This window comes from Streptacidiphilus fuscans (assembly GCF_015690355.1).
Classification (GTDB): domain Bacteria; phylum Actinomycetota; class Actinomycetes; order Streptomycetales; family Streptomycetaceae; genus Streptacidiphilus; species Streptacidiphilus fuscans.
Genome location: NZ_JADPRT010000006.1, coordinates 282,825 through 398,167 on the forward strand (window position 1 = coordinate 282,825; position 115,343 = coordinate 398,167).

The window sequence follows — 115,343 nt, forward strand, 5'->3', positions numbered from 1 at the left end:
TCCGAGCAGGGCGAATCGCAGTCGCTGATCGGCGTCCGCGGACAACTCGCACGTCATCGGCATTTATTGAGCTTAGGTGGGGCTTCCGGCCCATCTCGGCGACCGTCACAGAACCTGCGCCTGTCATATACCGAGGCAGCACACATGGTCCGCGTCCGAACAACCGGTCCGCGCGCAGGTAGGCCGGTCAGCGCGTACCGGTCCACACGTCCGAGCGGCGTGCCAGCGCGACCGCCTCCAGCCGCGAGTGCACGCCGAGCTTGTCCAGCACGTTCTGCACATGGGTCCGGGCTGTGCTGGGCGACATCCGCAGCCCCTCGGCGATCGCGGCGGTGTCCTCGCCCTCGACCAGCAGCCGCAGCACCTCGCGCTCCCGGTCCGTCAGCCGATGCAGCGGGTCCTCACCGCCGCCGTCGCCCGTGCTGCTGCTGCCGGCAACCGGGCTCTGCGCCTGCGGGCCCAGGGTCTGCGGGCTCTGCGTCTGCGGGCTCAGGGTCGGCTCGATGAACCGGCCACCCGCCGCCACCGTGCGCAGCGCCCGGTCCAGCACGTCGAGCTCACGGTCCTTGCCGAGGTAACCGACCGCTCCGGCCTCGATCGCCGCCGACGCCGAGTCGGGATCCATCGTGCGCGAGAGCACGATCACCCGGATTCCCGGCTCCCGGGCGTGGATCTCCCGGACCGTGTCCAGCGCCTCTCCGTCCAGCAGCTGCAGGTCCAGGAGACAGGCGTCGGGACGACAGGCGGTCACCGCGCGCAGCAGTCCGTCACGGGTCGCGGCGGTGGCCAGGACCCGGTAGCCGCGCCCGGACAGCACCAGCGCCAACGCCTCGGCGAGCAGCCGGGAGGCGTCGGCGACGACGAGCGTCCGCAGCCCCGGGCCGTCGCCCCGCCCAGGCGCGTCGGCCGGGGCGGCCCGGTGTGCCGGGTCTCCGGTGGCTCCCATGACCCCAGCTAAACACTGTCGGTTCGCCGCAGCCACTGGCTCGGCCACCAAGCAAGCCACCGGCTCAGCCGGCAAGTCAGCCGCCGACGCGGCCGCCCACGGCGGTGGCCGCGTACGGGCGACGGTGGCAGGCTCAGGAGCATGGCGGGCGACATCCGGGTCGTGGTGGCCGACCGGCGGCGTTCGGTCGCCGAGATGCTCGCGCTAGGACTGCGGCAGCTCGGCATGACGCCCGTCGCTGTCACCGGCATGCGCGCCGCCTGCCAGGCAGCCGCCGACCAGCACGCGGACGTCGTCGTCGCCGACATCGGCCTGCTCCTGGTCACCGGTCGTGCGGGCGCTCACAGCGCCCCGGCCGGTAGCACCCCCGCCCGCAGTGCCTTCACGGCCACCCCCTGGCCCGAGCGGTTGGGCGGCGTGCCACTGGTCGTACTCAGCGACGGCACCCGCACCGACGCCCTGGCCGGCGCGGCGATCCGTGCCGGGGTGCGCGGCTGGGTGCCGAAGGACAGCTCGCTCCAGCACCTGCTGGCCGTGATCCGGGGGGTCCGGTCCGGCGAGACCTGGATTCCGCCCCGGCTGCTCACCCGGGTCCTGGCCGAGCTGATGACGCTCCACGACGACCAGGAGCGGGACGCCGAGCGGCTGGCCACCCTCTCCGCCCGCGAACGGGAGGTGCTGGACGGCCTCGCGGCCGGCCTGAGCCGGGCGGAGATCGGCCGACGGCTCTTCCTGTCCACCAACACGGTGCGCAGCCACGTCCAGAACCTGATGACCAAACTCGACGTGCACTCCTCCGTGGCCGCCGTGGCGCTGGCCCACCGGGTGAGCCAGCGCCCCAGCTGATCAGGCAGGCGCCCCACCTGACCAGGCACGCAGCTCACCCGACCGGGCAGGCGGCCGGCTCACGCCACTGCGCGACCGGCGGTGGCGCGGCCGGGCGGGAGGCCGTGGGCGAGGTCCTCGGCCAGCAGGCGCTTGGCGATCGTGTCCACCGCGGCCCGGAGCTCGGCGCTGCGCGGGTGGCCCACGTCGGCCTCAAGCTGTGCGTTGAGCCAGCGCGCCCAGGCACTGCTGATGGTCCGGGCCTCGGCCTCGCCCAGCGGGGTGTGCGAGAGGAAGTCGTGATCGCGGGTCAGATACCCCTCCGCCACCACCCGGTCGAAGACCGGGTCCAGCACCTCGGGCGGGATTCGCCTGCGGGCTGCGATCAGCCCGACCTGCGCGTAGCCGATGGTCCGGGTCAGCCCCTCGACCTCCATCACCGCCCAGGCCCCGGCCATGTCGAGACCGCTGTCCGAGCTGCGCACGATCTGGCGCGCGGTGTCCAGGTCGATCTGGCTGATGATTTTCGCGACCGCGAACTCCAGGTGCTGGTTCGAGTCGCTCCCCGTCGGCTGCGCGAAGCCCTCGCCCATGTCGGTGGAGGTCGCCCGCGCCGTGTCGCGCAACCGCACCTGCTTGAGGAAGAGCGCCACCACGAAGCCCAGCAGCGCCACCGGAACCGTCCACAGGAACACCGTGTGCAACGAGTCCGCGTACGCGCGGATGATCGGCGCGGCCTGCGGCTTCGGCAGTGCGTGCAGTCCCTGCGGGCTCGACGCCGCCTTGGCCAGGACGGCCGGGTTCGCCCCGGTCAGCCGGGCGGAGGTGGCGACGCCCGCGGCCAGGTTGGTCTTGAGCGTGTTGGTGTAGATGGTCCCGAAGACGGCCGTGCCGAAGGAGCTGCCCAGGGTCCGGAAGAAGGTGACGCCGGAGGTCGCCGTGCCCAGATCGGCATAGTCCACCGTGTTCTGCACCGCGATGGTCAGCACCTGCATGGACAGCCCGATCCCGAGACCGAGCACGAGCATGTAGAGCGACGCCAGCGCGGTCCCCGTTCCCGGCTTCATCAGGGAGAGGAGGTAGAGCCCGGCCGCCATGACGAGCGAGCCCACCACCGGGAACCACCGGTACTGGCCGGTCTTGCTGACCACGTTGCCGCTGAAGATCGACGCCACCAGCAGGCCGACGACCATGGGCAGCGTGCGCACACCCGAGACGGTCGCGGAGTCGCCGTCGACGTACTGGAGGAAGGTCGGCAGGAACGTCATCGCGCCGAGCATCGCGAAGCCGACGATGAAGCTGAGCACCGAGCAGACCGTGAAGACGGGGTTGCGGAACAACCGCATCGGCAGCATCGGCTCGGCCGCCCGCGTCTCCGCCCAGCAGAACAGGCCCAGGCTGACGACCCCGCCCACGAAGAGCCCGATGATCACCGGCGAGCCCCACGCGTACTCGTTCCCGCCCCAGCTGGTCGCCAGGATCAGCGCGCTCGCGCCGACGGCGACCAGGGCGATCCCGAGGTAGTCGATGACCGGCCGCACCGCCGACCGGACGGAGGGGATGGTCCGCGCGGCCGTGATCACGACGACGATCGCGATGGGGACGTTGACGTAGAACGCCCAACGCCACGTGAGGTGGTCCGTGAAGAGCCCGCCGAGCAGCGGCCCGATCACCGTCGCCACGCCGAAGACCGCGCCGATCGCGCCCTGGTACTTGCCGCGCTCACGCAGCGGGATCACGTCCGCGATCAGCGCCATCGCCGTCACCATCAGCCCGCCGGCGCCGACGCCCTGCAGCGCACGCCAGCAGATGAGCAGCGTCATGTTGGTCGCCAGTCCGCAGAAGAACGACCCGGTGATGAAGACGATCGCGGAGATCTGGAAGATCAGCTTGCGCCCGAAGAGGTCACCGAACTTGCCGACCAGCGCGGTGGAGACGGTCTCGGCGAGCAGATACGACGTCACCACCCATGACATGTGGGCGGCGCCGCCGAGGTCGGCGACGATCGTCGGCAGCGCGGTCCCGACGATGGTCTGGTCGAGCGCGGCGAGCAGCATCCCGAGCATGATCGTGCCGAAGACGATGTTCCGCTGTCGGACGTCGAGGACGGGCGGCGCGCTCTGAGGGCGGTCGGCAACGGTGGTCATAGACGCAGCGTCACATCCGGTGACGGCTGGCGCGAGTTGGGTCGGCTGTGTCGGTGACGGATGCTCAGCGGACAGGAGGCTGAGGCGCGGCATGGAGCGTGGCGAAGGCGGCGATCCGGTCGAGAGACGGCCTCCAGCCCTGGTTCGTGTCCACGACCATGCACGGCACGTCGAGCCCGATCGGCTTCCAGGACTCGATCGGCTTCTGCCCCTGGGCGATGCGGTGCAGCAGATCAGCGTCCGCATGCACGGAGCGACCCGGCTCCTCGGCGGCTCGGGAGGCGATACGGTCGCGAGCGAGTTCCGGGTCGACGACGCAGCGCACCACGCGGATGCGTCCCAGCTCCGCGAGAGGTTCCAGGCCCGGACGCCACAGCCGGTCCTGATACGCGGCCTCCGCCACCACGCTCGATCCCGACTCCAGCAGCTCACCGAGCCTCCGGAAGAACAACGTCAGTGTCGTCAGGTCCAACTGGTCCGCCGGACCGGCACTCGAGCTCAGCGCCTCCTTGATCTCGTCACGACAGACCGCAGGCCAGCCGAGCGTGTCAGCGAGGGCATGGGCGAGCGTCGTCTTGCCCGCCCCAGGCGGACCACTGACGACGACCAGGGTCGGAAGGATTCTCATTCCGCCGCCGCCTCTCGTTCGGCTGCTTCGATCAATCACGGGGGTAGCGGGTGTTGGGTGGGGGTGGGGTGCCCGGTGGTGGGACGGCGTGGGGTCGGCCGTTCCGCATCTCCAGTTCCCAGCCGGTCTGGTGGAGATCGGTGTGGTGCTCGTTGCAGAGCAGAGCGAGGTTGCCCAGGCTGGTTTCGCCACCGTCGGCCCAGTGGGTCACGTGGTGGGCTTCGCACCAGGTCGGTGGTCGGTCGCAGCCGGGCCACACGCAGTGCCGGTCGCGGGCGATGACCGCGTCCCGCAGATGGGCGGGGACGGTGCGGGTCGCACGGCCGATGGAGACCGGCTTGTCCTGCCCGCGCGTCAGGATGACGCGGAGCTGGCAGTCGCACGCTTCCTTGCGGGCCTGCCACCCGGGAAGCTGGTAACCGCGCGTCGTGGTCGCCGCAGCCTTCGGCCGGAGCAGCCCCGAAAGCTCGTCGCCCTCCTCGGTCAGTGCGGGGTGGGTGGGGCAGGACTGCCGGAGGGCGTCGAGGTCGGCGATCAGGGTCAGGTGCGGACGCTGCCCACCCGTCGTCGGGAGCTTGTCCGAGCCCAGCGCGAGGTCGGTGACGGCTTCGAGGGCGTCGCCCATGCGCTCACTGTGGGTGCGGGTCTCGCCCTCGACCGGGGTACCCATCGCAGCCTCCAGGGCCACGCGGAGCTTCTCCCCCGCGACCGGGGACAGTTCACCGGACAGGACCCAGAACGGCCGGTCACTGGTCCCGGTCGCCGAGAGCTTGACCCAGGACTGGAACACCGCCGGAACCACCGTCGCGTCCGCGTCCTGCTCGGGGACGAGGTGGGCGTGGATCTGCTTCGCCGCCTGACGCACATGCGCCAGATGCAGCTTCGGGGTCTGCTCGACCATCAACACCTCCGCCTGACGACGCGCGGCGGTGTCCTCGATCGGGGCGAGCTCCTTCGCCAGGATCTCCACCTGGTCCGTCGACAGCGAGCCCTCGGCTTGGGCCTGACGGATCGTCGGAAGCTTGTCCAGATCCCGCGCCAGGTTCACCATCCGGTTCGCGTGCCCCTGGCCCATCTGCGCATGCGTCCGCAGGAACCCCTTGGTCGAACGACACCGCACCGCCGTAGCACCGCCGACGCGATCGAACACCGCCAGACGACGCAACTTCTGCGCATCCAACATCTCCGACAACCGCTCAAGAGCCAGGAACTGCTCCGCGAGGAAACCCACACCCGCGTCCAACAACGCCTCATCACCCTCGTCCGCGAGCGCCGTCAACAGGCCACGCGCGCACCCAGGAAGAGTCCGCAAAGGATCCACGAACCGCGCCTGACGCGAAGACAACGGCGTCCCCGCGACGAACCGGGAACCGGCGGCATCCTGCGGCAAACCCAGCCAGTCATCACCAGCAGGAGACGGAGAAGGGACAAACGGAGGGTTCTGGGGAGAAGAGGGGCGGTGATCCGAACCAGAAACGGAACCCTCGGACGGGGAATCACCCCACCCATGGACGCCATCTCCGTCGTCTTCACAACCGCCCCCGAACATCGAGGCGTCCATAGAACAATTATGACACCCCGACCACCCCGAACCAAGCCTCGGTCGTCACTCACACGAGTGAAAAACCCCAGCTCAAAGCACGTTTGACGCCCAATCAAGCGCCTCGCCCGCCCCTCCCCCACCCTTCGAACACCCGGCTCCGAACAGCCGGATCAGACGATCGGCGGGCGGCCCAGCCGCGTCATCCGCCACACCGTCGACCAGCGCATCGGGCGGCGCGGGCCGGCGGGTTCGCGCCAGCCGGCGGCGAAGCCGCGGAGCCAGGCGCGGAGGGCGTCGCCGGAGGGGCGACGCGCGAGGGTGAGCAGGAACCAGACCCCGAGGTAGACCGGGACCAGCGGCGCGGGCAGGTTGCGGCGGGCGAGCCAGACGCGGTTGCGGGCGACGTTGTGGTTGTAGGTCGCGTGCCGCGAGGGCAGCGTGCGCGGGTGGCGCAGCACGACGTCGGGGCGGTAGTCGATCTCCCAGCCCGCGTCGAGGGCGCGCCAGGCGAGGTCGGTCTCCTCGTGGCCGTAGAAGAACTCGCCCGGGAGCTGACCCGCCGTCGCGAAGACGGCGGACCGGACCGCGCTCGCGCCGCCGAGGAAGGTGGTGACCCGCGAGGCGCGCATCGGGTCGGAGGCGCGCAGGCGCGGCACGTGGCGGCGCTGGGTCAGGCCCTCCTCGTCGGCGATGCGGAAGGAGACGATGCCGAGCTTCGGGTCGGCCGCGAAGGCCTCGCGCAGCTTCTCGGCGGAGTCGTCCAGCGTCAGCAGGCCGTCGTCGTCGAGGAAGAGGACGACGTCGACGTCGCGTCCGTCCGGGCCGAAGGCCTCGATGCCGACGTTGCGTCCGCCCGGGATACCGAGGTTCTCGGGGACCTCCACGCCGCGTACGCCCTCGGGGAGTTCGGGCAACGGTGCGCCGTTGGCCACGACCACGACCTCGACGGCCGGGCCGCGCTGGGCGGCCACCGAGTCGAGGAGGGCGCGCAGTTCGACCGGACGGTTGCCCATGGTGATGACGACCGCGCCGAGCTTGAGCTCGTCGGCCTTCACGCGGTGTGCCTTCACGTGTCCAGTCTCCGTCACGGCGCTCACCGGAGCCGGCTCGACAGGACGATGCTGAGCAGGTGCAGCAGGGTCTGCAGCAGCGCGATGCCCGCCAGGATCGCGACCGCGAGGCGGCTGAAGAAGAGCCCGCCGTGGACCGCGTCCGCGATGCCCGCGGCCAGGATGAAGAGCGACGCCTCGACGCCGCCGATCAGGCGGTGGAACTTGAGCGCGGAGGCCAGCTTGCGCGCCCTGGCCACGCCGGCGGCGCGCGGAACGGAGGCGGAGTCCTCGACCGCCGTCAGGCCGCGACGGATCCGGGCGACGTCGACGAGGTCGGTCTCCGCCTTGATCAGGATCGCGCCCAGCGCGGACAGCGTGCCGAGGAAGGCCCAGAGCCAGGCCCGCGAGCCGTCCTGCTGGAACAGGTCGGCGGCGCGCAGGCCGAAGCCGGTGAGCAGCGCGGCCTCGGAGAGGTAGTGGCCGATCCGGTCCAGGTAGACGCCGGTCGTCGAGGTCTGCTTGCGCCAGCGGGCGAGCTCGCCGTCGACGCAGTCGAGGCCGAGGTAGACCTGGATCAGCAGTGCGCCCAGCACCGCACCCCAGATGCCGGGGAGCAGCAGCACCGCGCCGCCGAGCACGCCCGCGACCATCATCAGCCAGGTCAGCTGGTTCGGCGTGACGGGGGCGTAGACCAGGTGGCGGGTGATCCGCGAGGAGATCCGGCGCATGTAGATACGGCCGGCCCAGTGCTCGCCGGAGCGGCGGTCGAGCAGGCCCTCGGGGTGCGCGACGGCGCGGAACTCGGCGAGCGAGGGCAGCGGGGGCTTGGAACCCTTCGGGGACTTCACAGCGGCTTCCGGAGAGGTGGCTTCAGGAGCGGCGGAGTCAGGAGCAGACGTCTTTGACATAAGAGGTGTACGCGTCCCGGATGGCGGAGGGGGAGAGATCGAGGTGTTCCAGGATGGTGTAGCGGCCTGGACGGGTTTCCGGAGCATAGTGCACGGCTGCCACGAACTCCTGGTCGGTGAAGCCGATCTGGTCGGCCGTCACCGGGAGTCCGTGACGGCGCAGCGACTGCACCATCTGGCCGGCCACCGGCAGGTCTCCCCGCAGGTAGGTGGCGAAGGCGGCGCCGAGGCCGCACTGCTCGCCGTGCTGGGCCTTGCGGTCCGGGTAGAGGATGTCGAGCGCGTGGTTGATCTCGTGGCAGGCGCCGCTGGCGGGTCGGCTGCTGCCGGCGACGTTCATCGAGATGCCGGTGAGCACCAGCGCCTCCGCCAGCGCGACCAGGAAGTCGTTGTCGGCGATGGTGCCGGGGTGGCGCAGGATGGTCTCGCCCGCGGTGCGGGCCATGGCCGCGGCCAGGCCGTCGACCGACTCCCCGGTCTCGCGCTGGGAGAGCTCCCAGTCGGCGATGCAGGAGACGTTGGAGATCGCGTCGCCGACGCCCGCCGCGACGAACCGCGCGGGGGCGCGGCGGATCACGTCGAGGTCGACGATCATCCCGATCGGGCTGGGCACGCCGTAGGAGCCGCGTCCGGCGTCGTTGTCCAGCGTCGAGACCGGGGAGCAGAGGCCGTCGTGGGCGAGGTTAGTGGCGACCGCGACGATCGGCAGGCCTACGCGGGCCGCCGCGTACTTGGCCACGTCGATGATCTTGCCGCCGCCGAGTCCGACCAGCGCGTCGTAGTGGCCGCCCTTGACCTGGTCGGCCAGCTTCACCGCCGCGTCGAGCGTGCCGTCGGCGACCGTGAACCAGGCCGCGCCCGGGAGCTGCGGCGCCAGCCGTTCCCGCATCGCCGCGCCGGAACCGGCGCTGACCGCGACCGCGATCCGGCCGGACGCGGCGATGCGCTGGTCGGCCAGGACCGCGCCGAGGTCGTCGAGCGCTCCGGCGCGGATGTCGACGACCAGCGGCGAGGGAACCAGGCGGGTCAGTACCGGCACGCGATCTCCCGGCCCTTGGCGAGGTCCTCGTGGTTGTCGACCTCGACCCAGGAGACCTCGCCGATCGGCTGGGTGTCGATCCGCAGGCCGCGGTCGATCATCTCCTGGTAGCCGTCCTCGTAGTACAGCTGGGGGTCGCGCTCCCACGTGGCCTGCAGGGCCGAGGCCAGGTCGTCGGCGGCGGAGGGGTTGATCAGCGTGACGCCGATGTACTCGCCGGTCGCGTCGGCCGGGTCCATCAGCTTGGTGATCCGGCGGGCGCCCTTCTCGGGGTCGACCGTGACCTTCATCTCCTCGTCGGCCAGCTTCTTGACCGTGTCGAGGGCGAGCAGCACGCCGGGGGCGTGGCCCTCGGCCTTCATCCGGGCGTTGGCCTCCAGCAGGGTTTGCTCGACCGAGTGGGGGTGGATGGTGTCGCTGTTGGCGAGGATGACGCCCTCACGGAACAGCTCGCGGGCGCACCAGACGGTGTACGCGTTGTTCCAGGCCTCCGCCTTGGGGTTCTCCACCAGGTGGAGGCGGACGCCGTGGCGCTGCTCCAGGGCGGTCTTGCGCTCGCGGATCGCGTCGGCGCAGTAGCCCACGACGATCGCCACGTCGCGCATGTCGACCTCGGCGAAGTTGCGCAGGGTGATGTCGAGGATGGTCCGCTCTCCGTCGACCGGCACGAGCGCCTTGGGGAGCGTGTCGGTGTACGGACGGAGGCGGCTGCCTGCGCCCGCGGCCGGAACAAGGCCGATCATGTGGAGTCTCCAGTGCTTCGGTTTCGCTGCTCGCGGACGGTCGCCCCCCACCCCGCCGCGCAGATCATCATTGCGGACCGTAGCGCCGTGGGACAAGCCAAGGCCCGTCTGCCGGCCTTTTGCATGGTCTTTTGCGGCAGACTGTACCTCTGCCGGGCAGTTACCGGGCCAGGCGTGGACGCGACCTCTGTGAAAGGTGATCCATGACCGCCACCACCGTGACGACGACGGACGAGATCCTGCTCGAACTGGTCGACGAGCAGGGCCGGACGATCGGCACGGCCGAGAAGCTCTCCGCACACCAGGCTCCGGGCCGGTTGCACCGGGCCTTCTCCGTGTTCCTCTTCGACGAGGAGGGCCGGATGCTGCTGCAGCAGCGTGCGCTGGGCAAGTACCACTCCCCCGGTGTGTGGTCGAACACGTGCTGCGGCCACCCGTACCCGGACGAGCCGCCGTTCGTGGCCGCCGCCCGTCGTACCGCCGAGGAGCTCGGCGCGGCGCCGGTGCGGATGCAGCAGGCCGGGACGGTGACCTACGACCTGCCGGACGAGGCCTCCGGGCTGGTGGAGCGCGAGTACAACCACCTGTTCGTGGGTGTGGCGGACGACACCTTCACCCCCGACCCGGACGAGGTCGCCGCGACGTCCTTCGTCACGCCGGAGGAGCTGGCGGAGCTCCAGGAGCAGAAGGCGTTCTCGGTGTGGTTCACCACGGTCCTGGACGCGGCCCGGCCGACGATCCGCGCCGTCTTCCCGAACGCGGGCTGGTAGTACCCCGCAACGCACGTCCCCCGAGCCCCGAGCCCCGAGCCCCGGTCGCCTGCGCGGCCGGGGCTCCGGCGTGTCCGCCGCACCTCACGGGATGACGGCCAGCACCAGGTAGGCGCCCAGGATCGACAGGTGCACGCCGCCCTGGAGCGGCGTGGAGCGGCCGGGGACGACGGTGAGGGTGCCGACGACCATGGTCAGCGCCAGCAGCACCATGTCCGTCGGGTCCAGGCCGAGGACGAGCGGGCCGCTCAGCCAGATCGAGGCGATCGCGACGGCGGGCACGGTCAGGCCGATGCTGGCCATGGCCGAGCCGAGGGCCAGGTTGAGGCTGGTCTGCACCCGGTCCCTGCGTGCGGCGCGGACGGCGGCGATGGTCTCCGGCAGCAGCACCAGCAGCGCGATCACCACGCCCACCACGGAGGCCGGCAGTCCGGCCGCGGCGACGCCGTGCTCGATCGTCGGCGACTCGACCTTGGCCAGGCCCACCACCGAGACCAGGGCGACCCCGAGCAGCCCGAGGCTGGTCAGCGCCTCTCGCCGGGTCGGGACGTGGGCGTGCTCGTCGCCGTCGATGATCTCGCCGGCCCGGGTGAGCGGGAGGAAGTAGTCGCGGTGGCGGACGGTCTGGGTGAGCACGAAGACGCCGTAGAGCACGACGGAGGCCACGGCCGCGAAGGCCAGCTGTCCGGGCGCGAAACGCGGGCCGGGGGTGCTGGTGGTGAAGCGCGGCAGCACCAGGCTGAGCGTGGCCAGGGTGGCGACGGTGGCCAGCATGGCGCCGGTCCCCTCGCTGTTGTAGACGGCCACGCGGTGCCGCAGTGAGGCGGTGAGCAGGCAGACGCCCATGATCCCGTTGCAGGTGATCATGACGGCGGCGAAGACGGTGTCCCGGGCCAGCGTCGCGTTCTTCTCGCTGCCGTCGGCCATCAGCGTCACGATCAGCGCGACCTCGATGGCGGTGACGGCCACCGCGAGGACGAGTGAGCCGAAGGGCTCGCCGACCTTGTGGGCGATCACCTCGGCGTGGTGGACGGCGGCGAGCACGCCGCCCGCGAGGAAGACGGCGACCAGCGCGACCAGCACCCACGGCAGTGTGCGACCCCAGGTGGCCGCGAGGACGAGCAAGGCGAGCACCGGTACGTAGGCGGTCCATTGCCGGGCATATCGGAGCAAACGATCACTCATGCCCATGAGACTGCCAGATCGTCACACTTCTTCCGGGTCGGCGCGACGACACGTCGGCGCACGGAAGGGCACGGGACGGCGCGGAGCGGCAGGAAGCGGCCGGAGCGGCACGCGACAACTGCACAGGGAAACTCAACAGGCAACCTTGCAAATTCACCTGCCGATCTCCTAGGGTGGCCGTATGCCCACGACCGATCCCGCCGGCCCCACCGACCCCTCCGTGCTCGCGACAGAGCTGCACAGTGTGCTCGGGCTGGTCGCGCGCCGGGCCCGGGCGGCGTCCGCCGAGAGCGAGCTCACCGCGTCACAGCGCTCCGCAGCGGCGCGGCTGCTGCGCGAAGGGTCGGCGACCACGGCCGACCTGGCGCGGGCCGAGTACGTGCGGCCCCAGTCGATGCGGATGACGCTCGGCGCGCTGGAGGAGCGCGGCATGGTCCGCCGCACTCCCCACCCGACCGACGGGCGTCAGGTACTGGTCGAGCTGACCGACTCCGGACGGGAGCAGATGCGCGCCGTGCTCCAGGCCAAGCAGGACTGGCTCAGCCACGCCCTGGCCACCGACCTGGACGAGGCGCAGCGCGCCACGATCGCCGCCGCGCTGCCGTTGCTGCGCACCCTCGCGGGCACGCCCGCCGAAGCTGCCCAGACTGCCCAGGCGGCACAGGCGGCACAGGCGGGAACCGCGGCCCAGGCGGCGCAGGCGGCGCAGGCGGCGCAGGCATGACGGCCGCCTCCGACCTCTCCGCGGCACAGGGCGCACAGGCCGACACGCGCAAGGCGTTCAGCGGCACGATGATGACGCCGCTGCTGATCGGGGTCGCACTCAACCCGATCAACTCGACGATGATCGCCACCGCGCTGGTCTCCATAGGCACGGCCTTCGGCGTCGGCGTGTCCAGTACCGCGTGGCTGGTCGCGATCCTCTACCTGGCCAGCGCCGTGGGCCAGCCCACCATGGGCAAGCTGGCGGACCTGATCGGTCCGCGCCGGATCTTCCTGACCGGACTGCTGATGGTGGTCGCCGCCGGGCTCGTCGGGGCGCTGGCACCGGCGTTCGGCTGGCTGATCGCCTCCCGGGTGCTGCTGGGCATCGGCACCTCCGCCGCCTACCCGTCGGCGATGGCGATGCTGCGCGCGGAGACCCGCCGGACCGGCGTCGAGGCGCCGCGGACGGTCCTCGGACGGCTCTCGCTCGCCTCGCTGTCCAGCGCGGCGGTCGGCCCGGTGCTCGGCGGCGCGCTGGCGGCGACGCTGGGGTGGCGGGCGGTCTTCGCGGTCAACATCCCGCTGGCTGTGGTGGCGTTCCTGCTCGCGCTGCGCTGGGTCCCCGGTGAGGTGCGCGGCGAAGTGCGCGGCGAGGCACCCCGGGCGTCGGGTGACGGTGCCGGAGACCGCACGCGGATGCCGCTGCTGACGCTGATCGACCTGCCCGGCATCACGCTCTTCGCGGCCACCATCGCCGCGCTCATGCTCTTCCTGATGAACCTCTCGCGGCCGCAGTGGCTGCTGCTGGGGCTGACGCTGGTGCTCGCCGTCGCACTGGTCCGGTGGCAGTTGCGCGCGGCGCACCCGTTCCTCGACCTGCGGCTGCTCGGCCGGAACCCGGGCCTGACCCGGACCTTCCTGCGCACCGGGCTGACCTATCTGGTGCTCTACTGCATGCTGTACGGCTACTCGCAGTGGCTCCAGGACGGGCACGGCTTCAACGCCTTCCACGCCGGTCTGATCGCCCTGCCGATGTCGGCGACCGCCGCGCTCTTCTCCCTGCTCGGGGCGCGGACCAGGACGCTGCGCGCACCGCTGATCGCGCTGACGCTGCTGCTGACCGCCGGGTCCGCGCTGCTGCTGACGGTCGATCACCGCTCGTCGGTGCTGCTGCTGGTGCTGGTCAGCGCGCTGTTCGGCGTCGGCCAGGGACTGGCGTCCAGCTGCAACCAGGCCGCCCTCTACGCGCAGGCGCCGAAGGACGGCGTCGGCGCCGCGGCCGGGCTGCAGCGGACCTCGATCTATCTCGGGGCGATCCTGTCGTCCTCCGTCATCGCGCTGCTCTACGGCACCCGCGCCACCGACGGCGGCGTGCACGGGGTCGCGGTGGTGATGGGCGTGCTCTGCGTCGCGCTGATCGCCCTGACCACTGCAGACCGCGCCCTGCGCCAACGGCGCTGAGGCACGCCGTTCAGCACACCTGACTTTCCGTCACAAACAACACCTCACGAGAAGAAAGCAGGCTGCACACCATGGCTGCCACCACGATCGACCCGACCAGCGCGCTGGTCCTGATCGACCTGCAGAAGGGCATCGCCGCCTTCGCCAAGGACCGCGGCATCGACGAAGTCCTGGCCCACTCCGAGCGCCTGGTCGCCGCGTTCCGCGAGCGCGGGCTGACCGTCGTGCACGTCAACGTGACCGGCGGCGCGCCGGGTCGCACCGAGCTGCAGCGCCCGCCGCGCGACCTGCCCGCCGACTGGGCCGAGCTGATCATCCCGGCCGCGGCGGACGAGGTCACCGTCACCAAGCAGACCTGGGGCGCCTTCCACGGCACCGAGCTGCACGCGGAGCTGGAGAAGCGCGGCGTGACCCAGATCGTCCTCGTCGGCGTCGCGACCAGCGTGGGCGTCGAGTCGACGGCCCGCGCCGCGTACGAGCACGGCTACCACGTCACGCTGGCCACGGACGCGATGACCGACATGGACCCGGTCTCGCACGAGCACAGCATCGCCCGGGTCTTCCCCAAGCTCGGCGAGACCGGGACCACGGACGAGATCCTCGCCCTGCTCGGCTGACGACCGGTCCGGTCAGCCTCGGCCCAGATAGGGCATGCCGGTGGCCATGATGGTCATGAACGGCACGTTGACGTCCAGCGGCAGTGACGCCAGGTGGACCACGGTCGAGGCGACATGGGCCGCGTCCATCACCGGCTCGACGGCGATCCGGCCGTCGGCCTGGAGGATGCCGTGGGTCATCCGCTCGGTCATCTCGGTGGCGGCGTTGCCGATGTCGAGCTGGCCCACGGCGATCCGGTGGGCGCGGCCCTCCAGGCCGAGGGACTTGGTCAGACCGGTCATGGCGTGCTTGGTCGCCGTGTAGGCGACGCTGTTGGGGCGCGGGACGTGGGCGGAGATCGAACCGTTGTTGATGATCCGTCCGCCTTCGGGCCGCTGCTGGCGCATCAGCGCGAAGGCGGCCTGGGCGACGAGGAACGCTCCGGTGAGGTTGACTTCCACGACCGCGCGCCACTGGGCCGCCGGGATCTCGTCGGCGGGCGCCGCCGTCCCGAACGCGCCCGCGTTGTTGAAGAGCAGGTCGAGGCGGCCGTGGCGGGAGCGGATCTCGTCGAAGACCCGGGCGACCTCGGCCTCGTCGGTGACGTCCGCGGAAGCGACGTGGGCCTCGGCGATCTCGGCGGCGGTCTCCTTGAGCGCGTCCTCGCGGCGACCGGTCAGCACGACGGTCCAGCCCGCCCGGCCGAGCGCCCGCGCCGTGACTCTGCCGATGCCCGATCCGGCGCCGGTGACCAACGCGATCCGGCTCGGTTTGAGCTCTTCTTCCTCCGCGGACATACGGCTCCTCCCGTCGTTCTCACCGTACCGCTCGGTTCCCGGTACGCCGGCCGTGGCACTGTCCGCGCGTCAGCGTGGCAGCGAGGCGGGGGTCACCCTACGCTGTTCGGACATCGAACGGTGATGCCATGTCAGTCGGCGGACACCGCCGCCTGCATGGACCGCTTCGGACGCCTTCTTCGGGTTCTTCGGACCTCACTTCGGACTCTGGGAGCTGTGCCGCCATGCCCCGTCCTTCCGCGTTCGTCCGTCTCTGCACCGCCGCAGCCGTCGTCTGCGGATCACTGCTCGCCGCCGCACCGGCTCACGCGACGACCGCCGCGCCGCGCTTCCCGGTCCCGGTGCGGCTCGGGAGCGCCCATCAGGTGATCACCGTCCAGGCGCACGGCAGCTATGCGACCGTCACCGCCTGGCAGTGGACGCGCGACGGCTGGCGGGTGGTCGTCCGTACCGCCGCGGCGCGGATCGGCGCGCGCGGTGTGGTCAGCGGGACCACCCGGGTGCAGGGCAGCTACCAGACGCCGACCGGCACGTACTCGATCACCGAGGGCTTCGGGAACGGCCCGAACCCGGGCACGCGGATGCCCTACCACCGCGTCACCGCGCACGACTGGTGGGTCGAGGACCGGGCCTCGCACTACTACAACCAGATGCGCACCGACACGCTCGGCGGCTTCCGGCTGACCGAGGCGGGGGTGGACGGAAGCGAGCACCTGGTCCAGTACCCGGTGCAGTACCACAACGTGCTGGTCGTCAACTTCAACACGGACCCGGCCGTACGGGGGCGCGGCGCGGGCATCTTCCTGCACGACCTGAGCACGAGCGGCGGCCCGACGGCGGGCTGTGTGGCCGTTCCGTCGGGCGTGCTGACCACGATCATGCGCTGGATCGCACCGAGCGATCACCCGGTCATCGCGATCGCTTGATCGCTTGATCGCTTGCTCACGTGATCGGTCGATCAAGCGATCGACCGATCACGCCCCTTCACGTCCTTTCGCGCCCCTGCCTACCGACCGGGCGCGCGGCCGGGTCGGCCGTCGAGGACGCGGAAGGTGATGCCTGCGGCGACCAACCGGTCGATCAGGGCGGTGCCGCAGGCGGCGGCCGTGGTGAGCTGGCCGGACGTCTTCGGGAGGTCGTCGAAGGCGAGGCAAAGCGCCGTCTCGGCGAGCATCTTCGCCGTCTCGCCGTAACCGGGGTCACCACCCGCGACCTCGGTCCACACCTCCCGTCCGCCGCTGCGGCCGACGAACCTGACGGTGAACCAGCTCCGCGCCCGTCGGGCCGCGTCCGGCCCGGAGCCGGACGGGCGCAGCGAGGTCAGGGCGCGCAGCAGCGGCGGGACCTGCGCGGCGAGCGCCAGGCCGACCACGCCGACCAGCCCGCCCGCCGCGATCGGCAGCCGCTTGACGGCCGCGTAGTGGCCGTAGCGGAAGTCGGTGCCGTACTCGGGCCGCGCGGCGGCGGAGCGGAGCACGATCCGCGGGTCGATCGACGGCATCGGGATCACCCAGGCGTGGGCATCCTTCGACCAGCGCGGGCCGACGGCCGAACCGCGCACGGTGCGGCCGGTCGGCCGTCCCTCCGCGACGCGGCGGGCGCGGGCCGCCTGGAGCGTCTGCCGGCCACGGCCGAAGGCGGTCAGCGCGGAGGCCAACGTCCCGCCGGAGAAGGTGCCGGAGACGCGGACGAACCCCTCGACCGCGACCTGTTCGCCCGCGGTCTCCGCCACTCCCCCGGGTTGCCCCTTGAGCGCACCGACGGTGAAGAGCGCGCCGAGGTCGTGCGGGACCGAGTCGAAGCCGCAGGCGTGCAGCAGCCGCGCGCCGGTGGCCACCGCGCGGTCGTGGTAGCGGGTGTACATCAGGTCGACGAACTCGGGCTCGCCGGTGAGGTCCACATAGTCCGTGCCCGCCTCGGCGCAGGCGGCGACCAGCGGTTCGCCGTACTGCTGGTACGGGCCGACGGTGGTGATCAGCACGCGGGTCGAGCGGGCGACGGCGGCCAGGGAGTCCGGGTCCGCGCTGTCGGCGACCAGGACCGGAAGGTCGGGCAGGTCCAGCCGCTCACGCAGGGCCTCCAGCTTCTCCCGGTTGCGCCCCGCCACCGCCCAGCGGCACCCCTGGGGTGCATGCCGGGCCAGGTACTCGGCGGTCAGGCCGCCGGTGAACCCGGTGGCACCGAACAGAATGACGTCGTACGCGCGTTCCGACTCCATGCCGCGCACTCTAGCGGCAATCACTACTCGGCAGTAGGAAGCACGGGCTCGGACGCGAGAACCGGCTTGTACGCGAGAAGACAGACGGGTGCGCGCGTCGGGTCCTGCCCCTGGACCAGCCGGGCGTCGACGGTGAAGCCCGCCTCGGCGAGCTGCGCCGCGACGTCCTCGGCCCGGTGGCGGTGGAGGACCAGGTCCACGTCGTGTCCGTAGGGACGGTCGAGCTGCTTGCGCGCCGCGGCCCCACCGTGGAAGCCGAGCAGCAACTGCCCGCCCGGGGCGAGGACCCGGTGGAACTCCGCGAAGACGACGGGGAGTTGGTCGGTGGGCGTGTGCACGAGCGACCACCAGGAGAGCAGCCCGCCGAGGGCCGCGTCCCCCTGGTCCAGCCGGGCCATCTCGCCGACCTGGAACGTGAGGTGCGGATACCGTCCCCGGGCGATCCGGACCATCTCGGGTGACTGGTCGACGCCGAGCATCGGCAGCCCGAGGGCGTGCAGATGTGCCGTCACATGGCCCGGCCCGCACCCGACATCGGCCACCGGGAGGGCCACGCCGCCCTCGCGAGGCACCCGTTCGGCGAACGCGGCGAGCATCGCCCGGCCGACCACGTCCTGCTCGAAACGCTCGGGCACCAGGGCGGCGTAGGTCTCGGCGACGGTGTCGTAGGCACCGCGTGTGGAGTCTGCACCGCGTGTGGAGTCCGCCTCGCTCGCGACATCGCTCATGCCGGAGGACCCTAACAGCGCGGGGCGCAAGCCATGCGGTCGACGCTCAACTCACCTGGGAATTCGCTCCCTTCGGGCGGGCGCGGACGTGGGCGCGTTCGCCCTGCTTGCCGAAGAGGCTGAGGAACTCGACGGGTTCCGCGTCGGCCCGGCCGAACCAGTGCGGCACGCGGGTGTCGAACTCGGCCGCCTCGCCGGGGGTCAGCACGAGATCGTGCTCACCGAGGACCAGGCGCAGCCGACCGTTGAGGACGAAGAGCCACTCGTAGCCCTCGTGCGTCTGCGGTTCGGGCTCGTCGCGGCGGCCCGCGGCGGGGATCACCATCTTGTACGCCTGGATCCCGCCCGCCCGGCGGGTCAGCGGCAGCATGGTCATGCCGTGGTGGGTGATGGGACGCAGATGCACGCGCGGATCGCCGGTCGGCGGCGCGTCGACGAGCTCGTCCAGGGTGACGCCGTGCGCGCGGGCCAGCGGCAGCAGCAGCTCCAGGGTGGGCTTCCTACTGCCGGACTCCAGCCGCGAGAGCGTGCTGACCGAGATGCCGGTGCCCTCGGAGAGCTCGGCGAGCGTGGTCTGCCGCTGCTGCCGCAGGGCGCGCAGCCGGGGCCCGACTCCTTCGAGTGCGCGGTCCAAGTCTTCGTCCATGGGATCCAGCCTTGCGCAGGCTTGCCGGATTGGCAACAGGAATTGCCGTTAGACGCGTCCGCGGCGCACCGTGGGCCGCAGGAGGTGGTCACCGTGACCAGCAAGACGATCCGCAGCACGACGAATCCCGCGACCTACGACACCCCGGACAGCGTCCGCGACGCCTACGACGTGGTGGTGATCGGCGGCGGCGCGGCCGGCCTCAGCGGTGCGCTGATGCTTGGGCGCTCGCGCCGCACGGTCCTGGTCGTCGACGCGGGCGAACCGCGCAACGCTCCGGCCGAGGGCGCGCACGCGCTGCTCGGCCTCGACGGGATCCGTCCCACGGACCTGCTGGCCCGGGGCCGGGCGGAGGTGCGCGGCTACGGCGGCCACGTCGTCGCGGGCGCGGTCACGGGAGTGTCGGGGCACGAAGGGAGCTTCCGCGTCGCGCTGGCCGACGGTCGGACGGTCGGCGCGCGGCGGGTGCTGGCGGCGACAGGGCTCGTCGACGAGCTGCCCGAGGTGCCGGGCCTGCGCGAGCGGTGGGGCAAGGACGTGGTCCACTGCCCGTACTGCCACGGCTGGGAGGTGCGCGACCAGGCGATCGGGGTGCTGTGGACGGGGCCGTTCTCGGTCCACCAGGCTTTGCTGTTCCGGCAGTTGAGCGACGACGTGATCCTCTTCACCCACACCGGCCCGGTGCCGACCGGCGAGGAGGCGGAGCAGCTCGCGGCGCGCGGCGTCCGCGTGGTCACGGGCACGGTGGCGGCGGTGGAGACAGCGGTGGAGACGGCGGCAGAGACCGCCACCACGGGGTCCGGCGCCGACGGCGCCGGGCGGGACCGGCTCAGCGGGGTCCGGCTAGCCGACGGGACGGTCGTCCCGCGTCAGGCCGTGGCGGTGGCCACCCGCATGGTCGCCCGCGCCGAGTTCCTCGCGCCGCTCGGGCTGCTTCCGGTGGCGCATCCTTCGGGCGTCGCCGAGCACATCCCGGCCGACCCGACCGGTCTGACCTCCGTCCCGGGCGTCTGGGTCGCGGGCAACATCACCGACCCGACTGCCCAGGTCAGCCACTCCGTCGCGGCGGGAGCGACGGCCGGTGCCCGCATCAACGCCGACCTGGTCGCCGCCGAGGCCCGCGCGGCCGTCGCCGCACGGGCCTCCTCGGTGGCTCTCTGACGTGCCGTCAGAGTAAGCGCGCTGAGGCTCACTCGGCGAAGAGGGTCTGCGCGACGTGGAGGGTGTCGGCGTACTCGCGGACCGAGACGATCTTCCCGTCGCGGATCGTGAAGACGCCGATGCAGCGGTTGTCGTAGCGGTGGCCGTGGAGGGTGGTGCCGGTCGAGGTCCACTCGACGACGACCTGGTCGCCGTCGGCGACGAGGTTGGTGAGGACGACCTCGGGAGCGGTGCCGGGGGCGAAGAGGGCGCCGGCGCCGACGAGGAAGTCGTTGACGATGGCGTCCCGACCTTGCCAGACACGGCTGAACGGGAGGCTCGTGCCCGGGTAGGTCCAGGTGGCGTCCTCGGCGAAGCTGGCGACGATGGTGTCCAAGTCGCCCTTGGCGACGGCCTCGACGTAGGCGGCGACAACGGCGCGGGGGGCAACGGCAGCGGTGGTCATGGCGGGTCTCCTTGGGCGGGGTGCAGGCGTGGATGTGGAACAGGCGTGGGCGCAGATCAGGCGTGGATGCGGTTCAGGCGACGGTCAGGACGGCGTTGCCGCGGATGCGGCGGTCGCGGAGGTCGGTGAGGACGTCGGCGGTACGGGTCCAGTTGGCGACCAGGCCGATCTCGGGGTGCAGCCGGTCCTCGGCCACCAGGCGGACCAGGGTGGCTAGGTCGTCGCCGTAGGTCTCGGCGGGCGCGGCGGCGGCGTAGCTGAAGTGACGGATCGTCACACCTGGTGCGCCGTGCAGCAGGTCGAAGAAGTTCAGGGTCACGGGCTCCCGGCTGGCCTGGCCGAACCAGATCAGCGTCCCGCCCGGGACCAGGCGGTCCAGCGCGGCCGGGAGGTTGCTGCCGCCGGTCGACTCCAGCACCAGGTCGAACGGTCCGGTCGCGGCCTCCACCTTCGGTACCACGGTCGCGCCGAACTCCCCCAACCGACGGCCGCGTTCGGGTGAGGAACTGACGGCGGTCACCACCGCGCCCGCCGCGACGGCGAGTTCGACGACGTAGTGGCCGACGCCGCCGGACGCACCGGTCAGCAGCACCCGCTTGCCGAGCACCCCGTCCGTGGCGCGCAGCAGGCGCAGGGCGGTGAGCCCGGCCAGCGGGAGCGCGGCCGCCTGAGAGGTCGTCACCCGCTCCGGCAGGGCGGCCACCGAGGCGGTCGACACCGCAACGTACTCCGCCCAGCCGGAGGCCGGCGGGTGGGCGACGACACGTTCGCCGACGGCCGGGCCGCTGCCGTCCGCCGCCGCCTGGACGACGAGTCCGGCGACGTCCTTGCCGGGCCGCCAGCCGGGCGGCGGGCTCTCCAGCAGGAAGGTCTCGCCTCGGTTGACCGAGTAGGCGTCGACCTTGAGCAGCAGCTCGTCGGCCTTGGGCTCGGGCTGCGGCAGTTCGACGAGTTCGACGGTGCGGTCCGTGCGTCCCGTCGCGATGAAGCCCTTCATGGTGCGTCCCTTCTCCTGGTGCCTCATGGGTCGTTCCCGGGTTGCTCCCGGGTCCTCCCGGCGGGAACCAGCAAACCCCGGCGGGCGGCTGCGGCTCCAACAACCGGAACGCAGCGGCGACAACCGATGCTTGTGGGCGAGAATGACGGACCATGACCGCAGTCGATCTTGACCTGGCCCAGGTACGCGCCTTCGTCGCCGTCGCCGAGCAGCTGAGCTTCAGCCGCGCCGCGGAGTCGCTCGCGCTGACGCAGCAGGGGCTGTCCAAGCGGATCGCCCGACTTGAGGACGCCCTGGAGACCCGGCTCTTCACCCGCGAGCACACGGGCGTCCGGCTGACCGGCGAGGGGGAACGCTTCCTGGAGCCCGCGCGCACCGCACTGGCGGCCGGGGACGCGGCGGTCGACGCCGTGCGGGGCGGCACGCGGCCGATCCGGCTCGACGTGTGGGGGCACCTCTTCGAGCCGCTGCGCACGGTCCGTGAGGCGCTCGCCGCGGCAGCGGCCGAGGCCCCGCAGGTGGAGGTGGGCCCGGGGCGCGATCTGCCGGGCGTGGCCGCCGCGTTGACGCGCGGGGAGACGGGCGTGGGGTTCGGGCGCTTCCATCCGCTGGAGGACGGCGCGGAGCGGGTGCTGGCGCACCGGCTGGTGCGACTGGAGCCGGTGGACGTGGTGCTCGCCGCCGACCATCCGCTGGCGCGCAGGACGGAGCTACGGCCGTCGCAGCTCGCGGAGTTGACGCTGGTGCCACCCGCGGCGGCGGGACGGCTGGACTTCCTGGGGCGGTTCGCGGAACGGTTCGGCGCCCCGATGCTGGCCGGTGAGGCCAATCTGGGCCTGGACCACCTGCTGGCACGCGTTCGCGCGACGCCGGACGGCTGCACGCTGCTGCCGTCGGAACTGCCGCTGGACGCTGCAACGAGTGCGGGTCTCGTCGCGGTGCCGCTGGTCGAGCCGACGCCGCTCTACGCCTGGTCGCTGGTGTGGCACCGGGACCGTCCGGTCCCGGGCCTCCCCCGTCTGCTCCGTGCGTTCGCGGACGCCGGTCGCAGTCGTCGTTGGCTGGAGTACCAGCCCGGCCGGGACTGGCTTCCCGAGTCCGACCGCGACGAGGCGTTGACCGGACGTCAGGAGCCGTGACCCGGCGCGTGGGTCAGGCGTTCCGCAGGATTAGTTCCGCTGGCCCTACTGGTTCTGCTGGCCCTGCTGGTCCTGGCCGCCGCCGTAGGTCTGCTCGACCTGGTCGAAGCCCTGGCTGATCTCGCTGTCGAAGTGGTTGCCGGTCTCCTGGTCGGCGAAGTTCTCGACCTGCTGGAGACCCTCGTCGACCAGCGACGGGTCCTGCTTGGCGATGTCCTCGGCGTCGCGGGCGAAGTCACCGAAAGCGCTCATGGGTGGACCGCCTTTCTGTCTGTCGGCCCGGTCGCGGATCGCGGCGGGCCGGTTGGGGAAGGACTAACTCCGGTTCAGCGTAGTGGCCACCCGGTCGACGCGTCGGCCTTCCACACGTTCACACCTGAGTGTTTACCGAGCCTTTCCCGAGGCACAGGGACGGCCTCCCGGTCCGGGACCGGGAGGCCGTCAGCAGCGTGCTGTCACATCGAGATCGGCGTGACGTCAGACCGTCGCCAGACCGACGTCAGACCTCAAGGGTGACGTCGTAGTTGCGCAGCCAGGTGTCCACGGCGAGGACGACCTCGGCGGAGTTGCGCAGGTCCGGGCCCGGGGCGGTGTCGACGGCGTCGCCGACCGCGCCGAGGTCGAGCAGGTCGCGGACCGGCGCGTTGCGGTCGGCGAGCACGTCCCGCAGGTTGTCGCGGAGCGCCTCGGCGTAGGAGGGGTCCTGGGTGGAGGGGTAGGGGCTCTTGACGCGTTCGGCCACCACGTCCGGCAGGACGTCCCGGGTCGCGGCGCGGAGCAGGGACTTCTCCCGGCCGTCGAAGGTCTTCATCGACCAGGGGGCGTTGAAGACGTACTCGACCAACCGGTGGTCGCAGAACGGGACGCGGACCTCGAGGCCGGTGGCCATGGAGGCGCGGTCCTTGCGGTCGAGCAGGAACTGGACGAAGCGGGTGAGGTGCAGGTAGCTGATCTCCCGCATCCGGCGCTGGAGGCCGGTCTCGCCCGCCAGGCGCGGGACCTCGGCGATGGCCTCGTGGTAGCGGGAGGTCTGGTAGCCGGGGACGTCGATCTTGGCCATCAGCCCGGGGGCGAACAGCGCGTCGCGGCTGAGCCGGGTCTGCTGGGCGGCGAAGCCCCGCTGGATGGCCCAGAGCCAGGGGAACGACTCGGCCGCGACGGCCTCGGGGTCGTGGAACCACGAGTAGCCGCCGAAGATCTCGTCCGCCGACTCGCCGGACAGGGCGACCGTCGTCTGCTCGCGGATCGCCTTGAAGAGCAGGTAGAGCGAGGTGTCGCCCTCGCCCATGCCGATGGGCAGGTCGCGGGCGAGCAGGACCGCGTCGCGGTGGTCACGGTGCCTCAGGTCGGCGGTGTCCAGGACGATGTCGCGGTGGTCGGCGGCCACGTGCTCGGCGAGCGCGTGCGCGTAAGGCCCGTCGGGGGTGGCGCGCAGCGCGTCGGGCTGGAAGTTCTCCGTCTGGCCGACGAAGTCGACCGCGAAGGACCGCACCGGGCCGTGCCCGCCCTCGCGCAGCGCCTTGGCCGCGAGTGCGGTGATGGCGGAGGAGTCCAGGCCGCCGGAGAGCAGCGTGCACAGCGGCACGTCGGCGATCAACTGCCGTTCCACGATGTCGTCGAGGAGCTCGCGCACGTGGTGGATGGTGGTGTCGAGGTCGTCGGTGTGCTCCTGCGCCGTGATCGACCAGTAGCGACGCTCGGTCAGGCCGCCGCGCCGCACCCGCAGGGTGTGGCCGGGGCGCAGCTCCCGCATGCCGCGGTAGACGGCGTGGCCGGGGGTCTTCACGACGGTGAGCAGCTCGGCCAGGCCCTCGGCGTCGACGACGGCGCGGGCGAGCGGGTTGGCGAGGATCGCCTTGGGCTCGGAGCCGAAGAGGACGCCGTCCGGGGTCGGGTAGTAGTACAGCGGCTTGATGCCCATCCGGTCGCGGACCAGCAGCAGCTCCTCGCTGCGCGGGTCCCACAGCGCGAAGGCGTACATGCCGTTGAGGCGCTCGGTGAAGTCCTCGCCCCACTCCAGGTAGGCGTGGAGCGCCACCTCGGTGTCGCTGACGGTGGTGAACTGGTGGCCGCGGGCGGCGAGCTCGGCGCGCAGCTCGCGGTAGTTGTAGATCTCCCCGCTGTAGGTGGTGGCGAGGATGGTGCGACCGTCGTGGGTGACGGTCATCGGCTGGGCGCCGCCTTCGAGGTCGATGACGGCCAGGCGGCGGTGTCCGAAGGCCGCGTGGGTGTCCAACCAGATGCCGCCGGCGTCGGGGCCGCGGTCGGTCATGGTGGCGTTCATGGCGGCGATGGTCGCGTGTTCGGTCGTCAGGTCCCGGTCGAAGGAGACCCATCCCGTGATCCCGCACATATGGCTCGGTTGCCCTTCTTCAAGGGTCGACGTTCCACCCCGGATGGGCGGGGCGTCGGCAGTCCGCCGGTGGGAGCGGACATGATCACGCTAAGTCGATTGGGTGTAGTCCGCAATTATTAGCCTCCGTCAGGGTCATGTTCCAGACAATCGGCGGCATGCGGCGTGAACTCGGCAGACGCGGTGGAGCCCACGACGCAGCTCGGCAGCCGCCGACCCCGAACAGGCGTCCGTCCGTGCACGGAGATGACGCAAATCCGACGGTCGGCGAGCACAGCGCCCGCCGACCGGTCGTCAGAAAACAGCAAAGGACCCTCCCGGTCGAAACCGGGAGGGTCCTTCTGCGTTCTACGTGCGCGAGGGGGGACTTGAACCCCCACGCCCCGAAGGGCACTAGCACCTCAAGCTAGCGCGTCTGCCATTCCGCCACCCGCGCAGGTGATCATCGCGGTGACCCGCGCTGACGTGGTCAACAATACCAAGAAAACAGAGTGCTCCTGACCGCCCTCCCGGCCGGTCGGAAGCGGTCGGATCCGCAACCACGCTGTCACTCCTCGTGGAAATACGGTCACTTTGTGCGCTCATGCCGCCCGCACCCGGGTGCGCGGCTGTGATGGGACGACCTTGTCCGGTCACCGGCACTCACGCGCGCGAGCAGCGCGCCACCGACCCGAGGATGGCGGAACGAACGATGCATGTCCGCGGAGACCAGCCCTGCGAACCACCGGGCGCCGAGCGTGGATATGGAGCACCCCCCGGGGTGGAGGGCGTGTGGCGCTTCGCCGCGCCCGCGGTGGACATGTCGGTGTCGCAGGCGCGGCACGCCGTCCGGGACCTGCTGGTCGCCCAGGGGTTCGCCGGGCCCGGGTACGCGGAGCTGCTGGACGGGATCCTGCTGATCGTGTCGGAGCTGGTGACCAACTCGGTCCGGCACGCCGCGCTGCTCTCGCCGCAGCTGGTCGTGGAGATCGTGCTCTCGGCCGGGTGGGTGCGGCTGTCCGTCGAGGACAGCCACCCCTACCGGCCGAAGGCGCTCTCGGAGGACTTCAACCGCCTCGGCGGGCGCGGACTGCTGCTGGTCAAGGCGATCACCGCGGAGGCGGGCGGCGCCTGCGACGTGGAGCGGACGCTCACCGGAGGCAAGATCGTCTGGGTGCAGCTGCCGATCCCCCGCCCGCGCCTGGGCCCCTGACCCCGGCCGCCGTCGGGACGGCGGTCACCAGCGGGACGGCGGTCGCGTCGGGAGAGCGGTCACACCACCGCGCGCCACCAGTGGTCCAGCTTCGGCGGCGCGTCCGCGAGGACCCGCTCCCCCGGGCGCGGGACGGCCACCGGTACGCCCGCCGCGTCCGCCGCTTCGCAGAGCCGCTCGACAGGCTCCGACCAGTCGTGCAGTCCGAGCACGAAGGTGCACCAGTGCACCGGGACCAGCAGGCCGCCCTGGACGTCGAGGTGGGTGCGCAGTCCCTCCTCGGGGGTCATGTGGATGTCGGGCCAGTGCTCGCTGTAGGCGCCGATCTGAATCAGCGTCAGGTCGAAGGGCCCGTACTGCTCGCCGGTGCGGGCGAAGCCGTCGAAGAAGCCGGAGTCGCCGCTGTAGAAGACCTTCTTCTCCCGGCCCAGCACCGCCCAGGAGCTCCACAGCGTGCCGTTGTTCGAGAAGCCACGGCCGGAGAAGTGGTACGCCGAGGTGCAGACCAGGCGCAGGCCGCCCACCTCCGCCGTCTCGTCCCAGTCGAGCTCGATCACGCGGGAACGCGGCACGCCCCAACGCTCCAGGTGCGCGCCCACGCCGAGCGGGACGACGAACGGCATGTTCTGGATCCGGGCCAGTTGCTGGACGGTGTGCAGGTCGAGGTGGTCGTAGTGGTCGTGCGAGATCAGCACCGCGTCGATCTCGGGCAGCAGGTCCAGCTCGACCGGCGGATTGTGCAGGCGGCGCGGGCCGACCTGCTGCGAGGGCGAGCAGCGCTCGCTCCAGACCGGGTCGATCAGCAGCCGGTGGCCCTCGATCTCCACCAGCGCGCTGGAGTGCCCGAACCAGGTCACCGCCAGCGACTCCGACGCCTTGGGCGCGATGTCGCGGACCAGCGGGATCGGGCGGGACGGCTTGCGCTGCTGCTTGCCGAAGAGCAGCTCGCCTGCGACCCCGCGCGCCTCGGGACGGGACAGGTCACCGGAGCGGTCCGGACCGGGCGGGTTGTGGAAGACGCCGTCCCGGTACTGCGGCGACGCGGCCAGGCGGGCGGCCCGGTCACCGGCCTTCGGGTCGCCGCCGAACGCCAGCGGGATCTCCCGTGCCGCCCACGCCACGGCCGCCGCACCGGCTGCGCCGACCCCGGCCGCGATCTTCCCTGCCCGGTTGAGTCCCATGCCTGGCCCTTTCCTGCGTGCACCGTTCGGTGTGCACGGTTGTCTGTGCACAGTTCTCTTGTGCACAGTCGTGTGTCTCGCGACCCCCCGCTGTCAAAGGCCCGCACCTTCGGCCAACGGTCGACCGGAGCGCACTGTTCCCTGACAGGTTCCGCAGAGCCTGGATCCGACGGGCCAGGTTCCGGCGGGCCAGTAGGATCACTACCCTCATGACTGCCACACTCGTCGCCAAGGAACTCGCCGCCGGTCACGGTGAGCGCTCGCTCTTCGCCGGTCTCGACCTGGTCGTCGCCCCGGGCGACGTGGTCGGGCTCGTCGGTGTCAACGGAGCGGGGAAGTCCACGCTGCTGCGCACCCTCGCGTCCGCCTCTGTTCCCGAGCTCGGAGTCGCGCCCGAGCACGGGACGGTGAGCCTCAGCCCGCCGACCGCCACCGTCGGCTACCTGCCGCAGGAGCCGGAGCGGCGTCCCGGTGAGACGGTGCACGAGTTCCTCGCCCGCCGGACCGGCGTCGCCGCCGCGCAGGCCGCGCTGGACGCGGCGACGCAGGGCCTGGTCGACGGCGCTCCGGGCGCGGACGACGCGTACGCGCTCACCCTGGACCGCTGGCTCGACCTGGGCGGCGCGGACCTGGACGAGCGGGCCGAGGAGGTCGCGGAGAGCCTCGGTCTGACGGTGGGTCTGCAGCAGGAGATGACCTCGCTCTCCGGCGGTCAGGCCGCCCGCGCCGGGCTGGCCTCGCTGCTGCTCAGCCGTTACGACGTCTTCCTGCTCGACGAGCCGACCAACGACCTGGACCTGGACGGTCTGGAGCGGCTGGAGGCCTTCGTCACCGGCCTGCGCGCCGGGACCGTCCTGGTCAGCCACGACCGCGAGTTCCTCACCCGCACCGTGACCAGCGTGCTGGAGCTCGACCTGCACCAGCAGCAGGTGCGCCGCTACGGCGGCGGCTACGCCTCCTATCTGGAGGAGCGCGAGCGTGCGCGGCGGCACGCGCGGGCCGAGTTCGAGGAGTACGCGGGCACGGTGGCCGACCTGGAGTCGCGCGCCCGGATGCAGCGCGCCTGGATGGAGAAGGGCGTCAAGAACGCCCGCCGCAAGAGCCCCGACAACGACAAGGCCGGAAAGGCGTTCCGCACCGAGTCCACCGAGAAGCAGGCCGCCAAGGCGCGGCAGACGCAGCGGCTGATCGAGCGGCTGGACGTGGTCGAGGAGCCGCGCAAGGAGTGGGAGCTGCGGATGGAGATCGCCGCCGCGCCGCGCTCCGGCTCGGTGGTGGCGACGCTGCGCGGGGCCGAGGTCAAGCGCGGGGACTTCCAGTTCGGGCCGGTGGACCTGCAGATCGACTGGGCGGACCGGGTCACGATCACCGGCGCCAACGGCTCCGGCAAGTCGACGCTGCTGGCCGCGCTGCTCGGCCGGCTGCCGCTGGACGCGGGCCAGGCCACGCTCGGTCCGGGCGTGGTGGTCGGCGAGGTGGACCAGGCGCGCAAGCTGTTCCACGGCGACGTGCCGCTGCTGGAGGCCTTCGGCGCGGCCGTGCCGGAGATGCCGCCGGCCGACGTGCGCACGCTGCTGGCCAAGTTCGGGCTCAAGGCCGCGCACGTGCTGCGCCCGGCCGCGACCCTCTCCCCCGGCGAGCGCACCCGGGCGGCCCTGGCGCTGCTCCAGGGCCGCGGGGTCAACCTGCTGGTGCTGGACGAGCCGACGAACCATCTGGACCTGGTTGCCATCGAGCAGTTGGAGTCGGCGCTGGCCTCCTACAACGGCACGCTGCTGCTGGTCACCCACGACCGCCGGATGCTGGACGCGGTCGCGACCACCCGCCGGATCACGGTCGAGGCCGGGCGGATCAGCGAGAGCTGAGCCGCCCCTGGCTTCCTGCCCCCATGTCCCGCGTTCAGCGGGAGGCGGTCAGCGGGAGGCGGTCAGCGGGTGGCCGTCAGCGGGACGAGGGGACGTACTTGTAGCCGACCCGACGGACCGTCACGATCTGTGCGCGGTAGTCGGGTCCGAGCTTGCGTCGCAGGCGCGCCACATGGACGTCGACGGTCCGGCCGTCGCCGACGTGGCCGTAGTAGCCCCAGACCGCCTCGACCAGCCGGTCGCGGGTGTGGACGCGGTGCGGGTGGGCGGTGAGGTGCGCCAGCAGCTCGAACTCCAGGTAGGTGAGCTCCAGTTGCTCGCCGTCCAGGTGGGCGGTGCGCAACTCCCGGTCGACCAGCAGGCCGGGCGTCGGCCGGGCGGCGGGCTGGCGCACGGGCGCGGGGGCGACGGCGGGGACGGAGGCGGGCTCCGATACGGCGGTAACGGCGGTCGGGGCAACAGCGCTCGGGGCGACGGCGGTCGGCACCAGCGGAGTCGGCGTCACCACGGGGGCCGTGCCCGCCGGGACCAGGAGCAGGTAGCCGACCAGCGGTGTCTCCTGCTCGCCGAGGCGCAGCCCGGACAGGACGTTCTCGGGCAGCCGGTAGACGCCCGGCTTGGCCGCAGGAGCCACCGAGACCGCGGGGGCCGCGTGAGCCGCCGCGGAGTGCGCCGCCTGCACCGACTCGTCGGGGCGGACGGAGCGCAGCCGTGGCCCGGCGGTAGCCCCGGCGGATGCGGCGGTAGCGGCGGAGGAGACAGGGGTCAGGACAGAGGCAGTCATCGCAGACTCGATTCGCGCGTGGGTGGGCCACCCGTGACAGAGGACGGGTGACGACGGACGCGGGCGTGGTGCCGCTTCTGCGCGCCGGGAGAAGGCCTGGTCAGCCCGGAAGGATCAGGCCTGCGCGCCGGTCGAGCGGCAACAGGTCTGGTCGAAGTGGAACTGCTGGCGCGACGGCCAGAACGGCTCGAGGACAGGCAGAGCCGCCCCCGTGCGCTGCGCGCCGCCGTCGATGTACAGGTCCATGGCCCCCATTCAACCAGAAGACCGCCGCACACGAACACCCGGAACGCGCGAAAACCCGCACCACGCTGCGACGACGCATGCCTTCCCTTCTTTCTGACGACCTGTTAGATACATCACCCCACCCTCCTGTGCCCACCCCTGGGGAGCCGCCGTGACCTCCGCACCGGACCACGTCGAACCAGCATCCGCACCCGAACCGGACCCGGCCGCCGAAGGCGTCGTCGACGCCACCAACCGCCTTGAGGGCGCCTCGCGTTGGCGCATCTTCGCGGTCATCGCTGTGGTCGTGCTCTTCGCCGAGATCGCCGCGCTCCAGTACACGATGGTCGCCTCGGCGGCCCGGCAGATCGCGCCGTCCTTCCCGGGCGTCGGGGCCAACATCAGCTGGATGGTCATCATCTTCGGCCTGGTCGGCGGGGCCGCCACACCGCTCTTCGGCAAGATGTCCGACCTGTGGGGAAAGCGGCGGATGATGCTGGCCTCCGGCGTCTCCTTCGCCGTCGGCACGCTCGTCTGCGCCCTGACCGCCACCTGGTGGCTCTTCCTGGTCGGCCGGGCGCTGGAGGCGGTCGCCATCTCCGCGCCGACCGTCGCGTACGGGCTCTTCCGCGACATCCTGCCCAGACGCTACATACCGGCGTCCATCGGCGTGGTGGCCACCGGACTGGGCATGTCGGCGCTGGTCGCGCCGCTGCTGGGCGGCTGGCTGCTCGACGCCTTCGGGTGGCGGGCGCTCTTCTGGTTCCTGCTGATCTTCGTGGCCGTGATGATCCCGCTGATGGTCTGGGTGGTGCCGGAGACCACGCTGCGCAGCGACCAGCGCCTGGACGTGGCGGGCGCGCTGCTGCTGGGCGTCGGCGTCGGACTGGTGCTGGTCTACCTGTCCAACGGCGCGGTCTGGGGCTGGGGCCGGTGGAGCGCGCTGGCCTACCTGGTGGGCGGGCTGATCCTGCTGGCCGTGTTCCTGGGGGTCGAGCGGGTGGTCAAGGACCCCATCATGGACATGAGGCTGCTCTTCTCCCCCAAGCTGCTGATGGTGCTGGGCGCGGCGACGCTGGGCAGCATGGTCATCGGGATCCAGGGCTACAGCATCCCCTATATGACCCAGACCCCGACCGAGCAGCAGCTGCACGGGCAGATCCTGCAGCAGGCGCTGGCCGGGTCCGGCGGCCTGAAGCTGCCGCCGACCATGGCGCCGCTCTTCCACACCGTCTTCAACTCCACGCTGGCGTACGGGCTCGGCGCGACGCTGTTGATGTACGGCGTGTACTCGGCGATCTACTCCGGCGGGGTCGGGATGCTCTCCGGCGCGGGAAGCGGCGAGATCGCGCGCAAGACCGGACCGCGACTGCCGCTGGTGCTGGCGATGGCCGCGTTCACCGTCTCCACCGCGCTGTACGCGTACCTGCCGCACTCGAAGTGGCAGTACGGGCTGTTCGCGGCGGTCTTCGGCATCGGCTTCGGAGCGTTCTACGCCGCCTGCCCGAACCTGCTGATCGAGGCCGTTCCGGCACGTCAGCAGGGCATCAGCGCGGGCATGCTGGGCGTCGTCAACAGCATCGCCACGGCCGTGGGCACCGGCGTGCTGACCGCGTTCCTCAACGCCAACCCGCTCAAGGTGGAGGTGCAGATCCCCGGAATCCCGGAGAAGTTGACCGGGAACGGCTTCAACGTGATCCCGGAGCTCAACGGCTGGGGCGGCTACCACGACGGCCTGCTGCTGGCGGCGGTGTGCGGCGCGGTCGGCCTGGTCGTCGCCCTGCTGATGCGGCACGGCCGCACGCCGGCCACCGGCGGCGAGATCAGCGGCTGAGCGGCGAGCCGGCGAGTGCCGGCGGGGTAGGCGGGCCGGCTCCGGCCCGCCTTGCCGTAGCCGCGTCAGTCCGGCCGACGGCTCACTCCAGCCGAATGAGGCTGCCCTGCGGGTCGATCCGGTCGGCGTGGTCGTCGTCGAACCAGACGCCGCCGGTCGCCAGGTAGCGGAACCGGTGCTCGCCGGGCGGGAAGGAGACGCTGACGGTGCGCGTCCCGTCCCGGCGCGGCACCAGCTCGGCCACGCCGGGCTGCCAGCCGTTGAAGTCGCCGACCACACTGACTATTCCGTCGGGCGCCGCCGCGTCCAGACGGAACGTCACCCTGGTCCTGCCGCCGAACAGTCGGGTCCGCGTGAGCATCGCGTCGCCCTCCCCTTTGCCTGTGCTGTTGCGCAACTGCCGTGTGTCCACGGACAGCATGGCGGACCACGGGCCCGGGCAAAAGGGAACCTCCGGGCCGAGGTGGTGGTTACCCGGCGGTCACCGGTTCGGTGGTCGTGATCGCCGTCGTGCCGTTCACCCGGCTTGTGCACATCTTCAGCGCGCCGTGGTTCTCCCTGTTCCGGCCCTACGACGCCTGACCGGCCTCCCTCCCCATCCCGGGGTGATTCTGGTTACCCTTCGGTAATGACCGCTGAAGCCTTCTACCTTCCGCTCGGCGAGAGCCGCTACGCCGCCACCGCCGCGACCTGCGGGCCCTGGTCGCCCGACGCCCAGCATGCCGGTCCGCCCGCCGCGCTGCTGGGCCGCGCGGTCGAGCAGCGGCCCGGCGCACGGGAGGGGTTCCGCGTGGTGCGGATGACGTTCGAGGTCCTCCGTCCCGTGCCCGTCGGCGAGGTGACGGTGGCCCTGCGGGAGGCGGAGTCGGGCCGCAGCGTCGAACGGGTCGAGGCCGAACTGCGCACCGCCGAGGGCAAGTTGGCGATGCGCGCGCTCGCCGTGCGGATGCGCGTCGACGCGGAGAGCGCGCTGCCCGAGGTCGAGCAGCCGCTGCCGGTCGCGGGCCCGGAGGACTCCGCGCCCTCGGCCTTCCCGGTGCCGTGGGACGAGGGGTACCACACCTCGATGGAGCTGCGCTTCGCGCACGGCGCGCTGACCCGGCCCGGTCCGGCCGCGGCGTGGTTCCGGATGCGGGTGCCGCTGGTGCCGGACGAGGAGCCGTCGGGCCTGTGTCGGGTGCTGATCGCGGCGGACTCCGGCAACGGCATCTCCGGCGAGCTCGACATCCGCCGCCACAGCTATGTCAACGCGGACCTCAGCGTGCACCTGCGGCGTCCGCCGGTCGGCGAGTGGGTCGGCCTGGACGCACGCACGTCGCTCGACCAGGGCGGCATCGGCCTGGCCGACTCGCTGCTGCTGGACGAGAAGGCGGTGATCGGCCGCTCCGCGCAGAGCCTCTTCGTCAGCGCGCGCTGAGCCGTCGCCGCGAGGCGGGGGTGCAGAATGGTCGGCGGCCCGACCGACGCCGGACTACCCCGACGCCTCCGACGACCCGCCCACGACCAGCAGGGACCCATGCGCTCCACGACCAGGACCACGACCACCGTCACCACCGTCAACGTGAACGGCCTGCGGGCCGCGTCCGGCAAGGGCTACGTCGAGTGGCTCGACGCCACCGAGGCCGACGTCGTCTGCCTGCAGGAGGTGCGCGCCGAGCAGAAGCAGCTGGCCGCGCACGTCGTCGAACCGGCGGGCTGGCACGTGCTGTGGGCGCCGTCGACCACGGCCAAGGGCCGCGCGGGTGTGGCGCTGCTCTCCCGGCACGAGCCGCAGGCGCGCCGGATCGGCTTCGGCTCGGACGAGTTCGACGGCTCCGGCCGCTACGCCGAGATCGACCTGCCCGGCCTGACCGTGGCCAGCCTCTACCTGCCCTCCGGCGAGGTCGGCACCGAGCGGCAGGACGAGAAGGAACGGTTCATGGGCGAGTTCCTTGACCACCTCAAAGCGCTGCGCGAGCGGGCCGCGTCGCAGGGACGTGAGGTCGTCGTCTGCGGCGACTGGAACATCGCGCACCAGGAGGCCGACCTGAAGAACTGGAAGGCCAACCAGAAGAACGCGGGCTTCCTGCCGGAGGAGCGCGCGTGGTTGTCGCGTGTCTTCGACGAGGTCGGCTACGTCGACACGGTCCGCAAGCTCCACCCGGACGTGGCCGGGCCGTACTCGTGGTGGTCCTACCGCGGGCGCGCCTTCGACAGCGACGCCGGGTGGCGGATCGACTACCAGGTCGCCACGCCGGGCCTGGCCGACCGCGCACTCACCGCACGCGTCGAGCGCGCCGCCTCGCACCCGGAGCGCTGGTCCGACCACGCCCCGGTGACCGTCACCTACGACGGAGCGATCCTGCCGGAGTAGGGCCTCAGGACCGGACCTCAGGCCCGGACGCCAGGGCGCGGACCTCAGGCGCGGCGGTCGCGGGCGTACTCCAACGCGACGACGCCGTTGCCGAAGGTGCGGGCATCAAGGAGGCGGAGGTCCTGGGTCGCGGTCAGTTCCTGGAACAGCGGCCTACCGCGGCCGAGGATCACCGGGTGGACGCAGATGTGGTACGCGTCGATCAGGTCCAGCTCCCGGAACGTCCGGGCCAGGACCGCGCCGCCCACGACGAGTTCGCCGTCGCCCAAATCCCCGTCCGCCGGGGCGGCCTGGAGGGCGCGGATCTCGGCGGGGTCGACCTCGTGGCGGACGGTGGTGTTCCAGTCGAGCCGGTCGGCGGTGAGGGTGCGGGAGTAGGCGGTCTTGGGCTTGGTCCGCCAGATCTCCGCGAACTCCGCCACCGCAGGGCTCGCGTCCGGGGCGGCGTCGGCGGTGGGCCAGAAGGCGGCCATCAGCTCGTGGGTGACCCGACCGCTCAGGAACGCGGCGGCGGGGCGGAGCCGCTGGTTCAGGTAGTGGTGCAGGTCCTCGTCCACCCGGTGCCAGCTGATGTCGCGGTCCAGCCCCTCGCTGTAGCCGTCGAGGGACATCGACATGAAGAGCACGACGTTGCGCACGACTGGAGGCTACGCCCAGGAGGCCGCCAGGGCCGGGCGACCCGCCAGGTGGGCCAGGTCGGCGATGGCGTCGCTCTTGACGAACCAGGCCAGGCCGAAGGCGAAGACGCTGACCGACTCGCCCGCGAAGACCGGAGTCAGGCCGGCCACGCCGCCCCAGTGCAGCAGCGCCGTGGCAAGTATCGTGACGATGCAGGCCAGGATGACCACGCCGCAGACCAGGTAGAGCCGCTTGCGCCGCTCCCCGTCCGGCTCGCCGTCGTCGCGGAAGAGGCGGAGGCAGAAGAAGGCGAGCGCGGAGAAGACGATCGCCGCGGAGACGGTGTGGATCGTGCCGACGACGTCCGTCGCCGTGGTCGGATGCGGGACGAGCGACGAGGGCGGCCAGGTGGGGCAGAGCGAGACGACGATCGCGAAGAACCCAGCGATCGAGCTCCAACGGTCCTCACGCGGGCTGTGCCGGTAGCAGATCAGCACGACGCCGATGGCCCACAGGCCGCCCACGAAGACGTTGCGCATGTGCGTGTAGTACGAGCCGCTGAGCGAGTCGAGCAGGCCCAGATGGGCCGAGAGCAGGCTGTTGCCGAGCGGCAGCACGATCGGCAGCGAGATGCCGATCACGCCCACGCCGACGCGCAGCCGCTTGACCGTGGTGGCGTCCTGCTCGGTCGTCCCGTCCGCCGGAACGGGTCCTTCCGTCGTCATCTCCTGCCCCCTTGCGCATGCGGGCGCGCCACGTGCGAAGTGACGCTGTGTAAGAGGTGATACGCGCAGCGTGAGCACATGTCAATCGGCCTGTGGATATCCACCGCGCGAATACCCCCTGGGGGCATAGTGGGATCATGACCGCTTCGCGCGCCGACACCTCGTCAGCACTGCATGCCCTCACCCACGCGCTCGCCCTCATCGGGTCGATGACCTGGGAGATCACCTGGGCGCTGATCCTCGGCTTCCTGCTCTCCGCGATCGTCCAGGCCGTGGTGCGCAAGGAGACGGTCGTCCGAAGGCTGGGCGACGACCGTCCGCGCACGCTCGCGGTAGCAGCCGGGCTGGGCATGGCGTCCTCGTCCTGCTCGTACGCGGCGGTGGCGTTGGCCCGGTCGCTGTTCCGCAAGGGCGCGAACTTCACCGCGGCGATGGCGTTCGCTATCGCGTCGACCAATCTGGTCGTGGAACTCGGGGTGATCCTGGCGCTGTTGATGGGCTGGCAGTTCACGCTGGCGGAGTTCGCCGGCGGGCCGGTCATGATCGTGGTGCTGGCCGTGCTGTTCCGGTTCACCCTGCGCGAGCGGCTGCTGCGCGGGGCACGCGAGCAGGCGGACCGTGGGCTGGCCGGGTCGATGGAGGGCCACGCGGCGATGGACATGTCGGTGCGGCGCGGCGGGTCGTTCCGGCAACGGCTGTTCTCGGGCGACGGATTGACCTCGGTGTCGCACGTCTTCGTGATGGAGTGGGCGGCGATCCTGCGCGACCTGGTGATCGGACTGCTGATCGCGGGCGCGATCGCGGCGTGGGTGCCGGACTCCTTCTGGAGCCACTTCTTCTTCTCGGGCCACCCGTTGGCGTCGAAGATCTGGGGACCGCTGGTCGGCCCGCTGGTCGCGGTGGTGTCGTTCGTCTGCTCGATCGGCAACGTGCCGCTGGCGGTGGTGCTCTGGAAGGGCGGGATCAGCTTCGGCGGTGTGGTCGCGTTCATCTTCGCGGACCTGCTGATCCTGCCGATCCTCGCCATCTACCGCCGCTACTACGGCACGCGGATGGCGCTCTACCTGCTCGGGACCTTCTACGTGGCGATGGTGGTCGCCGGGTACGCGGTCGAACTCGTCTTCGGCGGGCTCGGGTTGGTCCCGGACCAGCAGCGGGCGCGGGTCCCCATGGAGGGGGTCAGCTGGAACTACACGACCGCGCTGAACATCGTCTTCCTGGCCCTGGCGGCGGTGCTGGTGGTGCGCTTCCTGCGCACGGGCGGGCGGCAGATGCTCGCGATGATGGGCGGCGAGCCGGACGGAGGGCGCGACGAGCACGCCGGGCACAACGGGCATGGCGGGAACGCCGGCCATGACGGGCACGCCATGCACCAGTAGGTCCGGCATCACCAGGCCACCGACCGCTGGGGCCCCGGCTCACCAGCGAGGCGGTCCGGCGTCGACGACCGCCATCGACAGCTCCAGCGGGTCGAAGTGGATCAGCGACTCCAGCCACCAGGTCATGCCGGCCTCGGCGAGCCCCTTGAGATCCACCTGCTTGTCCTCCTCCCAGGCCGCACTGGCGTTGCCGCGCACGGCGATGTCGAACGGCCGGTCCGTCGGCAGGCCGGCTCGGTGCAGTGCCCGGAGGATGTCGGCGACCTCCTCCGGAGTCAGCTCGTGGTCGTCCGGGTTCGGGAAGATGCCGTCACAGCCGACGGCGCGACTGATGACCCTCGGATGGTTCGTGGAGCTGGCCATCCAGACCGGGATGCGGTGCGGCTCCGGCTTCGTGGCCGCCAGGTTCACCCGGTAGTGCGGACCGCTGTGCTCGATGGCCTCACCAGCCCACATCGCCCGCATCAGGGCGAGCCCCTCGGTCAGCATCGCCGAGCGGGTCGCCAGGTCGGCAGCCTCCCCGAAGCTGCTGAAGTCGCCGGACTCGTCCACGCCCACGCCCGTCCCGACCACGAGTCGTCCCTGTGAGAGCCTGCTGACGGTGGACGCCTGCCGGGCCACGATCCACGGACGGCGCCGGGCAGGCGGCGTGACGGTCGGGCCGAGCAGCAGCCTCTCGGTGGCCTGCGCGACGGCCGCCAACGTGGTCCAGGTGTCGGCGATCGGCATCGCCTCGGTGACCACGTGATCCCACAGGAACACGCCGTCCCATCCCGCGGCCTCCGCCCGTACCGCCAGTTCGACAAGGACGTTGGGGTCACCGAACGGGCCGAAGGGCGGCAGGTAGACACCGAAGCGCACGTGCTCGTTCACGGAACCTCTCCCGGGACGACAGCTGGGGCGACTGCTGGGACGAGCGCGGGCCGCCGGGTCGGCGGGTCGGTCCGCGAGCCGTCGGTGCGCCCGTTCCAGTCTGGCGCTACAGCCACTGCGGGCGCAGGCCCGCCAGCGCTTTGCCCTCGGTCGAGAGCATCCCGACCCGGTAGTCGAAGCGCGGGGTCCCCGAGAACATCAGCCACAGGTACTTGAGGTTCTCCGCGAACCAGTAACCCGGCGTCAGGTCGTCATAGGAGCGCGCCGATCCGGCCGGAGCGGTCACGTCGCGGAGGTTGGTGTAGCCGCCGGGGACGCGCTGCCGGTCGCGCATGGCGAGGAACCAGCGGAAGGCGCACTCCTTGTAGTGCTCGTCGCCGGTGATCCGCCACAGGTCGAACGCGGAGTTGGCGTACTCGGGCCGGAGTTGGCCGGAGCGGTCGAGCGGGGCCAGCGTGGTGTAGTCGATGGACTCCGGCAGTACCGGGTGGCGTTCCAGCACGGCGGTCCAGGAGTCGAAGTACGCCGAGCCCTCGCGCACGGCGCCGCCCTTGCCCAGCAGGCCCGCGTAGAAGGCGCCGAGTTCCAGCTGGGTGGTCGGGCCGTTGGGGCGTCCGGTGCGGAAGTCGACGGACCGGAACCAGAGCCGTCCGCCGGCGCGGACCGCCTGGTGGCGCAGGATCGCCGCAGTCAACGTCTGGTACCAGGAGCTCAGTTGGGCGTCGCGGAGCAGCGCGCCGCCGTTGCAGAGGTACTCGTAGAAGGAGTCCACCGGAGCGTTCGGTGCGACGCTGGTGCAGTCGGCCCAGCGGCCGGTCTCGACGTCGATCGAGGTGCCGAGCAGGTCCAGCGCGCTGCGGCGGGAGATGACGGCCCGATAGGCGCGCAGCGAGGCGTCGTAGTAGCGCGCGTCGCCGGTGAGCCGGCTGAGCAGGCCGAACTCCATGGCGTTGCTGCCGATCTCCGCGAGTGCGGCCACCTTGCCGCGCACCGCGCCGGTGCGCAGGTTGACGTGGGTGTAGGGCATGCCGGTCGGTGAGGCGGTGAAGGCGGGCAGCAGCCGGTCGGCGAGCTCGCGGGCGCGGGCCAGCAGGGCGGGCCGTTGGGTCGCCTGATAGCCCGCCAGCAGGCCGCCCACGAGGCGGATGACCACCTCGAAGATCTGCACGTCGGCGTTCTGCACCGGGTCGAAGTGCTGCTCGATCCAGTCGCAGCAGCGGATCACCTCGGCGTCCTCGCCCATCAGGAAGAGCGTGTCCAGCGCCTCGACGATGGAGAGGCCGAAGGTGTGGCCGGGCGCGAAGAAGTCGTGGGTGGTGCGGCTGATCGGCCGGGCCTCGTCGTGCCCCCAGGCGACGTCCTGGTATCCGCGCCAGCCGTGCAGGTACTCCTCGCGGACGGCGGCGGCGGAGATCGCGTCCGCCGACACGCTGGGCTCCGCGGGCGCTGCCGCGCCCAGCACGAGCGCGGTCGCCGTGCCGCCGACCCCGGCGGCGAGCACGGTGCGGCGGCTGGGCCGGAGGCCGCGCCCGCGGGACTTCGGGGACGCCGGGTCCGCCGGGGACGCCGAAGAGGCTGAGGAGTCCGGGGACGTCAGCGGCAGTGGGAGGGGCACAGGGGTGACCGTCATCCCGTCAGCAAGCCAGGCCCGACGCTTGTCGGATGATATCCACGCCGTCGGCTCACTCGATCGGGTCGCCCTGCCCGCCGATCGCCGCAGTGCGCGGAGGTGCGATCGTCACTGCGGGTGACGGACCGTCAGAGCTGTCAGAGATTTCGCCCGGACGGGTGGCCTGGCCGGGAATGCCCACCCGTCCAGGCGCGTTGACCTGCGCGAACGGCTCGTCGGCGAGCCCTGGTCCAGTCGAGAGGTCACCGTGTCCGAACAGCCGCACGCCCCTGTCCGCGAACTCCGCCTGGTGGTGACCGCCGACGACTACGAGGCGGCGCTGCGCTTCTACCGCGACGTCCTCGGCCTGCCCGAGCGCGCCGCGTTCTCCTCCCCCGACGGTCGGGTGACCATCCTGGAGGCCGGGCGCGCCACCCTGGAGATCGCCGACCCGGGCCACGCCGACTACATCGACGACGTCGAGGTCGGCCGCCGCGTCGCGGGCCAGATCCGCGTCGCGTTCCAGGTCGACGACGCCCCCGCCATGACCGCGCGCCTGGCTGAGGCGGGCGCCGAGGTCCTCGCCGAGCCCACGCGCACCCCGTGGAACTCCCTCAACTCCCGTCTGAAAGCCCCGGCCGCGCTCCAGCTGACCCTCTTCGAGGAGCTGGGCTCCCCCTCGGAGCCCGTCGAGTGACGGCCGCACTCACCGACGTGCGCGCGATCGCACTGGACCCGTGCGCGCGGCCACCACTGCGGCCGTTGCCCGAGTCGGTGGCCATGCTCCTCGCCGAGCTCGATGCGCCGCCCCGCCTGGCGGCGCACCTGCGGGCCGTGCACGACGTCGCGGCGCGGGTCGTCGCATGGTTGGAGGGACGCGACGGCACGAGGCCGCCGTTCGACCCGGACGCCGTGCGGTTCGGCGCCGCCACGCACGACATCGGCAAGGTGCTGCACCGTGCCGAGCTCTCCGGCCCGGGTGACCGGCACGAGGAGGACGGTCCGGCCCTGCTGGTCGCGCACGGCGTCGAGCCGGAGCTGGCCCGCTTCGCCGGCACCCACGCGCGGTGGGACGCGCCGGGTGTCGGCTTCGAGGACCTGCTGGTCGCCCTCGCCGACAAGGTCTGGAAGAACAAGCGGGTGGCCGACCTTGAGGACCGCGTCGTCGTCGCCCTCGCCGAGTGCGGCGGCCGGGAGCGCTGGGAGGAGTTCCTGGCGCTGGACGAGGTCCTCTCGCGTCTCGGCGACGGCGCGGACGGGCGGCTCGCCTACCAGGCCGCCCATCCGCTGTGATCCGCTGTGATCCGCTCACCGAACAGCAGTTGAGCAGCTCGTCCGACCGGTCGTCGGCTCAGGCGAACGAGGCCGCGCACTCCGGGTGGCCCCAGCTGGAGCCGACCTTGGTGATCTTGTCGCCCTTGGCGTAGGGACGGGAGCAGGGGCAGGTGCCCGGGTAGCGGGCGGCCAGCGTGCGGGCGGAGCCGGAACCCGAGCCAGAGACGGTCGAGGGCTTCGCCGAGGCGCCGGAGGCGGACTTGGCGCCGCCGCGGGAGGGGCGACTCAGGCGGGCGCGGCCCTCGGCGGTGACCGGGACCGGGACCGGCAGGTCGTCGCCCGTCCCGGAGGCGTCGCGCTGGTCGCGGGCGGCGTCGCTGGCCGCCTTGTCGGCGATGGCGTTGAGCGGGTCGCCGTCGACCTGGTGCGCGGGGACGTAGACGAAGGAGACGTCGCGGCCGGTGAGCAGCTCGTCGATGTGCTGGATCAGCTCGCGGTTGGCGACGGGCTTGCCGCCCGCCGTCTTCCAGCCGTTGCGCTTCCAGTTGTTCAGCCACTTGGTGACCGCGTCGCGGGTGTAGGTCGAGTCGAGCCGGACCTCCAGCGGGACCGCCGGGTCGGTGGCCTCAAGGAGTTGTTCCAGCGCGGTGAGCTCGCCGATGTTGTTGGTGCTGTGCCCGAGTGCTCCGGCGCGCCAGCGCTGGGGGACGCCGGTCGCGTCCGCGACCACGTAGGCCCAGGCGGCAGGCCCGGGGTTGCCCTTGGCGGCTCCGTCACACGCAGCGATGATTCGATCGACCATGCACCGATCATCTCAGACCGGTGTGGGGGGTCGATTCGCGCTCCGCTGGGCAGTCTTCTCCCGCTGCGTCCACCGCACCGTGCGCAGCAGTCCGGCACCACGGCACCACGTATCCACCGTGACCCACTGGCCTCAGGGAGCGCACGTGACCCGTACCGGTCTGCTCCGCCGCGTGTTCACCGCCGCGGCGGGCATATCGATCCTGCTGTTAGGCACCACCGCAGCCGCTCCGCCGCCCACCTCGAAGGCCGCGCCCGTCGCGCCCGTCGCGCAGACCGGCGCGCAGCTCGCGGCGTCCTGGACGGGGCCGCTGAGCACCCGCGGCCGGTACATCGTCGACGCGAACGGGAACCGCTTCAAGCTCAAGGCCGGGAACTGGGACGGCGCCGAGGGCCACTACCTCGGCAGCGGCGATCCGACTCAGCCCGCGAACAACCACGCCGGCGAGGTGTCCTACGACATCCCGCTCGGGCTGGACCGGGCTTCGCTCCCGCAGATCCTGGCGGACTTCCACACGCTGGGGCTGAACGCGATACGCCTGCCGTTCGCGGACGCGCTGATCCACGACACCTCGATCGTCCCGAACGCGGCGGTGGCAGCGAACCCGCAACTGGACGGCGACACCCCGCTGCAGGTCTACGACGCCGTCGTGGCCGCGCTCACGAACGACGGCTTCGCGGTGATCCTCAACAACCACACCACCACCTACCGCTGGTGCTGCGGCGTCGACGGCAACGAGCGCTGGAACAGCGGCCAGACCACCGCGCAGTGGGAGGCCGACTGGCTGTTCATGGTGGCCCGGTACAAGGACAACAAGCGCGTGGTCGGCGCGGACCTGCGCAACGAGGTGCGGCGCGACGTCACCGACGACCCCAACTGGGGCTGGTACGACGACCACGACGAGTACGCCGCGTTCGAGCAGGCCGGCAACACGATCCTGCAGGCCGACCCGGACATGCTGATCATCATGGAGGGCATCAACTGGACCGGCGTCCCGCTCAACGGGCTGCCGCACGGCCGACCGATGCTGACCCCGGTCGCCAACCTCTCCAACACGCTGATCGACTCGGGCAAGCTGGTCTACTCCGCGCACTTCTACGCCTACACCGGCCCGGCCAACTCCGGTGCCACCAGCGGACTCGGCGTCACCAGCGACCCGCGCTACGAGGACTTCGCGCCGCAGCAGCTGGCGCAGGTGGTCAACCAGGAGGCGCTCTTCGTCACCCAGTCCGGGCAGCACTTCACCGCGCCCGTGTGGGTCAGCGAGTTCGGGGCGGCCGGACGGGGCTCGACGGACACCAAGGAACAGGCCTGGTTCGACAACTTCACCAACATCCTGGCGCAGAACGACACCGACTTCGCCATCTGGCCGCTCATCGGCTGGACGGACTCCAGCGGCAATCTCCAGGACAACTGGGCCCTGCTCTCCTACGACGCGAACGGCAGGCGGACCGGCATCGAGGACCCCGGCGACTGGCGTGCCACGGACTGGAACGCGCTGGTCGACGCGCCGAGTTACACCGGCCAGGTGCCGCAGGTCGACCACTGGAACATGCTCGACCTGGACCACGCCGACTACGACGTCTCCAGCACCATGCTGGCCCAGCCGGACTGGTCCTACGGCAACCGCAAGGGCGACTGCCCCGACTCCGAACGCCTCGTCGGCCTCGGCCGCAGCGACAGCCGCGGCCTGTGCACGGACGCGGGCGAACCGCAGAAGGCGTCCGGCGCCTGGACGGTGGTCACCGACGAGCGGTACGTGACCGAGGGCGACTGGGCTCCCGGCTACAGCAAGCTCCAGTGCCCGGACGACAGTTTCGCGGTCGGCTACAGCGTCAACGGCAACGCGATGGCCGCGCTGCTCTGCGCCCCCTCGGCAGCCGCCCTGCCGACGACGGGACATGACGTCTGGTTCGACCAGGGCGACAACCGGCCGAGCAGCGGCGGGTCCGTCGCCAGCGACTGGGCGCCCGGGTACTACAAGGGCCAGTGCGCAGACGGCGAGTACCTCGCCGGGGTGGCCTACACGTGGAACGGCAACCAGGGCGGCGTGCCCGACGCGCTGCTCTGCCGTCCGCTGAGCTGAGGCTCGCCGGTGCGTTGAGGCTCGCCGGTTCGCTGAGGCCCGTCCGGTGGTGCGCGGCCCGTCGTCTCAGGCGGCGGGCCGCCAGCCGAGTGCGGGGCCGAGCCGGGTGGCGATGTCGGTGAGGATCTGCACGTAGTCCTCGTGGTCGAAGGTGAACGGCAGGGCGAAGGCAACCTCGTCGACCTGCTGGAACGCGGCGTGGGCGTGGAGCCGTTCCGCGATCTCGGCCGAGGTGCCGACCAGGTCCGGGGCGAAGAGCAGGCGGCCGGGCCCCTGCGGCGCGGTCGTGCGCGGCAGGCGGGACGCCGCGTAGGCGCGGTACTTCGCCTGCTGCTCGGCGGAGGCGCTGTCGGTCGGGATCACCACCAGCCCCTGCGAGACGCGGGCCCGCTCGCCCTCGGGGTGGTGGGCGCGGAACTCGCGGATCTGGGCGAGTTGGACCGCGGCGAAGTCGTACCCGGCCTCGTCCGGGCCCTCCGCCCTCACCACGCTGCTGGCCAGCAGGTTCATCCCGTTCTCGCCCGCCCAGCGGGCGGAGCGCAGGCTCGCGCCGCCGTACCACATCCGCCGGGCGAGGCCCGGGGACTGCGGCTGGACGCGGTCGGAGAAGACCTCGATGCCCTCGACCCCGCGGAACTCCGTCGCGGCCTCGCCCCGGACGAAGCGGAGCAGGCGAAGGACCCGCTCGTAGCTGAAGTCCTCGGCCTCGGCGGTGTCCGGATAGAGGGCGCCCTTGACGTCGTCCCAGTGCATCGGCGGGCCGACGCTGACGCCGGGATTGAGGCGTCCGCCGGAGAGGATGTCGACGGTGGCCAGGTCCTCGGCCAGGCGCAGCGGGTTCTCCCAGCCGAGCGGGATCACCGCGGTGCCGAGCTCGATCCGGCGGGTCCGCTGCGTGGCGGCGGCGAGGACGGCGATCGGCGAGGAGATCCCGTGCTGGAGGTGGCGGTGCCGGAGCCAGGCGCTGTCGAAGCCCAGCTGCTCGCCGAGTTCGATCAGCTCCAGGGTCGAGGCGTGGCCGGGGCGCGGGTCGGCCGGGTCGAACAGGCCGATGGTCAGGAAGCCCAGCTTCCGCAGCGGTTCGGAGTGCGTCGGCACGGGGTGCTCCTCCCGGGTGGGTGATCTTCCGCCATCCTCCGTCATCCGGGCCGGTGCGCGCAGCGTTCGACCGCCGAACGACACAGCGGCGACACACGGCGCAACAGGGGGCAACACGGCGGCACGGAAGCTCAGTCCGGCGGCGGGTCGTGCAGGGCGCCCTCGTGGCGGGTGGCCTGGGCGACGGCGCGGGAGAGGCGCTGGGGAGGTCGGTGCGGCTCCTCGCTCAGCTGCTTGAGCCGCCCGCCGACGGTGTCGGTGAGGCTCAGCACGATGGGCGCGGTCACCACGACCGAGACCTCCAGCCAGATCGCGATGTGCGGGGACAGGTCGTCGGCCTTGTCGGCAAGGGAGTTGAGGCACTGGATCATCACCATCCCCTGCGCCACGTACCAGCAGCTGCCGAGCAGCCAGACCACGGCGAACCGAACCCGCAGGCCCGCGGGGATGTCCCGCTGGAAGTCCCGCCGCTGCAGGTTGCCGGGGTAGTTGCGGTGGGCCTCGGCCAGCTCGCTGCTGTACTTCTCCAGCGGCGGGACGACGATCTCGACGGTCCGGGTCAGCGCCCGGTAGAGCCACCATCCGGGCAGTCCGCGGACGGCGGTCCAGTAGGCGCGCAGGGCGACGGCCGTTCCCAGCACCTGCCCGGCGGCGACCACGGCGGCTATGCCGCCGAGCGTGCTCCAGAAGACCTCGTGGTACATCCCCGCGATTCCCACTGCTCCGGGCGTCATTTGACCAGCGTGCGTCAAGTTCGGCTTCGGTGACAAGGGGTGACGAACAGTTACCGCGTGGGAATCAGTTTCGGCCAACCCTGAATCGAGGTCAGAACGGGCGTTATGTCCGTTCCGCCCGTTCGACCAGCGGCCGGAAGAGAGGCGTGGGTGGCCGAGACCTGTCGACCCAGCCGAAAACCCGGCTGCCGTTGTCAGTGGGCTGCGCCAATCTCCAAGGACCCGCTTCTCACTCCCCCGGAAAGGAAGTCCGACATGGGCCTGTTCACCGACACCCGGCCGTCCCCGCACGAGCTGACGGAGCTGCGCCTGATGAAGGCGGGCGCGCCGTCCGACTGGAAGCGCACCCGCCACAAATGGCTGCTCGGCGCGGGTCTGGTCGTCGGCTTCTGGGCCGGATCACATCTGAGCCCGGCCACGCCCACCGCGTGCACGACACCGTCACCGTCCGCATCTGCGCATCACGCCAGCGGGACCGCGCCTCCCGCGGCGGTCCGGCCGTAACGGCCGCGGGGCGGAGCAGCAAGGGGGCGGAGCTGCGACGGGGGTGCTCGGCGCGCCGGGGCGAAACTCGATGGAGGTTCGCCCCGGCCGCTGGTCACGACGTCAGCGCGAACTCGCGGACCGCGTCCGCGAGGTACTCCACCTCGGCGTCGGAGAGCTGCGGGTGGACCGGGAGCGAGAGCATCCGGTCCCCGGCGCGCTCGGCGGCGGGCCACTCCGCCGCCGGGTCCACGCCGACGCCCGCGTACCGGGCGAAGGCGGGCTGCCGGGGCAGCGTGCGCGGGTAGTAGACGTGCGAGTCGATGCCGCGGTCCGCGAGGTGCGCCGCCAACGCGTCGCGGCGCTCGGCCTGGACGGTGTAGACGTAGTAGCAGCGCCCGTCCCGGCCCGGGGGCGGGGCCAGGACGCCGTGGTCGGCCAGGTCGGCGAAGCGCTCGGTGTAGTGCTCGGCGATCCGGGCGCGCCGCTCCAGGCGGGCCGGGAAGCCGGGCAGCCGGTGCAGCAGGAACGCGGCCTGGATCTCGTCGAACCGGCTGTTCCAGCCGATCCGGTGGTGCAGGAACCGGGTCCGGCCGTCCTGGCCGTGGTTGCGCAGCATCCGCACCGTGCGGCCCAGTTCCGCGTCGCGCGTCACCACCGCGCCGCCCTCGCCCGCCGTGCCGAAGGTCTTGACCTGGACGAACGAGTAGACGCCCGCCTCACCGGCGAGCCCGGCCGGCACGCCCCGCCGGACACCGCCCTGAGCCACGGCGGAATCCTCCACCAGTCGCAGCCCGTAGGCCTCCGCGAGGGCCGTGAAGCGCGGCATGTCCGCCATCACCGAGAACATGTGCGCGGGCATCAGCGCCTTGGTGCGCGGGGTGATCCGGCGCTCCATCACCTCCGGGTCGACGACCATCGTCCACGGGTCGACGTCGGCGAAGACCGGTACCGCGCCGAGCGCGACGACCGAGCTGGCCAGCGGCGCGCAGCCCAGTGCCGGGACCACCACCTCGTCGCCGGGGCCGATCTCCATCGCGGCCAGCACCAGCGTCAGCGCGCTGGTGCCACTGCCGCAGGCGACCACGTCGGCCGCGCCGAGCTGCTCGCGCAGCGCCTCCTCGAACCGGGCGGTGTGCTCGCCCAGGATGAACCGCTGGCTCGCGCCCTCCGGGCAGCTGGTCCCGATCTCGTGGACCAGGCGGACCAGGTGCTCCCGGTCGGCCTCGAAGAGGTCCGGCGGGAAGAAGTGCAGCCTCATGCGCGGGCTCCCTCGATGCGGGGGTGGGACGTGCTCGGGCGGAAGGAGCGGATCAGGTCGCAGGCCCGGTCGACGGCGTCGAAGGTCAGGTCCGGATAGAGCGGCAGCGCGAGGGCCCGCGCACAGGCCGCCTCCGCGCGCGGGAAGTCGCCGGGCCGGTGGCCCAACTCGGCGAAGCAGGGCTGGAGATGGAGCGGAGTCGGGTAGTAGGTCTCGGTCTCCACCCCGTGCGCGGCCAGGTGGGCGGCCAGCTCGTCGCGGTGCTCGACCTCGATCAGGTAGACGTAGAAGACCGGGTCGGCCTTGACCCCGTCGCGTGCGGCGACCGGCGTCGGCAGCCGCAGCACGCCGGGCGCGCCGTCGAGACGTTCGGTGTAGGCGGCGGCGAGTTCGGCACGCCGGGCGATGTCGGCCTCCAGCCGGGTCAGCTTGGCCAGCAGCACGCACGCCTGGATGTCGTCCATCTTGCTGTTGTAACCGGGCACGCCGCTGCTGGTGTTGATGGTGCGGAAGTCGCCGAGCGTGCGGCCGAACCGGCCGTGGTGGCGCAGCGCGTCGACGGTGCGGGCGATGGCGTCGTCGTCGGTCAGCACCGCTCCGGCGTCGCCGATCGCGCCCAGGGTCTTGGTCGGGAAGAACGACAGCACGCCGCCCACGCCGAAGAGGCCGGCGTGCACGCCGTCGCGGCGCATGCCGATCGCCTCGGCGCTGTCCTCGACGACGACCAGGTCGTGCAGCCGCGCCAGCTCGCCGAGCCGGGCCGTGTCGGCGAGTTGGCAGAACAGGTGGACCGGCATCAGGAACCGGCAGTCGGGGGTGAGCACCCGCTCGACCGAGACCGGGTCGATCGCGTAGCTGATCGGGTCGATGTCGGCGAAGACCGGCCGTCCGCCCGCCAGCACCACGGAAGAGGCCGTGGCGACGAAGCTGAAGGCGGGGACGACCACCCCCTCGCCCTCCCCCGGTCGCAGCCCCGCCGCGCGCAGCAGCAGGACCAGCGCGTCGGTACCGCTGTTGACGCCGATCACATGGCGGGCACCGGTGTACGCGGCCAGTGCGTGCTCGAACTCACCGACCTTGGCACCGTGTGAGAACTTTCCTTGGGCCAGCAACTCGGCGAGGTGCCCGTCGATGACCTCGCGCAGCCCGGCAAAGGTCTCCGCCTGGGTGAAGAACGGTACGCCGGGCGCTGGTTCGCGCCGACCGGAGCAGCTGAGGGGGTCCATGTCCGCCTTTCTCCGTCAGAAAACATCCCGAAGCTAATCCACATCCGTTCACGAACTGAGGGAAACCTCGGTCGCACTGGGACGATTCACCCGATCAGGTAAACCACGCCAAGGAATCTTTGACTTGGGCCGATTTGCCCACCAGGCTCAGGCACATGCTCCGAACACTGGTCGTGGGACTGGGCCGAGCCGGCGCGGGTCTGCATCTCCCCGTCCTGGCCAAGGCCCGGGCACAGCAGCCGCACCTCTTCGCCCCCGGCCCGGTCGTCGGCGTCGACCCGCATGCCGCCCCCACGACGGGCGGCGACGCGGAGAGCGACGCCGACGGCGCGCTGCGGATCGCGGAGTCGCTGCACGCCGCGCGGCGGTTGCTGTCGCCGGACAAGACGGTGGTCCACGTCTGCACGCCGCCGCTCGGGCGGCCGGAGGTGATCCGCGACCTGCTCGGGGTCGGCTTCCGCAAGCTGCTGCTGGAGAAGCCCGTCGCCGCAGGCACCGACGAACTCACCGAGGTGGTACGCCAGATGGGCCGCCCTGGGGTGCAGGTCGCGGTGGTCGAGCCGTGGTCGGCCAGCACCCTGACGGAGCGCCTGGCCCGACTGGTCAGCAGCGAGGCCGACCCGAGGGGAACGCGGCTCGGTTCGCTGCGGCAGATCTCGGTGGTGCAGAACAAGCCGCGCTTCCAGCGCTCGCTCACCACGTACGGCCATCCGACCGCCTTCGACGTCGAGACCCCGCACGCTCTGGGCGTGGTGTTGCACCTGGCCGGGGACGCCGAGGTCACCTATGCCTCGTGCACCGACATGGTGCTGCAGGGACGCGTCCTGCCGCGCATGGGCAGCTGCTCGGTCCAACTGCACCACCGCGGCGGTGTCCGCAGCGAGATCCGCTCCGACCTGACCTCGCCCGTCCGCGAGCGGCGGATCACGCTCCAGTTCGACCACGGCACCGTGATCGGCCACTACCCGGCCGACTCCGCCGACGACCACGCCCAACTCCGGCTGGTCACACCGGGTTCGGCGAGCCCACCCAAGCAGGTCTTCCGCGACGACGCCTTCACCGCCTTCCTGCTGCGCGCTTACGCCGACTTCGACGGCGAGGGCCCGCCCGCCGAGGCCTTCACCCGCCAGGTGCGCACCGTGGAACTGCTGGCCGAGGCGAAGCGCCGCTGCGACAGCGGCCTCACCGCCGAACTGCGGCTGATCGACGAGGTGCTGGCCCATGTCAAGTGACTGTGCGTCAACACACCTGTTGCTGGCTGGGATCGGCGACGAGGCCGCCCTCGGCATCGACGGCCAGATCGCCGCGGTCACCGAACTCGGCTGGCACACGGTGGAACTGCGCACCGTCGACGGCATCCCGCTGGCCGACCTGGCGGAGGCGGCCTTCGACCACGCGGTCGGCGCGCTCGCGGACGCGGGCGTCGACGTGGTCGCGGTGGACGCCCGGATCGGCGGCTGGGCGCGCCCGGTGACCGGCGACTTCACCGCCGACCTGGACGAACTCGACGTCCTGGCCCGCCGCTGCGCCCGGCTCGGCACCCGCTACGTGCGCGTCATGTCCTACCCGAACGACGCCCACGGCCCGCTCGACCCGGCCGCCTGGGAGGCCGAAGTCCTGGGCCGCACGGCCGTTCTGGCCCATCGCGCCGCCGACGCCGGGCTGGTCCTGCTCCACGAGAACTGCTCCGGCTGGGCCGGGACGGACGCCGAGCGCATGGTCCGACTGCTCGACGTCACCGGCGGCGCGGGCTTCGGGCTCCTCCTCGACACCGGCAACGGCCCGGCGTACGGCTACGACAACCACGCCCTGCTCCGCCGCCTCCTGCCGTGGACGCGCAACATCCACCACGTCCACATCAAGGACGCCGTGCTCGGCCCGGACGGCCGTCCCGACTACCGGGACCCGGGCGCAGGCGAGTTGCGGATCGCCGAGGGGCTGCGGCTGCTGCTCGACCACGGCTACACGGGCGCGTTCTCCCTCGAACCACACATCGCCGTCCGCCCGCACGAGAACCACAGGGACACCCCGGAGGAATGCCACGCCGCCTTCGTCCGCTGCGGACGGGCGCTGCAACGGCTGCTCGACGACTCCGTCCTGCCGCGGCTCGGCGGCAAACAGGCGGTGCAGGACGTGCAGGACGTGCAGGATGTGCAGGATGTGCAGACCGTACAGACGGTGCAGGCCGCCCGGTGACGGACCACGCGACGACGGCGCGCCTCACCCCCGACGACCACGCACTGCTGCTCGACCTGCTCTCCCTCCCCACGGTCGGCCCGCTGGAGCAGCAGCCGGACGCTCCGCCGCCCGAGCTGTGGCAGGCCCAACACCGCTACGCCGTAGCGGCGGCCGAGCTCGGCTTCACCGTGCTGCACCACGCCGCGCCCGACCCTGAGTGCCTGCGGTGTCCGGACACTCCGTTGACGGTTCGTCAAGCAGCGGCTGACCAAGCCGACTTCCTCGACGACCAACCGAGCCTGGTCCTCTCCCTCGGCCCTGCGACCGCGCCACGCGAGCGGACCGTGATGGCCAACGTCCATCTGGACACGGTCGCCGGACAGCAGCCCGTCTCCTTCGACGGACGCCGCTTCCACGGGCGCGGCGCGATCGACGCCAAGGGCCCGGCCGTCGCACTGCTCGCCGGCGTGCGCGCGGCCGTGGCGGCTCGGCCGGACCTGCCGCGCGACACGCGGATCCTGATCCAGGCGGTCTCCGGCGAGGAGGGCGGCGCACTCGGCACGTTCGGCACGCGTCCGCTGGTCGAGGCCGGGCACTACGGCCGACTCAACCTGTTCTGCGAGCCGACGGGCGGCCGCGCGCTGCTGCGCAGCACCGCGTCGATGACCGCGCGGATCGAGGTCGCGGGCGAGGACGCCGTCGACGACCGTCCGGGCTCGGGGCACAACGCGACCGTGCTGCTGGGCTTTCTGGCGCACCACCTGGCCGTCGTCCTCGACCCGGCGCTCGACCCGGCCGACGGCCAGATCTGCGTGGCCGGGCTGCACACCGGCACCCTGCACAACCGCGTCTACGGGAGCGGCAGCCTGCTGGTCAACCTCTCCTACCGCAGCGCAGCCGTCGGCCGTCGTCTGGAGCGCCGGTTCCTCGACGCGGTGCAGGGCGGATTGCGGGCCTTCGCCGACGCCCACCGGGGCAGCCACCGCCTCGCCCGGACCGCCGCCGACGCACCGACCGCCACCCGGGTCACCTGGCTCAAGCGCGGCCTGCCCGCCCTGGACAGCGAGGACGCTGGCGCGTCCTGGCTGCTCCCGCTGCTGGCCCGCGCCGACGTGCCACTCTGGCCCGCCGACGAGCCCGCCTTCACCTGCGACGCGATCTGGACGGGCGGCCTGCCCGACGCCCGCACCGTGGTGCTCGGCCCCGGCAGCCTCGACGCCAACCACGCCCACGCCGAGGGCGAGTTCGCCGACCTGTCCGACCTGGACGGCTTCGCCTGTGCCGTCGCCCGCCTGCTCACGCAGTTCACCCGAGAGACACCGTCCGCAAGGAGCACCGTCCCGCATGCCGCTGTCGAGCCCACCACTCCTCCCCGCTCAGTTGACGCCGCGTCAGGGCAGCCGGCTGGTCGACTATGACGACCTGCTGCGCTTCACCGCCGACGTCTTCCGCCGCTGCGGGCTGACGTCGGCCCGTGCCGCCGTCGCAGCCGAGGCGCTCTGCTACGGCGACCTGACCGGCATGGACTCGCACGGGTTGACCAACCTCACCCGCCTCTACCTGCCACTCTTCGAGCAGGGCCGGGTCGACGCCGCCGCCGAGCCGATGCTGACCACCGACGCGGGCGCGGCCGTCCGCCAGGACGCGCGGGGCGCGCTCGGGCTGTGGTCGGCCGCCGCCGCGATGGACCTCGCCGTCGAGCGGGCCGGGCGGTTCGGGATCGGGCTGGTCTCCGTCCACGGAGCCACCCATCTCGGCTGCGCGGGCTACCACGCGGCCCGCGCCGCCCACCGCGGCATGGTCGGCATCGTCGCGTCCAACTGCGGGCGTCAGCGCATCGCCCGCCCGCCGGGCGGACTGCGCACCCTGCTGGGCACCAACCCGCTCAGCATCGCCGCGCCTGCGGGCGCGCACCACCCGTTCGTCCTCGACATGAGCACCACGGTCGCCCCGACCGGTCGCGTCCGCGCCGCGGCCAGGGCCGGGCAGCCGGTCCCTGCGGGGTGGCTGGCCGACGACGCCGGACGGACCGTCACCGACGCCGCCGCCTTCGACCGCGGCGAGGCGCATCTGCGCTGGCTGGGCGGCGCGGCGGAGACCGGCGGCTTCAAGGGGTTCGGGCTGGGCCTGGCCGTGGAGGTGCTGGCCGCGCTGGTCAGCGGCTCCGGTCGCGGACCGGAGCCGGCGGCGCTGGACGCCGACGGCGGGCCGTCCGGCCGGGACGACGACATCGGCTTCTTCGTCGCGGCCGTCGCCCCCGGCGTCCTCCGCCCGGAGGGCGAGGTGGCCGCCGACGCGGCGAGCCTGTTCGGCACGGTGCTCGACTGCCCTCCGGCGGATCCGGCCGCGCCGGTCCGCTACCCCGGGTGGGCGGAGGCCGAGCGCGCGGCGCGTCACCGCGCCGACGGCGTCCCGTTGTCCGCCGCACTGTTCGGCGAACTCACGGACGTGGCTGAGCGGTTCGACGTGGCGGCCCCTGTGGTGCGTGCGGAGGAGGCTCACTGATGGAGGGTCAGACTCAGGAGCGGGGTCAGACTCAGGGTCGGGGTCAGAGTCAGGGTCTGTCCTTCGCGGTCGTCGGCCTCGGCGTGATCTCGAAGTTCTATCTCGCGGCGCTGGAACGCTCGCCCGCCGCCGGGCTGGTGGCCGTCTGCGACCGCGACCCCGCCGCGCTCGCGCCCTGGCAGGGCCGCGTCCCGTGCTACACCGACCATCGGGAGCTGCTGGCGCAGGAGCGGCTCGACGGTGTGATCGTCACGGTCCCCAATGACGCCCACGCCGCCGTCTGCGGCGACGCGCTGCGCGCCGGGGTCCCGGTCTGCGTGGAGAAGCCGCTCGCGCTCACCTCGGCCGAGGCGGCCGGGCTGACGGCTGCGGCCGAGGCGGCGAGGGTGCCGCTGTTCACCGCCTTCCATCGGCGCTACAACGCCCGGGTCCGGCAACTGGCCCGGCAGTTGGAGCCGTGCCGGGACGAGATCGCCTCGGTGGTGGTGCGGTACTTCGAGCAGATCGAGGAGCACGCGGGCGACGACAGCTGGTACCTGGACCCGGCCCGCTGCGGGGGCGGGTGCGTCGCCGACAACGGCCCGAACGCGTTCGACCTGGTCCGCCTGCTGCTCGGCGACCCCGCCGAGCCCGCCTCACCCGGAGCGCCGGCCCGGCTGGCCGTCAGCAGCGCGACCATCGACTACGACGACGCGGGCGTCGACCGCCGGGCCGTCGTCGAGCTGTCGGCCGCCGGGGAGCGCACGCGTGCCCGGGTCGAGCTCGACTGGTCCTACCCCGGCGAGGTCAAGGACGTCACGGTCACCCTGACCGACGGCACGGTCCGCCACGCCGACATGCTGGCCGGTCACCACGGCTTCAAGGCCTCGCTCTGGCACGAGTACGAGGCGATTCTGGCCGACTTCGTCACCCGAGCGGGGTCGCCGCTCCGCGAGGACGACGGCGGTCGGGCGGCGCTGCGCCTGGTCGAGGCGGCGTACCGGGCGTCGGAACACGCACCGGAAAGCGGCTCGGACCACGCCCCGGACCACGCGTCGCTGCCCGCCGCGCGAGCGGGCGAGGCGGTGGGCGTGCGATGACCGTCCTGGAGGCGCCAACTCTGCCGCCCCTGCGGGAGAACGGCGCCAAGCGCTCCGTCCACGGGCGGCTGGTGAAGGTGCTGCTGCACCGCAGGGACGACCGCGGCATGGCGCTCGAACCGCACGCCGCACGCTGCGTCCGCGCGGGCGAGGTCCACGAGCTGGTCACCACCGACCACGACGACACCACGCCCGGAGCGCGGATCGACCGCGTCGGGTTCCTCGGCTTCGTGGAGCTGGGCAACGCGGGCGTCATCGACCGCGGCGACACCGTCCGGATCGGCGGACGAACCGTGGGCACTGTGCTGGGTTTTGACGCCTGCCACTTCCCCAACCACTACAACATCCTGATCCACGCGCCGGTGCCGCTCACCGGCGCGGACCTCGGGCTCGTGCCCGAACTGACGGTCACCTTCGAACCGTTGGCCGCCGTTCCCTCCCTCCTCCCCACAACACCGGAGCACACCATGCCCGTTCTCGACCCCGTCGGTTCCGCGCCGGACCTGGCCCAGGCGATGGTCTCGGTCACCGAGCTGGCCGACACCGGCCTGCCGAAGGAGACGGTCGCCCTGGCCGAGTTGCTCCGGCTGCACGTCTCGCAGCGCAACGGCTGCGGCTACTGCACCACGCTCCACCGCGACGCGGCGCTGGCCGCCGGGCAGGACCCGGCCAAGCTCGACGCGCTCGCCGGCTGGCCGAACGCCGCACACTTCTCCGCCGAGGAGCGCGCCGCACTCGCCGTCGCCGACCACCTCACCCGCGAGGACAGCGGCCCTATCCCGGACGCGCTCCGCGCCGACGCGGCCAGGCACTTCGAGCCGAGCGTGCTGGCCCGGCTGGTCTGGACGATCGCCGCGACGAACGCCTGGAACCGCATCGGGCTGGCGTCCGCCGCGGGTTAGAGCGACGCGACTCCCGCAGGCGACCCCGAGCGCGGACGAGATCGAGACCGACCCGCATCACCGCGGCGTGGTCACCCTGCAGCTGAGCCCGCTCGGGCAGACGCTGGTCGACCAGGTCCTTCAGTGGCGGGAGCACGAGCTCCCCCGGATCCTGGCGCGGCTCGATCCCGGGCTCCGTGCCGCCACCGCCGACGGCCTGGACGCGTTCCACCAGGTCGTCGGCGAGGACTACGCAGCCGACCTGTACGGTCCGGTCCCGCTGTAGCGCCGGGAACAGCGCCTTTCCGAGGCTGTCCCGCCCAGGGATCCCTTGCGTCGACTTACAGGACCTGGCGGCCGCGCCGAGACCGGCCTGACCAGCGCACCCGTGATCGACCCGACGACCCAGCGACCGGCGGGCGTGATCACCCTCACCCACCTGCTGCACGCGCGACTGCACGACCTCACCGAGGAGCACCACCGCGAACGCGTCCTGCCACGCCCGGCAGGCGACGACCGGATCACCGCGACCGCCTCCGGGGCGGCGGCGCGCACACGGCTTCCGCACCCTGGTCGAGGAGCCGCCCGGCTGCCCGGATAGCGTTGTCCTCGGCCCACGGGTCACCGGCGCGAACCGCCGGAGTCCGCCGACACGCCGCCCCGCAGCTCACCGCGGGTCACCGCCGCCCACCGCGGCCCACAGAACTGAACAAGCACTGCCCGCCCACCTCCCTCGAACGGAGGCGACATGCACGTCGCCCTCGGCTACGCCGGACCGCCAGCCTGGACCCTGTCCCGGGTGCTCGGCAGCTGGCAGCTCGAACCCGCGGTCGTGACCATCTCCCTGGTGGCCGCCGTGGCGTACCTCATCGGCGTCGTGCGTGTCGGCAGAAGCGGCGTCGGCAGAAGCGGTGGCGGGTCCTGGCCGCTGCAGCGCACCGTCGCGTTCTTCGGCGGGCTGGCCCTGTGGATCGTCGTCTGCTGCTCCGGCCTGGGCGTCTACGAGCGGTACCTGTTCACCGACCGCGCGGTGCAGGCGGTGCTGCTGCTCATGGTCGTCCCGCTGCTGCTGGCGCTCGGCGCGCCGGTCAGCCTGCTGGTCCAGGCGCTGCCCGAGCGGCTGCGCCCCCGGCTGGAGGCGGCGCTGGCCGGGCGGGTGTCGCGGGTGCTGATGTTCCCGCTGGTGTCGACGGTGGTGCTGATCGTGCCGCCGTGGCTCTTCTACTTCACGTCCTGGTACCAGAACTCGCTGACGTCCTCGGCCTGGAACATCGCCTTCCATCTCGGCTTCGTGGCCTTCGGGCTCGCGTACTTCTGGCCGCGCCTGCAGATCGACCCCGTGCCGCACCACTACCACCCACTGCTGGGCGTGCTGATCACGATCGCGGAGGTCATCTTCGACGCCGCGCTCGGCTTCGTCCTGGTCTTCGGCGGGCACCTGCTGGCCTCGCACTACTGGGACTCCCTGCACCGTCCCTGGGGCTGGACCCCGGAGCAGGACCAGAAGTGGGGCGGCGCGGTGCTGTGGGGCCTCGGCGACATCGCGGGTGTGCCGTTCATGGTGGCGCTGATCATCCGCGTGGTGAAGGAGGAACGCCTCCGCACCCGCGCCGTCGACGAGGAACTCGACCGGATCGAACAGGAGGCCGCGTCGGCGGCCCCGGTCACCGTCGCATCCACGTCCGGGTCCGGGACTGGGTCCGCTACCGGGTCCGCGACCGAGGCCGACAAGGTCGCGCCCGCCGCACCGGTCGCGGTCCCGGAGCAGCCGGAGACCTCCCGCCCCTGGTGGGAGACCGACCCACGCCTGGCCCACCGCTACGGCTCCGCCCGCGACGCCGAGGACTGAGGGCGCGGAGAGCTGAGCGCGTGGGGAGTTGAGCGCGCAGGGAGCTGAAGGCATGCAGAAGCCCCGGCATGCACGGGGGGAACATGCCGGGGCTTGCCAGCCGCTCAAGACCAGCCAGAGAACCATATCGCCGCAGGTCAGGCCGGGGAAAGTAGCGGGGTGGCACCCCTCCCAGTGGTTCTCCCCCGGGCACGACCGGCGCCGGCCGAAATCGCCTTGCTCTCCCGGGCCGCGCGCCCAAGAATCGCCGCCATGAGCGATCCCGGCACGAGCGATGAAGCGCCCGTCGACTTCTCCCACAAGCCCGTCCTGACCGGCAGCAGGGTCGTGCTGCGGCCGTTCCGGCTCGACGAGGACGCCGAGGTGATCCGCGACTTCCTCACCGACCCGGAGGTGGTCCGCTTCACCGACGGCCGGCCGGTGACCGAACGCCGGGCCTGGACCGAGGAGTCGGAGCAGGGCATGCGCGCCTGGTACGGCACCCGCAACGAGCAGGCCGACCGGCTCGACCTGGCCGTCGTCGACCGGGACACGGGTCGCTGCGTCGGCGAGGTCGTGCTCAACGAGTGGGATCCCGACAACCAGAGCTGCAACTTCCGCATCCTGCTGGGCTCCAGCGGCCGCGACCGGGGCCTCGGTACGGAGGCCACCCGGCTGATCGTCAGCCATGGCTTCGAACGGCTGCGCCTCCACCGCATCTCGCTCTCCGTCTTCGACCACAACCCGCGTGCCCGGCGCGCCTACGCGAAGGTCGGCTTCGTCCTGGAGGGCACCTCCCGCCAGGCGCTGCGCCTCGGCGACACCTGGGTGGACGACCACCACATGGCCGTGCTGGCCCACGAGTGGCGTCGCCACCGCGGTCACCCGGAGACCGCAGCGGCGGCCTCGGTGGAAGGCGCGGCGGGCACCGCGTAGCGCGGCCCCGGACCCTCCCGGCGCGACAGAAGCCCGGCCGCGGGCAACGCTGGAAGGGATGCACGTCCGGGGGAAGCGGCGCCGGGAGGCGAAGCGTATGGAGAAGAAGTGGTGGACTCTGCTGGCGGTCTGCGTCGGCACGTTCATGCTGCTGCTCGACGTCACCATCGTCGTGGTCGCGCTGCCCGACATCCAGCGCGCGCTGCATGCGGGCTTCAGCGACGTCCAGTGGGTGGTCGACGCCTACGCGCTCGCGCTCGCCTCGTTCCTGCTGACCTCCGGCGTGCTGGCCGACCGGTACGGGCGCAGGCGGCTGTTCGCGATCGGGCTGGTGATCTTCACCGCCGGGTCGTTGCTGTGCGGGCTGGCGCAGTCCTCCCTGATGTTGATCCTCTCGCGTGCGGGGCAGGGCGTCGGCGGCGCGATCATGTTCGCCACCTCGTTGGCGCTGCTGGGCCACAGCTTCCGGGGCAGGGACCGAGGGATCGCGTTCGGGGTGTGGGGCGCGATCACCGGGGTGGCCGTCTCGCTGGGTCCGATCCTCGGCGGCCTGATCACCACCGGGATCAGCTGGCGCGGAATCTTCCTGGTCAACGTCCCCATCGGCGTCGCCGCGTGGGTCGTGACCCGGTGGCGGCTGGACGAGTCGCGCGCGCCGCACCCCGGCAGGCTCGACCTGGCGGGCTTCGCCCTGCTGACGGCGGGCCTGGTCGGGCTGGTCTACGGTCTGATCCGGGCCGGTGAGACGACTTGGGGCAACAGCGGGGCGATCACGGCGCTGGCCATCGGCGGCGCGCTGATCGTCGCCTTCGTGCTGGCCGAACTCAAGGTCGCCAACCCGATGTTCGACATGAGCCTGTTCCGCAAGCCGACCTTCGTCGGCGGCCTGGTCGCGGCCTTCGCCATGAACGGGTCGCTCTTCGCGATGCTGCTCTACATCGTGCTGTACCTCCAGGACGTGCTGGGCTACTCGGCGCTGGAGACGGGGACGCGGCTGCTGGTCAACAGCGGGGCGATGCTGGTGGCCGCCACGCTGGCGGGCCGGCTGAGCGAGCGCGTCCCCGCGCGGTGGCTGATCGGTCCCGGGCTGATCGCTGTGGGCGTCGGGTTGTTGCTGATGAGCGGCCTGAACGGGAGCAGTACCTGGACGGACCTGATCCCCGGCTTCATCGTCTCCGGGATCGGCGCGGGCTTCGTCAACCCGCCGTTGGCCTCCACCGCCATCGGCGTGGTCGAGCCGGAGCGGGCGGGCATGGCGTCCGGGATCAACTCGACCTTCCGGCAAGTGGGGCTGGCCACCAGCATCGCCGCGCTCGGCTCGATCTTCGCCAACGAACTGCAGCACAAGCTCACCTCCGCCCTGGCGACGACGCCGCTGGCGCCGAGGACGGGGCAGATCATCGCCGCCGTCCGCCAGGGCCAGGGACCGGGCACGTCGGGCGCCACCGCCCTGCCGGCGCCGCTGCAGGCCACGCTCCAGTCGGCGGTCCGGTCGAGCTTCACCGGCGCGCTCGACACGCTCTTCGTCGTCACGGCCGTCCTGGCGCTGGTCGGCGGGGTGCTCTCGGCGCTGCTGATCCGCACCAAGGACTTCGCCCACCGCCAGCCGGAGGGCCAGGAGAGCCCGGTGCGCAGCGGCGAGGCGGGGCGGAGCTGACGGGTCCACCCGAGATGAGGGTTCTGCCCGAGGTGAGGGTTCTGCCCGACGTGCGGGTGTAGGGCGCGGCAGCGCGGGCAGATGACCGGACGGGGCGGCACCGGAGGAAGCCATGAACGCCGTCGAGCGTGCAGTCCGCCGGATCGACGCCTGGCAGCAGCGTCACCGTGCGCCGGGCTTCGTCCTCGGCGTCGTGCACAAGTTCGGGGACGACCGCTGCGGGCAGCTGGCCGCGCTGATCACCTACTACGCGTTCGCCGCGCTCTTCCCGCTGCTCCTGCTGCTGACGACGGCCCTCGGCTTCGCGCTGCGCGGGAACCCCTCCCTCCGTGCCGACGTGCTGAACTCGGCGCTGGCCGACTTCCCGGTCATCGGCGACCAGTTGCGCGCGAACGTACACAGCCTCCAGGGCAGCCTGATCGCGGTGACCTTCGGCTGCCTCGGCCTGCTCTACGGCTCGCTCGGCCTCGCGCAGAGCCTGCAGTTCGCGATGGCGCAGGTCTGGAACATGCCGAACGTGCGGCGGCCGGGCTACCTCCCGAGGATGGCCCGCTCGTTGGTCCTCATCCTCACGCTGGGCGTGGGCCTGCTGCTGGTCTCCACCGGCACGGCACTGCTGAGCGGGCTGTCCGGACCCGGACCCGTCGTCACGGCGCTGGGCCTGCTCGGCTCGGCGGTGCTCAACACCGGCCTGTACCTCGCCTGCTTCCGGCTGCTCACCCCGCACGACGTCCCGTGGCGGCGGCTGCTGCCCGGCTGCCTGCTGGCCGGTCCGTGCTGGACCGCGTTGCAGGTCTTCGGCGGTGTGCTGGTCGCGCACGAGCTGCGGCACACCACGCAGGTGTACGGGGTCTTCGGCACCGTCCTCGGCCTGCTGTGGTGGATCTACCTCGGCGCGCAACTGTCGCTCTACGGGGCCGAGGTGAACGTCGTCGCGATGCGGCGGCTCTGGCCGCGCTCGCTGGTGCAGCCGCCGCTGACCCGCGCCGACGAGCACGTGCTCGACGCGATCGCCCTCCAGGAGCGCAGGCGTCCCGAGCAGCGCGTCGAGAGTCACTTCCGGCGTGATCCGGCGCGCGGCCGCAGGCACCCGGAACCCCGCGAGAAGGAGCCACCGAAGCACGGGCCCGCCAAGACCTGATCCGCGAGATCCACGACGGCTTGCTGACTCATGGTCAAAAACTGTTCGTAGCCAGGCTCATCCGCTCCCTAGGATGGTCGGTCATGGTTGACTTCTATCCTCCGACCGGCCCCTACGACAGCGGCTACCTCGACACCGGGGACGGCAACCGCATCTACTACGAGCAGCTCGGCAACCCGAAGGGCAAGCCGGCGCTCAATGTCCACGGCGGCCCGGGCGCCGGTGCGACGCGTCGGCCCACGCGGGCCTGGGACCCGGAGTGCTACCGCATCATCCGCTTCGACCAGCGCAACTGCGGCCGCAGCACCCCGCACGCCAGCGATCCGGCGGCGGACATGAGCCTCAACACCACGCAGCACCTGATCGACGACATGGAGCGGCTGCGCGAACACCTGGGCATCGAGCGGTGGTTGCTCAACGGCGCGTCCTGGGGATCGACGCTGATCCTGGCCTACGCGCAGCAACACCCGGAGCGGGTCAGCGAGATGGTCATCCAGGCGATCACCACCTCCCGCCGGTCCGAGCTGGACTGGCTCTACCGGGGTGCCGGGAACTTCCAGCCCGAGGCCTGGGACCGGTTCCGCGACGGCGTCCCCGAGGACGAGCGCGACGGCGACCTGCTCGCCGCCTACGCCCGGCTGATGGAGAACCCGGACCGCGCCGTCCGCGCCAAGGCCGCCGCCGACTGGCTCACCTGGGAGGACGCCGTCATCTCCAACGAGCCCAACGGCATCCCCGGCATGTACAGCGACCGCGACGTCGACGCGCAGATCGCCTTCGTCCGCATCTGCGCCCACATCTTCAGCCACGGCGCCTGGCTGGAGGAGGACCAACTCCTGCGCAACGCCCACAAGCTGGCCGGGATCCCGACCGTCCTGGCGCACGGCCGCCACGACATGGGCTGCCCGCCGCAGACCGCCTGGGAGCTGGCGAAGGGCTGGCCGGACGTGCGCCTCCACATCGTCGAGGACTCCGGCCACACCGGTGGCGAGGTGATGGGGCAGATCGTCCGGACGGCGATCGAGGACTTCAAGAACCGCTGGCATCCCATTTACGACAATCCCCGTAGTTCAGCGGGAATTTCCCGGTGTACGGCATGACGTCACCTTTCCGTCCGCCGCGCTGCAAGGGGACTGTTTAAACCTGCCGGGGCCGTTGACATCGTTATGCACAACCATAGGCTTGGTTCGTACATGCAACACGTGGGCCGCACCGGTACTTGACGCCGAGGCTGGTAAACCCACCACCGAACGGGGGAGCAACACCACGTGTACAGACCAGCTGAAAGCGGCATCTCTGCAACCAACTATCGAAAACTCCTCCTTGGCAGCGCCATTTCCAATCTCGGCGACGGCGTAAGCTTCGTCGCCATCCCGCTCCTCGCAGTCGCCCTGACGCGCAATCCGGCCTTACTGGCCGGACTGTCCTTCGCCTACAGCCTGCCGCGGCTGTTGATGTCCACCTTCAGCGGTGTGCTGGCGGACCGTTCGGAACGGCGCAGGATGCTCGTGGCGGTGAGCGTCCTGCGCGGGCTGCTGCTCGTCGCTCTGGCGACTGCAGTGGCCCTGCATGCGGCCTCCATCTGGATGCTGTACGGCGTCTTCGTGCTGCTCGGGCTGCTGGAGACGCTCGCCGACACCTCGGCCTTCGTCCTGCTCCCGTCCGTGGTCGAGGCTGACGGGCTGACCCGTGCCAACAGTCAACTCTCGGCCGCGCAGACCGTGCTGGACGAGATCATGGGTCCGCCCCTCGGCGGCCTGCTGATCGGCATCGGCGCAGCTCTCGCGGTGGCCACCGACGCCGCATCGTTCCTGGTGGCGGCGGTGTTCTTCTGGATGATCAGGGGGGTGTTCCGGCCGACGCGCGAGGAGCTCGCCGAGACGGCGTCGCCGAGCACCATGCGCAGCGAGCTGAAGGAGGGGCTGGCCTACCTCTTCGGCCACCGCACCCTGCTCCCGCTCGCACTCTCCAACTTCCTGGCGAACCTCGCCTACATGATGCCGTTCTCGCTGCTGGCCCTCTACGCGACCAAGAAGATCGGGCTGACTCCGGCCGAGTACGGCATCGCCCTGAGTGTGTCGGCACTGGGCAGCCTTCTCGGCACCGTCGTGGCGTCGCCACTGCAGCGACGTCTCGGAACGGTGTGGGCGCTGCGCTCCATGGTCCTGCTGGGCGTGGCTGCCTTTGCCGTGCTTGCGGTCACCTCGAGCCCCGTGGTCATGACCGTCGCGCTGGCCGTCTACTTCGTGAACTCCACGGTGTGGACGATCTGCTACAACACCTGGCGTCAGCAGCTGATCCCTGATCACCTGCGGGGCCGGGTCGGCGCGGCGACGCGCAGCTTCGGCCTGCTCGGGCTGGTGATCGGCTCCGCGCTCGCGGCCGTGGCCGGGCCGACGCTCGGGCTCCGAGCACCGTTCTGGCTTGCCGCAGGCGCCCTCGGCATCGCGGTCCTCCTTCCGCTGAGCGAAGCTCCTCAGGCTTCGGCGGAAGAGAGCGAGAACCGCTCCGTCTCCGCGGTGAGCCCCCAGACCCAGAACTAGTGGTGACCGCCGACAGGCGATCACGTGGCGAACCGTGCGATCAGGCGTGCGCGACCAGGCGTGCCTGCGGCCCGACGACCGACTGCCCCCACACCCGGTGCTTGCGTGGTGGGGCTTCGCAGGCATGCGCTCATTCGACAGGGAAGGGCTCAGATGGACAGGGAAGCCGAGATCCTGAGCAGACTCCGGCAACGGGGGATCGCGCAGGAAACGCCGGTCGACATGCCGACCCCGACCACGGTGGCAGCGACCCGGTACCAGGAGAGCCTCTGGCTCCTCGACCAGCTCGACCCCACCGGACTCGATTACGTGGTGCCCATGTCGTGGCGGCTCCTGGGCCCGCTCGACGTGAACCGCCTGCGCACCGCCTGGGACCGCCTGGTTCAGGAGCAACAGGCGCTTCGGTCCGGTCTGCGGAAGGAGGGTGGCCGGCTGCTCATCGACCCGGCACGACCGGCGCCCGTGCTTCAGGCACGGACCGGGGATCCCGCGGCGGCCTCCGACACCGCACCCATCGACCTGACCGTCTCGGCGAGTTCACGAGCAACCGTGACCGGAGCGCGGGAGGACTGGCGACTGGACATCGATGTCCACCACGCCTTCTTCGACGACTGGTCGAGCACCCTGCTGCTGCCACGGTTGGCCGAGCTGTACACGACCCCCGACAGCTCCCCGAAGCCTCCGGCGGTGAGCTTCACCGACTGGGCCGAGCAGTCGCGCAGGACGGCGGAGACACGCGAAGCGGACGACACCGCGTACTGGGCCAAGGTGCTGGACGGCGCCGACATCGACCACGGCCTCACCTGTCACGTCGAGGGAGATGACACGGCAGGCGCCGGGCGGGACGGCGGACGCGGCAGCGTGAGCGCGGTCGTGCCGCTCGACGAGCCGGAGATCGAAGCGCTGCTACGGTCCGTTGCGGACGTCGATGCCGGGCCTGCCTCGGTGCTCCTGGCCCTGTGGTGGTCGATCCTCTTCCGGGCCGGTGGCAACAGTGATCTGACGATAGGCACCCCCGTCTCCCAGCGATGGTCCCACGGCGCCGACGCGGCGATCGGACTGTGCGTGAACACGGTTCCGGTCAGACCCGGCGTCGGTGTCGGTGTCGTGCCGACCTTCCGAAGCGCCGTGCGCGCCTGCCACGCTGCGATGGCCGATGCCGTCGAGCACGCCGCACTCCCCTTCCCCGACATCGTGACCGCGGCGGGCACTCCGCGCAGCAGCGCCAAACACCAGCTCTTCCGCGCCTGGTTCGCCACCGTGGAAAGGAGCCAGGACGCGGCGGAGTTCCAGGGCCTCCGGAGCACCGCCGTCGAGGCCGGCCGGTCCGGCCCGAAGTTCGAGATCGCGCTGCACGCGCTCCGTGCTCCAAAGGGCTGGTCGCTGCTGGTCGAGGCCGACGCGCGGGAGTTCACGCAGGCCTTCGTCGACGACCTCGTGCGACGCTGCGCGGTGCTTGCGCGCCTCTCGACCGTCGAGCCCGATCAGCCGCTCTCGACCTTCACGCTCGTACCGCAGCCGCTGACGCGGAGACTTCGGGGGCCGCGGACGCCGCTCCCCCACGAACGCCTGGAGCAGTCCTTCCGGGCCCAGGTCCGGCGGACCCCCGAGCAGGTGGCGCTCGTCAAGGGCGCACAGCAGGTCACCTATGCGGAACTGGACCGCGCCAGCGACGTACTCGCGGCACGTCTCGTGGAACAGGGCGTGACCGAAAGCGCTCGGATATCCATCGCCATCGGCCGCGGCTGTCCGCAGATCGCCGCAGTGCTTGCCGTACTGAAAGCCGGTTGCACGTATGTGGCACTCGACCGGAAGAACCCGCGCGAGCGCACGTCGCGCATTCTCGACGTCGCCCGCCCCGAACTGGTCATAGCGGACAGCGAGTCGGCCGCGTCTCTCCCGGAGCCGTGGGCGCGGAGGTTGCTGGTCCTGGACGACTGGAGCGAGCTCGCAGGCACGGCCACGGCGCCGGAGCCGGTGCGCGGGCCCGAGGCGCCCGCGTACGTCACGTTCACCTCGGGTTCCACCGGCCTGCCCAAGGGCATCGAGATGCCGCACCGGGCGGTGGCGAACCTGGTGCGGTGGCTCGGTCAGACCTACGAGCCGCTGAGCCCGGGCGGCAGGCTGCTGCAGTACGCCTCGCTGAGCTTCGACATGTCCGCGGAGGAGATCTACAGCGCGCTGCACGCGGGGGCGACGCTTGTCCTGATCGACGAGGACGACCAGCGCGATGTCGCGGAGCTCGCCAGGACCTTGACCGAGCAGTCCGTCCAGATGTTCTTCATGCCGGCTCCGGCGCTTCAGCAGTTGGCCCGGTACTGCGTCGACCACGGGCTCGGGACCGCCGAACTGACCACGGTCATCAGCGAGGCCGAACAACTGGCGGCCGGCGAGACCCTACGCCGGTGGTTCGCCGGCGCGCCCCGAACACGTCTCCACAACCAGTACGGCCCGTCCGAGACGCATGTCTCCACCCGCTACTCCCTGGCCGCCGATCCGGCGGAATGGCCGGACTGGGTGCCGGTGGGCCGACCGCTCTCCAACGTGGACGTGCTGCTTCTCGACGGCTTCGGGGAGCCGGTCCTGCACGGCGCGTCAGGCGAGGTGTACCTCGGCGGCTCAGGAGTCGCGCACAGCTACGTGCGTCAACCGGCCGGGACCGCCCGCGCGTTCGTGCCTGATCCCGCAGGGGTCGTGCCCGGGGCGAGGCTCTACCGCACGGGGGACGTGGCCCGCCTCGACGCCGCGGGCGACCTCGTCTTCGTGGGTCGGCGCGACGGCCAGGTCAAGGTGCGCGGCTTCCGGATCGAAACCCAGGAGGTCCGCCTCTGCCTCAACGCCCACCCAGGGGTGAGCGACAGCTTCATCCGGACGTTCGAGACCGACGAGGGCTCCGTCGAACTCGCCGCCTATCTCGTGCCGAGCGGCCAGGAGGCGCCAGGCGTCGCGGAGTTGCGCGAGCACATGGTGGCGAACCTGCCGGAGTACATGTGCCCGCGCACGTTCAACGTCCTGTCCGAGCTTCCGCTGAACGTCAACCGCAAGGTCGACGTGGGGCGGCTGCCGGAACCGGACCTCGGCGCCCTGGCCCGGGACGCCGCAGGCGATCCGCCACAGGGCGAGACCGAGGAACAGGTGGCCGTGCTGTTCGCGGAGGTTCTGGGCGTCCCCGCGGTCGGACGCACAGACCACTTCTTCGGGCTCGGCGGCAGCTCTCTGCTCGCGACCTCCCTGGTGTGGCGGATCGAAGAGCACTTCGGCATCGAACTGTCCCTGCGCGTCTTCTACACCGAACCCACCGTCACGACCGTCGCGGCGCGGATCGACCTGCTGCGAAGCGAGTCACGCACTCGCCGGGAAGAGCCGCGGTCGGCGACGGACCCGGCGGCCATCGGCAGCCGGATTTCCGACATCCTCAGCGAGTTCCGTTGAAATGCGCCCCGGAAGGAGAATTGCAGTGAAGGACGAGTATCTCGTCGTGGTCAACGCGGAGCAGCAGTACTCGGTCTGGCCCGCCGGACGCGACGTTCCGGCCGGATGGGACGTCGTCAGCGAACCGATGGACCAGGAGAACTGCCTGGCTCATATCGAGAGTGTCTGGACGGACATGCGGCCCGCGTCGCTTCGCGCACTGCCGGGTCGGGCATCGTGAGCGGCTCGGTCGCCGAGATCCGAATGGATCCGGAGGAAGTCGCACCGCTGCTGGAGGAGCTGCGCAGCAGGCCGTTCCTGAACGGCCGTTACGACGCCTTCCAGGACGAGCCCTCCACCTGGACGGCGATACCCGAGAGGGCCGCCCGCTGTCTCGAGAGCATGCGACGCCGGGAGCATCCGGTCGCGGCGGTGATCCGCGGCATCCCGATCGACGACGAGGCCATCGGGGCGACCCCGTTGGACTGGTCCGATCCGACCTTCCGTCAGCGCACGCAACATCTCGAGCTGCTCGCCGTCGCGTTCGCCACCAGCCTCGGCGAAGCGTTCGCCTGGGACCGGCAGCAGGACGGCCGGGTGGTGCACGACGTCTTCCCGATCAAGGAACATGCGGACCAGCAGATCAACTCGGCCAGCACCATGCGGATCACCTGGCATGTCGAGGATGCCTTCCATCCACACCGGCCCGACTACGTGATGCTGCTCTGTCTGCGCAACCCGCAGCGTGCGGCCACCACGTTCAGCCTGGCCGACGACTGGGACCTTCCCGACCACGTGGTGGACGAGCTGTTCACCCCGCAGTTCCGCCAGCTTCCCGACATCTCGCACAGCATCGACGTGGCCGAGACAGAACCCCGCGCGCTGTTGTTCGGCGACCGCCGCCACCCGTACGTCTGCGGCGACCCCTACTACCTCTCGCCCGTCGACGAACGGCTCCAAGCCGTGCTGAACCAGTGGTATTCGGAGGTCGAGCGCACGATGCGCGACATGGTCCTGTGCCCCGGCGACCTGCTCATCCTGGACAACTACCGCGCGGTGCACGGCCGGGCGCCGTTCGAGGCCCTGTACGACGGCCGGGATCGCTGGCTGAAGCGGCTCTGTGTGAGCCGCGACCTACGCCGTAGCGCGGCCGCCTGGGTCCAGGGCAACCGGAGGTTGCTCGACAGCACGGCACTGGCCTCGACCGCGGTGGTGAACGCGTGACCGGACGCACCGTTCTCGACGCCTTTCACGACCAGGTGGACGCGCGGCCGGAGGCGATCGCCGTCCGCTGGGGCGACGAGACGTTCACCTACCGAGAGCTGTCCGCCGCCGCCGCGGCACTGCGCGACAGGATCGTCCCGCTTCTGGCGGCAGACACCGCCGAGCCCCGGGTCGCCTTCTACGGCGACCGCGATCCGTCCCTCGTGGCCGCGGTGCTGGGGATTCTGGAGTCCGGCGCCACATTCGTCGGCATCGACCCGACCTGGCCGACGGCACGGCAGCACGAGGTGCTGCGGGACTCCGCAGCCGCCGTCCTGGTCCTGGGGGCCGGGACTCGCCCCGAGGAACTGCTCGACACATGCACGGTTCCGCTCGTGGATGCCGTGTTCGCACATGACTACGCGTCAGCGGCGCCGCCTGTCCGGTTGCCGGGCAGGTCGGCCGCATACCTGGTCTTCACCTCGGGCTCGACCGGCCGCCCTAAGGGCGTCGTGGCGGAACACGCCGGAATCCTCGCCACCGTCCAGGCCCTCCGCAGCCGCTGGCAGACCACTCCTGAGGATGTCGTCCTCCAGTTCTCACCGGTCTCGGTCGACATCCTCTTCGAAGAGCTCTTCGTCGCACTGACAGCGGGAGCCTCGGTCTCGCTCCCTGGAGCGGAAGCGTTCTCGGACTTCGACGCCTTCGACACGCTGTTGCGCTCCCACAGCGTGAGCACACTGGACATCTCGGTGGACTTCTGGCGCGGGTGGACCCGACACCGGCTCGGCTCGGACCTCCACGAGCCGATGTCGCAGTCCCTGCGCGTCGTCGCCGTCGGCAGCGACGCCGTCCTGCCGGAGGACATCACCGACTGGCTCCGGCTCGGCCCCTCGGCCGGCCTCTACAACATGTACGGCTCCACCGAGCAGACCGTCACCTCGATCGTCGCCGGTCCGCTGCGTCCCGGCGACCCGGTGATCGCCGGCTCCATCGGAACACCGCTCGACGGGGTCGGAGCTGCCGTTCTCGACGCCCAGGGCGGGCCGTGTCCTCCCGGCGTCGTGGGCGAGCTGCATGTGTGGGGGTGGCCGGTGACCCGCGGCTACCACGGCCGACCCGGGGCGACGGCCGCGAAGTACCTGCCCTGTCCCTGGGCGGCAGGTGAACGCATGTACGCCACGGGCGACCTGTGCCTCCGACTGGTCAACGGCGAGTTCTGCTTCGTCGGCCGCAGCGGCCGACGGGTGATGGTGAGCGGGTTCACCGTTCATCCGGAGGAGATCGAGTCGGTGGTCGCCATGTTGCCGGGCGTCGGGGGCGTCCGGGTCGACCAGACGCACGACGAGCACCAGGGTTCCCTGCTCCGCTGTCGCATCGAGATCGGGACGCTCCCGTCGGACGCCGGGCAGTTCGTCCGGTCCGTCAGCGACGCACTCACCGCGAAGCTGCCCGCTCCGTCACTGCCCAAGCGCTACGAGCTCGTCGCGGAGGGCTCTCCCGTCGCGGTGCTGACGCCGGCGGGGCGGCCACTCGGCACCCCTGCTGACGCACCCGCCACCGAGAGCTCGCCGGTCATCACCGGCGCGGCGGCGCAGCTCTGGAGCGAGCTGCTCGGCAATCAGGAGTTCACCCCGGCAGACAACTTCTTCGACCTGGGCGGCAACTCGGTGCTGTCCGCCCAACTGCTTGCGAGGATCCGCCAGGCGGGCGGTGAGATCAGCTCCGAGGAGTTCTTCCGGGAACCGACGCTCGGACGATGCGCCGCCGCTCTCGACAGGCGTGCCGGTCTCCCGCTTCCCGACTCCGCCGGCCCGACGACAGCCCCTGGCAGGCCCGGTCCGATGCCGGCCAGCATGGCCCAGCAGATCATGGCCGCTGCTGCCGACCTCGCTACCGAGCCGTTCCGTTACCACGTGGCGCTGGCCTGCGAACTCAGCGGGCCGGTGGACGACGACCTGGTGCGGCGCACACTTACGCGGGTGGCCGCCGAACACCCGGTACTGCGAACGGCGGTGCGCACCGACGGCGAGGCCTGGATCCAGGAGCTGACGGATGGACGCACGGTTCCGTTCGACGTCGTCACGGTCAAGGTGCCTGCGGCCGAGTTCCTGAACACCGGAGGCCCCGAGCTGCGACGGTTCCTGGAGCAGCCGCTCGATCTGGCGAACGGAGAAGCCCTGCGAGCCCGGCTGATCCGCGGGCTCGACGGGACAACCGTACTGATCTTCGTCCTTCACCACGCCGCGATCGACGAGGCCTCAGGACGGCTCCTCATGGAGGAGTTCGCCCGTGTCTACAGCCTGCTGGACGAAGGCGACACCGGGCCCGCCGCGACTGCGGACGACCGGTACCGCGCGTACACCGTCTGGTCGTGCGGTGAGCCGTTGCGGGAAGCCACTCGGGCCGCTGTGTCTGCCTGGTCTGCGCATCTGCAGGGGGTACCGACCGAGCCCGCCACGGTCCGTTCCGACCCTGAGGCGGCAGTCGACGACCAACTTGCCCCGCAGGGCCGCCAGTTCGAGATGACTCTCGATCCCGAGCAGTCGCGGGAACTTCGGCACCTGTTCGGCAACCTGGGCGTCACCGCCTTCCAGGGCTTCCTGGCCGCCGTCGGAGTCCTGCTCGCCCGCCACGGCACCGAACGCGACGTCGTGGTCGGCGTCCCCTTCTCCACCCGGGGCCGGCCCGAGTTCGACCGCACCATCGGCGCCTTCACCCAGGTGCTGGCGATCCGGCTCGACCTGACCGACTCGCCCACCCTTCGCGAGGTGACCCAGCGGGCCTGGCGGGCGACCGTCCGCGGCATGGATGCCGCCGTCGGCGTGGACATCACCGACGAACGCCCCGCCTACCGCTGCCTGGTGCTCGCCGACGAGGTCGAGCAGAGCCCGGTTCGCTGTGGTCGGGGGGAGCTTCGCCCCCTCGACTATCCGATCTTCTCCTCCACCTCCGAGCTCACGCTGATCCTCGGTGTGACCGACGACGGCTGCTACCGGGTCCGGCTGGTCCACCCGACCCGCAGCTACACCCCGTCCACGGTGCGGCGGTTGGCGTACGGCCTGCGGGCGATCCTGACGTCCTTCCTGGACGGGCTGGAGGCGCGCGTGCACGACGTCCGGGTACCCGCCGGCGACCTCTCCGTGCTGAACGGCCCCAGCGTCGCGTTGGAGGGCGAGGCGGCCCTCCCCCTCTGGGAGCAGATTCGCCGTCAGGCCCAGCGCACCCCCGACGCCACAGCTGTCGTCGACGGCGGGGTGCGCACGAGCTACGCCGAGCTGATGCACGGTGCCCGGTCCCTCGCCGCGACCCTCCGGCGCCGTCCGGGGGGCTACGTACCGGTCCTCGCCGAGTCCGGTCGGGGCTTGGTGGCCGCGATGATCGGGGTCGGCATGGCCGGCAAGGCCTTCGTGCCGATGGATCCCGAGTGGCCGACGGACCGGGTGAGCACGCTCGTCCAGCAGGTCGACTGCGCCGCGGTACTGACGGGCGACGGAGTGCAGGCACCTGCCGGGATCACCACGCTTCCGCTCGACGAGGTCCTCTCCCTACCTGAGGACGAGGACGAGCCCGAACCTGTGCCCGGCTCACTTGACGCACCCATGTACGCGATCTTCACCTCGGGCAGCACCGGCATGCCCAAGGCCGCGGCGAACCACCACCGCGGCGTCGTGAACCGGGTCGCCTGGATGACGCGGGAGTTCGGCCGTTCTGCCGCGGAGACGGTGCTGCAGACCACGCCGCCGACCTTCGACAGCTGCGTCTGGGAGTATCTGTGGCCGCTGACCGTGGGCGGTCGGACCGTGCTCACGCGCACCGCCCAACTCGGCGACGCCGACGCGCTGTGGTCGTTGGTGATCCGCGAGCGGGTGCGGACGCTCGACCTCGTGCCGACCCTTCTCAACGTCCTCCTCGACGCGGTCGGGCGCAGCCCGCTCGACGACGTCGAGCAGAGCTCGTCGGGCGCGGCAGGCATGCACCAGCTCCGCCTGATGATCGTCGGGAGTGACCGACTGCCGCCGGCTCTGGTGCGCGCGGTGCACACGCAGCTGCCGGATCTCCGCATGGTGAATCTCTACGGCCCCACCGAAGCGTCGATCGGGTCCGTCTTCCATGACGTCGCGGCGGCGACGGGGGGCAGCGTGCCCATCGGAGTGCCGATCGCCAACACCAGCGCCGTGGTGCTCGACGAGCTGCGCAGGCCCGTGCCGCACGGCGTGGAGGGCGAACTGTACCTCGGTGGCGACTGTGTGGGGCTGGGCTACGTCGGCGACGAGGCTAGGACCCGGCGGGTGTTCCTCACCGACGGGGTCAGCGGCGCTTCCAACGCGCGAAGGCTCTACCGGACCGGCGACCGCGCGAGGGTCGGCACGACCGGTCGTCTGGAGTTCCTCGGCCGGGTCGACTCACAGGTCAAGGTCAACGGCGTGCGTATCGAACTCGACGAGATCAACGCGGCGTTCGAGAACGTCGCCGGGGTGGCCGAGGCCGCCGTGGTGGTGCATTCGGACGGATACGACCCGGGCCTGCTGCGCCGTCTGATCGGAGACGCCCTCAGCGGGACGAGCGAGGAGGTCGCGGTGAAGATGCTGGCGGACATCAGCCGTGCGAACACCGGAGTGGGAGGCCCGACGTGCTGAGAAGGAATCCGAACTACTCGCTGGAGCTCGTGCTCCGGCGCGACGCGTACATCGACACGCCGAGCCCGGAACAGCGACGCTGGCTGGTCGACCAGTGCCTGAAGGAGTGCGTGCAGCAACTGGACCACAACGACGAGATCGCCCACCGTTTCGTCAGCGGCTCGGTGCGCCACGGGATCGACGGCGAGTGGCGCGGCAGCGAGGCCAACTACACCGGCTCCGATCTGCTGATCGAGGGCCAGCAGGTGATGCAGGACTGGGAGGCGCCGCTGATGCGTCGCATGGCCCAGCGGGTGGCCGGCTGCGGCGGCGACATCCTCGAGGTCGGCTACGGACTGGCACTGTCCGCCGAGGCCATCCAGGCCTGCTCACCGCGGTCGCACACCATCATCGAGTACAACCACGAGGTCTACCGGAAGGCGCTGCGCTGGCGGGCGGATCGGCCGGACAGCGACATCGAGATCGTCCACGGCCCGTGGCAGCAGCGGATGCCGGAGCTCGGCGACTTCGACGGCATCTTCTGGGACGCCTTCCCGACGAGCGAGGCAGAGTTCGAGCAGTACGTACTGCGCGACAGCGCGGTCGCGGAGGCGTTCTTCGCGGCGGCCGCCGCACACCTGCGTCCAGGTGGCTGTTTCACCTACTACACCAACGAGCTGGACAGTCTGAGCCGGCACCACCAGCGTGCCCTGCTCCGCTACTTCGACTCCTTCTCCGTCGAGGTGGTCGACGGCCTCCAGCCGCCGCCCGACTGCGAGTACTGGTGGATGGACCGGATGGCGTTGGTCGTCGCCCGCCGATCCGAGGAGGGGGCGGACGGTGGGCGTTGACGCGCTGCTCGCTGAGCTGACCTCGGCGGAGTTGGAGGAGTTCTGCCGACGGCACCTGCCCGACGCCCTCGCGCAGGCACCGAAGGTCTCGCGACTGGTCGGCTACTTCGTTCCCGACCAGGCCGCACCACGGGCAGCCGAGGACATCGCCGCGGACCTCGCCCGCCGGCTGCCTCCCGCACACGTCCCGCGGGTCCTCGTCCCGCTGGAGAGCATGCCCAAGCTCGCCGGCGGCAAGGTGGACCGGAAGACCCTGGCAACGCGCCCGATCCTCGCCCCCGAGCGCTCGGTCGGCGCACCTCCCACGGACGACCTCGGCCGCTGGGTCCGCGGGGTCTGGAGCACCGTGCTGAGCGCACCGGTGGGGTCCGTCACTCTCGAGTCCAGCTTCTTCGAGGTCGGCGGCACATCACTCGACGCCATCAAGGTCTCGGCCCGGCTCACCCGCGTCCTCGACCACGACGTGCGCTCGGCCTGGCTGCTGAAGCGCCCCGTACTGCGCGGCTATCTGGAACTCCTGCGCGCCGAACTCGCCGACACACCGCACTTCGAGGAGATCTGCGCGGTGGCGGCCCGGGTCTACGGCGAAGGCGGCGCAGATGCCTGACGAGGGTGAGTTCGAGATCTTCGGCCGGCTCTCGCTGGCGCAGCGGATGCGGCTGCTGGCGAAGCTCGTCGGCGATCCGCTGGCCGGGCCGCAGGTGCGCCCGTCCGCCGAACAACGGCGCATGCTCGTACTCGAGCAGACCGACCAGTCCGGCAAGGGCTACACCCTCACGTCGGCCTGGTGGATCGACGGCCCCTTGGACGTCGACCGGTTCCGCACCTGCGTGGAGACGGTGCTGAACCGGGAGTGGACGCTGCGTCAGCGGTTCGTGTCCCTCGACGGGGAGACGTACCAGCTCACCTCGGCTGTGCCGATCTGCCTCGAGTTCCCCGACGAGACCGGCACGGCCATGCCGTCGGCAGCCGGGGAGATCGAAACGGACGTACTCGACGACCTGTCGGGAGGTCCCATCGATCCGATGACCGAACCCTTGGCACGGGTCCGGTTGCGACGGTCCACCACGGGCGCGGCATACCTGTTCACCCTGTGCGTGCACCACGCGGCAGCAGACGGGTCCTCGCTCAGCATGCTGCTGGACCGGATATCCAGCGCCTACGAGAGTGACAGTGCTCTCGCGGCCGAGGCCGGACCGTCCGACGGATTCGTCCACCACCTGGCAGCCCAGGCCGGATATCCGGGTTCGGCGGAGCACCGGGCGGACCTTGCGTTCTGGCGCGAGCAGTTGGACGGCCTCCCCGAGGCCGTGTCGTTCCCGCCCGTACTCGACGGCGAGAGGGATGACACGGGCGGCGATCGCCGGGTCGTGTTCACGCTTACTCCGGAGGAGATGACCGCGCTCTCCGCGTGCGCCGCCGAGCAGCAGGCCACCCTCGTCCACGTGGTGCTCGCCGCCTACCACCTGGTGCTCTCGCGGTTCTCCGGCGCAGGGGACATGGCCGTCGGCGTGCCGACGAACATCAGGGGCTCGCGCCGACTCCGGGATGTCGTGGGAGATTTCGTGAACACACTGGCGATCCGCGTGCGCGCCGAGGCCGGGACGTTCGAGGAGCATCTCCGGACGGTCCGGGACACCGCCAACGAGGCGCTGCTGCACCAACTGCTTCCGTTCGACGAGGTCACGGCCGTCGTGGGCCGCACCGGGCGATCCGTCCGCGGCGGAGCTGTGTGTTCCGCCTTCCTGTCCGTCGAGCCCTACAGCCTGAGCGGGTTCACACTCGGTGGGCTTCCCTGCCTGGACGTCGAGCCCCGCGGGTTGACCGCCCCGTGGGGCGATGTGTCGTTCTTCCTCCAGCCGAACCCGTCGGGCGGAGCCGTCGGGGAGTTCGTCGTCGCCTCTGACGTCATGGACTCCGAAATCACGCGCGCCGCCGCGGAGCATCTGCACGACGTACTGCGCGCGGCCCCGCTCGCCGCCGGAGTTCCCCTGCCCGAACTCGGCCTGCGCCCCGGCGCGAGCACAGCGACAGGTGACGTCACCCCGCTCGGGGACGGCCCCGCCTTCAGCCACCTGGCCGAGGTGGTGGAGAACACGCCCGAAGCGGTCTGCGTACGCGACCGATCGGGCGACCTCACCTATGCCGAGCTCTGGAACGCGGCCACCGAGACGGCCCGGGGCCTGGTGCGGATGGGCGTCCGGCCGGGCGATCCGGTCGCAGTGCCGGCCACCCACGACCGATGGCTGGTCGTCAGCCTCTACGCCACGCTGCTCGCCGGAGGCGTCTACCTGCCGGTCGGGACGACGCTGCCGGAGGCCCGGCTGCGGGAGATCGCCGCCGAATCCGGGGCAAAGCTCGTCCTGCAGCCCGGGCACACCGCGGTCACACTGCCGGGCGTCCCGGACGTGAACGTCGACGAGGCCAGGCGAGCGGGTTCCGGGGTCGGGGTCGGGGTCGGGGTCGAGGCGACGTTGCCCGATCTCGTCCCCCACGATGCCGCCTACCTGCTGTTCACCTCAGGATCGACCGGGCGGCCCAAGGGCGTGCTCAACTCCCATCGGAGCTTGGACGCGTTCATCCGATGGTGCCTTCGCTCGTACAGCAGGCAGGAGTTGAGCTCGGTCCTGGGCTGCACTCCGGCAACGTTCGACATCTCGCTGTTCGAGCTGTTCGCGCCGCTGGCCGCCGGCGGCACCCTCGTGCTGGCCGATGACCTCTTCACACTGCGCAACCATCCCTTGGCGGACGAGCTGACTCTGATCAACACCGTTCCGTCCCTGATGAAGGAGTACCTGGCGGGCTGGGACCTGCCGTCGAAGGTGGAGACCGTCAACTTCTGCGGTGAGACGCTCCCGAACGCGCTGGCCCAGGAGGTCTACCGGCGGGGAAGGTCGGTCGCGCGTGTCCACAATCTGTACGGCCCCAGCGAGGACACCGTCTTCTCCACGGTCTGGTCGGTGCCACGTGGCTGGACCGGAGCCCTGCCGATCGGCCGACCGTTGGACAACTCGGGTGCGACGGTGCGCGATCTGGCCGGCCGGCCGGTCCCCGAGGGTGCCCCCGGCGAGCTGGTGCTCTTCGGCGCCGGCCTCGCCGACGGATACCTGAACCGGCCCACCGAGACCGCCGCCCGGTTCGTTCCCCACGAACAGGGCGTCAGCCGCCGCGCCTACCGAACGGGCGACATGGCCCGGATGCGGCCGGACGGATGCCTGGAGTTCCTCGGCCGTGCCGACCGGCAGATCAAACTCAGAGGTCTGCGCATCGAGCCCGGCGAGGTGGAGCTCGCCGTCATGGCCCTGGAACCGGTCACCGGATGCGCGGTCGTGCTCGCCGACCTCAACGGCGAGCAGACCCTCATCGCCTACGTGGCTCATAAGGAACCGGCACCGGACGACCCCGCAGGCCTGGGGGAACCACAGGAGTTCGAGGAACGGGTCAGGGCCCACGTCGCCCGGCGGCTGCCGAGGTACATGGTGCCTGCACGCGTCATCACGGTTCCGGCTGTCCCGCTGACGTCTTCGGGCAAGCTCGATCTCGCTGCCCTCCCCCGGCCGTCGACGACTGCGCCACTTCCGAGCAGCGGGGCCACCACCCCGCTGGAGGAGGTGATCTGTGGGCTGTTCGCCGAGGTCCTGCGCCTCCCGGCGGTGGACCCCGCCGACGGGTTCTTCGCTCTGGGCGGCACCTCGCTCGGAGCCATGCGCCTCGCCTCGCGGCTGCGCGACGTCTGCGGTCGCGAGGTCAGCGCCGCAACCCTGTTCCGGGCTCCGACTCCACGCGAACTCGCCCACCACGTCAGGCAGTCCACGGTGGCCGAGGTCGGCGACATCGTGTTGATCCGCTCCGGCGAGGGCCCGGCGCTGGTCTGCCTGCCGCCCGCAAGCGGCAACACCCTCTGTTACTCCGCCCTGGCCGCCGAGCTGCCCTGGACGGGTCCTGTGTACGTCGTCACCGCGCCAGGACTCGCAGACGACCGTCCGATGGTCACGTCGGTCGACGACGCGGCCGAACAGGCCTGGTCGACCGTGCGGTCGGCCGGCGTCGACGACATCCGCGCACTCGTCGGATACTGCTTCGGCGGCACCGTCGCGGGTGCCATGGCCCGCATCGCGGCGGCGGAGGGCCGTCCGGTGCCGGACCTTGTCGCCGTCTCCGCGGAGCGCGTCGGCCGGCTGACGAAGTCGTCCGAGGCCGACCTGATCGGGGACTACGGAGGGGCTCTGGCGCAGGCGGCCGGGCTGCCCGAACCGACGGAGCCCCCCGGCCGGTGGACCCTGGACGAACTGCTGAAGTGGGCCGACCGGGCCGGGATCACCGGTCCCGGGATGACCCCGGACGAACTGGTCCGTGGCTATCGGACATGGGCCAACAACGAGGCTGCACAAGCCTTCTACGCTGCCGAGCCGATCGCGGTCCCGGCACGTGGCCTGTTCGTCGGCGCGGCCCGGAGTGCGTTCGACGCGTCGGGCCAGTGGGCGGACGTCTTCGCGAAGGGCCTCGATCGACGACGGGTGGACGTCACACACGACGAGATCATGCGTGTCCCGCACGTGGGAGACGTCGCAGCGCTCGTGCAGGCCTGGCTCGAGGGGGCCAGGTGAGGGCGGCGGAGGCGATCGCCCTCATCTCCCGCGGCTGGTTCGTGACAGGCCGTCTGGAGGACGGTGTCGACCACGTGGAGTGGGTCCGCCCCGGTCTCCGTGCGCTCGTCGACACGGAGGGGCGCAGGCGGCGAAGGTACCTCGCCACCGCCCGCCGCGAGGTCCGGACGCACGGCTTCACGACCACCCTGGACACCGAGTTCGAGTCGGTACTGGCCGCCTGTGCCCAGCCGAGGGGCAAGGACGCCACGTGGATCACGCCGGCGGTCGCCGACCTGTACCGCGAACTGCACAGCGTCGGGGTGGCACACAGCGTCGAGATCAGGCTGAGCGAGAACGGGGTCGTCGGGGGCGCACTGATCCTTGCGCTCGGCGGCTGGATGTCGATCGAATCCCTCTTCCACACCGTCCCGGATGCGGGACACGCAGCCATGCTGGGCGCGGAGGACTTCCGGCTCTCCCACGGAATCCTCGTGACCGATCTCCAGCTCATCAGCCCGTTCCTCCGGCAGATGGGCGCCATGGAGGTCCCCTTGAGCGCCTATCTCAGCCTGCTCGACCTGTGCATCAACCCGGGCGGGAACGCGGTCGACTGATCACGGGCGCGCGGGACTGGCGGGTCTGACGAGTTTCGAGAAGGAGCAGGAGCGGTCGTGCCGGAAAACGACGCAGCATTCGACCAGGAGAAGAAGACGTACGACGACGCCGGCTGGTGCCGCGGCCCGCAGCTGATCGACGCAGAGACCATCGGCAGGGTACGCGGCGCCGTCGACGGGATAAGCCGGACAAGACGACCCGAGGTCGTCTACGAGAGCGGTACCGACGTCGTCCGTGCCGTTCACGGCTGCCATCTCTACGACGACACGAGCGCGCGGCTGGTGAGGTTCCCGCTCCTGGTCCGCCTTGCCGAGTCCCTCGTCGGGGACCGGGTCTACGTGTACCAGTTCAAGGTCAACCTCAAGCAGCCCCACGACGGCGCAGCGTGGCCCTGGCACCAGGACTACGCGTTCTGGAAGCACGAGGACGGGATGGCCGACGACCATGCCGTCAACATCGCAGTTCTGCTCGACGAGGCGCACGAGGACAACGGCCCACTCCTCGTGCTGCCCGGAACACATCGCCTCGGTCTGCTCGGCGACAGCGACGCGCGCAGCGGGGACTGGCGCCGGCACGTCTCGGCGGACCTGGAGTACACCGTGCCGTGGGACCAGGCAGCGCAGTTGGAGAGGGATCACGGCAGAGAGCTGCTGACCGGACCGGCAGGCTCGGTCTTCGCCTTCCACCCCAGCATCGTGCACTCGTCCTCCGTCAACAGCTCGGCGGACCGCAGGGCCATGCTGCTGATCACCTACAACGCGGTGCACAACGCCGTGACGTCGTCGCCCCGCCCCGGATTCCTGGTGGGAACGGACATTCAGGGGGTCATCGCGGCCGAGGACGACCAGCTGTAGGCGTGGCGAGTGCGAGGAGCCGGGGTGGACGTGCCCCTGCCCCACGGGCGATCGTGAGCCCATGAACGATCACCACGTGTCGACCGCCGCGTCGCCCGCCGCAGAGGCCGACGAGGTCCGCCGGTTCTGGCGTGGCCTCGGGCTGCCCGGGCTGGTCGACGTGCACACGCACTTCATGCCGGAGCGCGTGCTGCGCAAGGTCTGGGACTACTTCGACACGCAGGGGCCGCTGACCGGCGGGCTGGAGTGGCCGATCACCTACCGGCAGGAGGAGGCCGAACGCAGCGCCGTGCTGCGGGCGTTCGGGGTGCGCGCGTTCACCTCGATGCTCTACCCGCACAAGCCCGGCATGGCCCGCTGGCTGAACGAGTGGGCGGCCGACTTCGCCGCGCGCACGCCCGGGTGCCTGCACACGGCGACCCTCTTCCCCGAGCCCGGCGTCGAGGCGTACGTGCGCGAGGCGGTCGAGGCGGGGGCGCGGGTCTTCAAGGCGCACGTGCAGGTGGGGGCGTACGACCCGGCCGACGAGCTGCTGCGACCGGCCTGGGGCCTGCTCGCCGAGGCCGGGATCCCCGTGGTGATCCACTGCGGCTCCGGGCCCGCGCCCGGCAAGCACACCGGCCCCGAGCCGGTCGCGCGGGTGCTGGCGCGTCACCCGGAGCTGCGGCTGATCGTCGCGCATCTGGGCATGCCCGAGTACGAGGACTTCCTGGGCCTCGCCGAGCGGTTCGGGCAGGTGCGGCTGGACACCACCATGGCGTTCACCGACTTCACCGAGAAGCTCATGCCCTTCCCACACCGGGCGCTGCCCCGGCTCTCGGCCCTCGGCGACCGCGTGCTGCTCGGCTCCGACTTCCCCAACATCCCCTACCGGTACGTCGAGCAGCTCCGCGCGCTGGAACGTCTGGAGCTCGGCCCGGAGTGGCTCCGGGCCGTGTGCCACGACAACGCCGCACGGCTGTTCGGGCTGTGACGCAGGCTGTGACGCAGGACGGACGCGCGGCGGAAAATATTTCGTCCGCCGTGTCGATCCGCGTCGACGCCGTTCGACCTGGGGTAGAGAGGGTCGACGAGCGACCCCGAAACGAGGAGGCCGAGATGGCGAAGTACATGCTCATCATGCGCAACACCGACGAGTCCCTGGCCACGATGATGGAGACCCCGTTCGACCAGATGCTGGAGACCGTGGGCCGCTTCAACGAGGAGCTGATCAAGGCAGGCGTGCTGCTCGCCGCCGAGGGGCTGGACGATCCGGGCCAGGGCGTCGTCGTCGACTACAGCGGCGAGACGCCGGTCGTCACCGACGGCCCCTACGGGGAGACGAAGGAGCTGTTCGGCGGCTTCTACCTGATCGACGTGGCCTCGAAGGAGGAGGCCGTGGAGTGGGCGCGCCGGATGCCCGCCATCGCCGGGTCGCGCTGCGAGATCCGCCGGGTGCCGGGGATCGACGAGTTCCCGCAGGACAACGAGTGGATCGTCAAGGAGCGCGCCTGGCGCGAGCGGACCGGCCAGCACTGATGGCCGAACGCGCCGAGAACCCGCACGGCCCGCCCGACGGCCCGCCGCGCGGGGAGGCCCCCCGCCCGGAGGCGGCGCGGCGGGCCGTCGAGGCCGTGTGGCGGATGGAGTCCGCCCGGATCGTCGGCGCGCTGGCCCGGTACACCGGGCAGTTCGAGCTGGCCGAGGACGTCGCGCAGGAGGCGCTCGCGGAGGCCCTGGTCGGCTGGGCGCGCGACGGCGTGCCCGCCAACCCGGTGGGCTGGCTGCTGACCGCCGCCCGGCGGCGCGCCGTCGACAGCTTCCGCCGCCGGGCGGCGCGCGACGAGCGGTACGCGCTGCTGGCCAACCCCCTCGCCGAGGGCCAGGCCAGCTCCGGCGCGGCGCAGCCGCCGGAGGGCACGGACGACCTGCCGTTCGACCCGGACCAGGTCGACGACGACGTGCTGGCGCTGATGTTCGTCGCCTGCCACCCGGTGCTCTCGCCGGAGGCGCGGGTGGCGCTGACGCTCCGGGCGGTCGGCGGTCTGACCAGCGAGGAGATCGCGCGGGCGTTCCTTACGCCGGTGCCGACCGTGCAGGCGCGGATCACCCGGGCGAAGAAGACCATCGCCGCCGCCGGAGTGCCCTTCGCGCTGCCTCCCGCCGAGGAGCGGCGCGAACGGCTCGGCGGCGTGCTCAGCGTGCTGTACGTCATCTTCACCGAGGGGTCGACCGCGACCAGCGGCGACGACCTGCTGCGCCCGGACCTGGCCAGGGAGGCGACCCGCCTGGCCCGCATGCTGGCCGCGCTGCTCCCCGACGAGCCGGAGGTGCACGGCGAGCTCGCGCTGTTCGAACTCACCGCCGCGCGGTTCCCGGCCCGGACCGGGCCGGACGGGGAGGCGGTCCTGCTGGAGGACCAGGACCGCCGGTTGTGGGACCGCGCGGCGATCCGCCGCGGGATCGCCACGCTGCGGCGGGCCCGGTCCGCCGGGCGGGGGCTCGGACCCTACGGGCTCCAGGCCGCCATCGCCGCGTGCCACGACTCGGCGCCCTCGGTGGCGGAGACGGACTGGGACCGGATCGTGCTGCTCTACGAGGCGCTGGGACGTGTCGCACCGTCACCGGTGGTGGAGCTCAACCGGGCCGTCGCCGTCGCCATGGCGACCGGCCCGCAGGACGCGCTCGACCTGGTCGACGACCTGGCCGCCGCAGGACGCCTCTCGGGCTCGCACCTGCTGCCTGCCGTCCGTGGCGAACTGCTGATCCGGCTGGGCCGCACCGCCGAGGCCCGCGCCGAGTTGGAGCTGGCCGCCCGCCTCTGCGGCAACACCCGCGAGCGCGCGGTGCTGCTGCGTAAGGCGGGCGGGCTCTGACCTCAGCTGACTTCCGCAGACGTCCACGGACGTCCACGGACGTCCGCAGACGTTCGCGGACGTCAGCTCCCGGCGAGGCGCTCGGCGAGTTGCTCGTCGTAGAGGCTCTGCGGGAGCACGTTGGCGCCGCTGTTCTGGATCTGGCCGTCGCTGCCGCTGGTCAGGGTGCCGGTGCAGCCGATCGCCCAGTTGTGGGCGGTGGGCGGCTCCTGGATGAAGTAGTTGCTGGTGTCGCAGTTCCAGGCGGTGCTGTTGGCGTCGCCCCAGCCGTGACCGGAGCCCTCGGTGCCGTAGTTGGTCATGTCGAGCGAGCCCTGGATGGTCAGGTCGTCGTAGAGCGTGCCGCTCCCCCAGCGCTGGTGGCCGCCGGAGTCGTAGGTCACGTCGGTGGTCGTCGCGGTGCAGTGGGAGTAGACGTTGGGCCCGGACTGGCGCGCCTCGGTCTCGAAGGCGTGCACCTTCGTCGCGGTGACCTCGCAGCCGTCGATCAGGTTCTCCTGGCCCTGGAGGGTGTAGCCGTCCGAGCGGGCGGAGGTCGCCGTGTTGACGACCATGTCCAGCGAGCCGGTGTTGAGCACCGAGACGCGGCGGCTCTGCGAGTTGAGGCCGGTGACGCCGTTCTGGCCGAAGTGGTGGGTGTAGACGTTGCTGATCCAGGAGTCCTGGACGGCGTTGACCTCGGAGAGGCTGGAGTTGTAGAAGTCGGTGGCGTAGTTGGGGTCCGCCGTCATCGCCTGGCCGTCGGCGCTGAGGTTCTCCAGGCCGACGTGGTCGATCCGCGGGAAGGTGTAGTGGTAGACGGTCGCCTGCTCGTACTGCTTCTCCAGAGCGGTGGTCAGCGGCGCGTCCAGGGTGATCCGGTTTCCGTTGATCGCGGTGATGGTGCGCTCGGAGCGCAGGCTCCAGTTGGGGCTCCAGATGTTGGTCATCCCGACCGCGTCGATCCACGCCTGGGTGGTGGGACGCTCCACGACCACCTGGTCGCCGACGCTGAAGCCCGCCGTACTGGCCAGCGTCACCACGTGCCCGCCGACCGGGACGTAATTGTCCGTCACGTTCTCGGCCGTGCCCACGACCGAGTAGGCGGAGCTGGTGCTGCCGATCTGGATCAGCGTGCGCGCGGTGGCTCCGGTCGCGACGAGCTCGGTGTCGGCCGAGTTGCTGTCGGCGCCGCGCAGCACCACGCCGCTGGCGTCGATGCTGAGCGTCCCGGCGAGGTGGTACTGCCCGGCGGCGAGCTGGACCGCGCCGCGGAATCCGCTTGAATCCAGCGGCAGCGCCGAGGCGGCGTTGATGGCGTTCTGGATGGTGGCGGTGTCGTCCCCGCCGCTGGGCGGCGCGACGGTGAACTTGGTCGGGACGCTCGGGATCGGCACGCCGCCGCCCTCGTACCCGGCGTAGGAGTAGTCGGGGATCCGGTTGCCCTGACTGTCTTGACCGTACGTCAGGTGACTTCCGTCGTAGGTGATCCACGGACCGTTGGCGTCGGCTGCGCTCGTCGCGGAGGCGGACGGGCTCAGCATCAGGCCGGCAGCCGCCAGCAGCGTGACTGCGGTGGCGACGGCAGCGGTGGGTGCGGCAACGGTGGGGGCGGACCGTCTCATGCGCGGTCTCCTCTCTGAGTAGCTGCAGAACAGGCGTGGTGCGGTGCGGTCGGCGGGGAGGTGTGGGGCCGCTCCCCGCCGACCGCGATCATGGGAGTGCGGTCAACGGACCGCGATCAGGACGCGGATCAGCTCTGCGGCGAGCCGCTGGCGCTGTAGGCGTCCCAGTCGTAGAGGAACCCCTTGACGTTGGGCCCGTCGGTGGACGGGTTGCCGTGGTCGTCGACGAGGATGCTGGGCTGGTTGAGCGCCACGCAGATGTAGCCGTGGTCGAGCTTGTACTTCAGGTCGAGCGTGCCGATGTGGAACTGGCTCTCGGTGCTCGCCGCGGACGGGTTGAAGTTGCCGAGCACGTCCATGACGACCCGGCTGCCGGTGACGTTCATCCAGCCCTCGAAGACGTACAGGGCGGAGCTGCGCAGCCCGCTGGAGTCCGTGGAGTTGAACTCGTGGCCCATGCAGCACTGGCCGTCGTAGGGGCTGGTGGTGCCGTCGGCGATGTGCGCGCCGCTGACGGTGCTCTGAGCGGTCTTGTCGAAGGTGTCGCCCGCGAGCACGCTCCACAGGCCCATCAGGTCGCTGGAGCCGTGGCCCTGGTAGACGAACGGACGGGCGATGGCCGAGTTGGCCGCGGAGCCGACCGTGGTGAAGCAGCCGCCCGCGCTGGTCAGCCCGGCCGCGTTCAGCTGCGAGGCCACCGTCGCGTCGTTGAAGGAGCTCAGCATGGAGTCCCAGGTCGAGGCGCCGAAGAACTGGATCGCCGCGATCTCGGTGTCGACGCCGCCGTCCCGGTAGTTGGGGTTGTTGCCCTTGGAGAAATTGCCGAACCCGCAGATGCCGGAGGAGAAGTTGTTGGCGTCGTTGTAGGCGTAGTTGCTGCCGTAGCCCATGGCGGCTTCCAGCAGGCTGACCTTGTTCTGCTCGGCCGCCGTCAGCTCACTCCAGGCGGGGCCGTTCTTGAGGAGCAGCAGCGCCTGGGCGACCGGCGCCTGGCCCCACATCTCCAACCCGCCGTCGGCGTCCGGCTCGTGGCCGCCCGCGATCAGGCTGCGGACCTGGGCGAGCAGCGCGCTGTCCACGCTGGTGCCGTTGGTGGCCTTGCTGCCCGGGGCCTGGTGGTCGACCAGGGCCAGGTAGTAGAGCACCGCCGCCTCGCCGATGTTGGCCGGGTTGGTGCCCGGTCGCGGCACCGAGGAGGTGGGCGCGGCCCAGGCGAAGGGCGGCGCGGCCACGGCGCTGTCGATCAGTGCCTGGGTGAAGCCGGACCCGCCGCCGCTGCCCGAGGTCGTGCCGGTCACCGATGCGCTCTGGGCGGACTCGACACCGGCCGCGTCCACGGCGGTGAGCGTATAGGTGTGCGAACTCCCGGCGGTCAGGCCGGAGATGGTCGCGCTGGTGGTGGTCGGCGTGTCGACGACCAGGCCGCCCTCGTAGACCCGGTAGGAGACGGCCGGGTCGCTGGTGTTGGTCTCGGTCCAGCCGAGGCTGATGCTGGACGCGGTGCTGCCGGTGACGCTGAGACCGGTCGGGGTCGCCGGGGTGTTCACACAGCCGGAGGTCGTTCCGGTCACCGGACCGCTCTGCGCCGACTGGACACCGGCCGCGTCCAGGGCGGCGACGGTGTAGGTGTGTGAGGTGCAGGACGTCAGTCCGCTGATCGTCGCGCTCGTGGTGCTCGCGGTGGCCACCACCGTGCTGCCCTCGTAGACCTTGTAGGAGACCGCCGGGTCGCTGGTGTTGGTCTCCGTCCAGCCCAGACCGAGGCTGGACGCGGTGCTGCCGGTGAGCGTCAGGGCCGTCGGCACGGCCGGGGACGAACCGCCGCCGGAGCCTTGGCCGTTGACGGTCACGCCGGTCGGAGCCAGGTAGCCGGCGCTGCCGTAGTCGCCGCTGAACTGGAAGGTGACGCTCGCTCCCGGCGCGACGGTCGCGTCGGAGGAGGCGTTGGTCAGCGTCCAGTGCGTGCCGCTGGAGGTGTAGGAGGCGGGGGCGGCGCTCTCGATGTTCTCGCTGGCGTCCAGGTCGAACTGGACGTTCCAGCCGTTCACCGCCGTTGCGGACGTGTTGGTGAGGGTGACGGTGTCGGTGAAACCGCTGCCCCAGTCCTTGGTCTTGGCGATGGAGGCGGTCAACCCGCCACCCCCGCCGCCGCTTCCGGAGGTGGTGCCGGTCGCGGACGTGCTGTGGGCGGACTCGACGCCGGACGCGTCCACGGCGGTGACCGTGTAGGTGTGCGAACTCCCCGCCGCCAGACCGGAGATGGTCGCGCTGGTCGTCGTCGACGTGGCGACGACCGAACTGCCCTCGTACACCTTGTACGAGACGGCCGCGTCGCTGGTGTTCGCCTCGGTCCAGGACAGGTTGAGGCTGCTGCTGGTCGGCGCGGAAACGGTCAGCCCCGTCGGGGTGGCCGGACCGCCCGTGCCGCCGGTGGTGCTGCCGGTGACGGCGGCGCTGGGCGTGGACTCGACGCCCGACGCGTCCACGGCGGTGACCGTGTAGGTGTGCGAACTCCCCGCTCCCAGGCCGGAGATGGTGGCACTGGTGGTGGTCGGCGTGGCCACCACCGTGCTGCCCTCGTACACCTTGTACGAGACAGCCGGATCGCTGGTGTTCGCCTCGGTCCAGGACAGGTTGAGGCTGGAGCTCGACGCGGCCGACACGGCAAGGCCGCTCGGCGCCGCCGGACCGCCCGCCGGCGCCGGGGTCTGCGGGCCGTTGGTGGCGAGGCTGAAGTCGGCGAACTCGCTGGTCGTGGTCTTGGTCGGGCTCCACGAGGTGTCGTGTCCGCCGTGGAAGGTGGAGAAGAAGGCGCCGGAGACCGGCGAGGAGAACGTCTCCGTCACCTGGCAGACCTGCTTGCCGTCGCTCCAGATGGTGACGGCGCCGGTGCTGACGTTCACCAGCTGCTCGATGGTGTGCCAGTTCCCGTCGGCCGGGAAGGTCCAGTTGCCCAGGCAGACGTCCGCGCCGTAGCCGGAGCCGCTGCCGCCGTAGAAGTACAGCTCACCGTTGGGCGCGCTGCTGCTGCCGCCGCGCCACATGTACCGGGTGGACCAGCCGTTGCTGCAGTGCTGGCCGCCGCTCTCGCATCCGGGCGGGCCGCCGTACAGGCCGGGCATCTTGCCGGCCGTCTTGCCGCCGAAGTCGAAGCCGACCGGGAACTTGTAGGCGTACTTGAGGTCGATCGTCGGGCTGCTCGCCAGCGCGGACTGCCCGTTGCTGGTGAGGTCCTGGTAGAACTGCCCGCCGCCGAGCACACAGCCGCTGGAGGAGACGGTGCAACTGGGCGGACCGCTCTTGGCCGGGTAGGTCACCTGGAGCGCCTGACCGGCGGGGCTGGTGGCGTCGCTGATGGGCTTCAGGTTCTCGTAGCCCCAGTTGCAGCTGTAGGTCCCGACCGCGATCGGGCACTGCGCGGAGTCGGAGGTCAGGCCCCAACCGGAGTTCCAGCCGGACGAGTGGAACGAGTCGAACGTGCCGGTCCAGGCCGGAACGGTGGACGAGGTGGCCTGGTGCGTCTGCCCGGCCGAGGCGTCGGCCGGGGCGGTCACGGCCAGGCCGAACAGCGCGATCACCGCCAGGCAGAGCCCGATCAGCAGGGCCCTTCCCGGGGCGCGGACGGTAGTGCGTCGCTTCATCTGTGGCAACTCCTTGGACAGTCTCCCGTGAACCATCCGGCGGAATAGCGGGGTTTCCACCGAAGCAGGCGCGCCCTGCTGCGGGCGCGGCGTCTCTCCGCATGCGTCTGACGTCATGTCTGGCGGTCTGCCTGACGTAACGTCAGCTGACCTTGCGTCAGGGAGGTCCCCGCCCCTGCGGGTTGGGCTCCTGGGCGGTGGTCCGGGTCGGCACCGACCCACTACCGGTGCCGACCCGGAGTTCGAATGCGCGCATCGACTGCGCTCCTTGAGAAGGGAAGACAGGGTCACATATCTGAATAACATTCACGAATATGGAAGCCTGTCGAGAAGGTACTGGCCCTGGATGGGCATGTCAATCAGCTGTACCAAAGCTCCCCCAGCCTCCCTGGGCTATATCCGAGCCGACCTGGGCAGACCCGTGGATCGACCCAAGACATCCGATGTCTGGAAGCGCTGCGGCACCGTCAAGGGCAGAGCATTCGCAGAAATTCGTAGAAACCAGCCCTGTTAGGAACCTTTCCAAGACGATAGCTCCGATGTATAGCTAGAGCGACCCCGTCCCCACCGAAGGATGGTTATGCCTGATCCACGCAACCGGACACGTGCCGGACTGATCGGCGCGGCGACGGTCCTCGCGACCGCCGCCGCACTGCTGCTCGGCACCTCCGCCCAGGCGACTCCCGGACAGCCGGTCTACGGGCTGAACAAGGGCCAAGTCCAGGAACAGAACCGGAGCCAGGACGTCTACGTCTCCGTCCACGGCGACGACGCCGCCCCCGGCACCGCCGACCGCCCGGTCCGGACCCTGGACCGCGCCCAGCAGTTGGTCCGGGCACGCGACGGCGACCTCACCGCGGACCTGACCGTGCATCTCGGCCCCGGGACGTTCCGCCTGGACCATCCGCTGACCATGGACGCGAGCGACTCCGGCAGCAACGGCCACACCGTCGTCTGGCAGGGCACCGGCGACACCGTCCTCAGCGGCGGCCTCCAGGTGACCGGTTGGCGGCCGGTGCGCGGCAGTGCCGGGCTCTGGTCCGCCCCGGCCCCGGCGGGCCTGGTCAACACCCGGCAGCTCTACGTCGACGGGCAGCGAGAGGAACGTGCCACCGGCGCGCTCCCGGTGACGCTCACCGAGACGCCGACCGGCTACACCGCGTCCAGCGACGTGATGTCCCACTGGCGCGACCCGTCCGACATCGAGTTCGTCTACACCGGCGGCACCAGCGCGTTCAACGCCCAGGTGGAGGGCCTCGGCAACTGGACCGAGCCGCGCTGCCCGATCGCCTCGATCAGCGGCACCACCATCACCATGGCGCAGCCCTGTTGGGACAACTCCACCAAGCGGGTCATGTTCCCGGGGTCGACCCGCACGGTCAGCATGGTCGGTCCCGCCTCGCTGTCGCACAACGCCACGCCCGCGCGGGTCGAGAACGCCTTCGAGCTACTGACCCAGCCCGGGCAGTGGTACCTGGACCGCTCCGCGCACACGGTCTACTACATGCCGCGCGCGGGCCAGCGCCTGGCCGACGCCGACGTCGAGGCCCCCGTGCTCCAGCAGCTGGTCACGGCCGACGGCACCACCCAGGCCCCCGTGCACGACCTGGCCTTCCGCAACCTGCGCTTCGAGTACGCGACTTGGCTGACGCCGTCCTCGCCCGAGGGCTTCTCGGAGATCCAGGCCGGCTACACCATCACCGGCGCCGACGGCTACGCCACCGAGGGCCTCTGCCAGTTTTTGTCGGGGAGCAGCGTTCCGGCGGGCACCACCCCGCCCGCCACCTGCCCGTTCGGGGCGTGGACCAAGGAGCCCGGCAACGTCTCGGTGCAGCACGGCGAACGGGTCGACTTCTCGGGCGACGTCTTCACCCACCTCGGCGCGGCCGGTCTCGACCTCGGTGACGGCGCGCAGAACGACGCGGTGCGCGGCGACGTCTTCACCGACATCTCCGGCAACGGCGTGGAGCTCGGCGGCGTGGACCAGCCGCTGCCGACCGCCGACGCCGACCACACCCGTGGCAACCAGGTGACGGACAATCACCTCTACGGCCTGCCGGTGGAGTTCCACGGCGGCGTGGCCGTCCTCAACGGCTACAGCGAGGACGACGTCATCGCCCACAACCAGATCGACCACACCCCCTACACCGCCATCTCGATGGGTTGGGGCGGCTGGCCGGACAAGATCAAGGTGCCCGCCACGCCCAACTACTCGCACGACAACCAGGTCTCGGACAACCTGATCTACGACCACATGGCGGTCCTGGACGACGGCGGCGGCATATACACCCAGGGCATCACCGGCACCTCGATGGCCGACGGCGAGAAGGTGACGGGCAACGTCATCCACGACCAGTACGGCTTCGGCAAGGCGGTCTACACCGACAACGGCTGCACCTACGAGACCGTCAGCGGCAACGTCATGTACGGGGTCAGCTTCGCGGACGTCTCCGCCCGGCACACCGACTACCGCGACAACCTGGGCAACAACGACCCCACGCTGATCTCCGGCAACTGGTGGGAGGAGGGCACTCCGGACGGCGACAACAAGGGGCTGGTCACCCAGGGCAACCATATCATCGCCTCGCCCGCGGACGCCCCGGCGGCCGTCGTCGCGGCGGCGGGGATCGAGCCCGCGTACACGTGGGTGCTGCACGAGCGCACCGCTCCGGCGGGCGTCCCTGGCACCCCGCTGCTGGTCGGCACGTTCGCGGCCGACGGCAGCGTCTACGCGACCTGGAACCCGTCGTACCAGGAGAACGGCTCCCCGGTCGACTCCTACGCGCTGTCCGCGACCCCGGTGGGCGGCGGACAGTCCGTCACGGCCCGGATCTCCGCGGCGGACTTCCAGCGCCTCGGGTACGCCGTCATCCCGGGTCTGACCAACGGCACGGCGTACTCGGTCACCGTCGCCGCCCGCAACCGCGTCGGCACCGGTGACCAGTCGATCCCGGCCGCTCCGGTCACCCCGGGCCCCGGCTCCGGCGCGCTGCCCGGCGCGGTCAGCGGCGTCTCCGGCTACGCGGCGGCCGGCTCGGTCAGCCTGCACTGGGCGGTGCCCGCGACGTCGGGCGCCACCAACGTGATCGGCTACACCGTCACCGTCTCCGACGGGCGCACCATCCAGGTCACCGGCCGCGACGCGGTGGACACCCAGCAGGCCGGCAAGGCCATGTTCCGCGTCATCGGCGACCTCCAGCCGTCGACGACCTACACCTTCACCGTCGCCGCCGTCACAGCCACCGGGACCGGCCCCGCCAGCACCACCACGGTGACCACGACAGCGTCCTGACGGCTCGTCACCAACGCTGAGACGCCAAGGGCGCGGGGCTCCTCACGAGCCCCGCGCCCTGCATGCTGCGGTGTCCTGACTGCTACGGCGTCCTACGAGCCGTTGCCGTGCGAGCGGCCGAAGAACTCGATCTCGGCGATCGCGACCTGCTTGGTGGGGGACGCGTTGTAGGCCGACTCGATGGTGAAGCGCACCGTGACGACGTTGTCGAAGCGGAGCGGGAGAGTCTGCGGGCCGACGTTCGGGTTCAGGGTCAGCAGGGTCGTCGAGACCTTGCCGTTCGAGTCCGTGACGGTCGCCTGGAGCGTCTGCGGCAGCGCGGAGTTGCCGAGGTCGGACGCGTTGGTGGACTCACCCGGGGAGATGATCACGTCGAGCAGGTTCTCCGGCTGGTCGAACCCGGCCTGGATCCACCGGCCCGCGTCGTCACCCGTGAAACCGGGACCCCACCAGGTGTTGTTGTGCTCGTCGAACGCCAGCTCCGGCCCGTGCTGCGGGTAGGAGTTGGACGCGCTGATCTTCGACATGTCCGGCGGGACGAGGGAACGCGAGGCGAAGTGGTCGCTGACCGCCTGCGCCATCGTGCCGCTGTTGACCAGGAGCGTGATGACTGCGGCCACGACGACCGCGGCGATCGCCCAGTTGATCACCCGGCTCCAGTTGCTGCGCAGCCGGGGGCGCTCCCCGGCCCACGGGTTGCGGCGCGGGCCGAAGCCCGGCAGGCGACGCCACCAGGCGAGCTTGGGCGGGTCCTCCGGGCGGCCCTCCATCGACATCGCGCAGCGGCGGCAGAAGTGCCGGTCCGCCCGGTTGCCGGTGCCGCACCACGGGCACGGCACGCCGCCCTCGTCGCCGAGTTCGGCTCCGGGCGCCTGCACGGCCGGCCGCGCGGCGACCGGGCGTCCCGGCAGCACGGGGGCGATGGACGGTGCGACCTCCTGGTGCTGCGCCTCGATGACGGGCACCAGCAGCGCGCGGGCCCGCGCGGTCGCCGCGTCCTCGGCGTCCGCGGAGCCGACCGCAGCAGCGGCCGGGGTCGCGGACGGCAGGGGCTCGGTCGGCGTCTCGTCGGCGGACGCCTCACGCGCCGCAGGAACGGTGGCCTCGGCGGCAGATGACGATATGTCAGTTTTGGCCTCGTCGGCAGCCGGGGACGGAGCGGCGCTGGCCGACTCGGCGGGAGCTGCGGGAGTCGCAGGGGCCGTGGGCTTCGCGGCAGGAGCCGCCTCGCTGCCGCCGCTGCGCGACGCGCCGCTGGACGAACTGCTCGACGTCCAGGTGAGGACGGCTCCGCAGCCGTCGCAGAAGGACTGGCCCGGAGTGGGCGGCGTGCCGCACTCGGGGCAGGCCTGCAGCCCGCTCCCGGACGCGTCGGCGTTCTGGCTGGTCACCTGTCAGTTCCTTTCCAGCGCGGTCACCTGGACCGTGTACGGCATGTGTGCGGGGCGAGCGGCGGAGACCAGGGCCTCCAGCCGGTGCTCGTCGAGTGGGGTGGGGCTGGGCAGCGCCAGGGTGACGTGCAGCCGGGGATGTCGCTCGCCGGGGACGGGGCCGAGCGGGCGGGCGCTCCACTCCGCTCCGCCGCTCTCGGTGATCACCGGCTCCACGCCGAACGCGAGCCGCACCGCCTCGGCCAGGCCACGGCGGGTGCCGCGGATGCGGTGCAGGCGCGCGGCGGCAGCGACGGCGGCGCGCAGCAGCGCCTCCTCCTCGGTGCCGTCGACCTCGGCGCCGACCCACTCGGCCAGCCAGCGGACGAAGTCCTCCGGGGCCAACGCGGGGCTGAAGTAGGCGTCCAGGCAGTCCAGGACGTTGTGCAGCGGGGCCAGCACGTCGTCGAGCCCCGCGACGAAGCGCTGTGCCAGGTCGTCCTCGGCGAAGACGGAGGGCAGCATCGCGCCGAGCGGCGCGGAGGAGCCGAGCCCGTCGACGGAACCTCTCACGACTGCTCCCCCGAACCGCCGTTGCCGCCGATGACCCTGACCCGGTGGTCGAAGGAGAAGACCAGGGACGGCGCCTCCAGATCGATCCGGTCGGTGGCGTCCCCGCGCTTTCCGGTCAGCGGGTCGGCCGGGTAGAGCAGCACCTGGTCGACGAGTTCCACGCCGGGCACGCGCTGGAGCACCGCGAAGATCTCGCCGGACTGCACCGGACGCCCGAACGGCCAACCGTGACCCATCGCACCGCCGACCAGCGGGTCGAGGTGCCGGTAGAGCGCGTCGTGGACCTGCCGCCGGACCCGGTCGGTGTCCGCGCCGCGGAAGGCGTGCAACGTGGCGACGACGGTGACGCCCTGGTAGTAGGGCGGGCCGACCGCCAGCCGGGTGCCGATCAGCCGCCGCTCGTCCAGGTAGTGCGTGATCCGCTCCAACAGCACGTCCGCCGGGACGAGTTGCTCGAAGCGCAGTCGGCCGCCGGCGTCAGGCACCGCCTGCGGGACGACCAGGACCCGGACCGCGTGGGCGCCGTGCTGGTCGGGCTCGCCCTCCAGGCAGGTGATCCGGGCGGTCTCCGGCGCGGCGCGGCGGGCCAGCTCCTCGTAGTCGCGCAGGGTCACCGCGCGGTCCTGGGCGCGCAGGGTGATGGGGGCGCGGCTCTTGGCCTCCTCGACCGTCTCGCCGTCGACGCCGCCGGTGGCGGCCTCGCGGTTGACCACCTCGGAGACGTACGGCACCGAGCTGCGCAGCACCTGGATGGCGCCGCGCGCGACGTTGCCCGACCGCCCGCCGCCGGTGCGGTACTGCCGGGCGCGGATGGCCGCGCCCTTGGGCGGCACCGCGCCGTACTGGCGCAGGCTGCCGTCGCTCTCGCGGACGGCGGTGCCGAAGGCGATCTCGCCGGTGGCGGCGTCCAGGGTGAAGTGCCGGTCGTCGGGACCGGAGGCCGCGAAGTGGGCGACGACCTCCCAGTCGGTCCAGCCGTCGCCGTCGCCGATCTGCATGTGCAGCGGCGGAACGTCGCCGACGACGGGCGCGTGGCCGAGCCGCAGCCGCTGGCCGGGCAGGCCGGTGGACTCGCCCAGCAGCTCGTCGCGGACGGTCTCGGCGTGCACGGCGCCGGTGGTGCCGCCGATGGTGAAGGCCTCGGCCCGGCGCACGGTCGGCGAGGTCGTGTAGAAGGGCTGGCTGGGCTGGGGCTCGGTCACCCGGCAGCGGATCCAGCCCGCCTCCTGACGACCGGTGCGGGACTTCACATGGCCGCCGGGGATGTGCAGCACGACCTCGCCGGGGCGGTTGAGACCGCCGGTGCCGTCGCGGTCGACCTCGCACTCGGTCCAGCCGTCCTCCGTCCAGGCCTCCCAGACCAGCGGGGGCTGCCGGGGGTCGACGCCGACACCGTCGACGCGACTGTCCAGCGTCACCGCCACCGCGCAGTGCGGGACGGCGTTGCTGAGGCCGATCATCATGCTGTCACCGGGCCGGGGCGACTCGGTGAAGCACATCAGGTCCTTGTGCTCGGCCAGGTCCGAGGTGCGGTCGACCGTCGGCTCGCCCTGCTGCTGCACCACCAGGTACGACAACGCGCTGGGGACGACGGTGAGTTCGCGCTCGGTGGCGAAGACCACCGCCTCCTCGCTCTCGGTGCGCGCGGTCGCGGTCTCGGTGCCGACCGGCAGCCGCACCGGCTCGTCCAGCGGCGCGGAGAGCCAGAAGGTCACCTGGGCGCGCGCCGCCGACGGCGGGAACAGCGTGATGCCGATCAGGTCGAGGAAGGCCAGATGGTTCTTCTCCGGCACGCGGTTGAGCCGGTAGACGATCTGGTCGGCCATGTGGGCGACCGTCTCGACGAGCGTGACGCCTGGGTCGGACACGTTGTGGTCGGTCCACTCCGGGGCGCGCTGCTGGATGTAGCGCTTGGCGTCGTCGACGAACTGCTGGAAGCGGCGGTCGTCGAGGTTGGGAGAGGGCAGGGCCATCAGCGGTCGCTTTCGGTGTCCGGTTCGTCGTGCTCGGGGATGACGTAGAAGGGGAAGACCAGGCTGCGCGGGTTGTTGGTGCCGCGGATCGAGTAGCGGACGTCGATGTAGAGCACCGCCTGGTCGTCCCCGGCGGTCACCTCGACGTCCTCGACCTCGATGCGCGGCTCCCAGCGGTCCAAAGTGACGAAGACCTCGTGCTGGATCCGGCCCGCGGTGGCCTCGTTGACGGGGGCGAAGACCATGTCGTGGATGGCGCAGCCGAATTCGGGCCGCATCGGCCGCTCGCCCGGCGCGGTGGCCAGGACCAGCCGCATCGCCTCCTCGATCTCCCGCTCCCCGCTGACCAGCGCGATGCCTCCGGTGGGGCTGATCCGCATCGGGAACGCCCAGCCGCTGCCGACGAACTGTTCTGCCATCAGAGCACCTGCTCCCGGGTTCTGTTCGCCATCAGACCACCGGCAATCCGTTGGCGGTGACCACGCCGACCATGGCGACGTTGACACCGGCGATGTCGACGTTCAGCGGCGAGGTCAGCGCGAGCGAGCCCTCTCCGGCGAGCACGGCCGCGCCGATCGCGTTCAGCTCCAGCGCGCCGAGCGCGTTGACCGCGACCGCCGTGCCGCGGACGCTGACCGCGCCCATCGACTCGATGCTGACGACGCCACCGGCCTTGACCGTCAGGTCCGCGCCGGCCTCCAGCGACAGGCTCGCGCCCGCCTTCACGGAGACGGAGGTGCCGCCCTTGATGCTGACGCTGCCCGTGCTGTCCACCGTGATCTCGGTCTGGGTGCGGTCCAGATTGATCGTCAGCTGGTCGTCGCCGGTCTTCAGCCGCACGCCGCGCTTGGTACCGAGGCGCTGGTCGAGCAGGTCCAGGCGGTTGCCGCTGCGGTCGGCCAGCGTGCGCCGGACGGTCTTGCCGCTGGTGCCGTCGACGGGTTGGACGTCGTTGCGGCCGGGCTGGTCCTTGCCGTTGTAGAGGCCGCCGATGACGTAGGGGTGGTCCAGCGCGCCGCGGTCGAAGGCGACCAGCACCTCGTCCTCGACGTCGAAGCCGATCAGCCCGCCGCCGCCGACGCCGCCGAACTGCATGCTGCGGGTCCAGTCGCTGACGTAGGTGTCGTCCAGCCAGGGGAAGCGCAGCTTGACCCGGCCCTGCCTGAGCGGGTCCTTGATGTCGGTCACCACGGCGTTCGCCACGCCGGGCAGTCGCGGCGCACCGCCGCTGCCGCCGGAGGCGAGGCCGTAGAGGGAGCGCCACTGACGTCCGCTGACGGTCAGTTGGACCTCGTAGTGGCGACTGTCGCCGAAGCTGTGCCGGGCGCCGGTCACCGTGTACTTGCCCTCGAACGGCTCCCCCACCGCGCCGAGCGCGATCGGGACGCCCGGCCGCAGCTTGGGGTTGCCGCGGACGGTGACCTCGAGCTCGGCGAACGAGGCGGTGATGTCGTCGGCCAGCGAGCTGGCGGCGTTCTTCACCTCGCTCTGCGTGTCGAAGGGGATGTCGGTCTCGACGCGGGTGGCCTCGCCGAAGGCGGCGACGGCGGCGGCCGGGGTGGTGCCGATGACGATGGCCGGGTTGTCGACCGCGGGCTCCTGGCTGACCAGGTCCTTCTTCGCCGTCACGTCCCAGCCGCGGGCCACCGCCTCGGAGACCTGGTCGGCGGAGGTGACCGCGACGCGGCAGCGCAGGATGTCCTTGAACGCCTTGAGCGTCAGCGGGGCGGTGTCGCTGTTCGGCGAGGGCGCGCCCGCGGCTGACTCCCGCTTGACGAACTGGAAGGTGCCGCGCGCGCTGAGCGACATCACCATGTCGTTCTCGTCCGCCAGGCGGCTGAGGAAGTCCCAGTCGGTGACGTTGGCCTGGGTGATGAAGTCGTAGACGGTGGTGGTGGCGTGGATGCTGCCGACCGGCACGCTGTCCTTGGCGCAGAGCCGCCGCGCGATGTCCGAGGCGGTCATGTTCCGGTACGCCTGCACCCGGCGCTGACGCAGCATCCGGTGACCGAGGTCGTAGCCGCGGATCACGGTGAAGCTGCCGGTGTTGTCGTAGTCGCTCTCCATGGCGGTGATCTCACCGGTGAGCAGCGGCGACGCGGCGCCCTGGCCGTCCGAGACCGGGGCCAGCACCACCTTGGCGCCCAGCTTGGCGCCGGTCTGGCCCAGCACCAGCCGCTCGTGGTCGCGGAAGGTCAGCTCGAACGCGCCGGGCACTCCGGCGGCGAAGTCGATCCAGCCCGCGACCAGGTGGCGGGCGACCGCGTCGGTCAGCTTGGTGCCGCCGATCTCGACGTGGAGGACGTTGGAGTAACTGAACTCGGGCATCAGCGACCCACCTCTTCGGCGGCGGGCAGCATCAGCGCGGTGCCGGGCGTCAGCTGGGCGGGGTCGTCGATGCCGTTGGCCTCGGCGATGGCCCGCCACGCGGTGGCGTCCCCGTACTCGCGCCAGGCCAGCGACTGGAGCGAGTCACCCGAGACCACCCGGTGCACGCGGCGCGCGGTGAGCGCGCCGGAGGTCGGGTTCTGACCCGCCGTCTGCCCCGGCACCTCGCGCAGCGACACCCGGCAGGTGGCGCGGATCGGCACGCCGGTGGTGCTGAAGAGGGTGTAGGTGGCGTCCACCGAGGTGACGTAGGCGTTGAAGCGGGCGGTCGAGAAGGCCCCCCACTGGAAGATCACCCACGGCGTCGACGGCTTGTTGGCCGCGATGCTCGACGCCGTCGTCTCGCAGCAGGAGAAGAGCGACTCGACGTTCTTGCGCACATCGTTGCTGTCCGGAGTCTGCGAGCGGTCCAGGAAGATCTCGACCGACAGCTCACGCGGGTCCGGCCCCATGTACTCGGGGACGGGCCCGTCGTGGTGGCCGGGCGTGGTGGTGGCCTTCCACGTGGCCCGGCGGCTGATCTGCAGCTGCGAGGGGTTGAAGTCGAAGCTGAAGTTGCTGATCAGCCCACCGGGCGAGGTGCCGCCGCCGAGGGGCGGCTCGTGTATCGCGATCGTCGCCCGGACCAGGCTCTTGCCTGCTCCTCCACCGCCTGCCATCTACGCCGCCCCCGCATCCGTGAAGCCGTGGTGGGTGATCTCCAGCGTCTCGGTGGCCACCGCCGGGTTCTCCGGGTTCAGCGACGGGCCACGCCAGCTGACCGGCAGCACGTCGATCAGCCCCCACCGGGCGACCAGGGATCCGTCCGCGCGAAGGGCCGCGATCTGCGCCGTCGGCCGCTGGATGCCGGTGGTGATCGAGCTGATCCAGGTCGCGACCTTGGAGGTGTCGGGCGTCAGCGGACGGGTCAGCGTGATGTTGGAGAACGTCACCCGCGACGGCAGCTGCCAGACGAAGCCGTTGTTGCCGCCTTCCTGGTGCTGGTGGATCTCCACCGAGGAGGCCAGGCCCTCACAGGTGTTGAAGGTGCCCAGGCTCTCACCGTCGATGGTGAGGTGGAAGAAGATGGTTGAGCCTGGGTCTTGTTCCTGGGGCATCGGATGCTGCCTTCCTGCGGGCGGATCGGGTGGTGCGGTCAGCGGCTCTGCTTGTTTGTGTCGCGGTGGCTCTGCGGCTAGCGGCGGTTGTCGCGGAGTCGGCCGACGCGCTCGCGGTCGAACCGCAGCTCCATGCGCAACAACCGTGTCAGCGGGCCGATCAGACGCTGAGTCAGCTCGTCCACCTGGCTCTCCTTGAGCATACGGGGGTCGAACGCCTCGGTGATCTGCTGGGGATCGTTCGAGGTGTACGGGGGCGGCGGGCCGAGAAGGGTGGGCGGCGCGGTGTACGACTCCTGCGCGGTCGGTTCGCGGTCGGTGCGGGAGCCGGACGGCGTGTTGGCCTTCGCCGTGACGGGAGAGACCCGCGGCTCGGCGGTCCGGGGCGGGGAGATCAGCGAGAGCAGCGGGTTGGGCGTGGACCGGGTCGGCGGCGTCTGCGGTGCCCGCTGCACCGGCAGCGGCGCGAACTGCGCCGACGTCGCGGGCGAGGCAGGCGAGGCGGTCGGCATTGCCTGCCTGGCCTGCGTGGGCTGCACGGCCCGCTGCACCGGCGGAGCGGCGACGGGCGACGCGAGTGGCACCGGCCGGACCGGCGCGGGCCTGGACAGCGTCGGCAAGACAGGCGAGGCAGGCGACGCCACATGGGTCGTTGGGGTGTGGACCGTGGGGGTGTGGTGGACCGTAGGTGCGGCTGCTGCGGCGGCACGCTGAACCACGTTCGGCGCAGGGGCTGCTGCCGCACTGTGCAGTCGCTGCGGAGCGGTGGGGCGGGCAGCGGTAGGCATGGCGGGGGCGGCTTCGGTACTCCGCGCTGCCGTCACCGGCTCCTGCCTCGACGTCGCCGCGGGCTCCACGCGCAGCGGCACCGCCTTCGACGCGCTCAACCGCTGCACGGCGACGGATGCGGGCGCGTCCACCCTCCGCGCGACGGCACGGGCGGGTGCCAACGGCCGTACGGCGGTCGGCCTGGAGGCCGAGCCAGCAGTCGGTTTGGCGGCAGTCGGCGCGACCGCCTCTGCCGCCGACTCAGCGGTGGGCATCGGCAGTTGAGCGGCCGGGCCTGCTCCGCTGCCCATCGCCAGCCGCTGCACCGGCGGCGCTCCGCCGTCCGAGGTCCCCGCCGACGCCTGCGCCAACCGCTGGATCGGCGCCACACGCGGGACGTCGGGAGTCGACGCAGGCGATGCAGCGGCCGTGGCAACCCCGGAAGGAGTCGCCAACGGGGCGGTGGGCGCAGCGGCAGGGCCGCCCACGGCACTGCTCTCGGTCAACCGCTGCGCGACCACTGCCTGCGAGGCAGCGTCCGCCGACGGCACGATCGGCGACGGGTTCGCGGTCGCGGTGGTGATCGGAGTTGTCAGGGTTGATGGAGCGTCAGCTATGGACCGCTGCACCGGAGAAGCCTGCGATGCCGTGCGCCCGGCTGCCGCCACCGGGGACGACGCCGGGACAACAGGGCTGGCGCTGCTCGGAGTAGCCGGACCCGGGGCTCCCGCCGCGCTGGTCGGCCGCACTGCCGTCGACCGCTGCACCGACCCGCCCGTGAGCGGTGTCGTACGCGCGGGCGGCGCGGTCATGGGCGCGCCGAGCAGGGAGCGCCGCCGCTGCACGGGTGCTGCGGTGGCGTCAGACGTCGGCGTGGCACGGCGGCTGGGCTCCCCCAGCCCGACTTCCCGGCGCTGCACAGCGGCCGGGCCAGGCGTGGCAGCCGGAGCGGGAGTCGGCGTCGGCGTCGGCGCAGCCGGGACGACAGCGGCGGGGGCCGAGGAGGAGGGCACCTCCGCAGGACCGCTGACCCGCCGCTGGACCGGCAGATCCTGCGCAGGAGCGGGCGTGGCACCAACCGGCCGTGCGGGTGCGGCTGTTGAGCGCTGAACGGTTGCGGGAAGAGGCGCCGACTCGGGCGCAGACGTCCCCGCCGCTTGCTTCGGTTCGGGACGTGACGGCTCGCCGCCGCTCCGCTGCACCGGTGCGGCTGAAGCGGCAGGCGCGGCAGGCGCGGCGGCAGACCCAGACGGCGCAGCCGAGGACACCGAGGGCTCCACGGCCCGCCGAACCGGGGTCGGAACGGGCTGCTGCGTCGAGGCCTGCTCCTTCGACGCCCTTGGTGCGACAGGAGGCACAGCATCGGGGATCGACGCCGGAGCAGTCGCGCGCTGGATCGGGGCGGCAGGCGGCGCCGATGTCGTCGCATCGGTCCCGCCGGACCGCAGCGGCACGCCCGGCGACGCGGGACGCGGCGAGGACGACGCAGCGGCCGACCGCTGGACCGGCGCGACAGGCGTAGCAGCCGCAGCCGAAGGGGATGCCGTCGTGGGACGGTCCGTTCGCGGAGGGGTCGCGCGCTGGATCGGAGCGGCAGACGGGGTCGGCGTCGCTGAGCGCACCGGCCCATCGGTCGACGCAGCAGGCGGAGTTGATCCCGGAGCGCCGCCGGACTCCTGGCTCGTGGTCCTTCCCGTCGAACGCTGGACGGGCGCGGCAACGGGAGCCGTACCGGCAGCGGTCGGCGGAGACGTCTGCGCAGGGGACGGCGAAGAGGACGGCGCAGACGCTGCCCTCGCGTCGGTCGCCGGGCGCGCGACCCGCTGGATCGGAGCAGCCGTCGCCTTGGACACCTGCGCGGCCTCGGGCCGAACCGGCAACGGCCGCTCCGACACCGGCTGCGACGGGGCTGTCGACTGCGTCGGCTGCGACGGGGACGTCGACCGCGGCGGCGTGACCGAAGGCGTCACCGGTGCCGGTACTGGCGCTGGTACCGGGTCGGAGTCGGCGGCAGCGGGCTCCGAGGCCGCGACGGAGGCAGCGGCTCGGGCCGGTGCAGCGGAGGCAGCGGGAGTCACACCCGCGACCGGCCTCGGCGCCGGAGCCGCCGCCGGAAGCACCCGCCGCTGAACGGGCGGGGTGGTGGCGCGCGTCAGCGGAACCGAGCGGGTGGCGGACGCCGGACTCGGGCGTGCGGGGGCGACGCGCGGGCCGGTCGGGCGGGTGGCAGAGACGACGCGCTGGACGGTGAGACCCAACGCGGCGCCGACCCCTGCCTCACCCGCCGGCTCGTCGACCGGATCGGCCGACGCCACCGGCAGTTCGAGCGCGGGCGCGCCCAACGACTCGCGCCCACCCCCAGCGCCGCCTCCGACCGGTGTCAGCGCGTCGCGGATCACGCCGGTGGGCGCACCGTCGAGGACGGCGTGCGAGAGGGTCCCCATGAAGCTGGGGTTCTGCCAGGTGGCCAGCGACCGCGAGAAGTCGGACGCGGCCACGGCCGGCCGCGACGGACCGGCGCTGGCGCGCTGGATCGGCGGCAGCGCCGCCCACCCGCGCGACGCGGCGGCGCTCGGCGCGGCAGCCTCCTCCCGCCCGGACACAGGCCCGGACGCGGGCGCAGACGCAGGCGCGGGCGCCGAAGCAGGCGCCGAACCAGCACTCGGCGCCGCGGCAGCCGCGGCGCCCCGGAATCGGTCGAGGAATCCCATGGCTGAGCCCCGCCCCCCGTTACCGTTCCGCCGCGGCGCGGGTGACGAGCGAGGCGATCTGCTCGGCGTACCGGCGACGGTCGCGGTGTTCGAGGTCCAGGATGTCCTCCAGGCTCCAGTGGAAGTGGTAGGCGATGTACGCGATCTCTTCGTCAATGCGTTCGGTCGCGTACGTCACGATTCCCCCAGGCGGCTCCCGCCGAGCTCAACCTCGAAGGGCTGCTCGCAGTGCGGGCAGGTCACCCCGGCTCGGGTGTGGCCCTCCGCGTTGATCTGGCGGTAGAAGTCCTGCAGGAAGGCGAGGTCGGAGGCGAACATGTTCTCCACCACGCCGTCGTGGATGTGCGCGACGGTGCCCAGCCGGGTGATCACCCGGGCGAGCAGCACGACGGACAGGTAGGCAGGGTTCTCCTGCACCCGCACGTCCCGCAGCGGGATGAGCTCGTCCCTGGCGGTCGCCAGGCGCATCACGCCCTCGCGGTGGACGTTGCCTTGCTCGTCGACGTAGCCGCGCGGCAGCTCGAAGGCGAACTCCGTGCGCAACTGCCGCCGCACGGGCGCGGGTTCGACCGGCGGGGCCGCCGGCGCCGCGAAAGCGGAACCGGCGGACTCGGCGGCATCGGGTCCGGCGACGGCGGCGCCGCCGGACCTGGTGGCGGAGCTGCGGCGCATTACTCCATGATCATTTCTTCGTAGGTGATGGTGACGGTCTCGGTCAGCGCGGACGCCTCGCCGGCCTTGACCGTGCTCGCCGACACCTTGCTGCACCAGGCGTTGCGCAGGTGGTAGCGCTTCACCGGGTTGTTCATGTAGTCCATCACGATGATGCTGGCGTTCTTGCGGGCCGAGCCCATGTCGCCGCGGACGGACGCGTTGATCCAGTCGTTGAAGGCGGTGGACTGGGTCATGCCGCGGACGACCGTCGCCTCACCGGCGCGCTTGACGCCGGGCAGCTTCTTGGTGACGGGCTGGCCGTTGGCCGAGACCTGCTGGAACTCGATGACGTCCTGGTTCATGTCCAGGCCGTTCACCTCCTGCAGGTACTCGACCATGACGCCGTCGATCTGGAGGCCGAAATTGTGCGATGTGAGCGAATCGCCGGGCTGAAGGCTCATGCCTGGTGTTCCTTACTTCTTCTCGAACACGTCTACTCGAACCGGTCGTGGCTCGCCCGAGGGCGAGCGGGGAGGGAGGAGGCTACTCCTCCAACTCACCTGCGCCGCTGGAGAACTGCGCCAGCCGGAAGATCACGAACTCGGCCGGCTTCACCGGGGAGACACCGATCTCGCAGATGACCCGGCCCAGGTCCACGGACTCCGGCGGGTTCGTCTCGCCGTCGCACTTCACGTAGTAGGCGTCGTCCGGCGTGGCGCCGAACAGGGCGCCACTGCGCCACTCGGTGACCAGGAAGGCGGAGATGTTGCGCCGGATCCGGGCCCACAGGGCCTGGTCGTTCGGCTCGAAGACCACCCACTGGGTACCCGTGAGGATGGACTCCTCAAGGTAGTTGAAGTAGCGCCGGACGTTCAGGTAGCGCCACGCCGGGTCCGAGGAGAGCGTGCGCGCGCCCCAGATCCGGATGCCGCGACCGGGGAAGGCCCGGATGCAGTTGATGCCCAGCGGGTTGAGCAGGTCCTGCTCACCGCGGGTGATCTGCATCTCCAGGTCCACCGCGCCGCGCACGACCTCGTTGGCGGGGGCCTTGTGGACGCCGCGCTCGGCGTCGTTGCGGGCCCAGATGCCGGCCACGTGACCGCTCGGCGGGATCATCCGGGTCTGCGCGCTGGCCGGGTCGAAGACCTTGATCCAGGGGTAGTACAGCGCGGCGTACTTGGAGTCGTAGCCGGCCGTCTCCTGGCGCCAGACCGAGATCTGACGGGCGTTCAGGCCCGGCGGCGGGTCGATGATCGCGAGGCGGTCGCCCATCAGCTCGCAGTGCGCGATCAGCGCGAGCTGGACGGCCTTGACCGACTCCAGGTCGATCGCGCCGCGCTGGTAGGCGGCCATCAGGTCGGGGACGGAGACCATGGAGACCTCGTCCACGGCCTCCAGACCGCCGAAGCCGGTGCGGTCGGCCGAGTCGCCCACGTACTCGCGGACGCCGACCTGCTCCACCTCGCCGGTGCCCGTGGGCACCGGGGCCGACGCCGGGTCGGCGGACGGCGCCGGCAGCGCGACGGTCTGGTTCTCCGGACGGACCAGCTGCGCGGCCGGGGCCGCCTCCTGGATGGAGATCAGCTTGGAGCGTTCCTTGACCTGGGTGACGACGTAGTTGCGGCCACCCTTCTTCGCCGACACGTCGAAGGTCTCGACGGACTTGTCGCCGTCCTTGACGACCAGGCGGAAGCGGTCGGCCGGACCGTCTCCCTCGGCGTCGACGACCTCGACCGAAAGCCCGCTCTGGCCGGCGGCGATCGCGGAGACCTTGAAGGTTCCGAGCTCCTTCGCCTCGCCGGGCAGCAGCGCGGCGCGGACGTTGCCGCCCGCGAGCGCCGCCGGGGCAGCTGTGGCCACACCCGAGACGCCGCCGACCACGCCACCGACGCGGACGACGTAGGCGGCGCTGCCGCCGTTGTTGAAGAAGCCGTAGACCGCGTGCGCCAGGTAGTAACCGTCGGTGAACTCACCGAAGGAAGCGACGTACTGCGACCAGTTGGTCACCAGCGTCGGCTCGTTGAGAGGGCCGTTCGGCGCAAGACCGACGAACGCGGCCACCGACGTGCCCACACCCTCGATGGGGCGCGAGCCGCTGGCGACCTCCTCCACGTAGACGCCTGGCGACAGGTACGACGGCATACTCAGCGCTCCTCGCAGTTCAAGACAGGACCACGACAACAGTCGCTGCTCGTACCCGTTTCGGAAACGTCCTCCGGTACCTGACCCGGGGCATCCTCGCTGCCCCGGGCGATGCACCAACGGGCAGGCGGCGGACGCCGGCCGGTGTGGGCCTGACCTGGGCTTCCGGTCGAAGCAGCCGTCTCGTTCGCCGAGGAGTTCGGTCCGGCACCTGAATACCCTGAACTGGGGCGCGCAACCGGTCCGTTCGGGCAACGGTCCGGGCAAGGGTTCTTGCTTCTCCGGTCGTGCGGGGGCGCCCGTCGAGCGGTTTCGCGCCGGTTCCCGGGCGGCCGACTGCCCCGCACCACCCTGCCGGTGGCCCGACAGGGCACCACGGCAGGCACTTTGGGGCGGGCACCCTGCCCCGCAGCCTCCTGACCCGGGGGGCGCGCCGCCGGTAGGTTCTCCAGGTGAGCCTATGGACTTCCCTGGAGCCCGCGTCCACGACAGTCGACGCTGGAAGCTCCGCAACAGTACGCCTGCGCATCCGCAACACTGGTGACGTCGTCGACGAGTACCGCTTCACCACGGTTGGCGACCTCGCGCCCTACATCACGGTCGAACCACCGACGTTGCGGCTCTACCCGGGCACCACGGGAACGGTCGAGCTCACGGTCGCACCACCCCGCACCCCGGACGCCGCCGCCGGGCCGCACCCCTACGCCGTGCAGGTCACCCCGACCGAGCACCCCGAGGCGACGACGGTGCCCGAGGGCAACATCACGGTCACGCCGTTCATGGAGGTGCGGGCCGAACTCGTCCCGCACACCGTCAAGGGGCGCTTCCGCGGACGGCCCAAGCTGGCCGTCGACAACCTCGGCAACACCACGCTCACCGCCTCGATCAACGGTGACGACAACAACGGCGACCAGATCGGCTACGAGGTCGTCCCCGCCAACGTCCAGATCGAGCCGGGGCGCGCGGCCTTCGTCAACGCGACGCTGAAGCCCCGTCAGATCATCTGGATCGGCCACAAGCAGAACCGGCCGTACCGGCTGGTGGTGCGCCGCTCGGGCGTCAACCCGCTGAACGTGGACGGGACGTACGTCCAGCGCGGGTTCCTGCCGCGCTGGCTCTTCACCGTCCTCAGCCTCTGCATCGGGCTCGTCATCGCCTTCGTCGCGCTCTGGATGACCAACCCGCCGGCGTTCAGCAGCGAGGCCACGCCGCTGGTCGCGCAGGCGTCCTCCAGCGAACTGCCCACGCCCAGCCTGAGTGTCGCTCCCCCGCCCACGCAGGCGGCCCCGCAGCCCACGACGGGCGGCGGCAACTCGCAGCCCACCCCGGTGCAGGTCGTCCCGACCGGCAACGGTGGCGGCGGCAACGGCGGTGGCAGCGGGGGCGGGAACGGTGGTGGGAACGGCGGAGGCGGTGGCAACAACCCGCCGCCGACGACTGCGGCGGCCGGCGGCGGCTTCGAGCTGGTCGGCCGTGGCTCGAACCGCTGCATCACGGTGACCAACGGCGTGGCGCAGGGCGGCAAGGACGGCGAGCCGCTGGAGCTGTGGGACTGCAGCAACGCCGTCTGGCAGCAGTGGACCTTCCACGGCTTCACGGCACCGAGCTACCAGGGACAGGTCATGTCGCTTGGCCTGTGCATGGACGTGGCCAACGCCAACACGGCCAACGGCACCACGATCCAGCTGGCCAACTGCAACGGCGGCCCGGCCCAGGTGTTCACCCTCAACACCACCCAGGGCGGCGACCTGGTGAGCATCATGGCCGACAAGTGCGTGGACGCCACCAACCAGGGCACCGGCAACGGCACCAGGCTGCAGCTGTGGACGTGCGGCGGTACCTCGAACCAGAAGTGGGTCCAGCACAACGGCTGAGCCACTGAGCGGCCGAGCGGCTGACTCGGCGAGCAGGAACAGGCACGACGGCTGGTGACGGAAGGCTCCGTCACCAGCCGTTGTCGTCGTCCAGGACCAGACGCCCGGCCTTGCGGTACTCGCGCTGAGCGCCCGTCAGCAGGTCGGCGTCGGTGACGGCCTCGCCGCGACCGGCGGCGGCGTAGGCGGCGGTGACCACGGCGCTGCGGATCGACCCTCCGGCCAGCTCGAACTCCCGGGCGCAGCGCCCCGGGTCGATCCCCGGCACGCAGGGCACCGAGGCCAGGCTGTGCCGCCACAGCGCCAACCGCTGTGCGGCGTCCGGGAAGGGGAAGTCGACCACCAGGTCGAGGCGACGGGTGAAGGCGTCGTCGATGTTGGCGCGCAGGTTGGTGGTCAGCAGGGCGATGCCGTCGAAGGACTCCAGGCGCTGGAGCAGGTAGGCGCTCTCGAGGTTGGCGTAGCGGTCATGGGCGTCCTTGACCTCGGAGCGCTTGCCGAAGACGGCGTCGGCCTCGTCGAAGAGCAGCACCGCGTCGGTGCGGTCGGCCTCGGTGAAGATCCGTTCCAGGTTCTTCTCGGTCTCGCCGATGTACTTGTCGACGACCGAGGAGAGCTGCACCACGTAGAGGTCAAGGCCGAGTTCGGCCGCGACGACCTCCGCCGACAGGGTCTTGCCGGTGCCGGAGTCCCCCGCGAAGAGCGCCAGCACGCCACGGCCCCGCCCGCCTCCGGCGCTCAGCCGCCAGTCGCCGAGGACCCGCTCGCGGTGGCGGGAGCGCAGGGCGAGTTCGTGCAGGTGGGCCAGGGGCGCCTCGGGCAGCACCAGGTCGTCCCAGGTCACGGCGGGACGGATGCGGCGGGCGTGCTGCTCCAGGCCGGAGGCGGACTGCTGGCGGGCGGCCAGCCGCAGGTGGGAGCCGGAGAGCGGGGCGTCCTCGAAGGCGGCCAACTCCTGCGCGGCGCGGGCGGCGCGGCGGATGTGCTCGCCGCCGAGCCGGTAGGGGGCGACGACACCGGCCAGGTCGGCCGGTCCACCCCCGGTGGCCTCGGCGCTGCCGAGCGCCGCCGACCACGCGTCCAGGTCGCCCGCGCGCTGCCTGGGAGCATCGAGCACCAGCGGGTCGCGGTGGCCGTCGCACCACTGCGGGTCGTACGGCCGGGTCCCGGCGAGCAGCACCGGCACGTCGGAGACGGCCAGCGCGCGGATCAGCGGCCCCGGCCGGTCGGGCAGCGGGGCGACCACGACGGCGCACCCGCGCAGCCGGGCCTCACGGAGCAGCGCGGCGATCTCGTGGTCGGTCTCGTGGTACCGGGCCTCGTGGTACTGGGGGGTCTCGTGGTCGCGGGAGTCGGCGGGCGCGGGCGCGGAGGCGCGGGGGACGTAGTGCAGCGCCTCCTGTCCCGCGACGGCAAGTGCGGCGGCGGCGCAGGCGAGGCCGTCCCCCTCGCGTTGCTCGCGCAGATAGACCGTCAGCGGACCGGCGGCCAGGCGCTTGCCGAGCCGCTGGGGCAGGGCATCGTGCTGGAGCCGGACGAGCGGCGCGGCCAGCGCCCGTACCCGGCCGCCGAGCGTGGGGTCCTGGGTGTCGTCCCCGAGCAGGTGCGCCACGACCCGGTCCGGGACGGACAACGCGCGGCTGAGGAAGGGCCGGTCGGGCTCCTCGATCCGCAGCAGGCCGAGGGCGGACAGCGGCGCGGCGGGGTGGAACCGGGCGCGCCCCTCGGCGGAGTGCGCGGGCAGCCCGCAGAGCTCCAGCGCCAGGCCGACGGTGGCGCGGCGGCGGCTGACGTCGTCGTTGAGGTAGCCGTAGAGCGGCTCGAAGGCGCGCTGCAGGTCGGGCGCGAGCGCGACGAGCAGCAACTGGACGTCGAGCACGGTCAGGCCGAGCCGGACGGCGAGTCGGTAGAGGCGGTCGTCACCGCCCTCCGGCCGCGCGGCCTCCTCGGCCTCTGCGGCGTCCTCGAACTCCGCGGCGTCCTCGAACTCCTGGGGTCCCGGCAGTGGCGCCTCCGGGACGGGCCCATCCGGCCCGGCCGACGCGGCGTCGGCGCGCAGCAGCAGGTGACGGGCCGCGTCCGGGGAGAGGTAGAGGCCGCGCAGCGGGTCGTCCGCGGTGGGGTCGTCGGCGCTGCGGAGCGCGACCAGCCGCGCCACCCGCTCCCGCAGCCGGTCCAGTCGGGCGAGCAGCGGAGCGGAAGGGTTCACTCCGACACCGCGCCCGACGGCCTGCCCGAGCCGGGCCTGCGGGTGCGCGGCACCGGCGCCGTCGCCGGGCTGCCGCTGCTGCCGTCAGCGCCGCCCGCGGTGCTGCCTCCTGCGCCGCCTGCGGCCAGATGCCGCGCCGGGAAGTGGCGGTCGGGTGAGTCCTCCAGGTCGCCCTCGATGCCGCGCACCCGCACGCCCAGCTCGGTGACGGGCGGCCCGGCGTCGTACTCCGGGTAGGAGAGCATCGGGACGGTGACCACCACGTCGAGCGAGGCCTTGAGCTCGCCGCCGAGCGCGGACCAGATCTCGGCGGTGGAGCGGGCTTCCATCTGCAGCGAGGCGACGGAGAGCGGCACGGTGAGCCCGAGCGCCGCGAGCGAGCCGGTCAGCTTCTCGGGCGGCAGCAGCTCGTGCGGCAGCAGCGTGGCCAGCACCGCGGAGAGGATCCGGTGCTCGTCCTGCGGCTGCTTGGTCCAGGCGGTGACCAGGTAGGAGAGCCGGAACCAGCGCGGCGGCTGCCGCCTGCGGACGGTGACGCCCTGTTCGTTCCTGACCGAGACGTGACCGCGCTCGCGCCGCAGCGTGTCCTCGCGGATGTCGTAGAGGTAGCAGTCGACCGTGGGAGAGTTGCGCCGGGCGGCCCAGTCGCGGGTCGGCGCGTCGAGGGCGATCTCGACGCCGCTGCCCGCGAGGGCGCCTCCGGTCAGCAGCCCCTTGAGGACCTCGTCCACCTCGTGGATCACTGCCGCGCCCTCACTTGCCGTTCGTCGCCTGGTGGTCTGGCGCACCGGTCGCACGCCCCGGTCCCGCCCGTCGGCCGCCCCGCCGTGAGGCAGGCGCACCCGGCGGCCATCCTGCCGCGCGGGGGGCGTGCCCCGGTAGGCGTTCCAGGGACGTTGTGAAGGCATTGTGTGTTGCCCCCAGGGGCATCTGTGTGTGCCCCAACCGTCAGATGTAGCCTTCCCTCAGGGCATAGGCCACGGCGTGAGCCCGGTTGCGGAGTTGGAGCCTGGTCGTGAGGCCGTGCATGACGTTCTTGACGGTTCGTTCGGAGTACGAGAGCTTGCTGGCGATTTCCGCGGTGTCCAACCCCTCGGCGACCAACCGGACGACGTCCACCTCGCGCGGCGCCAGACCGTGCACGGGTGCGTCGGAGGATCCGGAGGTGCCGCGCTGCATGGTGCCCACCTGCGTGATCAGCCGACCCAGCAGGTCAGCCGGAAGATCCCCCTCGCCCCGGGACGCGGCCAGCACCGCCTGGTGGAGCCGGGGCCCGGTGGCCTCCCGCCGCCACACTATGGCGCCGACGCCGCACTCGATCACCTGGAGCAGCTCGGCCTCGCGGACGGCGGTGGCGACCAGGACGGCACGGGTGCCGTCGGTGCGCGTCAGCCGCCGCAGCGAGGAGAGCGTCGGTTCGTCCGGGGCCTCGGCGACCAGCACGGCCACCGCGCCCGCCCGGCCGGCGACCGTCTCGACCATGTCGACGCCCGGCTGTTGGCGCAGCTGGCTGCGGACGCCCGCGAGCGAGACCGGGTCGTCCGCGTACACCGCAACCGGGATCGTGCCCACGACGTCCGTCGATCCGGAACCCATTCGCACCACCATGACCCACCATCCCCACGATCCGGGCCTGCTGACCGAAATGACGAAGTTGCCCCAGATGACTGCAAGTGTCCGGTGAACGGCACCACCTGCGCAATCGTGGGCGACCACGAGATGAACCACGAACATGACAAGTCGAACCACATCAGGGCGCACCACGGCACGCACCACTGCACGGACCACGGCACCGACCACGACAGACCCCACGAACAGCACCGCGACCGGCCCCATGAGAGGCACCACACCCATCACGACGTTCCCCCGGCCCTCCAGGAGGCTCCGATGACCTCGACCGGCTCGACCGGCAGGCAGCTCGGCGACGGGCCGCTGTGCGAACGGGAGGACGCCCTGCGCCTGGTGGCCGCGGAGGCGCGGCGCGCCCGGTCCGGCTCCGGCCGGCTGGTGCTGCTGCGCGGCGCCACCGGGACGGGACGCAGCGCACTGTTGGAGGCGGTCGCGGCGGACGGCACGGCGCAGGGGATGCGCGTGCTGCGCGCCCGGTGCTCCACCGAGCGCTCCGGCACCGAGTACGGCGCTCTGCGTCACCTCCTGGTCGGGGAACAGAGAGCTGACACAACATTAAATCCAGTCAATGGCACGGCAGTTGCCGATCAACTCTGGCAACTGGTCCGGAGCGCGGCCGCGGGGATGCCGCTGCTGCTGGCGATCGACGACGTCCACCTCGCAGACCCCGCGTCGCGACGCTTCCTGACCGAGGCCGCCCGGCAGTTGGACACCCTGCCGGTGCTGATCGTGGTCACCGAGCGCGGCCAGTACGACATCGCCGCGCCGGTGCCGGGGCTTGCCCACACCCTCTCGCCGACGCTGGTCCGCGGCCATGTCCTCGGCCCGCTCAGCCGCGCCGCCGCGGAGGCGATGGTCCACGGCCGTCTCGGCGGACGCGCCACCGACGCCTGGGTGGACGGCTGCCTGCACGCGAGCGCGGGCAACCCGCTGCTGCTGCGCGCGCTGTTGGACGACCTCGACGTCGCGTTCACGACGCCTCCGGCGGACCGGGCGATTGCTGCTGGACTCCCGCAGGACTCGCCGGACTTCACGCAAGACTCGCCGGACTTCGCGCAGGATTGGCCTGCCTTCCCGCAGACCTGCGCCGACCTCTATCCGGGGGCCTTCGCGGCGGCCGTCACCTGGTGGCTGGAGAGCGCGGGCCCGGAGACCGCCGCCGTCGCCCGCAGGCTGGCCGACGTCGTCGGCCCGGCAACGGACGCCGCCGCTCCGCAACTCCCGCTTCCGGAGGGCATGTCGGACGACGTCGATCTGGTCGCCGGGGTCACCGGAACCGACCCCTCCCGGGTGGCGGGCTGGATGACCGCGATGCTGCGGCTGGGCCTGCTGCGGGAGACCCGTGGCCGGGTCCGGTTCGCCCATCCGCTGCTGCGCGACGCCGTGCTCGACGGCTGGCAGCGAGCCGACCGGCAAGCCGCCCACCGCGACGCCGCCGCCTACCGGCAGCGCCGGGGCGACCCCACCGAGGCGGTCGCCGCCCACCTGCTGCGCACCCACGCCGTCGGCGCGGTCTGGGCCGTCGACGTCCTGCGCGACGCGGCGGCCACCGCCGCCCGCGCCGGTCGCACCACCGACGCGGTGACGCTGCTGCGCCGCGCGCTGGAGGAGCCGGTCCCCCGCGTGCGCCGGGCGGAGGTGCTGACCGAACTGGCTTCGCTGGAGCTCGCCTCGTTGCGCGGCACGGGCATCCCCCGGCTCGCCGAGGCGCTGCGGCTGCGCGAGGAACCCCGGGAGCGGGTCCAGGCCACGGTCGCGCTGGGCCTCGCGATGGCCCGGCGCGGCGAGGCCCAGGCCGCCGTCGCCCTGCTCCAGGACCTGGACGCGGGCGGCTCGTTGACCGACCAACCAGCTCTGGCCCGCACCGTCCGGCTCGCCTCGGCGCTGCTGTCGGACCACGACCGCGAGGTCCGCCGCGAGGTCTACGACGAGCTGCACGAGTCCGCCGACCGTGACCCGGCACTGTTCGGCCCGGCCGAACAGGCGCTGCTGGTCCGCCACGAGACGACCGCCGGTCTGCTCTCCGCCGACGAGGCGATGCGGCGCCTCCGCGCCCTGCTCTCCGCCGACGAGGACCCGCTGCTGATGCCGTATCTGCTGGGCACCGCCGCAGCGGTCGCACAGTGGGCCGACGCGCTCGACGACGCCGACCGGCTGGTCCGGCAGGGCCTGTCCACCCATCGGCTGCCCCCGCTGCACCCGATGCACCAGGCGCTGCTCAACACCCGCTGGGACGTCATGGCCGCGCGCGGCGACCACGCCCGGCTGCTGGCCGAGTTCGAACGCCGGGAGGGCGGCACGTCGGGGCGGGCGGTCCGGCCGGGCAACCTGCTGGCCCATGTCGTGATCGCGCTCGTCGAGACCGGCCGGCTGGACGAGGCCGCCCGCCTGACCGCGAGCGTCGACGTCCAGATCAGTCACGTCCCGGACGACACCTGGGAGTTCAACCGCTTCCTGTACGCCCGGGGTGTCGTGCGCGCGGCGTCGGGCGAGTTCCAGGAGGCGGTGGACGACTTCCTGGAGTGCGGACGGCGGCAGACCTCGCGCGAGGTGGTCAGCCCGGTGGTGACGCCGTGGCGCTCGGCGGCGGCCGAGTGCCTGCTGGCGCTAGGCTCGCCGCAGTCCGCGCTGCCGCTGGCCGAGGAGGAGTTCCGGCTGGCGTCGGTCTGGGGCACCCCGCGCGTCCTCGGCCGCGCGCTGCGCGTGCTGGGCGCGGTCAGCAACGGCCGCCGCGGCCTGGAGCTGACCGCCCGCGCGGTCGAGACGCTGCGCGGCGGCGACGCGGACGCCGAACTGGCGGCGGCGCTGATCGCCCAGGGCCGCCGGCTCACCGCCGCGGGCCAGCGGCTCCAGGCCCGCGCCCTGCTCCGCGAGGCCACTGCCGTGGCCGAACGCCTGGGCTCCGCACGGCTCCTGGACCAGGCGGAACAGGCGCTCCGCACCGGCAGCCCCCGCCTCCGCGTCACCCACCACAGCGGCGTGGACGCGCTCACCGAGAGCGAACTCCGCATAGCCCGCCTCGCGGCCGACGGCCGCACCAACGCCGAGATCTCCGCACTGCTCCACCTCGCCCGGCGCACCGTGGAGACCCATCTCACCAGCACCTACCGCAAACTGGCCATCCGCGGCCGCAACGAACTCCCCTCCGCCCTCGACTCCACCCCACCCTCCCGCCTCTCCCTCCGCGCCGTCCGCCCCTCCGGCCCGGACCCCGACCCGAGACCGACCGCAGGCCCCCAAATCCCCTACCAACTCCGCCGCGAGGCCCCAACTCCGCAGGAGATCCACGGCGAGGCGCAGTGACGTCCGCCTGCGGCGACGGGTGGAACCGGCCGGACCCCTCCCCGGCCCCGGTGGTCCTGCTCGATGTGGTCTGCCAGCATCTCCGCGTGGTGGACAGCAGTCCGAGGCATGTCCAGATCTGCCGCGCGGCGCTGCTCGCGCTGGAACGAAGCGCACCAAAAGCAGCCCGCAACCGGGGTGTTCATGCCGTCGTCTCCCGCTGGATCTTCTCCAGAACGGCCGCCAGCGCCTCGGCCACCTCCGCCGTGCAGCCACCCAACTCCACGAAGGGGGTCTCCCTGACGGGGTGTGAGCCGCGCAGCGACGGAATGGTGATGCCGTGCGCGGTGAGCGCGTTCCGAAGCCGCTCCGCCGCCACAATGGCGAGCCGGTACGGATCCGTTCTGATATCCCGCTGAGTGATAGTCACAGTGGTGCTCCCTGCGGCCAGTTCGTATCGTCTTCTTGATGACGATGTTCGACCGGCCGGCGGAGCGGATCCAGTCCCATTCTCCTTGTGGACTAAAGATCAACGGAAGAGCTGCGCCCATTCCTCAAGACGAATACGCGCCGCGTCCCCCCATAGTGCGTGAGCCTCGTACGACGAGAACTCCGCAAGGTAACTCTCAACATCTCGGGCGTCCTTGAGCACCATCACTCCCGTCGAGGTCTCCACTGTGGCCAGGCTGCGGTCGTAGACCGTGAAGACGTTCAACGGTGTCAGTGGAACATGACCGGCAAGAGGAAGCACGCCCAGTCGTACGCTCGGCAAGCGACTGACAGACACGAGGCGGTCGATTTGCATCGCCATGGCCGGCCTGGGGAGCAGCGGCCATCTGACCGCCTGTTCCGTGAGCAGAAACGTGAATCGCTTGGACGCGTCGTAGAGGACGGACTGGCGGTCAAGCTTTCGGGAAATCGCCTGTGAGTGATCCCCCGGAACGTTGGCCAGGGTCGCTCGAATATACTCGGGCGTGGAGAGCAAGGAGGTAATTATGGTCGGCAGGAAGAACCGGAATTCGGCTGACATCCGCTCCAGGTCGGCAAGTTCGCTCTGCTTCTTCTCAAGCCCCTTGCGACGCATGGACCGGAAGTCCTGCCACTCAGTGTTGGCAATGCGGGTCAGAGCGCCGACCTCGGCTATCAGCCCTGCTGGGGCGTCAAGTGCCCGTAGGATGCGCTCCACGTCGACCAGCGTAGGAACGGTCTTCCCGGTTTCAATCTTGGAGATTTTGGATTGTGACATATTGCAACGCTGAGCGAGCCGAACCCCTGAGAGTCCGGCCCGCCGCCTGAGCGTTCTCAATGTCTCTGCCAGGTCTGCCTTGCTCTGCCCCAGCTGGTCCGGGTCGAGCGTCACGCGGTCACATACTCCCCGAAGGGGACGGACTCAGCAACAGCGATGCGCTGTGCCTCGGCGAACGGCTCGACATCGCCTTCGTGAAGCACCCGGTTGATCTGGGTTCCGTCAGCTTGGTAGTTCATCAGCACGACCGTTGAGCGATCGAACATCCAGAAGTCCTGGAAACCCTCCAGGGGGTTTTCTCGGTCGGTCACGTCGAGAATCCGGATGTCCTCGCCGGCCTGGGCGCTGTGACGGTAGTATCTGGCGAATTCAAAGCGCAGATAGTCACTCAGTGGACGACGCAGGACATGAACTCTTCCCATTGCGCGCCCCTCGGCCTTGTGACGCCGGATCTGAGCGGTCCAATCATCCTCTCGGACCTCGAGGAACCTCGCCCCAGCGCGAAACTG

Annotated in this window: 102 protein-coding genes and 1 tRNA gene (2 of these 103 cut by a window edge); 51 read left to right on the plus strand and 52 right to left on the minus strand. The window is 71.6% G+C overall.

Going from position 1 to position 115,343, the window contains the following annotated elements:
* Both I2501_RS17125 and I2501_RS17130 read right to left on the minus strand, forming a co-directional pair.
* A protein-coding gene (locus I2501_RS17125) for an AfsR/SARP family transcriptional regulator (RefSeq protein WP_236046526.1) crosses the window boundary here: on the minus strand, positions 1-63 show its start. 3,060 nt of this gene lie to the left of the window's left edge; only the first 63 of its 3,123 coding nucleotides appear in the window; the start codon lies at positions 61-63; its stop codon lies off the left edge, out of view.
* Positions 64-187: 124 nt separating this feature from the next.
* Positions 188-946 (minus strand): LuxR C-terminal-related transcriptional regulator, encoded by a 759-nt coding sequence (locus tag I2501_RS17130; RefSeq protein ID WP_196194904.1) that lies wholly within the window; start codon positions 944-946, stop codon positions 188-190.
* A gap of 141 nt (positions 947-1,087) precedes the next feature.
* Between I2501_RS17130 and I2501_RS17135 the strand changes: the two genes are divergently transcribed.
* A complete protein-coding gene (locus I2501_RS17135; protein WP_196194905.1) occupies positions 1,088-1,792 on the plus strand; it encodes a response regulator transcription factor in 705 nt (234 codons plus the stop codon).
* A gap of 59 nt (positions 1,793-1,851) precedes the next feature.
* Here the strand turns inward: I2501_RS17135 and I2501_RS17140 are convergent, their stop codons facing one another.
* From I2501_RS17140 to I2501_RS17170, 7 genes are all read right to left on the minus strand, one after another.
* Positions 1,852-3,918: an MDR family MFS transporter gene (locus I2501_RS17140; protein ID WP_196194906.1), complete on the minus strand. Its 2,067-nt coding sequence runs from the start codon at positions 3,916-3,918 to the stop codon at positions 1,852-1,854.
* A 64-nt stretch (positions 3,919-3,982) separates the two neighbouring features.
* On the minus strand, positions 3,983-4,546 hold the full coding sequence (locus tag I2501_RS17145; RefSeq protein ID WP_196194907.1) for an AAA family ATPase: 564 nt from the start codon (positions 4,544-4,546) through the stop codon (positions 3,983-3,985).
* 31 nt (positions 4,547-4,577) lie between these two features.
* On the minus strand, positions 4,578-5,825 hold the full coding sequence (locus I2501_RS17150; protein ID WP_196194908.1) for an HNH endonuclease signature motif containing protein: 1,248 nt from the start codon (positions 5,823-5,825) through the stop codon (positions 4,578-4,580).
* 434 nt (positions 5,826-6,259) lie between these two features.
* Entirely contained in the window at positions 6,260-7,102 is an 843-nt protein-coding gene (locus I2501_RS17155; protein WP_196195054.1) for a glycosyltransferase family 2 protein, read from the minus strand.
* 80 nt (positions 7,103-7,182) lie between these two features.
* On the minus strand, positions 7,183-7,914 hold the full coding sequence (locus I2501_RS17160; protein WP_236046583.1) for a CDP-alcohol phosphatidyltransferase family protein: 732 nt from the start codon (positions 7,912-7,914) through the stop codon (positions 7,183-7,185).
* Between the two features lie 112 nt (positions 7,915-8,026).
* Positions 8,027-9,088 (minus strand): iron-containing alcohol dehydrogenase family protein, encoded by a 1,062-nt coding sequence (locus tag I2501_RS17165; protein ID WP_196194910.1) that lies wholly within the window; start codon positions 9,086-9,088, stop codon positions 8,027-8,029.
* Positions 9,076-9,831 carry a phosphocholine cytidylyltransferase family protein gene (locus I2501_RS17170; protein ID WP_196194911.1) on the minus strand — a complete coding sequence of 252 codons (756 nt, stop codon included), beginning with the start codon at positions 9,829-9,831 and terminating at the stop codon, positions 9,076-9,078. Before I2501_RS17170 ends, I2501_RS17165 begins: the two co-directional genes overlap by 13 nt.
* A 203-nt stretch (positions 9,832-10,034) precedes the next feature.
* Here I2501_RS17170 and idi point away from each other — a divergent pair, with 203 nt between their 5' ends.
* Positions 10,035-10,601, plus strand: coding sequence for an isopentenyl-diphosphate Delta-isomerase (idi, locus tag I2501_RS17175; RefSeq protein WP_196194912.1), 567 nt, complete (start codon positions 10,035-10,037; stop codon positions 10,599-10,601).
* 84 nt (positions 10,602-10,685) lie between these two features.
* Here idi and I2501_RS17180 read toward each other — a convergent pair whose 3' ends face one another.
* Positions 10,686-11,786, minus strand: a complete 1,101-nt coding sequence (locus I2501_RS17180) for a calcium:proton antiporter (RefSeq protein WP_196194913.1) — start codon at positions 11,784-11,786, stop codon at positions 10,686-10,688.
* A gap of 181 nt (positions 11,787-11,967) precedes the next feature.
* Between I2501_RS17180 and I2501_RS17185 the strand changes: the two genes are divergently transcribed.
* From I2501_RS17185 to I2501_RS17195, 3 genes are all read left to right on the plus strand, one after another.
* Positions 11,968-12,510, plus strand: coding sequence for a MarR family winged helix-turn-helix transcriptional regulator (locus tag I2501_RS17185; RefSeq protein WP_196194914.1), 543 nt, complete (start codon positions 11,968-11,970; stop codon positions 12,508-12,510).
* The gene (locus tag I2501_RS17190; protein WP_236046529.1) at positions 12,507-13,952 is read left to right on the plus strand and encodes an MFS transporter; all 1,446 of its coding nucleotides are present in this window, start codon (positions 12,507-12,509) and stop codon (positions 13,950-13,952) included. Before I2501_RS17185 ends, I2501_RS17190 begins: the two co-directional genes overlap by 4 nt.
* 71 nt (positions 13,953-14,023) lie before the next feature.
* Positions 14,024-14,569, plus strand: a complete 546-nt coding sequence (locus tag I2501_RS17195) for an isochorismatase family protein (RefSeq protein ID WP_196194915.1) — start codon at positions 14,024-14,026, stop codon at positions 14,567-14,569.
* Positions 14,570-14,581: 12 nt separating this feature from the next.
* Here the strand turns inward: I2501_RS17195 and I2501_RS17200 are convergent, their stop codons facing one another.
* Positions 14,582-15,346 (minus strand): SDR family oxidoreductase, encoded by a 765-nt coding sequence (locus tag I2501_RS17200; RefSeq protein WP_196194916.1) that lies wholly within the window; start codon positions 15,344-15,346, stop codon positions 14,582-14,584.
* Positions 15,347-15,570: 224 nt separating this feature from the next.
* Here I2501_RS17200 and I2501_RS17205 point away from each other — a divergent pair, with 224 nt between their 5' ends.
* Positions 15,571-16,272 (plus strand): L,D-transpeptidase family protein, encoded by a 702-nt coding sequence (locus I2501_RS17205; RefSeq protein ID WP_196194917.1) that lies wholly within the window; start codon positions 15,571-15,573, stop codon positions 16,270-16,272.
* A gap of 80 nt (positions 16,273-16,352) precedes the next feature.
* Here the strand turns inward: I2501_RS17205 and I2501_RS17210 are convergent, their stop codons facing one another.
* The 3 genes from I2501_RS17210 to I2501_RS17220 are packed head-to-tail and all read right to left on the minus strand — an operon-like array spanning position 16,353 to position 18,938.
* Entirely contained in the window at positions 16,353-17,564 is a 1,212-nt protein-coding gene (locus tag I2501_RS17210) for a saccharopine dehydrogenase family protein (RefSeq protein WP_196194918.1), read from the minus strand.
* Between the two features lie 23 nt (positions 17,565-17,587).
* Positions 17,588-18,292, minus strand: a complete 705-nt coding sequence (locus I2501_RS17215; RefSeq protein WP_196194919.1) for a class I SAM-dependent DNA methyltransferase — start codon at positions 18,290-18,292, stop codon at positions 17,588-17,590.
* 46 nt (positions 18,293-18,338) lie between these two features.
* Entirely contained in the window at positions 18,339-18,938 is a 600-nt protein-coding gene (locus I2501_RS17220) for a helix-turn-helix domain-containing protein (protein WP_196194920.1), read from the minus strand.
* Positions 18,939-19,031: 93 nt separating this feature from the next.
* On the opposite strand from I2501_RS17220, the gene I2501_RS17225 reads away from it, so the two are divergent.
* Complete coding sequence (locus I2501_RS17225; RefSeq protein WP_408022742.1) at positions 19,032-20,099, plus strand: NAD(P)/FAD-dependent oxidoreductase; 1,068 nt, start codon at positions 19,032-19,034, stop codon at positions 20,097-20,099.
* Positions 20,100-20,127: 28 nt separating this feature from the next.
* Here I2501_RS17225 and I2501_RS17230 read toward each other — a convergent pair whose 3' ends face one another.
* Together I2501_RS17230 and I2501_RS17235 are read right to left on the minus strand one after the other, a co-directional pair.
* On the minus strand, positions 20,128-20,544 hold the full coding sequence (locus I2501_RS17230; protein ID WP_196194921.1) for a nuclear transport factor 2 family protein: 417 nt from the start codon (positions 20,542-20,544) through the stop codon (positions 20,128-20,130).
* Between the two features lie 73 nt (positions 20,545-20,617).
* Positions 20,618-21,541, minus strand: coding sequence for a zinc-binding dehydrogenase (locus I2501_RS17235; RefSeq protein WP_196195057.1), 924 nt, complete (start codon positions 21,539-21,541; stop codon positions 20,618-20,620).
* Positions 21,542-21,693: 152 nt separating this feature from the next.
* Here I2501_RS17235 and I2501_RS17240 point away from each other — a divergent pair, with 152 nt between their 5' ends.
* Positions 21,694-22,680 (plus strand): LysR family transcriptional regulator, encoded by a 987-nt coding sequence (locus I2501_RS17240; RefSeq protein WP_196194922.1) that lies wholly within the window; start codon positions 21,694-21,696, stop codon positions 22,678-22,680.
* Between the two features lie 45 nt (positions 22,681-22,725).
* Here I2501_RS17240 and I2501_RS17245 read toward each other — a convergent pair whose 3' ends face one another.
* The 3 genes from I2501_RS17245 to I2501_RS17255 form a co-directional block, all read right to left on the minus strand.
* Positions 22,726-22,932, minus strand: a complete 207-nt coding sequence (locus I2501_RS17245; protein WP_196194923.1) for a hypothetical protein — start codon at positions 22,930-22,932, stop codon at positions 22,726-22,728.
* A gap of 247 nt (positions 22,933-23,179) precedes the next feature.
* The gene (gene asnB, locus I2501_RS17250; protein WP_196194924.1) at positions 23,180-25,033 is read right to left on the minus strand and encodes an asparagine synthase (glutamine-hydrolyzing); all 1,854 of its coding nucleotides are present in this window, start codon (positions 25,031-25,033) and stop codon (positions 23,180-23,182) included.
* Positions 25,034-25,386: 353 nt separating this feature from the next.
* Positions 25,387-25,469 (minus strand) — tRNA-Leu (locus tag I2501_RS17255).
* A gap of 255 nt (positions 25,470-25,724) precedes the next feature.
* Between I2501_RS17255 and I2501_RS17260 the strand changes: the two genes are divergently transcribed.
* Positions 25,725-26,225, plus strand: a complete 501-nt coding sequence (locus I2501_RS17260) for an ATP-binding protein (RefSeq protein ID WP_196194925.1) — start codon at positions 25,725-25,727, stop codon at positions 26,223-26,225.
* A gap of 59 nt (positions 26,226-26,284) precedes the next feature.
* On the opposite strand, the gene I2501_RS17265 is transcribed toward I2501_RS17260, so the two are convergent.
* Positions 26,285-27,406, minus strand: a complete 1,122-nt coding sequence (locus I2501_RS17265; protein WP_196194926.1) for an MBL fold metallo-hydrolase — start codon at positions 27,404-27,406, stop codon at positions 26,285-26,287.
* Positions 27,407-27,615: 209 nt separating this feature from the next.
* Here I2501_RS17265 and I2501_RS17270 point away from each other — a divergent pair, with 209 nt between their 5' ends.
* On the plus strand, positions 27,616-29,271 hold the full coding sequence (locus I2501_RS17270) for an ABC-F family ATP-binding cassette domain-containing protein (protein ID WP_196194927.1): 1,656 nt from the start codon (positions 27,616-27,618) through the stop codon (positions 29,269-29,271).
* Positions 29,272-29,347: 76 nt separating this feature from the next.
* Here I2501_RS17270 and I2501_RS17275 read toward each other — a convergent pair whose 3' ends face one another.
* Both I2501_RS17275 and I2501_RS40255 read right to left on the minus strand, forming a co-directional pair.
* Positions 29,348-30,055 carry a winged helix-turn-helix domain-containing protein gene (locus I2501_RS17275; RefSeq protein WP_196194928.1) on the minus strand — a complete coding sequence of 236 codons (708 nt, stop codon included), beginning with the start codon at positions 30,053-30,055 and terminating at the stop codon, positions 29,348-29,350.
* 114 nt (positions 30,056-30,169) lie between these two features.
* Positions 30,170-30,301 (minus strand): hypothetical protein, encoded by a 132-nt coding sequence (locus tag I2501_RS40255; protein ID WP_268926936.1) that lies wholly within the window; start codon positions 30,299-30,301, stop codon positions 30,170-30,172.
* A 151-nt stretch (positions 30,302-30,452) separates the two neighbouring features.
* On the opposite strand from I2501_RS40255, the gene I2501_RS17280 reads away from it, so the two are divergent.
* Positions 30,453-32,114, plus strand: a complete 1,662-nt coding sequence (locus I2501_RS17280) for an MFS transporter (protein WP_196194929.1) — start codon at positions 30,453-30,455, stop codon at positions 32,112-32,114.
* A gap of 82 nt (positions 32,115-32,196) precedes the next feature.
* On the opposite strand, the gene I2501_RS17285 is transcribed toward I2501_RS17280, so the two are convergent.
* Positions 32,197-32,475: an isoamylase early set domain-containing protein gene (locus tag I2501_RS17285; protein ID WP_196194930.1), complete on the minus strand. Its 279-nt coding sequence runs from the start codon at positions 32,473-32,475 to the stop codon at positions 32,197-32,199.
* Between the two features lie 137 nt (positions 32,476-32,612).
* Between I2501_RS17285 and I2501_RS39405 the strand changes: the two genes are divergently transcribed.
* The 3 genes from I2501_RS39405 to I2501_RS17300 all read left to right on the plus strand — a co-directional run bounded on the left by I2501_RS39405 (position 32,613) and on the right by I2501_RS17300 (position 34,467).
* Positions 32,613-32,696, plus strand: coding sequence for a respiratory nitrate reductase subunit gamma (locus I2501_RS39405; RefSeq protein WP_408022746.1), 84 nt, complete (start codon positions 32,613-32,615; stop codon positions 32,694-32,696).
* A gap of 46 nt (positions 32,697-32,742) precedes the next feature.
* A complete protein-coding gene (locus I2501_RS17295) occupies positions 32,743-33,531 on the plus strand; it encodes a thioesterase family protein (RefSeq protein WP_196194931.1) in 789 nt (262 codons plus the stop codon).
* A 99-nt stretch (positions 33,532-33,630) separates the two neighbouring features.
* Positions 33,631-34,467: an exodeoxyribonuclease III gene (locus tag I2501_RS17300; RefSeq protein WP_196194932.1), complete on the plus strand. Its 837-nt coding sequence runs from the start codon at positions 33,631-33,633 to the stop codon at positions 34,465-34,467.
* A gap of 44 nt (positions 34,468-34,511) precedes the next feature.
* Here I2501_RS17300 and I2501_RS17305 read toward each other — a convergent pair whose 3' ends face one another.
* Positions 34,512-35,105: a dihydrofolate reductase family protein gene (locus tag I2501_RS17305; RefSeq protein WP_196194933.1), complete on the minus strand. Its 594-nt coding sequence runs from the start codon at positions 35,103-35,105 to the stop codon at positions 34,512-34,514.
* Positions 35,106-35,114: 9 nt separating this feature from the next.
* The gene (locus I2501_RS17310; protein ID WP_196194934.1) at positions 35,115-35,810 is read right to left on the minus strand and encodes a DUF998 domain-containing protein; all 696 of its coding nucleotides are present in this window, start codon (positions 35,808-35,810) and stop codon (positions 35,115-35,117) included.
* Positions 35,811-35,980: 170 nt separating this feature from the next.
* On the opposite strand from I2501_RS17310, the gene I2501_RS17315 reads away from it, so the two are divergent.
* Complete coding sequence (locus I2501_RS17315; RefSeq protein WP_196195059.1) at positions 35,981-37,189, plus strand: permease; 1,209 nt, start codon at positions 35,981-35,983, stop codon at positions 37,187-37,189.
* A 39-nt stretch (positions 37,190-37,228) separates the two neighbouring features.
* On the opposite strand, the gene I2501_RS17320 is transcribed toward I2501_RS17315, so the two are convergent.
* Entirely contained in the window at positions 37,229-38,062 is an 834-nt protein-coding gene (locus I2501_RS17320; RefSeq protein ID WP_328806416.1) for an LLM class flavin-dependent oxidoreductase, read from the minus strand.
* Between the two features lie 106 nt (positions 38,063-38,168).
* Positions 38,169-39,677, minus strand: coding sequence for a glycoside hydrolase family 47 protein (locus I2501_RS17325; RefSeq protein WP_328806417.1), 1,509 nt, complete (start codon positions 39,675-39,677; stop codon positions 38,169-38,171).
* 262 nt (positions 39,678-39,939) lie between these two features.
* Here I2501_RS17325 and I2501_RS17330 point away from each other — a divergent pair, with 262 nt between their 5' ends.
* Together I2501_RS17330 and I2501_RS17335 are read left to right on the plus strand one after the other, a co-directional pair.
* Positions 39,940-40,368, plus strand: coding sequence for a VOC family protein (locus I2501_RS17330; protein ID WP_196194936.1), 429 nt, complete (start codon positions 39,940-39,942; stop codon positions 40,366-40,368).
* Positions 40,365-40,964, plus strand: a complete 600-nt coding sequence (locus I2501_RS17335; RefSeq protein ID WP_408022743.1) for an HD domain-containing protein — start codon at positions 40,365-40,367, stop codon at positions 40,962-40,964. Before I2501_RS17330 ends, I2501_RS17335 begins: the two co-directional genes overlap by 4 nt.
* A gap of 58 nt (positions 40,965-41,022) precedes the next feature.
* Here I2501_RS17335 and I2501_RS17340 read toward each other — a convergent pair whose 3' ends face one another.
* Entirely contained in the window at positions 41,023-41,748 is a 726-nt protein-coding gene (locus I2501_RS17340; RefSeq protein WP_196194937.1) for a ribonuclease H family protein, read from the minus strand.
* 145 nt (positions 41,749-41,893) lie between these two features.
* On the opposite strand from I2501_RS17340, the gene I2501_RS17345 reads away from it, so the two are divergent.
* Positions 41,894-43,834 (plus strand): glycoside hydrolase family 5 protein, encoded by a 1,941-nt coding sequence (locus tag I2501_RS17345; protein ID WP_328806419.1) that lies wholly within the window; start codon positions 41,894-41,896, stop codon positions 43,832-43,834.
* 66 nt (positions 43,835-43,900) lie between these two features.
* Here I2501_RS17345 and I2501_RS17350 read toward each other — a convergent pair whose 3' ends face one another.
* Together I2501_RS17350 and I2501_RS17355 are read right to left on the minus strand one after the other, a co-directional pair.
* Positions 43,901-44,932 (minus strand): LLM class flavin-dependent oxidoreductase, encoded by a 1,032-nt coding sequence (locus I2501_RS17350; RefSeq protein ID WP_196194939.1) that lies wholly within the window; start codon positions 44,930-44,932, stop codon positions 43,901-43,903.
* Positions 44,933-45,063: 131 nt separating this feature from the next.
* Positions 45,064-45,666 (minus strand): hypothetical protein, encoded by a 603-nt coding sequence (locus tag I2501_RS17355; protein ID WP_196194940.1) that lies wholly within the window; start codon positions 45,664-45,666, stop codon positions 45,064-45,066.
* 255 nt (positions 45,667-45,921) lie between these two features.
* Here I2501_RS17355 and I2501_RS17360 point away from each other — a divergent pair, with 255 nt between their 5' ends.
* Positions 45,922-46,170 (plus strand): hypothetical protein, encoded by a 249-nt coding sequence (locus I2501_RS17360; RefSeq protein ID WP_196194941.1) that lies wholly within the window; start codon positions 45,922-45,924, stop codon positions 46,168-46,170.
* Between the two features lie 94 nt (positions 46,171-46,264).
* On the opposite strand, the gene I2501_RS17365 is transcribed toward I2501_RS17360, so the two are convergent.
* Both I2501_RS17365 and I2501_RS17370 read right to left on the minus strand, forming a co-directional pair.
* Positions 46,265-47,410 carry a DegT/DnrJ/EryC1/StrS family aminotransferase gene (locus I2501_RS17365; RefSeq protein ID WP_196194942.1) on the minus strand — a complete coding sequence of 382 codons (1,146 nt, stop codon included), beginning with the start codon at positions 47,408-47,410 and terminating at the stop codon, positions 46,265-46,267.
* Positions 47,407-48,636 (minus strand): DegT/DnrJ/EryC1/StrS family aminotransferase, encoded by a 1,230-nt coding sequence (locus I2501_RS17370; protein ID WP_196194943.1) that lies wholly within the window; start codon positions 48,634-48,636, stop codon positions 47,407-47,409. The genes I2501_RS17365 and I2501_RS17370 overlap by 4 nt, the downstream gene beginning before the upstream one ends.
* A gap of 155 nt (positions 48,637-48,791) precedes the next feature.
* Between I2501_RS17370 and I2501_RS17375 the strand changes: the two genes are divergently transcribed.
* The 26 genes from I2501_RS17375 (at position 48,792) to I2501_RS17500 (ending at position 82,381) form a co-directional block, all read left to right on the plus strand.
* Positions 48,792-49,868: a Gfo/Idh/MocA family oxidoreductase gene (locus I2501_RS17375; RefSeq protein ID WP_196194944.1), complete on the plus strand. Its 1,077-nt coding sequence runs from the start codon at positions 48,792-48,794 to the stop codon at positions 49,866-49,868.
* Entirely contained in the window at positions 49,858-50,832 is a 975-nt protein-coding gene (locus I2501_RS39410) for a sugar phosphate isomerase/epimerase family protein (protein WP_236046531.1), read from the plus strand. Before I2501_RS17375 ends, I2501_RS39410 begins: the two co-directional genes overlap by 11 nt.
* Complete coding sequence (locus tag I2501_RS17385; protein ID WP_328806420.1) at positions 50,829-52,232, plus strand: M20/M25/M40 family metallo-hydrolase; 1,404 nt, start codon at positions 50,829-50,831, stop codon at positions 52,230-52,232. Before I2501_RS39410 ends, I2501_RS17385 begins: the two co-directional genes overlap by 4 nt.
* Positions 52,159-53,319, plus strand: a complete 1,161-nt coding sequence (locus I2501_RS17390; RefSeq protein WP_196194946.1) for an Ldh family oxidoreductase — start codon at positions 52,159-52,161, stop codon at positions 53,317-53,319. The genes I2501_RS17385 and I2501_RS17390 overlap by 74 nt, the downstream gene beginning before the upstream one ends.
* Entirely contained in the window at positions 53,319-54,398 is a 1,080-nt protein-coding gene (locus tag I2501_RS17395) for a Gfo/Idh/MocA family protein (protein ID WP_196194947.1), read from the plus strand. The genes I2501_RS17390 and I2501_RS17395 overlap by 1 nt, the downstream gene beginning before the upstream one ends.
* Positions 54,395-55,300 carry a carboxymuconolactone decarboxylase family protein gene (locus I2501_RS17400; protein ID WP_196194948.1) on the plus strand — a complete coding sequence of 302 codons (906 nt, stop codon included), beginning with the start codon at positions 54,395-54,397 and terminating at the stop codon, positions 55,298-55,300. Before I2501_RS17395 ends, I2501_RS17400 begins: the two co-directional genes overlap by 4 nt.
* 67 nt (positions 55,301-55,367) lie before the next feature.
* The gene (locus tag I2501_RS17405) at positions 55,368-55,565 is read left to right on the plus strand and encodes a hypothetical protein (RefSeq protein ID WP_196194949.1); all 198 of its coding nucleotides are present in this window, start codon (positions 55,368-55,370) and stop codon (positions 55,563-55,565) included.
* A gap of 45 nt (positions 55,566-55,610) precedes the next feature.
* Positions 55,611-55,880, plus strand: coding sequence for a hypothetical protein (locus I2501_RS17410; RefSeq protein WP_196195069.1), 270 nt, complete (start codon positions 55,611-55,613; stop codon positions 55,878-55,880).
* Between the two features lie 147 nt (positions 55,881-56,027).
* On the plus strand, positions 56,028-57,128 hold the full coding sequence (locus I2501_RS17415) for a cytochrome c oxidase assembly protein (RefSeq protein WP_196194950.1): 1,101 nt from the start codon (positions 56,028-56,030) through the stop codon (positions 57,126-57,128).
* A 252-nt stretch (positions 57,129-57,380) separates the two neighbouring features.
* Complete coding sequence (locus tag I2501_RS17420; RefSeq protein ID WP_196194951.1) at positions 57,381-58,043, plus strand: GNAT family N-acetyltransferase; 663 nt, start codon at positions 57,381-57,383, stop codon at positions 58,041-58,043.
* Between the two features lie 97 nt (positions 58,044-58,140).
* A complete protein-coding gene (locus I2501_RS17425; protein WP_196194952.1) occupies positions 58,141-59,700 on the plus strand; it encodes an MFS transporter in 1,560 nt (519 codons plus the stop codon).
* Positions 59,701-59,812: 112 nt separating this feature from the next.
* Positions 59,813-60,841 carry a YihY/virulence factor BrkB family protein gene (locus tag I2501_RS17430; RefSeq protein WP_196194953.1) on the plus strand — a complete coding sequence of 343 codons (1,029 nt, stop codon included), beginning with the start codon at positions 59,813-59,815 and terminating at the stop codon, positions 60,839-60,841.
* Positions 60,842-60,924: 83 nt separating this feature from the next.
* Entirely contained in the window at positions 60,925-61,941 is a 1,017-nt protein-coding gene (gene pip / locus I2501_RS17435; protein ID WP_196194954.1) for a prolyl aminopeptidase, read from the plus strand.
* 168 nt (positions 61,942-62,109) lie between these two features.
* On the plus strand, positions 62,110-63,384 hold the full coding sequence (locus I2501_RS17440) for an MFS transporter (protein ID WP_196194955.1): 1,275 nt from the start codon (positions 62,110-62,112) through the stop codon (positions 63,382-63,384).
* Positions 63,385-63,537: 153 nt separating this feature from the next.
* Complete coding sequence (locus tag I2501_RS17445) at positions 63,538-66,816, plus strand: non-ribosomal peptide synthetase (protein WP_196194956.1); 3,279 nt, start codon at positions 63,538-63,540, stop codon at positions 66,814-66,816.
* Positions 66,817-66,841: 25 nt separating this feature from the next.
* On the plus strand, positions 66,842-67,036 hold the full coding sequence (locus tag I2501_RS17450; protein WP_328806421.1) for an MbtH family protein: 195 nt from the start codon (positions 66,842-66,844) through the stop codon (positions 67,034-67,036).
* The gene (locus tag I2501_RS17455; protein WP_196194958.1) at positions 67,033-68,019 is read left to right on the plus strand and encodes a TauD/TfdA family dioxygenase; all 987 of its coding nucleotides are present in this window, start codon (positions 67,033-67,035) and stop codon (positions 68,017-68,019) included. The genes I2501_RS17450 and I2501_RS17455 overlap by 4 nt, the downstream gene beginning before the upstream one ends.
* Positions 68,016-72,638 carry a non-ribosomal peptide synthetase gene (locus I2501_RS17460; RefSeq protein WP_196194959.1) on the plus strand — a complete coding sequence of 1,541 codons (4,623 nt, stop codon included), beginning with the start codon at positions 68,016-68,018 and terminating at the stop codon, positions 72,636-72,638. Before I2501_RS17455 ends, I2501_RS17460 begins: the two co-directional genes overlap by 4 nt.
* On the plus strand, positions 72,632-73,468 hold the full coding sequence (locus I2501_RS17465; RefSeq protein WP_196194960.1) for an O-methyltransferase: 837 nt from the start codon (positions 72,632-72,634) through the stop codon (positions 73,466-73,468). The genes I2501_RS17460 and I2501_RS17465 overlap by 7 nt, the downstream gene beginning before the upstream one ends.
* Positions 73,458-74,075 (plus strand): phosphopantetheine-binding protein, encoded by a 618-nt coding sequence (locus I2501_RS40620; protein ID WP_196194961.1) that lies wholly within the window; start codon positions 73,458-73,460, stop codon positions 74,073-74,075. Before I2501_RS17465 ends, I2501_RS40620 begins: the two co-directional genes overlap by 11 nt.
* Positions 74,068-78,075 carry a non-ribosomal peptide synthetase gene (locus I2501_RS17475; protein ID WP_196194962.1) on the plus strand — a complete coding sequence of 1,336 codons (4,008 nt, stop codon included), beginning with the start codon at positions 74,068-74,070 and terminating at the stop codon, positions 78,073-78,075. Before I2501_RS40620 ends, I2501_RS17475 begins: the two co-directional genes overlap by 8 nt.
* The gene (locus I2501_RS17480; RefSeq protein WP_196194963.1) at positions 78,072-78,671 is read left to right on the plus strand and encodes a hypothetical protein; all 600 of its coding nucleotides are present in this window, start codon (positions 78,072-78,074) and stop codon (positions 78,669-78,671) included. Before I2501_RS17475 ends, I2501_RS17480 begins: the two co-directional genes overlap by 4 nt.
* A 57-nt stretch (positions 78,672-78,728) precedes the next feature.
* Positions 78,729-79,526 carry a phytanoyl-CoA dioxygenase family protein gene (locus tag I2501_RS17485; RefSeq protein WP_196194964.1) on the plus strand — a complete coding sequence of 266 codons (798 nt, stop codon included), beginning with the start codon at positions 78,729-78,731 and terminating at the stop codon, positions 79,524-79,526.
* Between the two features lie 61 nt (positions 79,527-79,587).
* Positions 79,588-80,499 (plus strand): amidohydrolase family protein, encoded by a 912-nt coding sequence (locus I2501_RS17490; protein WP_196194965.1) that lies wholly within the window; start codon positions 79,588-79,590, stop codon positions 80,497-80,499.
* A 125-nt stretch (positions 80,500-80,624) separates the two neighbouring features.
* Positions 80,625-81,044, plus strand: coding sequence for a YciI family protein (locus I2501_RS17495; protein WP_196194966.1), 420 nt, complete (start codon positions 80,625-80,627; stop codon positions 81,042-81,044).
* The gene (locus I2501_RS17500; protein WP_196194967.1) at positions 81,044-82,381 is read left to right on the plus strand and encodes an RNA polymerase sigma factor; all 1,338 of its coding nucleotides are present in this window, start codon (positions 81,044-81,046) and stop codon (positions 82,379-82,381) included. Before I2501_RS17495 ends, I2501_RS17500 begins: the two co-directional genes overlap by 1 nt.
* Positions 82,382-82,443: 62 nt before the next feature.
* Here I2501_RS17500 and I2501_RS17505 read toward each other — a convergent pair whose 3' ends face one another.
* Both I2501_RS17505 and I2501_RS17510 read right to left on the minus strand, forming a co-directional pair.
* On the minus strand, positions 82,444-83,985 hold the full coding sequence (locus tag I2501_RS17505; RefSeq protein WP_196194968.1) for a peptidoglycan-binding protein: 1,542 nt from the start codon (positions 83,983-83,985) through the stop codon (positions 82,444-82,446).
* Positions 83,986-84,113: 128 nt separating this feature from the next.
* Positions 84,114-87,626 (minus strand): fibronectin type III domain-containing protein, encoded by a 3,513-nt coding sequence (locus tag I2501_RS17510; RefSeq protein WP_196194969.1) that lies wholly within the window; start codon positions 87,624-87,626, stop codon positions 84,114-84,116.
* Positions 87,627-88,206: 580 nt separating this feature from the next.
* Between I2501_RS17510 and I2501_RS17515 the strand changes: the two genes are divergently transcribed.
* Entirely contained in the window at positions 88,207-90,918 is a 2,712-nt protein-coding gene (locus tag I2501_RS17515; RefSeq protein ID WP_196194970.1) for a fibronectin type III domain-containing protein, read from the plus strand.
* Positions 90,919-91,010: 92 nt separating this feature from the next.
* On the opposite strand, the gene I2501_RS17520 is transcribed toward I2501_RS17515, so the two are convergent.
* The 8 genes from I2501_RS17520 to I2501_RS17555 form a co-directional block, all read right to left on the minus strand.
* The gene (locus tag I2501_RS17520; protein WP_196194971.1) at positions 91,011-92,309 is read right to left on the minus strand and encodes a zinc ribbon domain-containing protein; all 1,299 of its coding nucleotides are present in this window, start codon (positions 92,307-92,309) and stop codon (positions 91,011-91,013) included.
* A gap of 3 nt (positions 92,310-92,312) precedes the next feature.
* Positions 92,313-92,861 (minus strand): phage tail protein, encoded by a 549-nt coding sequence (locus I2501_RS17525; protein ID WP_196194972.1) that lies wholly within the window; start codon positions 92,859-92,861, stop codon positions 92,313-92,315.
* Positions 92,858-94,834: a putative baseplate assembly protein gene (locus I2501_RS17530; RefSeq protein ID WP_196194973.1), complete on the minus strand. Its 1,977-nt coding sequence runs from the start codon at positions 94,832-94,834 to the stop codon at positions 92,858-92,860. Before I2501_RS17530 ends, I2501_RS17525 begins: the two co-directional genes overlap by 4 nt.
* Positions 94,834-95,253, minus strand: a complete 420-nt coding sequence (locus I2501_RS17535) for a GPW/gp25 family protein (protein ID WP_196194974.1) — start codon at positions 95,251-95,253, stop codon at positions 94,834-94,836. The genes I2501_RS17530 and I2501_RS17535 overlap by 1 nt, the downstream gene beginning before the upstream one ends.
* A 31-nt stretch (positions 95,254-95,284) precedes the next feature.
* Positions 95,285-97,162: a VgrG-related protein gene (locus I2501_RS17540; RefSeq protein ID WP_196194975.1), complete on the minus strand. Its 1,878-nt coding sequence runs from the start codon at positions 97,160-97,162 to the stop codon at positions 95,285-95,287.
* Positions 97,162-97,881, minus strand: a complete 720-nt coding sequence (locus tag I2501_RS17545; RefSeq protein ID WP_196194976.1) for a CIS tube protein — start codon at positions 97,879-97,881, stop codon at positions 97,162-97,164. Before I2501_RS17545 ends, I2501_RS17540 begins: the two co-directional genes overlap by 1 nt.
* Positions 97,882-98,319, minus strand: coding sequence for a phage tail protein (locus tag I2501_RS17550; RefSeq protein ID WP_196194977.1), 438 nt, complete (start codon positions 98,317-98,319; stop codon positions 97,882-97,884).
* A 77-nt stretch (positions 98,320-98,396) separates the two neighbouring features.
* Positions 98,397-98,903: a hypothetical protein gene (locus I2501_RS17555; RefSeq protein WP_196194978.1), complete on the minus strand. Its 507-nt coding sequence runs from the start codon at positions 98,901-98,903 to the stop codon at positions 98,397-98,399.
* A 202-nt stretch (positions 98,904-99,105) separates the two neighbouring features.
* Between I2501_RS17555 and I2501_RS17560 the strand changes: the two genes are divergently transcribed.
* The 3 genes from I2501_RS17560 to I2501_RS17570 all read left to right on the plus strand — a co-directional run bounded on the left by I2501_RS17560 (position 99,106) and on the right by I2501_RS17570 (position 101,217).
* Positions 99,106-99,372 (plus strand): hypothetical protein, encoded by a 267-nt coding sequence (locus I2501_RS17560; protein ID WP_196194979.1) that lies wholly within the window; start codon positions 99,106-99,108, stop codon positions 99,370-99,372.
* A 144-nt stretch (positions 99,373-99,516) separates the two neighbouring features.
* Positions 99,517-100,197 (plus strand): hypothetical protein, encoded by a 681-nt coding sequence (locus I2501_RS17565; protein WP_196194980.1) that lies wholly within the window; start codon positions 99,517-99,519, stop codon positions 100,195-100,197.
* 438 nt (positions 100,198-100,635) lie between these two features.
* The gene (locus I2501_RS17570; RefSeq protein ID WP_196194981.1) at positions 100,636-101,217 is read left to right on the plus strand and encodes a hypothetical protein; all 582 of its coding nucleotides are present in this window, start codon (positions 100,636-100,638) and stop codon (positions 101,215-101,217) included.
* Positions 101,218-101,817: 600 nt separating this feature from the next.
* On the opposite strand, the gene I2501_RS17575 is transcribed toward I2501_RS17570, so the two are convergent.
* The 4 genes from I2501_RS17575 to I2501_RS17590 form a co-directional block, all read right to left on the minus strand.
* Positions 101,818-101,976, minus strand: coding sequence for a DUF6760 family protein (locus I2501_RS17575; protein ID WP_196194982.1), 159 nt, complete (start codon positions 101,974-101,976; stop codon positions 101,818-101,820).
* Complete coding sequence (locus I2501_RS17580) at positions 101,973-102,470, minus strand: hypothetical protein (RefSeq protein WP_196194983.1); 498 nt, start codon at positions 102,468-102,470, stop codon at positions 101,973-101,975. Before I2501_RS17580 ends, I2501_RS17575 begins: the two co-directional genes overlap by 4 nt.
* Positions 102,470-102,913 (minus strand): phage tail protein, encoded by a 444-nt coding sequence (locus I2501_RS17585; RefSeq protein WP_042422551.1) that lies wholly within the window; start codon positions 102,911-102,913, stop codon positions 102,470-102,472. The genes I2501_RS17580 and I2501_RS17585 overlap by 1 nt, the downstream gene beginning before the upstream one ends.
* A gap of 82 nt (positions 102,914-102,995) precedes the next feature.
* On the minus strand, positions 102,996-104,594 hold the full coding sequence (locus tag I2501_RS17590; RefSeq protein ID WP_196194984.1) for a phage tail sheath subtilisin-like domain-containing protein: 1,599 nt from the start codon (positions 104,592-104,594) through the stop codon (positions 102,996-102,998).
* A gap of 452 nt (positions 104,595-105,046) precedes the next feature.
* Here I2501_RS17590 and I2501_RS17595 point away from each other — a divergent pair, with 452 nt between their 5' ends.
* Positions 105,047-106,468: a ricin-type beta-trefoil lectin domain protein gene (locus I2501_RS17595; RefSeq protein ID WP_196194985.1), complete on the plus strand. Its 1,422-nt coding sequence runs from the start codon at positions 105,047-105,049 to the stop codon at positions 106,466-106,468.
* 70 nt (positions 106,469-106,538) lie between these two features.
* Here the strand turns inward: I2501_RS17595 and I2501_RS17600 are convergent, their stop codons facing one another.
* The 3 genes from I2501_RS17600 to I2501_RS17610 form a co-directional block, all read right to left on the minus strand.
* Complete coding sequence (locus I2501_RS17600) at positions 106,539-108,677, minus strand: ATP-binding protein (protein ID WP_196194986.1); 2,139 nt, start codon at positions 108,675-108,677, stop codon at positions 106,539-106,541.
* Positions 108,674-109,420, minus strand: a complete 747-nt coding sequence (locus I2501_RS17605) for a DUF4255 domain-containing protein (protein WP_196195062.1) — start codon at positions 109,418-109,420, stop codon at positions 108,674-108,676. The genes I2501_RS17600 and I2501_RS17605 overlap by 4 nt, the downstream gene beginning before the upstream one ends.
* A 205-nt stretch (positions 109,421-109,625) precedes the next feature.
* Positions 109,626-110,285 carry a helix-turn-helix transcriptional regulator gene (locus I2501_RS17610; RefSeq protein WP_196194987.1) on the minus strand — a complete coding sequence of 220 codons (660 nt, stop codon included), beginning with the start codon at positions 110,283-110,285 and terminating at the stop codon, positions 109,626-109,628.
* A gap of 279 nt (positions 110,286-110,564) precedes the next feature.
* On the opposite strand from I2501_RS17610, the gene I2501_RS17615 reads away from it, so the two are divergent.
* Positions 110,565-113,609, plus strand: a complete 3,045-nt coding sequence (locus I2501_RS17615; RefSeq protein WP_196194988.1) for an AAA family ATPase — start codon at positions 110,565-110,567, stop codon at positions 113,607-113,609.
* Between the two features lie 181 nt (positions 113,610-113,790).
* Here the strand turns inward: I2501_RS17615 and I2501_RS17620 are convergent, their stop codons facing one another.
* The 3 genes from I2501_RS17620 to I2501_RS17630 form a co-directional block, all read right to left on the minus strand.
* The gene (locus I2501_RS17620) at positions 113,791-114,018 is read right to left on the minus strand and encodes a hypothetical protein (RefSeq protein WP_236046533.1); all 228 of its coding nucleotides are present in this window, start codon (positions 114,016-114,018) and stop codon (positions 113,791-113,793) included.
* A gap of 99 nt (positions 114,019-114,117) precedes the next feature.
* The gene (locus I2501_RS17625; protein WP_196194989.1) at positions 114,118-114,948 is read right to left on the minus strand and encodes a helix-turn-helix domain-containing protein; all 831 of its coding nucleotides are present in this window, start codon (positions 114,946-114,948) and stop codon (positions 114,118-114,120) included.
* Positions 114,945-115,343 carry the 3' portion of a DUF6879 family protein gene (locus tag I2501_RS17630; RefSeq protein WP_196194990.1) on the minus strand. It continues 114 nt past the right edge of the window, so 399 of the gene's 513 nt are visible here — the last part of the coding sequence; the start codon falls outside the window, past its right edge; its stop codon occupies positions 114,945-114,947. The genes I2501_RS17625 and I2501_RS17630 overlap by 4 nt, the downstream gene beginning before the upstream one ends.

Coding starts and splice junctions, on each gene's coding strand:
- I2501_RS17130 (WP_196194904.1), bottom strand. CDS start 946: ATGGGAGCCACCGGAGACCCGGCACACCGGGCCGCCCCGGCCGACGCG.
- I2501_RS17135 (WP_196194905.1), top strand. CDS start 1,088: ATGGCGGGCGACATCCGGGTCGTGGTGGCCGACCGGCGGCGTTCGGTC.
- I2501_RS17140 (WP_196194906.1), bottom strand. CDS start 3,918: ATGACCACCGTTGCCGACCGCCCTCAGAGCGCGCCGCCCGTCCTCGAC.
- I2501_RS17145 (WP_196194907.1), bottom strand. CDS start 4,546: ATGAGAATCCTTCCGACCCTGGTCGTCGTCAGTGGTCCGCCTGGGGCG.
- I2501_RS17155 (WP_196195054.1), bottom strand. CDS start 7,102: ATGGGCAACCGTCCGGTCGAACTGCGCGCCCTCCTCGACTCGGTGGCC.
- I2501_RS17170 (WP_196194911.1), bottom strand. CDS start 9,831: ATGATCGGCCTTGTTCCGGCCGCGGGCGCAGGCAGCCGCCTCCGTCCG.
- idi (WP_196194912.1), top strand. CDS start 10,035: ATGACCGCCACCACCGTGACGACGACGGACGAGATCCTGCTCGAACTG.
- I2501_RS17180 (WP_196194913.1), bottom strand. CDS start 11,786: ATGAGTGATCGTTTGCTCCGATATGCCCGGCAATGGACCGCCTACGTA.
- I2501_RS17185 (WP_196194914.1), top strand. CDS start 11,968: ATGCCCACGACCGATCCCGCCGGCCCCACCGACCCCTCCGTGCTCGCG.
- I2501_RS17190 (WP_236046529.1), top strand. CDS start 12,507: ATGACGGCCGCCTCCGACCTCTCCGCGGCACAGGGCGCACAGGCCGAC.
- I2501_RS17195 (WP_196194915.1), top strand. CDS start 14,024: ATGGCTGCCACCACGATCGACCCGACCAGCGCGCTGGTCCTGATCGAC.
- I2501_RS17200 (WP_196194916.1), bottom strand. CDS start 15,346: ATGTCCGCGGAGGAAGAAGAGCTCAAACCGAGCCGGATCGCGTTGGTC.
- I2501_RS17205 (WP_196194917.1), top strand. CDS start 15,571: ATGCCCCGTCCTTCCGCGTTCGTCCGTCTCTGCACCGCCGCAGCCGTC.
- I2501_RS17210 (WP_196194918.1), bottom strand. CDS start 17,564: ATGGAGTCGGAACGCGCGTACGACGTCATTCTGTTCGGTGCCACCGGG.
- I2501_RS17215 (WP_196194919.1), bottom strand. CDS start 18,292: ATGAGCGATGTCGCGAGCGAGGCGGACTCCACACGCGGTGCAGACTCC.
- I2501_RS17220 (WP_196194920.1), bottom strand. CDS start 18,938: ATGGACGAAGACTTGGACCGCGCACTCGAAGGAGTCGGGCCCCGGCTG.
- I2501_RS17230 (WP_196194921.1), bottom strand. CDS start 20,544: ATGACCACCGCTGCCGTTGCCCCCCGCGCCGTTGTCGCCGCCTACGTC.
- I2501_RS17235 (WP_196195057.1), bottom strand. CDS start 21,541: ATGAAGGGCTTCATCGCGACGGGACGCACGGACCGCACCGTCGAACTC.
- I2501_RS17240 (WP_196194922.1), top strand. CDS start 21,694: ATGACCGCAGTCGATCTTGACCTGGCCCAGGTACGCGCCTTCGTCGCC.
- I2501_RS17245 (WP_196194923.1), bottom strand. CDS start 22,932: ATGAGCGCTTTCGGTGACTTCGCCCGCGACGCCGAGGACATCGCCAAG.
- asnB (WP_196194924.1), bottom strand. CDS start 25,033: ATGTGCGGGATCACGGGATGGGTCTCCTTCGACCGGGACCTGACGACC.
- I2501_RS17260 (WP_196194925.1), top strand. CDS start 25,725: ATGCATGTCCGCGGAGACCAGCCCTGCGAACCACCGGGCGCCGAGCGT.
- I2501_RS17265 (WP_196194926.1), bottom strand. CDS start 27,406: ATGGGACTCAACCGGGCAGGGAAGATCGCGGCCGGGGTCGGCGCAGCC.
- I2501_RS17270 (WP_196194927.1), top strand. CDS start 27,616: ATGACTGCCACACTCGTCGCCAAGGAACTCGCCGCCGGTCACGGTGAG.
- I2501_RS17275 (WP_196194928.1), bottom strand. CDS start 30,055: ATGACTGCCTCTGTCCTGACCCCTGTCTCCTCCGCCGCTACCGCCGCA.
- I2501_RS40255 (WP_268926936.1), bottom strand. CDS start 30,301: ATGGACCTGTACATCGACGGCGGCGCGCAGCGCACGGGGGCGGCTCTG.
- I2501_RS17285 (WP_196194930.1), bottom strand. CDS start 32,475: ATGCTCACGCGGACCCGACTGTTCGGCGGCAGGACCAGGGTGACGTTC.
- I2501_RS17295 (WP_196194931.1), top strand. CDS start 32,743: ATGACCGCTGAAGCCTTCTACCTTCCGCTCGGCGAGAGCCGCTACGCC.
- I2501_RS17300 (WP_196194932.1), top strand. CDS start 33,631: ATGCGCTCCACGACCAGGACCACGACCACCGTCACCACCGTCAACGTG.
- I2501_RS17310 (WP_196194934.1), bottom strand. CDS start 35,810: ATGACGACGGAAGGACCCGTTCCGGCGGACGGGACGACCGAGCAGGAC.
- I2501_RS17340 (WP_196194937.1), bottom strand. CDS start 41,748: ATGGTCGATCGAATCATCGCTGCGTGTGACGGAGCCGCCAAGGGCAAC.
- I2501_RS17355 (WP_196194940.1), bottom strand. CDS start 45,666: ATGACGCCCGGAGCAGTGGGAATCGCGGGGATGTACCACGAGGTCTTC.
- I2501_RS17360 (WP_196194941.1), top strand. CDS start 45,922: ATGGGCCTGTTCACCGACACCCGGCCGTCCCCGCACGAGCTGACGGAG.
- I2501_RS17365 (WP_196194942.1), bottom strand. CDS start 47,410: ATGAGGCTGCACTTCTTCCCGCCGGACCTCTTCGAGGCCGACCGGGAG.
- I2501_RS17370 (WP_196194943.1), bottom strand. CDS start 48,636: ATGGACCCCCTCAGCTGCTCCGGTCGGCGCGAACCAGCGCCCGGCGTA.
- I2501_RS17375 (WP_196194944.1), top strand. CDS start 48,792: ATGCTCCGAACACTGGTCGTGGGACTGGGCCGAGCCGGCGCGGGTCTG.
- I2501_RS39410 (WP_236046531.1), top strand. CDS start 49,858: ATGTCAAGTGACTGTGCGTCAACACACCTGTTGCTGGCTGGGATCGGC.
- I2501_RS17390 (WP_196194946.1), top strand. CDS start 52,159: ATGCCGCTGTCGAGCCCACCACTCCTCCCCGCTCAGTTGACGCCGCGT.
- I2501_RS17395 (WP_196194947.1), top strand. CDS start 53,319: ATGGAGGGTCAGACTCAGGAGCGGGGTCAGACTCAGGGTCGGGGTCAG.
- I2501_RS17400 (WP_196194948.1), top strand. CDS start 54,395: ATGACCGTCCTGGAGGCGCCAACTCTGCCGCCCCTGCGGGAGAACGGC.
- I2501_RS17415 (WP_196194950.1), top strand. CDS start 56,028: ATGCACGTCGCCCTCGGCTACGCCGGACCGCCAGCCTGGACCCTGTCC.
- I2501_RS17420 (WP_196194951.1), top strand. CDS start 57,381: ATGAGCGATCCCGGCACGAGCGATGAAGCGCCCGTCGACTTCTCCCAC.
- I2501_RS17425 (WP_196194952.1), top strand. CDS start 58,141: ATGGAGAAGAAGTGGTGGACTCTGCTGGCGGTCTGCGTCGGCACGTTC.
- I2501_RS17430 (WP_196194953.1), top strand. CDS start 59,813: ATGAACGCCGTCGAGCGTGCAGTCCGCCGGATCGACGCCTGGCAGCAG.
- pip (WP_196194954.1), top strand. CDS start 60,925: ATGGTTGACTTCTATCCTCCGACCGGCCCCTACGACAGCGGCTACCTC.
- I2501_RS17445 (WP_196194956.1), top strand. CDS start 63,538: ATGGACAGGGAAGCCGAGATCCTGAGCAGACTCCGGCAACGGGGGATC.
- I2501_RS17475 (WP_196194962.1), top strand. CDS start 74,068: ATGCCTGACGAGGGTGAGTTCGAGATCTTCGGCCGGCTCTCGCTGGCG.
- I2501_RS17490 (WP_196194965.1), top strand. CDS start 79,588: ATGAACGATCACCACGTGTCGACCGCCGCGTCGCCCGCCGCAGAGGCC.
- I2501_RS17495 (WP_196194966.1), top strand. CDS start 80,625: ATGGCGAAGTACATGCTCATCATGCGCAACACCGACGAGTCCCTGGCC.
- I2501_RS17500 (WP_196194967.1), top strand. CDS start 81,044: ATGGCCGAACGCGCCGAGAACCCGCACGGCCCGCCCGACGGCCCGCCG.
- I2501_RS17505 (WP_196194968.1), bottom strand. CDS start 83,985: ATGAGACGGTCCGCCCCCACCGTTGCCGCACCCACCGCTGCCGTCGCC.
- I2501_RS17510 (WP_196194969.1), bottom strand. CDS start 87,626: ATGAAGCGACGCACTACCGTCCGCGCCCCGGGAAGGGCCCTGCTGATC.
- I2501_RS17515 (WP_196194970.1), top strand. CDS start 88,207: ATGCCTGATCCACGCAACCGGACACGTGCCGGACTGATCGGCGCGGCG.
- I2501_RS17530 (WP_196194973.1), bottom strand. CDS start 94,834: ATGGCCCTGCCCTCTCCCAACCTCGACGACCGCCGCTTCCAGCAGTTC.
- I2501_RS17535 (WP_196194974.1), bottom strand. CDS start 95,253: ATGGCAGAACAGTTCGTCGGCAGCGGCTGGGCGTTCCCGATGCGGATC.
- I2501_RS17540 (WP_196194975.1), bottom strand. CDS start 97,162: ATGCCCGAGTTCAGTTACTCCAACGTCCTCCACGTCGAGATCGGCGGC.
- I2501_RS17545 (WP_196194976.1), bottom strand. CDS start 97,881: ATGGCAGGCGGTGGAGGAGCAGGCAAGAGCCTGGTCCGGGCGACGATC.
- I2501_RS17550 (WP_196194977.1), bottom strand. CDS start 98,319: ATGCCCCAGGAACAAGACCCAGGCTCAACCATCTTCTTCCACCTCACC.
- I2501_RS17560 (WP_196194979.1), top strand. CDS start 99,106: ATGGCGGGGGCGGCTTCGGTACTCCGCGCTGCCGTCACCGGCTCCTGC.
- I2501_RS17580 (WP_196194983.1), bottom strand. CDS start 102,470: ATGCGCCGCAGCTCCGCCACCAGGTCCGGCGGCGCCGCCGTCGCCGGA.
- I2501_RS17585 (WP_042422551.1), bottom strand. CDS start 102,913: ATGAGCCTTCAGCCCGGCGATTCGCTCACATCGCACAATTTCGGCCTC.
- I2501_RS17590 (WP_196194984.1), bottom strand. CDS start 104,594: ATGCCGTCGTACCTGTCGCCAGGCGTCTACGTGGAGGAGGTCGCCAGC.
- I2501_RS17610 (WP_196194987.1), bottom strand. CDS start 110,285: ATGGTGGTGCGAATGGGTTCCGGATCGACGGACGTCGTGGGCACGATC.
- I2501_RS17615 (WP_196194988.1), top strand. CDS start 110,565: ATGACCTCGACCGGCTCGACCGGCAGGCAGCTCGGCGACGGGCCGCTG.